Origin of the sequence: Sphingobium sp. B8D3B, assembly GCF_025961875.1 — a bacterium.
Classification (GTDB): Bacteria; Pseudomonadota; Alphaproteobacteria; order Sphingomonadales; family Sphingomonadaceae; genus Sphingobium.
The window spans coordinates 1,475,252-1,589,839 of record NZ_JAOQON010000001.1; the positions used below are offsets into that span (position 1 = coordinate 1,475,252).

Below are 114,588 nucleotides of genomic sequence, written 5' to 3' on the forward strand. Positions count from 1 at the left end.
CGAACTGGCGCATTTCCGGCACCAGGATTTCTCCCTTGGCGGACAGGGAGGTGAGCGCGATGCGCCAGTCCGCGATCCGCTCGGCCGGGCACGCGACGACCACCCGCTCGGCGCCGCCGACACCATCGGCGAGGCGCTCGGCCATCTTGGCATCCCGCGCGGTGGGATCGAAGCCGATCGCCTGCGCATCCACCCGCCAGGCATCGCGCGGCGTTTCGATCTCGACGCCATCCACCAGCAGCACCGTGATGTGCGGCACCGCGCCGACCAGCCAGATTGCCAGCCTGTCGATCAGCGGACGCACCGCGATCAGCCCGCCGGCAGACAAGGCCAGGCCGACCATGAAGGTCAGGCGCGACAACTGCTCGGCGATCTTGCCGAGGTAGATGATGAACAGGGTCAGCATCACCGCTTGCGCAAGCGACCATACCGCCTTGGCGGCGCTCGCCCGGCGATTGCCGATCATCCTTATCCCGTAGACGCCGCCATGCACGGCAATGAGCACGTAGACGGGCACGATCATCGCCGCCATCACCAAGCCATGCGGCTTGCCTGGCTCGCCGATGAGGGACCCCAGTACCAGAAGATTGGCCAAGGCAAAGGCCAGCCCGAGCACCAGCATGTCGAGCATGATGCTCAGCAGATAGAGGCGCAGGCGTGCTGCTTCCTTCGACTGCGCTGGTTTGGCTGCCATGGCCGCGCGCTATGCCCCTGCGCGGGGGCCGTCAACGAGATTGTGCGTGGGCGGCGCGGTGGCATCCGTCGCAGTTCCAGCAACATATGTCCCGCGCCGGGGCAGGAATTCGGGATCATCGCTGGAATATCGTGTATGACCCTTTTATGACGGCCGCCCCAGAACGCCGCGGAGAGATGATGCAGCATAGCCCCAACAGACCAGCGCCAGCCGTGAACAGGATCCAAAACAACCTGCTTGCGGCGCCGGAGAGACGTCTGCTGAACTGGCTGTGCAGCATCATGCCCCGCTGGGTCACGCCCGATATGCTCACGACGTTGGGCGTGGTGGGCGGGCTTGCCACCTTCGTCGGTTATGCCGGCAGCAGCTTCGGCGACCAATGGCTGTGGCTGGCGATGGCCGGCTATGTGATGCAGTGGTTCGGCGACTCACTGGATGGCAGCCTCGCCCGCTATCGCCACATTGAGCGGCCATCCTACGGTTACTTCATCGACCATAGCTGCGACGGCATCGTTACCTTGCTCATTCTGGGCGGCATGGGGTTCAGCCCCTATGTCCGGGTGGACGTCGCGATGTTCGCGGTCGTCGGCTATCTGCTGCTCTCCATCCACGCCTATCTCGCGGCTCGGGTGATGGGCGAATTCAAGCTCTCCTATGGCATAGCCGGGCCGACGGAGCTGCGCTTCGTGCTGATCGGCATGACCATCGGCATGATGCTCACCGACCCCACCAAAGCGCCGGCCATCTCGCCATTCGACATGATCGTTGGCGGCGTGGGCGTGATCTTCGTGGTGCTGTTCGTCAGCCAGACGCTCGTTGCGGGCCGTCAACTGTCCCGGTCGGACAACGCCCGGCGCGGCTAAACGGCGCGGCGCCCGACGCAGCCTGCCTTATTCGGCGGCCTCTTCCAGATGACCATGCGACGCAGCCTGCATCGCCGCGATGCCGAGCTTTGCGAGCAGCGCGCCATCCTTGTCGTCGCCGGCATTGGGTGTGGTGAGCAGCTTGTCGCCGGTGAAGATGCTGTTGGCCCCGGCCATGAAGCAGAGCGCCTGACAGGCCTCGCTCATGCTCTCCCGCCCCGCTGAAAGGCGGACCATCGCCTGCGGCATGGCGAGCCGCGCCACCGCCACCGTGCGGACGAACTCGATCTCGTCGATCTTGGCGAGCGGCGTATCGGCGAGCATGTCGCCGAGCACGGTGCCCTTCACGGGGACCAGCGCGTTGATCGGCACGCTCTCCGGATGCGGCATCGTCGCCAGCGCGTGGATAAATCCGATGCGATCCTCGCGCGTCTCGCCCATACCCACAATGCCACCGCAACAGACGTTGATCCCCGCGGAGCGCACGGCTTCCAGCGTCTCGATCCGGTCGGCAAAGCTGCGCGTCGTGATCACCTCGCCATATTTCTCCGGCGCGGTGTCGATGTTGTGATTATAATAATCCAGTCCGGCTTCGGCGAGCATCTGGGCCTGACCGGGCGTCAGCATCCCCAGCGTCATGCAGGTTTCCATGCCCATCTCGCGCACGCCCTTTACCATCTCGATGAGGGCGGGCATGTCGCGGTCCTTGGGGTTGCGCCAGGCTGCCCCCATGCAGAAGCGGCCCGAGCCGGCATCCTTGGCCTGCGCGGCGGATTGCAGCACGGCGCGCACGTCCATCAGTTTGGTGGCCTTGAGGCCGGTCTCGGCATGGACGGACTGGTTGCAATAGCCGCAATCCTCCGGGCAGCCGCCGGTCTTGATCGAGAGCAGCGTCGAGAGCTGCACCTCATTGCGCGGATGATTGGCCCGATGCACGCCCTGCGCCTCATAGAGGAGATCCATGAACGGCAGATCGAACAGCGCGGCGATTTCCTCGCGCGTCCAGTCGGTGCGGGGGGCGGTTGTCACCGGCGCAGCTGGGGATGAAAGCTGTGTCATAGTCTGCCCCTCTGCCTCAGGCCGAGGCGCTTGAAAAGCCACTCTTGCCATTGACGGCATCCGCATAGCGCCTGAGGTCATCCGCATAACGCCCAACCAGCCGCCGCGCCTGTTCGTCGGCGGGCATCGCAGCAAGCGCCGCGCTGAGCCGCGCAGGCCATTCTCCCGGCAGATCGCAGAGACGCTCGCGGGCGATGCCGATGGTAAAGAGGATGGCGCCGCTCTCCGGCAGGCGCCTCAGCGTTTGCCGCTCGCAGCGGACGATCAGCGTCTGCCCGGCATTGTCCGGCGTGACATGCGCAAACGCGGCGGCCTCATCGACGGTCGGAAGATAGCGCCACTCCATGGACGGCACGATGAACCAGTTGGCCCGCGCGAAAATTGGCCCCGTTTTCAGCCCATTCAGGAAATGATCGACACCGGCGGCCAATTGCTCGGCATAGCCCTGGATGGGCGCATGGATCTGCGCCATCGGTCTGCCGATCTTGTCCGCAAGGCGCCAGTCGGTTGGGAAGCCCACCGCAGCGGCCGTAAGGTGCCACGGGTCACCCGGCTCCGCCTGCTGCATGATGCACAGATCTTCCCAGCAGCCGCGCGCGATATCGCCCAGATCTCCTGAAATGCCGATCATCGCGCCGACCTCGCGGACGGCGCCCTCGGCGCCGGGCAGAAGTTGCACCGCCTCTGGGTGCGCATCGAACACGGCGGCGCGGGCGGCGCGGTCGAAGTCCGGCCAGAGCCACTCCTCCTCCGGCACGCGGCGCAGGCCCATGGTCATCGCCCGGCCCATCCGCGCGGCCCCCAGCAGATCGGGCACGGAGAAGCCAAGCGTCATGCCGCCCCGCCTCCGTGCCCTCCTGTCATCGTCAGAGCGCGTCCAGCGCCTGCGCCATGTCGGCGATGATGTCGTCGATATGCTCGATGCCGACCGACACGCGCACCACGTCCGGCCCGGCGCCAGCGGCGACCAGTTCCGCCTCTGACAGCTGGCTATGGGTGGTCGAAGCAGGGTGGATGATCAGCGAACGGGTATCGCCGATGTTGGCCAGGTGGCTGAACAGCTTGACGCCGGAGACGAGCTTGATGCCAGCCTCGCGCCCACCCTTCACGCCGAAGGTGAACACGGCGCCGCCCTTGCCGCCCAGATAACGCTGCGCGAGCGCATGATAGGGATCGTCCGGCAGACCGGCATAGCGCACCCACTCCACCTTGGGATGCTTCTGGAGCCACTGCGCCAGCGCCAGCGCGTTATCGCAATGCCGCTCCATGCGCAGCGAGAGTGTCTCCATGCCCGTGAGCGCGAGAAACGCGTTCATCGGCGCCAGCGCCGGCCCCAGATCGCGCAGGCCCAGCACCCGGCAGGCGATGATGAAGGCAATCGGTCCCACCGCGTCGCTGAGCACCGCGCCGTGATAGGAGTCGTTGGGCTGGGTCAGCGCAGGGAACTTGCCGGACTTCACCCAATCGAACTTGCCCGCGTCCACGATCACGCCGCCGATGGAATTGCCATGGCCGTTGAGGAACTTGGTGACCGAATGCACCACAATGTCCGCGCCATGCTCGATCGGACGGCAAAGCACCGGCGTGGCCAGCGTGTTGTCCACGATCAGCGGAATGCCGGCATCATGCGCGATCTTCGCGATCGCCTCGATATCCTGCACCACGCCGCCGGGATTGGCGAGGCTCTCGATGAACACGGCGCGCGTGCGGTCCGTGATCGCCGCAGCGATATTAGCCGGATCATCCGCATCCACGAAGGTCGAGCCCCAGCTCATCTTCTTGAAGCTGTGGCCGATCTGGTTGAGCGAGCCACCGTACAGCTTCTTGGCCGCGACGATGTGATCGCCGGCTTCGAGCAGCGTGTGGAACGCCAGGAACTGCGCGGCATGACCCGAGGCCACGGCCAGCGCGGCGGCACCGCCCTCAAGCGCGGCAATCTTGCCTTCCAGCGCGCCGTTGGTGGGGTTCATGATTCGCGTGTAGATGTTGCCGAATTCCTCCAGCGCAAAGAGACGCGCGGCATGGTCGGCATCGTCGAACACATAGGATGCCGTCTGGTAGATCGGCGTGATCCGCGCCTTGGTCGTCGGGTCGGGCTCGGTTCCGGCGTGGACAGCGAGGGTATCGATCTTCTGGCTCACGGGATTGCTCTCCTTTGTATTGCGCGAAGCGTGACCGACAGCGGCATGGACCGCCATACAGAACGCTCCTTAGCGCCTCACCGGCGCAAAGCCTACCGCCAGCGCGTGCCCGCAGACCGATGATCCTCCACCTGCTTGCAGAGATCGCTCCCGATCGCCAACTAGGCACCACAGACAGGACACGCCATGCACATCCAGGATCCCACGCCCCGCCCCCGCCAGATCGCCGAGATCGGCAGCTATCATGCGCATATTTATTATGATGCCGCGACGCGCCCGGTGGCGGAGCGCCTGCGCGCGGGCGTGTCCGATCGATTTTCTGTCCGGCTGGGGCGCTGGCACGATCGGCTGGTCGGGCCGCACACGCAATCCATGTTCCAGATCGCCTTTGCCTGCGATCTGTTCGACACGCTGGTGCCCTGGCTGATGCTCAACCACGGCGGACTGAGCATCCTCATTCATCCCAATACGCTGAACCAGCGGCGCGATCATCTGGAGGACGCGCTGTGGATCGGCACCCCGCAGGCGATCCTGGGAGACCGTCTGCCGACCGAGGGCGCAGAGCCGAATGACGTCGGTGAGATCAATTCCGCGCCCGTCGCCGGAGTCACCATCTAGCGAGGCAGCATCCCCTCGCCGCAGCGCCTCTCGGAGCGGCGCGACAGACATAGAAAAACCCCGCCAAGTCGTTGAACCTGGCGGGGTTTTCCATGGTGGGCGTGGCAAGGATTGAACTTGCGACCCCTGCGATGTCAACACAGTGCTCTACCACTGAGCTACACGCCCACTTGAGAGGAGAGGCCCTTACGCAACGCGCGAGGGCGGCGCAAGCGCAAATATCAGAGAAGGTTCTCCGCGCTGGTGCGATTGAACATTCGGTCGACCTCCATCACCAGATCGCGCAAGTGAAACGGCTTGGAGAGAACCTTGGCTTCCGGCGCGACGCGCCCCGCGCGCAGGGTCACCGCTGCAAAGCCTGTGATGAACATCACGCGCGTATGCGGCGAGACGGACGCGACATGCTGGGCCAACTCAATGCCGTCCATTTCCGGCATCACGATATCGGTCAGCAGCAGATCGAAATGCTCGGCCTCGATGATCGGCACCGCCGCCGTGCCCCGGTCCACCGCCACGACCTCATAGCCGGAGCGTTCGAGCGCACGAACGAGATACTGCCGCATCGAGTCATCGTCTTCCGCCAACAAAATGCGAAACATGCGCGTGCCGAAGCCTCCGGGATACTCGTCGATCACACCGCCATAAAGCCTGATAGGCCTTGGCGTCACCCCTTGCTTTATGCGAAAAGCGATTAAGAATTTCCATCAGTTGCGGCCAATTGCGGAAAATTTCGCAGCCGCAAGCGGCCCTGTGGAGGACCATTGCGACCCAAGCCTGCCCGGAGTCATGACGCGTTTCATCACTACGGCGTGGCCGGTGATCGCGGCCCTCTGGTGTTCGCCGTCCCTCACGCGGGGCGGGATTATTCCCCCGCCCTGCTTGCGCGGGCCCGCGTTTCGCAAAAGGCGTTGCAAGGGCTGGAGGACCGCTATGCCGATCTGCTGGTGGAAAGGCTCATCGAGCAAGGCCATCATGTGCTGATCGCGCGCCAGCCCCGCGCCCTGATCGATCTCAATCGCGACGAGCGGGAGGTCGATCTGCGTGGCATCCAGGGGGCGCCATGGAGCTTTCGTGGCCAGAGCAGCGCAAAATTGCGCGGTGGCCTGGGGCTGATCCCGGAGCGGCTGGCGACGACGGGCGGTCTCTGGCGCGACCCCCTGCCCTATGCCGCCCTGTGCCAGCATATCGAGCAGGTCCATCGCCCCTATCACGCCGCGCTGGGGGCCGCTCTTGAAGTGACGCGCCGGCGCTATGGCATCGCGCTGCTGCTCGACATTCATTCCATGCCACCGCTCAAGGCCACCACGGCCGACATACCGACTCCGCGCGTGGTGATCGGCGACCGATTCGGGCGGAGCGCAACGGATCGGCTGACCGACCTGTGTGCGGACGTCATTCGCCGGCACCGGCTGCCGGTGGCGATCAACGCGCCCTATGCTGGTAACCACATTCTCGAGCGACATGGCCGGCCCGAGCGGGACGTTCACGCCATTCAGATCGAATTCGATCGGTCGCTCTATCTGGATGCGACAATGGCCGAACCCGGCCCTGGCCTTGCCGATGTGCAGGCCCTTCTCGTGACATTGGCCGAGCATCTCTCGCGCGAGCTGATTGACTTTGCCCGGCCGCTGGCGGCCGAATAGCGCAGACTGAGCCATCTCCGTTTAACCATAAAAAACCACCCCGTGCGATGCACAGGGTGGCCCAGGTTCAGGGAGGAGACGTCCCGAAAGGGCGGGACGCCCACGCAACGGCTCGAAAGGGGGAACAAGCCATTACGTATTTTGAAGTTAAGGCACGGCCCGAGCCTTTTCAAGCCCGGGCCGCAAGAGGTAGATGATTTTTTCAACTTATCGCCTCGCCCCGCCGAAAAAATGGATCGGCTGGGCGAGCGGCGCGATTTAGCTGATCTGGTAGGCCGGCACCGGGCCGAGGCCGAGAGCGCGCTGAGCGAAGAACAGCTCGCGCATGCCCTGCAGCGAGAACAGATGCGCATGAATGAGCGGAAGCGCACCGCTCTGGTTGAACTTGCGCAGCTGATCGCCGCGCAGCTCGCGCAGCTTTTCCTCATTGACCATCTGGAAGCCGCGATAAACGAAGGGCTGCTCCTGATCGGGAATCTGGATGCTCAGCTCGCCGTCCATCAAAAGCTCCTGCTCCTGCAGTTCCTTGACGAACTGGCCGGTGCGCATCGCAGCTTCCTCAAACTGCTGGCAGAAAGCGAGCAGTTCCTTGGTCAGCTCGCTGGCCTCGCCATTTTCGATGAGCGGACGACCGTCCTCATACTCCCCGACGATTTCGCTGGTCGGATCGAAGCACAGCGACAGCTCGTCGGAATCCGGACGCAGGCGCACCAGCATCCAGGGGTAGCGACGGATATAGGCGGGAACATAGCCGTCCTCGCGGCGCAGCTTGCCCTCGCTGTCGACCAGCGTGTTGACGCCCTCGTTGAGGCCCATCAGCGCCAGCGGCACGGGATTGGGGCCGCTGGAGAAGACGATCGGCAGGAAACGCTGGGCCTGCGCGAACTCGTCGAGCGTCAGCGGGACGGCGTGGACGCCCACGATATGCGGCGCGGTGTCATAGTTGCGCAGCGTGTACTTGCCGTGCTGCTCCACATTGAGCGGCACCAGGTCGTTGTAAAGCAGAGGCAAATTCTGGGCTTGTGGCGCGCTGGCCATGACATCGGTCTCCTGAAACGGACATGGATCAGCCCGTTCCCGATGGGCCGGCTGAATGACGCCCGGCCATAAAGGGCCGCTCGGGCCTAGGCAAGGGGCACAAGCTTGCCGGGATTGAATAGGCCCTGTGGATCGAACGCCCGCTTGATCGCCCGCACCGCATTCAGCTGGGCGGGTGGCGTAAGACGTGCAAACTCCGCGATCTTCATCTGGCCGATCCCGTGCTCGGCCGAGATCGATCCGTGCATCGCCACGACGATGTCGTTGACGAAGCGCGTTGCCTCTTCTCCGTGCGAGGCGAGCCAGTCCGCCCCCTGCCCTGGGCCGGTGCCGGCCGGCGCGCGAACATGGAAGTGCACATTGCCATCGCCAAGATGTCCGAAGGACGAAGCCGTCGCCCCCGGGAACCGCGCCTCGCACGCCGCTGCCGCCTCGATCATGAAGCGGGGCATGTCCGCAATCGGCACGCTCACATCGAACTGCAGCGCGGGGCCTTGCGCCCGCTCCGCCTCCGATCCGCTTTCCCGCAGCTTCCAGAATGCCTCAGCCTGCGCCTCGCTGGCGGCGATGGCCGCATCGACGACCAGACCTTGTTCGAAGGCCTCGGCCAGAGCGGCCTCCAGCCGGGCAGCCGCGCTCTCTTGCTCGTCGGCCGCGTCCAGATCCACCTCGATCAGCGCATTCCACGGCGTCCTGGTCTCGATCGGCGCGCGAGTGTCGGGGATCACATCGAGCACATGGCCGAGCGTATCGCGCGCCATCACCTCGAATCCCTCCACGACGGACCCGAGGCGCCGCTCGAGAAACCTCAACAGCGCCAGCGCCTGCGCGGGGTCTTCCACGCCGGCCCACGCCACGGCCCGATCGGCAATCGCGGGCACCAGACGAAGGCTCGCGGCCGTCACGATCCCCAGCGTTCCTTCCGCCCCGATAAGCAGCTGCTTGAGATCGTAACCCCGATTGTCCTTCTTGAGCGCGGCAATCCCATCGTGGATCGAGCCATCCGGCAGCACCGCCTCGATGCCCTCCACCAGCGCGCGCATCGTCCCGTGCCGCAGCACCTGCGTGCCGCCGGCATTGGTGGAGACGAGCCCGCCGACCGTTGCCGATCCCTTGGCACCCAGGCTCAGCGGAAACCGCCGACCGACCGCCGCTGCCGCCTCATGCAGGGTCGAGAGAATGACACCTGCCTCGCACACGGCAAGATTGGCGGCGGGATCGATCGCGCGAATCCGGTTCATCGCGCGGAGCGAGAGGATGAGGGCGCTGCCATCGGCCGGGGGTGTGGCGCCGCCGACCATGGAGGTATTCCCGCCCTGCGGCACCAAAGCGACGCCATGATCGTGCGCGCAGCGGACCATCGCGGCCACCTCCTGCGTGGAGCGCGGCGTCAAAATGGCGACCGCCTCGCCATGATATTTGCCACGCCAGTCACCCAGCCAAGGCACGATCAGATCGCGATCCTCTATCAGGCCACGGGAGCCGGCAATCGCACGAAAGGCGTCCAGAACTGTCTCGGAGATCATGCCCGCCTATATGCCCTCTACGCTGGCGCATGACCACCATCTGCGCGCAAAAATGCTTGCGAAGCGCGCGCCTTCGTTGTTGATCATACAATTAATCGGCTGTTCAAGCGGTAAGGGTTAGGGCATTTTCCTCCCCTGGGGTCAGTTCATTGCCAGCATCGTCGCCAACCATTTTGCTGCCGCTCCTGCTTTTGGGAGCATCGCAGGCCGTAGAGGCCGAGCAGCGCGTGGCGGCCCCGAAGATGAGCCCGATGGCGCGCATGGATCAGGTCCAGCTCGCCCAGCTCTCCATCGAACAGCGAGTGATCATCCGCATCCCGACCATGCCGGCGCAACCCCGAACAGCCGCACCGGCGCCGCCGGTGATCCAGTGGAAGGAAGGCCGCGGCCCGCGTTGCCTGCCGCTCAACCTGATCCGCGCGGCGGTGGTGACCCATGCCGATGGCGTGACGATGGTGGTGAGCAACACCGAGCGCTACCGCGCGCATCTGGGGCGGGCCTGCCGGGCGGCGGACTTCTATTCCGGCTTCTACATCTCGCCCGACAAGGATGGGGTGCTGTGCGCCGGGCGGGACATGCTGCATGCTCGCAATGGCTCTGCCTGCGAGATCGAGCGCTTCTCGCGCCTCACGCCCCAGGTTGTGCACGCCGAGCCTGACGACGAGCCAAGGCGCGCGCGATCTGATCGATAACTGCCGATAAGCGGGGCGGAATTTCGCTTCCCGCGTTCGAGGCCAGAAACCATATCGCCGCCGCAGCATTATCATGACGGGGAGCCTCAAGGCTCGCGGACGTCGCGTCAATCGCGACAGGGGAGCCGTCGTTGCGACTAAGATTACTGAAGGCAGGCTTGGAGCCAAGCACGCAGAACTTTAGAAAAGCCTGGCGTGGAAGCTTGCTGGCGAGTGCCGGGATGCTGTGCCTGCTCGCCCATGCCGCACAGGCCCAGCCCCCCGGGACCGATCAGGCGCAGCCGACGCGGAATTCAGACGCGGCCCTTACTGAACCGATCATTTCAGACGAAGAGTTCGACGCCAGCATTCCACCGATCGATGAAAGCGCGCCCCTTGGCAGCGTCCAGGCATGGGAAGCCGAGGCAGACCGGCGCGCGGCCAGCACCGGCCGAGATGCCAGCGTGAGCGCCGAGCCGACCCCCACCGAACAATCGACGGCGGATGAGGGCCTGCCTGCTCCGCCGGAACTGGATGAAGAGCTCGACCGGCCTCTCACCCCGCTCAACGCCTTCGATGTCGAAACCTTCGACGAGAGCCAGTATACCGAGGCTGACGAGGGCCCCGCCCCTTCGCTGCGCTACAGCTACAAGATCGAGGGTCTCTCCGCGCTGGACGGTGCCGGCCCGGTGCTGCCCGTCGATGGCGGGGACATTGTCAGCCAGTTCAAGTCGCTCTCCGCGCTCGAGGATGGCGATGGCAAGGCCGACAATGGCGCCATGATCAATGCCCGGCTGGAGGAAGACCAGAAATTGCTGGTCGATATCCTCTCCTCGCAGGGTTTTTTCGATGCCACGGTGCGGGGTTCGCTGGAGCTTCCCGAGCAGGACAGCAAGGGGCCGATTACGGTCATCTTGCAGGCCACGCCCGGACCGCGCTATCATCTCGGCGAGATCCGTTTCGATGCGCCGCCGGTACAGCCCGAGGATCTCATTACCCGCGCCTTCCGGCCCCGCAGCGGCGACCCCATCGTGGCCGAACGGATATTGGGTGCAGAGGCCAATATCGCGGTTACCCTGCCGGAGAACGGCTATCCGTTCGTGACTGTCGGCCAGCGCGATATCGTGCTCGATCCGGAGACGGAGGCTGGCGACTACACGCTGCCGATCACCCCCGGCCCCCGCAGCAGCTTCGGCGACATCGTGGTCGAGGGCGAGAAGCCGGTGTTCGAGCCGGACCATATCCAGAAGATCGCCCGCTTCCGCAAAGGGGAGCTGTATGACAGCCGCAAGATCGATGATCTTCGCCAGGCGCTGATCGCCACCGGCCTGCTCTCCGTGGGATCCGTGACGCCCCGCCCGAGCGGCGAGCCCGCGGGCGACGGCACGGACTATGCGACCCTCGTCGTCAATCAGGAGGCCGGCCCCGCCCGCACCCTCGCCGCCCAAGCCGGCTATGGCACGGGCCAGGGCGTCAAGGTCGAGGGGAGCTGGACGCACCGCAACATGTTCCCACCCGAGGGCGCGCTCATTGTTCAGGGCACGGCCGGCACATTGGAGCAAGGCCTCGGCGTCTCCTTCCGTCGCTCGAATGCCGGCAAGCGGGACCGCAGCGTGGAACTGGGCATCGATGCGCGCCACAGCAATTTCGACGCGTTCGAGGCGTTCACGGGCCGTCTTTACGGCCGCATCGCCTACGAAAGCACGCCCATCTGGCAGAAGCGGCTGACCTATAACTTCGGCTTCGAGCTGCTCGGCTCCAACGAGCAGGACTATAATTTCGACGCCGGTGAACTGAGGCGGCGGACCTATTATGTCGCGGCGCTGCCGGGTCAGGTGACGTTCGACACGTCCAACTCGCTGCTCGACCCCACCCGTGGCTTCCGGATCTCCGCCTGGCTCTCGCCGGAGGCATCGCTGGGCAGCGGCGCGCAGACATACGCCCGGGCACTGCTGGAAGGCACGGGCTACTACCCCATCTCGGACGGCTTCGTGCTGGCGGGCCGCGCGCGCGTCGGTATGATCGGCGGCGCGGCGCGCGAGCAGATCGCACCCTCGCGGCGCTTCTACGGCGGTGGCGGCGGATCGGTGCGCGGCTTTGGCTATCAGGAACTCGGCCCCAAGGATCCCGATGCCCGCCCCATCGGCGGCCGCAGCCTCGTCGAGGCCGCGGCGGAAGTGCGCTATCGCTTCGGTGATTATGGCATCGTGGGATTCATCGATGGCGGGCAGGTCTACACCAGCCAGGTGCCACGCTTTGACGATTGGCGCTTCGGCGTTGGCATAGGCGGGCGCTTCTACACCAATTTCGGCCCGATGCGGCTCGATGTCGCCACACCGATCAACCGCCAGCCGGGAGAATCCCGTATCTCCGTCTACGTCTCCATCGGGCAGGCTTTCTGATGGCCGATCCGACCCCGCCCTCCGTGCCGATCGCGCCGGATATGCCGGAGCAGACGGCCGCCAACACCGTGATCGTCCGCCGCCGGAGCTGGCCGCGCCGCGTCCTGATCGGCATCGGCACCCTGCTCGCCTTGCTGCTGGTCGTGATCATTGGCGGCTATGCCTGGCTGAACAGCGATAGCGGGCGGGGCTTTGTGACCCGTCAGATCACCGGCCTCAAGTTCGAGAACGGCATGTCGATCGGCATCGGGCGGATCGATGGCTCGATCTTCGGCGCCATGCGCCTGCGCAATGTGGAGGTGCGGGATACAAAGGGCGTATTCCTGAGCGCGCCGCTCATCGAGATGGACTGGCGGCCGCTGGCCTATGCGCGCAGCCATGTCGACATCCGTTCCCTGCTGATCCCGGCTGCCCGGCTGCATCGCGCGCCGGAATTCAAGCCGACGCCATCCAGCGACGGGCCGCTCCTGCCCGATCTCGACATTGACGTGAACCGGCTCGACATCGGCCGCCTGCAGATCGACGCGCCGGTGACCGGTCGCAAGCACCTGCTCGGCCTCGCCGGGACGGTCCACATCGCGGACCGACGCGCGCGGATCAAGGCGGACGGGCGCGCCATTGTGGCGCCGGGCGTTGCGGGTGGCGACCGGCTGGCGCTGCTCCTCGACGCCGTACCGGAATCCAACCGCTTGGCGGTCGATCTGCGCGTGACCGCGCCCGCACAGGGCTTGCTGGCGAGCTATACCGGCATCGCCGAGCCGACAGCCATCGCGCTGGCTGGCAAGGGTGACTGGCAGAGCTGGACCGGCAAGCTGACGGGCCAGATGGGCGACGAAAGCCTTGCCAACGTCGCGATCACGGGCCGCGACGGCACCTTCACGGTGCGCGGACCATTGCGGCCCGGGCTTTTCCTCACCGGCCCGGCTCGCGCCATGCTCGAGCCGGTGACGCAAATCGACATGACCGCTGCCCTCGCAGACCGCCGCGCCCAGATTCGCGGCGGCCTGGCCAGCGACAACTTCACCTTCGGCGCCCAAGGCCTCATCGATCTGGGCGCCAGCCGCATGGAGAATCTCGATCTCGCCTTCCGGCTCACCAAGCCCAGCGTGATCGCCGAAAACCTGCGCGGCGCGGACATCGCGATGAACGCCACGCTCAACGGCGCCTTCGTTGCCCCCTCTATCCGCTATGGCGTGAACGCCCGCCAGATTGGCTTTGGCGCCACGCTGATCGAAGGCCTCGCCGTCTCCGGCAGCGCGACTCTGGACAAGGATCGCTGGATGATCCCCGTCGAGGGACGCGCGCGGCGGATCAGCGGCGTCAATGCCAGCATCGAGCCACTGCTGACCAATGTGCGCCTGGACGGCGACCTGGCTTATGCCAATGGCCGCATTCTCTCGGACAATATGCGGCTGCGGTCTGACCGCATCGACGCCACCGCCGTGATCGTCGCGGACCTCAACACCGCGCTCTACACGGGCGCCCTCAATGGCCGGGTGAATGGCTATCAGGTCGAGAGCGTCGGCATCTTCAACCTGCAGACCGACATGGATCTCAAGACCGGCCAGAACGGCTCTTTCCGCCTCGGCGGCCGCGTCACCGCGCGCTCGACACGCCTGCTGAACGACGGGCTGCAAAGCTTTCTTGGCGGCAATGCACTGATCGTCGCGGATGTCGGCTATGACAGCAATGGCGTGGCCAGCGTCGAGCGGCTGAACGTCTCGGCACCGCAGTTTCGTATGACCGGCGCGCGCGGGCGCTACGGCGCTGATGGCAGCGTGCGCTTCTCCGGGCGCGGAAGCTCGGATCAATATGGCACGCTGGGCGTCGAGGTCACAGGCACGGTCAATCGGCCGCTGGTCCGGCTGGCAGCCGAGCGGCCGGGCCTTGGCATCGGCCTCGCCAATGTGACGGCGACCGTGCGGGGCGACAACGGCACCTATCTGGTGCAGAGCGAAGGCGCCTCCGACTACGGCCCACTGGACCTCAATCTGGCTGTAATGACTGCGCGCGGGCCTTTGACCGTTGATGTGCGCCAGGGCACGAGCTTCGGCGGCGTCGGCCTCTCCGGGCGCGTCTCGCAAAGCCGCGCCGGCCCGTTCGAGGGCACATTGCTGGCCGATGGGTCCGGCATCAATGGGCGGGTTGCGCTTTCCGCGCAGGGTGCCGTGCAGCGCGCGCTGGTAGATGCCACCGCGCGCAATGCCAGCCTGCCCGGCAAGGCCGGCCTTACCGTGGAGCAGGCGCTCATCAAGGCAGACATTCTGCTGACGGAGCAGCCGCAGATCGTTGCCGATGCGCAGCTTGCCGGCACGCGCATGGGCGATCTCACCATCGCGGTCGCGCGCGGCACGCTGAACTATCGCGAGGGCGGCGGTCAGGCGAAACTGCTGGTCGAGGGACGCACGCGCTATCCGTTCCGCCTGGCTGCCAACGCCCGCATGGCGCGGGATCTGTGGCAGCTCGCGCTGGACGGTCGCTTCAACGGCGTCGACGTCAAGACAAGCTCGCCGATGCGGATCGTGCCATCGAACGGACGCTATACACTCGCCCCGACGCGGCTCACGGTCGGCGGAGGCACCTTGCACCTCGCCGGCCATTATGGCGACGGCATGGCCGTGCAGGCGCGGATGCAGGATCTCAACCTCGCCATCGCCAACCCCTTCATGCCCGGCCTTGGCCTGGGCGGAAAGGCCACCGGCAGCCTCGATTTCACCCAGGCCAGCGAGACGGCCTTCCCCGCCGCCGACGCCCGCCTGACGATCGACGATTTCACCCGCACCAGCCTCGCGGCCGTCTCCGAGCCGGTCGATATCCAGTTCGCCGGCCGGCTGATCCCGCAGGGTGGGGAGGCGAATGCGCTCATCCGCCGGCGCGGCGCCGCGATCGGCCGCATGAAGGTCAGCCTCCAGCCGCTCGGGCCGGGCGCGGGTAGCTGGTCGACCCGCCTGCTCGCCGCGCCTCTGTCCGGCGGCTTGCGCTACAACGGCCCGGCCGACGTGCTCTTCTCGCTGGCCGCGCTGCCGGACCAGAGCCTCAAGGGTCCAGTCGGGGTCGCCGCCGATTTCAGCGGACGGGTCCGGTCGCCGCAACTCACGGGTGTCGTGCGGGCCAGCAACCTCACCTATGAGAACACCAGCTACGGCACCCGCCTCACCAACATGGCCGTGCGCGGGCGCTTCACCAACGACCGGCTGGAGGTCGAGAGCCTCACCGCCAATGCGGGCAATGGCACGGTCAGCGCCAGCGGATCGGTCTCGCTCAATTCCGATCAGGGCTTCCCGATCCAGCTCGGCATCGACATGAACAATGCGCAGCTGGCGCGCAGCGATGGCCTGCAGGCGCGGGCCACCGGCCAGATCCAGGTCGTCAACGGGCCCAACCAGCCGCCGACGATCACCGGCCGCCTCACCCTGCCCGAGACGCGCTATCGCATCGTCTTCCAGGGCAGCGCGGAAGTCCCGACGCTGACCGGCGTGCGGCGCAAGCCGACACTCAAGCGCGAGCGCATCTCCGGCGCGCCCGAGCCAATGAAGACCATCCCCTCTGACTGGCGGCTGGACCTGCGCGTGCAGGCGGATAACCAGATCTATGTGAGCGGCATGGGCCTCGAGTCCGAATGGGCGGCAGATTTGCGCGTCGCCGGCACCAGCGCAGCGCCGCAGATCACCGGCGGCGTCAACCTCGTGCGCGGCACGCTGGGCTTCGCCGGACGCTCCTTCGAGCTTCAGCAAGGCCGGATCACCTTCAGCGGGCCGGAGATGACCAACCCGCAGCTGCGCATCGTCGCGAGCGGCGAAGTCGAGGACGTGACGATCACCATCACGATCACCGGCAATGCTCAGGATCCGCAGATCGCGTTCACCTCCACGCCCAGCCTGCCGCAGGACGAACTGATGGCGCGCATCCTGTTCGGCAATTCGGTGGGCGAGCTGAGCGCCATCCAGGCCGTGCAGCTGGCCGCCTCGCTCAACTCGCTGCGTGGCGGCTCGGGCGGCCTCAATCCGCTCGGCGTGCTGCAATCGGCCGGCGGCATTGACCGGCTGCGTCTGCTGGGTGCCGATGAGGAGACCGGCCGGGGCACTTCGCTCGCCGTGGGGCAGTACATCAGCAATGATGTCTATGTGGAGATCATCACCGATGCGCGCGGCCATACCGCAACGCAGCTGGAAATCAGCCTCTCGAAAGCGCTCTCGGTGCTGAGTTCGGTCAGCAACTTCGGCGGGTCCGGCGTGAACCTGCGCTACCGGAAGGATTATTGATGCGCGCGGTGACGATCCTGTCGATGCTGGCAGTGCTCGGGCTGGCGGGGTGCAGCAAGGAGCCGAGCTTCGATGAGCGCTACGCTACCGAATCCAACCGGATCGAGGGCATGGCGGCCAATATGCAGGCGCAGCTCGACGAGCAACTCAATGCCTCTGCCGCGGCCGGCCGCCTCGCCCTCCCCATCGATGAAAATGATGTGGCCGACAACGCCACGGCCCAACCATGACCAGCCAGACCGACACCGACCAAGACAAGGAGGACCGCCCGATCTCTGCCCAGGAACTCGAAGTGCTTGCCGAAGAAATCCCTGGCGCAAAGGGCGATTCGCCGTTCTCTCTGCCGCCCAAAGCGTGGTGGGCGATCCTCAAGCGCATCTACGTGATGATTGGCTTCCATAATCTCAGCCTGCTCGCCGCCGGGGTCGCTTTCTTCTCCTTCCTTGCTTTCGTGCCGCTGATCGCCTCGATCGTTCTGCTGTACGGCCTCATTGGCGATCCGCAGATCGTCGCGAGCAATGTCAATCTGCTGCGCGGCTTCGTGCCACCGGAGGTGCTCACCATCCTGGAAGAGCAGCTTCTCGCTATCGTGACGACCAGCAAGGCAGCGCAGGGCTTCGGTCTGGTGCTGGCCCTCGCCTTTTCGATCTATGGCGCCATGCGCTCGGCGACGGCGATGATCGCCGCCCTCAACATCATCTATGAAGAGCATGAGACGCGCAATTTCTTCCGAACTACCGGCGTGGCCGCCGGCATCACCGTCGGCATGGTCGCGGTGGGTGTTATCGGCACCTTGGCGATCTCGCTGTTCACTTATGCCGGGCGCGTGCTCTCCGATTATATCGGCAGCGGTTCGGCGCTGATCATCCAGTTGGCGACCTGGATTTTCGCGGGTGTGCTCATCAGCCTCACCTTCGCCGTGTTCTACCGCTATGCGCCGGACCGCAGAGCCGCGAAATGGCGCTGGCTCTCGGTGGGGTCGGTGCTCTCCACCCTGCTGTGGGTGGGGATCACGCTGGGCTTCGGCTTCTACGTTGCCAATCTGACCAATTATAACGCCACCTATGGCTCGCTTGCCGCCGTCGTCATCTTCCTCATGTGGCTGTTCCTCTCGGCTTATGCAGTGTTGATCGGCGCAGAGGTCAACAGCGAGATGGAGCGGCAGACGATGGTCGATTCCACCATCGGGCCGGATCGCCCGATCGGCCATCGCGGCGCGGTGATGGCAGACAATCTGGCGGTGAATGATGCCAGCCGCATATTGCTCGAAAAGAAGCGCCGGCGCGACGCCGATCGGGCAGCCAACAAGGCGCATTGAGCGAGGTTGCCGAGGACGCTGCCAATCTTTTCGGGAACGATCCGCTTCCCTCTCGTGTTCGCTCTATATCCGTAAGCAATGGGAGTAATGCCGTGACTGCAAGGATTTACGCCGTGGCCGCAATCGCCACGCTGGGTTTGGCAGCCTGTAGCAGCCCCGATCACACGCAGAACAACGCCGTGCCGGCCAATAATGTTGCCGACAATGCCATGATGGGCAATGCCACGGGCAATATGGCGAGCGGCGAAAGCGCCACCGCGACCCTGCAGACGGCGCAGGGCGCGCCGGCCGGCACCGCGACCATCCGCGCCATGGATGGCGGCTTGCAGATCATGCTCGCCCTGCAGGGCCTGCCTTCAGGGAGCAAGGGTGTCCATGTGCATATGACCGGCAAGTGCGATGCGCCCGACTTCACCACGGCGGGCGGTCACTGGAATCCTGCCAGCACCAAACATGGTCTGGAGAACCCGCAGGGTCAGCATGCCGGCGACATGCCGAACATCGACATTGGCGAGGATGGCCGGGGTACGCTCGAATACACGCTCAAGGGCGCCACGATGGCCGGCTTGATGGACACCGATGGCTCGGCGATCGTCGTGCATGAAGGCACGGACGACCAGCGCACCGATCCGTCTGGCGATAGCGGCGGGCGCATTGCGTGCGGCGTCTTCCAAGCGGGCGCCTGACCGCGCGTTTAGGTGATTTTCTCGAAGCCGGGGCTGATCGCGAGATCAGTAACCGGCTTCGACAGCCAGTCGGATGGCATCCGCTCCGGTTCGGACGCCCAGCGCCTGAAACAGCGCGGCGCGGTGCATTTTCACGGTCCGCTCACTGAGACCAAGGTCGAATGCGATCTGCTTGTTGAGCTTTCCGGCAGACATCAGCACCAGGATTCGCCTTTGCCGTTCGGTGAGTGCCGAGACGCGTGCGGTGGCCATGCCGTTGCGGCTGTCCGGCCCGGCGGATGCCACGGCCGCAACCTCGACCTGAGACCCCAGAAAATATTCCAGCCCGCCATCGGTGTCGAACATCGGCGCGATCATCACCGCATTGCGGAACGGCGAGCCATCCTTGCGATAATTGGTGATCTCCACAATAGCCGGCTTCTTCTGCCGGATAGCCGAGCGCAGCAATTCGCTTGATGCGGCTTCCGTTTCGGCCCCGTGCAGGAAGCGGCAATTGCGTCCGAGAATTTCCGCGCGGCTATAGCCGGTAAGACGCAGAAACGCCTCATTGCAGGCGATGATGGGATTATCGGGCAGCCGGGGATTGCTGATCACCGCTGCGGTCGAACTGGCATCGATGATGTCGCTTATCGCCATGCCGGCAGCGATATCAAAAGCCGTACGCACCGCCAAGGTCTGGCGGGAGAATGGCAGTGTCCGAGCGAGTTTTCTTGCGCGGCTGCATGGCAGCCTTAGCCCTCCAGCCCCCTCGCCCCGGCCCCTCCTCTGAAGAAGAGGGAGTAAGCTGTGAGCCTTCCTCAGCCCTCCGGCCGGGCGTGCCGATCCAGAAAGGCTACGAAAAGCCCCAGCCACTGGCGGACCGGCAGTTGCGGCCAGCCCAGCCCGAAGCCGTGGCCGCCTTCCTCGAAGAAATGCGCCTCCACCGGCCGCCCTGCGACACGCAGCGCCTGCAGCATCTCCAGACTGTTCGACGGCGGCACCGCCGGATCGTCGAGCGCGTGCATCAAGAACGTGGGCGGCGTCTGCGACCCGACATGGGCGGCCGGCGAGCGCCGGGCGACCAATGCGGGATCGGGCTTCTCGCCCAGCAGATATTTGCGCGAATCCGCGTGGGTATCCGGCATGCGCATGCTGATGACCGGATAGATCAGCCCGGCAGTGCGCGGCCTCGCATCGAGCCGGTCGATGGCATCGCGCGGGGCGTAAACCGGCTGCGCGAAATCGGTGATGAGCGTCGCCGCCAGATGCCCGCCGGCCGAGAAGCCCAGCACCGACACCTGATCGGGATCGATGCCGTAGGTTCCGACCATCGACTTGATGAGGCGCATGGCGCGTTGCGCATCCTGCAGCGGCACGTCGGACCGGTTGGTCCAGCCCTCCCCCGGCAGCCGGTGGACGAGGACGAAGACCGTATAGCCCTGCGCTGCAAGCGCCTGCCCGACCTCCGCCCCTTCATTATCGATGGAAATGAAGATGTAGGCACCGCCGGGAATGACCAGCACCGCGCGGCCATTGGACTTGGCCGGGCGGAAGACGCGCAGATAGGGCTTGTCGACATTGTGCATGAAGACCGGCGGCGCCTTGTCCATCGGGAGAGAACGTGCCGAAAAGCCGCTTTCGGGCGGCGCGCCCGTCCACAGGTCGATGGTCGGCGCGGCGGTCCAGGAAGGCGGAATGACGCGAGGCGGCATCCCGGCTGGCGGCTGGGCAGCGGCGATCGGCACGCTTGCTGCACCGGCCACGGCTGCCGCGATCCCCGCTGCCGCCAGAAAGCCCCTGCGATCCAGTGCGCCGTCTTCCTTCGCCATCAGTCCTGTCCCATCATCGTCGCCGGCTGAGCCGGCTTATGTTCACAACGCCGCAGACACTAGCGGTAATCGATTGCATTGCAAGCCGTCCGGCGGTTGGGAGCTGCCCGCCAAATCCGCCGACGTTGAGCCAATCGACATTGCGAAAGCAATCGATTACAGCCATGCCTTCATTCGCCGCGCGTTGCTGCGGAATGATAATCTGCATGCAGCCCGGTTCGACCGACGCTGCGATGGAACGATAAGGCCGAGAGGATCGCGAAGTGACGGAACGCCCCCACATCCAGCCGAGCAACGCATCGGCCCTGCTGAAATGGCTGGTCTTCCTCATGTTCGCGATGTTCGCGATGACCACCGATTCGGTTGGCACGGTGATTCCGCAGATCATCCGCGAGTTCAATCTGGGCATGACGGCGGCCGGATCGTTCCAATATGCGACGATGTCCGGCATCGCTATTTCGGCCATTTCGCTCGGCTTTCTGGCAGACCGCATCGGCCGTAAGGCGACGATCCTGATCGGCCTGACGCTCTTTGGCCTCAGTTCTGTCGCCTTCGCAGCCGGGCATGACTTTCTGTTCTTCGTCGCCTTGCTGTTCATCTCCGGCATCGGCATCGGCATCTTCAAGGCCGGCGCGCTCGCGCTGATCGGCGACATCTCCCGCTCGACGCGCGAGCATTCGACGATCATGAACTTGGTCGAGGGCTTCTTCGGCGCTGGCGCGATTGTCGGCCCGGCCGTCGTCGCTTGGTCGCTGCAGGAAGGGCTCAGCTGGAAGTGGGTCTACTTCCTCGCCGCCGGCATCTGCGCCCTGCTCGTGCTGGGCGCATTCGGCGCGCGCTTCCCGACCCCGGTGCGGGCCGATGAAAAGCCTGCCGATCCGCGCGATGCTGCCCGGATGATGACCGATCCCACCGCCATGTTCTTCGCCACCGCTCTGATGCTGTATGTCGGCGCGGAAGCCGCGATCTACGTGTGGACGCCGACATTCCTCGCCAGTTACGAGGGCTCGAACGCGTGGCTCGCGGTCTATGCCGTCTCGATCTTCTTCGTGCTGCGCGCGGCCGGTCGCTTCCTCGGCGTGTGGCTGCTGGCGCGTTACGATTGGACCGCCGTGCTCGCCGTGTGCACCGTCGCAATGACGATCCTGTTCTGGATCGCCGTGCTGGGGGATCGGGGCGTCGCCATCTACGCCCTGCCCGCCACCGGCCTGTTCATGTCCGTGCTTTACCCCACGATCAACTCGACCGGCATCAGCTGCTTCGAGAAAGCGCGGCACGGCTCGGTTGCAGGGCTGCTGCTGTTCTTCACCTGCCTCAGCGCTGTCATCGCCCCGCTTGCGATGGCGCTGATCGGCGACGGGCTGGGTGACGCGCGCTACAGCATCGCGCTCGGTGCGCTGATGGCGACGGGCCTTGCCATCCAGTGCATCTGGAACTGGCGCAAGCAGCCGTTTGCGAGCCGTCTGGCCGAGCGCAACAGCGCCGATTACCGCAAGGAAGTCATCATCGGCGACACCGGCCCGACCGCCTGACGGGCCCTCCCGGCGCGGACGCTGCGGCCCGCGCCGGAAAAATGCTTTGGCAAAACCCGCCTGCGCCCTAGAGATGCCATTTGTTTGGCCTTTGGATGCGAGAGGACACAGGAGCGTTGAAACCCAAGCAGGTTCGGACAATCTACGATCTGGCAGAGCTCGCCGGTGTCTCCGCCGCGACCGTCTCCCGCGCGCTGGCCGGCAAGGCCGTGGTCAATTCCGAGACTGCCGAGCGCATCCGCAAGCTGGCGCAACAGCATGGTTTTCAGCCGAGCCCACTGGCCCGCAACCTGCGCACGCGCAAGACCGGGGCCATCGGCGTGGTCATCCCGCTCGGCCATGAGCGCGCCCAGCATATCTCCGACCCCTTCTTCATGACGATCATCGGCTTCCTGGCCGATGAACTCACCGAGCGCGGTTTCGACCTGATGCTCTCGCGTGTCATCCCGGACCGGGACGACTGGCTGGAGGGCATCATCAAGACCGCGCGAGTGGATGGCCTCATCATCATTGGCCAGTCCGACCAGTCCGCCGTGCTCAACGCCGCCGCCGGCCATTATCTGCCGATGGTCGCCTGGGGCGCATTCACCCAGGGCCAAAGCCATTGCTCGGTCGGCACCGACAATTTCCTCGGCGGCCAGATGGCGATGCGCCATTTGATCGAACGCGGGTGCAAGCGCGTGGCGTTCCTCGGCAATCCCCGCGCCATCGAGATCGCCCAGCGCTTGCAGGGCGCACGCGCGGTGCAGCAGGATCACGCTGCGGACGTGATGCTGACCGAAGTGCCGACCCACCTCGCGCCGGAGCTCAGTGCGCCGGACATCAACGCCTATCTCGATCAGGTCGATCAACTGCCTGACGGCATTTTCGCGGCCTCGGACATGATCGCCCTCGCCGCCGTCCAGACCGTCATCAGCCGGGGCATGTCGATCCCCGACGATGTGCGAATCGTCGGCTTCGATGACCTCCCGATTGCGCAGAGCATCGTGCCGCCGCTGACCACGATCCATCAGGATATCGCCAGCGGCGCCACGCAGATGGTCGATTGCCTGCTTAAACGCATCGAGGGCCGACAGACCGGTTCGATCATTCTCAACCCCGCTCTGGTGGTGCGCGGCTCCACCTGACGGACCGATTTTCCGCTGCGACAGCCCTATTCCAAAATGGTTGTAATCGATTGCCAATGGCGTATTGGTTGCGAGGACTTGAGGAACGGGGACAATGATCGAAATTCAGGCGCAATCGCGCGCATATTTGCAGCATGGCGCGAGGAGCCCATGGCCTTGCAACACAGTTGCGAACGCCTCCTTTCCGGACATCGCCTGCCCCGGCCTCCTGCGCACTCGCGCCCTCTCCTTTCTCTGACCTAACTGGCTCTCCATGAACGATATCAGCACGACCCGCTGGGCGATCGAACAGCTTAATCACCTCAAACTGACCCCATCCTGCGTGGCGCCGCTCATCGGCGAGGCCGATGTGGAACGGATCAGTGAGGATGTGTGCGTGTGGGATGCCTGGCCCATCCTGCAGCGCGACGGTTCGCCGGCGCCGGCCGATTTGTGGATGGCGCTCGCCTCCCCCTGGTTTGCCGACCCGGATGACCGTCACGGTCATGCCCGCATTCATTTGTTCGAGCGGCGGGGGGATGATTGGCGGCATTATGGCCCGGTGATGCCGGACAGCTTCTCGCCCGGCAGCCGGGAATGGTCCGGCTCGGCCTATGTGGAGAGTGACGGCCGCCGGTTGGCGCTCTATTTCACTGCCGCCGGCTTTCGCGGCGAGAGCGAACTCAGCTTCGAGCAACGCCTGTTCGAGGTCGAGGCCGATCTGGTTAGCCAGGATGGCGGCTGGTCCGTCGAGAATTGCCGCAATCTGCGCGAATCCTTCCCGCGCGACCCGCGCTTTTATGCCGATCCGCTGTCGGCCGGTGGCGGCCTCGGCACCATCAAGGCCTTTCGCGATCCCGGCTATCTGCTCGATCCGGCGACCGGCGAGCATTGGCTGCTGTTCACCGGATCGCTGGCCACCTCGCAATCCGCCTATAATGGCGTGATCGGCGCGGCGCGGGCCGAGCCCGATGCCCTCGGCCAGTGGGAGGTGACCGCGCCGATCATCAGCGCCGACGGCCTCAACAATGAGCTGGAGCGCCCGCACATCGTGCTGGCCAATGGACTCTATTATCTGTTCTGGTCCACACAGACCCATGTGTTCAACCCGGATGCCCCCCGCGCCCCGACCGGTCTCTACGGCATGGTGTCCGAGCAGATCACGCACGGGTGGAAACCCTTGAACGGTTCCGGCCTCGTCATCGCCAACCCGCCGGAAGCACCGCGTCAGGCTTATAGCTGGCTGGTGCTACCCGATCTCTCCGTCACCGCCTTCGCGGACGATTGGGGCCGTGGCGAGGCTGCCGAGGGTGCTAAGCGCTTTGCCGGCACCTTCGCGCCGTTCCTTCGTCTCGCCTTGGATGGCGAGACGACGCAGATTATCGACTGAGCCATGTCGAGCACGCGCCTTGCCGGGGTCGAGCTGGGTGGGACGAAGACCTTCGTCCTGCTCGCTCAAGGTGATCGCATCGTCGAGCGGGTTCGCATTCCGACCACCCAGCCGGACGAGACGCTGGCCGCCGCCAACGCACAATTGCGCGCCTGGCACGCGGATGCGCCGATTGCCGCGATTGGTATCGCATCTTTCGGCCCCATCGCTCTGTCCCGCAAATCCGATAATTTCGGCCATATGCTGCCCACCCCCAAGCCCGGCTGGGCGGGCGCCGACATTGCCGGCGGGCTGACAAGCGGCCTCGATTGCCCGATGGCCATCGACACGGACGTCAATGGCGCGGCCCTGGCCGAGCATCGCTGGGGTGCCGGTCGCGATCTCGATTGCTTCTGGTATATCACCATCGGCACCGGACTCGGCGGCGGTCTGCTCGTTGACGGCAAGCCGGTGCACGGCGCCATGCACCCGGAAATCGGCCACATCCATGTGCGACGTGCGGCAGGCGACAGCTTTGCCGGTGTCTGCCCCTTCCATGGCGACTGCATCGAAGGACTGGTGAGCGGCCCCGCCCTCGCCTCCCGCTTCGGCACCAGCCCGCAGGACGTCGCCGATGACGATCCGCGCTGGAGTTTCGTGGCGTCAGACCTCGCGCAACTCGCCGCTACGCTGTTCCTCACCACGGCCGCCGAGCGCATCCTGCTTGGCGGCACCGTCGCTACCAGCCGCGCTGCGCTCCTGCCAGCCGTGCACGCCACATTGCTGCGGGATCTGGCGGGCTACCTGCCCTTCCTCACGCAGGAGACGGTCGAGCAACGTCTGTGCCTCGCAGGCCTCGGCGACGAAGCCGGCCCAATGGGCGCCATCGCGCTCGCCATGGCCGCGCTGCAGGGCTGAGCTTTTGACAGAGCGTTTGCGCGGCGTGACGACGCCGCCGCGGCGTTCGCTTGCCACATCGGCACTTCATACTCACTGAATTGGAACTTGGCTGGGGCGGGAGGATTCGAACCTCCGCATGGCGGTACCAAAAACCGCTGCCTTACCGCTTGGCTACGCCCCAGCATCGCGCGCTGCGAGCGGCCCATATACAGGGCCGGGCGCAAATGCCAAGCGGGAGAAACGGTGGTTTGGCGATCTCTTTCGGTGAACATCCTCCCCTTGCGCGCCCCGCCTGCGAAAGGGGCGAGCGGGGTACGGAACGAAGTTCCATCGCCTGCCCACAGGCCTTATGAAGCGGCGCATGAGCAACGCCCCATCCAGTCCCGCAGCCTCCCCCTTGTTCCTGCGCGAGGAGGAAATCCGTCGCGGGATCGAGCTGTTGCAATTTGGTCATATGGCGTTCGCGCAGGCCATGGACCCGATTTTGGATGAGCATCGGCTCGGCCGCGCGCATCAACGGGCGCTCTACTTCATCGCGCGGCGGCCCAATCTCAGCGTGTCGGCGCTCATCGCGCTGCTCGGCGTGACCAAGCAGTCGCTGGGGCGCGTGCTCGATGAGTTGATCGAGCGCGAGTTGCTCGTCGTCAACAAAGGCGACCGCGACCGTCGGCAGAAGCTGCTGAGGCTGACGCCTGCCGGGCAGGCCATCGAGCAGGCGTTGTTCGATGCCGTGCGTGAGCGGTTCGCGGCGGCCTATTCGGCAGCGGGGCAATCCTCCGTCACGGGCTTCTGGCGGGTGCTGGAGAGCCTGCTCGATCCGGAAACGCAGCGACTGGTCGCCGCCCTGCAAATCGCGCGCTGACGGTTCAGCTGGCCTTGGTGGACAAGGCAGCGAGAACTGCACCCCGGTCCCGCGCAGCCTTCAGCGTCTCCATGACGAGCGGGGCGAGGCCGTCAGACCGATCCAGCACGTCCAGCCCTTCGCGGGTCATGCCGCCCTTGCTGGCCACCGCATCCGCCAGATCGGCGGGCGGGCGATCCGCCGCCGCTGCGCTCAATGCGGCGCCTTCCACGGTCTTGAGGGCCATGCGCGCGGCGGCATCCGGCGCAAGGCCGAGTTCGGCGCCGGCGGCAGCCAAGGCATCGATGAAGCGATAGACGAAGGCCGGGCCGCATCCTGCGAGCGCCGTCGCGGCATCGAACAGTTGCTCATCGCCCAGCCATTCGACCAGACCAAGGCGGCTGCACATGGCGTCGACCAGATCGCGCGCGCGTTCGTCAGCCGCGTCTTCCACCTTGAGAATGCTGACACCCTTGCCGACCCGAACGGGCAGATTGGGCATGCAGCGGACAATCGACTGGACGGCCGGGAGCGCATCCCGAATGCGCGCGATCGGCACGCCCGCGAGGATCGAAAGCAGGGTCGCCCCGGGACCAAGAAGCGGCGCCGTTGCCCCGGCGACGTCCGCCAGTTGCTGCGGCTTGCAGCCGAGCATCACCAGCGAGTCCCGGTCCACGGGCCCCTCGAGGGCGGTCAGCACCCGAACGCCCGGCGCGACCGCCTTGCCGCTGGGACGTACGACCGTCACCCGCTCGGCAGGCAGGCCCTCGTCGAGCCAGCGCAGCAACATGGCCCCGGCCATGTTACCGCAACCCAGCAGAAGAAGGTGCGAAGGCCACATCGGGCCAGCCTCAGGCTTCGCCATGCGTCTCGATCAAGCTGGCGGCCATGGCCTCAGCGGGATTTTTTCCGCCCCACAGCACGAACTGGAAGACGGGGTAGAAGCGCTCGCATTCGTCGATCGCGCTTTCCACCAGCAACTGCGCCTGATCGAGCGTCAGCGATCCGCTGGGGCCGAGCAAGGCGCCATGACGGAACAGCAGCGTGCTACTCGCCGACCACAGCTCGAAATGGCCGAGCCAGAGCTGCTCGTTGATGAGCGCGATTGTTTCGCAGATCGCCAGACGCTTATCATCGGCGACGCGAATGTCCGGCAGCACGAGAAGCTGCAGCACCATGTCATCGTCACGCCAGATCGCCCGGACCTCATATTCGGTCCAGCTGCCACGATGGCGCGCGACCAGTTCGTCCTCGCCGACATGCTCGAAGGGCCAGTCATGCGCCTCAAAATAGGCCGCCAGCATGTCGATCGGCTCGGCTTCCTGCTCGCCGCCTGTAAATTCATCCCGGTCGATCATACTCAAAAACCGTCAGTCCACTTCCTGTAACGGCCAGCGCCGCCCTGCCCCTGCTGGACAGCCCTTCGTAGCACGACACGGCGCAACCGGAAAGGCAGGCGGCGGCGAAGCCGCGCCCAACCTGTCCGGAATGCGCCATGTTGCTGTGAATAAGTTGTGGATAAATGCGGGATAGCCGGTCGAAAACTCAGCTTGCGGCCTTGTCCGACGGCTTGCCGGTCTTCGGCGCACCACCCTCCAGCGCAGCCAGCCGCGCCTCGAGCGCTTCGACCTGCTCGCGCGCCTGCGCCGCCATGGCCTTGACCGCCTCGAACTCTTCGCGGCTTACGAAATCGAGCCCGCCGATCCACTCGCGCGCGCGCTCCCGGGCGTTGCTTTCAAACTCGCGCCCCACCCCGGCCACGGTGCCGGCGGCGCCGTTGATGATCTTGGACAGGTCGTCGAAAAAGCGGTTTTCACTTTGCATGGGTCTGATCCTTCGCCGCCGCTGATGGCGGCCATCGCCTAGATTTGGGTACGCACGGCGGCCGGAACAAGGGTTTCGGCATCCGGGTTCATCCGGTCGATATCGAAGGCGAGCCCGCTCGCAAAGCCCAACCAGCAAAGATAGGGCACCATCAGCCACGCCGCGACAGACCGAATCCGCCCGAAGAGGATGGTGGTGATCGTCGCCAGCGCGAGAATGACGAGGATCAGATAGAAGGCCAAAGTCGCCTGATGTGCGCCGAAGAACAAGGGCGACCAGACGAGGTTGATGCAGAGCTGGACGATGAAGAGCGTGATGGCGAGCCCCCGCCCCCTCGCGCCGCGCGCGTGCAAGATCATCGCCAGCGCCAGGGCCATGAGCAGATAGAGGGTTGGCCACACCGTGCCGAACACCCAACCGGGCGGCACCAATGCCGGCTTGCTCAGCGCATCGAACCAGCGATTATCATAACCGCTGTTGGACAGATAGCCCGACACAAAGCCGAGAAACTCGATGGCGGGGATGGTGACAAGCGCCCAGCGGAGGAAAGACATCCGCAACTGACTTCGCGATGCAATCTGGTTCACGCGCACTCCCACTTCATGCCGAATCCCCACAGCGTTGACATGACTTTAACGATGGCGTTGCGCCGCGCCAGCCCTTCCCGCATGCCGATTGCACGGGAGAGGATCGCGCCTGCTTCATCCTGGCACGCGTGCACCGGCAATCAGGAACTCCACATTGCCTTCCGGCCCGGTGATCGGGCTGGTGGTGAGGCCTGTAACCTGCCAGCCCGGTTGCGCCGCCAGCCAGGCCTCCACTTCCGCACAGACGCGGGCGTGAACGGCAGGATCGCGCACCACGCCGCCCTTGCCGACCTCTTCGCGCCCCGCCTCGAACTGCGGCTTGATGAGCGCGACGAGCCGGGCGGCGGGTGCCGCGAACGTCAACGGGCGCTCCAGCACCTTGGCGAGGCTGATGAAGCTTGCATCGCAGACGATGATGTCGACCGGCTCGGGCACTTGGGCGGCCGTCAGAATGCGTGCGCTGGTCTGCTCGTGGACGATGACGCGGGGGTCTTGCCGCAGCTTCCAGGCAAGCTGGTTGGTACCGCTGTCGATCGCATAGACCCGCGCCGCGCCGTTGGTCAGCAGCACGTCCGTAAAGCCGCCCGTGGAGCTGCCGACGTCCATCGCCACCAGTCCGGCCACATCGATGTCGAACGCCTCCAGCGCGTGCGCCAGCTTGAGGCCGCCACGCGAGACCCAGGGGTGATCCCGCCCCTTGAGGACGATCTCCGCCTCCTCCGGCACCGCCTGCCCCGCCTTGTCCACTGGTTTGTCGCCGACCAGTACGTTGCCGCTCATTATGAGGGCCTGCGCGCGGGTGCGGCTCTCGGCAAGGCCGCGCTCGACGAGCAATTGATCGAGGCGCTTCTTGGCCATGCGCTCAGCGTTTCGCCAAAGCGGTGAGCGTGCCGGATGTCAGCACTTGCGGGAGGACCTGCGGCGTCGCAGCGCCGGGTGCATAGAAGAGGTACAGAGGTACGCCCGAGCGGCCATGTGCCTCGAGGAAGCGACTGATCGCCGGATCGGCATTGGTCCAGTCGCCGACCATCGCGGCGACCCCGCCCGCCTCGAAGGCATCGCGCACCGCCTGCGTATCGATGGCATTGGCCTCATTGACCTTGCAGGTCAGGCACCAGTCGGCTGTGAAATAGAGGAAAACCGGCTTGTTCTGCGCCCGCAGCGCGGCCAGCCGGGCCTCGCTGAACGGCTCGCCCACCAGCCCCTCGCCCGCTACGGGACGATCCCCGCGCACCAGCGCAGGCGCGGCGATTGCAGCGCCGCTCAGCAGTATGGCGACCAGCCCACCCAAGGCCCAGTTGACGCCACCGCCGGCGCGCTGGCGACGCCCCAGCGGCAGCAGGGCCAGGATCACGCCGCCCGCCAGCAGTACGCCCAACAGCACACCGCCGGCACCAAGCTGCCGCGAGAGCAGCCAGAGCAGTGCCAGCGCCGTCAGCCCCATCGGCACTGCCATGATGCGCCGGAAGCGCGTCATCCACGCGCCCGGACGCGGCATCAGCCGGCGCAGCGCCGGAACCCAGGCAATGGCGATAAATGGCGAGGCCAGCCCGAGGCCAAGTCCTGCAAACACGGCCAGCGCCAGCGGCCAGGGCAGCACCAGCGCCGCGCCCATGGCGGCGCCCATGAACGGCCCGGTGCAGGGCGTCGCGACGAAGGCGGCCAGCGCGCCAGTCCAGAAAGCGCCCGCCTGCCCGCCTTGCCCGGCCCGCCCCTGCCCGACCGAAAGCGAGGCGATCTCAAACCCGCCGAGAAGATTGAGCGTGATCGCCACCATCAGCATCAGCAGCACCGCAATCACGCGCGGGTCCTGCAACTGGAAGGCCCAGCCGACCTGCGTGCCGCCGGCCCGGATCGCCAGCATCAGCGCCCCGAGCGCGAGGCAGGTGACGAGAATGCCGGCGGTGTAAGCCAGCGCATCGCGCCTGGCCTGCCGCTCATCTCCGCCTGCCTTGGCGAGGCTGATCGCCTTGAGGCTGAGAATCGGGAAGACGCACGGCATGACATTGAGGATCAGTCCGCCCAGAAAGGCGCCACCGAGGATCAGCAGGACCGCCCCAAGCCCGGCCTTCGCAGCCGGCTCAGCCGTCGTGGCGCCGTCCGGGGCCACCGTCAGTCGCTCGCCACCCTCGGGCACAGCACCGGGCGTGGCCCTGATCGCGAGCGCGACGCCAGGTGAAACCGCAAGCACGCCCTCGACCGTAGCGGGCACCGATGCGCCGTCGGCCAGCGCCACCGCGACCACCAGCCAGTCGCCCGCGCGGCGGACGGTCTGCGGTTGGGCATAGCGCACCACATCCTGCGTCGTGGCGAAGAACCAGGGCGCGCCCATCGGCGCCGCTTGCGGATAGGGGACGGCAATGCTCAGCGTCCCGCCGGCCACCGCATAGCGCGCGGGCTGATCGAGCGGACGCGGGAGAGCCGCGCGAAATCCGTCGAAGACCTTGCGGGAGGCTGCCGTCGTAGCGCCGTCACCAATGGTCAGCGTGGTCGCGATTTCGCCCTGCTCCGGCACGCAGATCGCGTCCGTGCAGGCGAGCCAGCGCGCCTTGCCGCGCACCGGCAAGACGGTGCCAGCCGACAGGCCCGCGGGCACGGCAAGATCGACCAGCACGGCATAGTCATGCTCGTAGACATGGTTCATCAGCCCGGCGATCAGCAGCCGATCCGGCACGGGATAGCGGAAATCGCCGATCTTCAGGCCGCTGCCTGTCGGCAAATCCCAGGCGACCTGCATCCCCTGCCCGGCATCGCCTGGATTGCCCCAATAGCCATGCCAGCCAGCTCTGGGTTTCATCACGATAGCGAGCGTGACGGTGCTCGCGGCCGCCGGGCGGTCCGTCTCGGGGATCAGGCTGGCGGCGATATTCGGTGCCCCGCGCTGCGCAAATGCGCCGCCATCGGATGGGGCCGCCGATTGCGCAAAAGCGGCTGGGCCGACCAGCAATGCTGCCAGAAGAACCCATAGCGTCATCAAAACGCCATTGAGCCGGCGCACAGGAAAAGCCATGAAACGGATCATTGGCCGTTCTGTAAGCGCGCGCCGCCCCGACCCCAAGGAGAATCTATGCGTTTCCCTGCTTGCCTGCGCCTTGCCGCAACGCTGGCCCTGAGTGGCCCGGCGCTGGCCCAGCCCGCGCAGACTCCAGCCGCGCCCGCTGCTCCCGCATCCGAGGCGCCGCAGAGCCCGCCCAAGCTGCTCGTCGTCATCTCCGTCGACCAGTTCTCGACCGACCTGTTCGGCGCCTATCGCAGCGCCTTCACCGGCGGCTTGGCCCGCCTGCAGCAGGGCGTCGTCTTTCCCAATGGCTATCAGGGCCACGCCGCCACGGAAACCTGCCCCGGTCACTCGACGATCCTGACCGGTAGCCGCCCCGCCCGCACCGGCATCATCGGCAATGACTGGATCGACCAGAAGATCGCCCGTGCCGACAAGACGGTCTACTGCGCCGAAGACCCAGACGTGCCCGGCACGAGCTCGCGGGATTATGCCCCGTCCGTGAAGATGCTCCGCGTGCCGACACTCGGGGGCTATATGAAGGCGCAGAATCCGGCGGCCAAGGTGGTGTCCGTCTCCGGCAAGGATCGCTCGGCGATCATGATGGGCGGGCCGGTGGTCGATCAGATCTGGTGGTGGGGCGGCAATGGCTTCACCAGCTATCGGGGGACGCCGCTCACCCCTTTGATCGAGCAGGTGAACGCCGGCGTGCGCAAGACCTTCGACCAGCCCCGCCCGGCGATGGACGTGCCCGCCTTCTGCAAGGCCAATGATCGCGCCGTCCGCCTGACCGACACGCTCAGCGTCGGTGACGGGCATTTCGCTCGCGCCGGTGGCGACGTCCGCGCCTTCCGCACCTCGCCGGAAGCCGATGCCGCCGTTCTGGCGCTCGCCGTCAAGCAGCTGGAGGCGCAGCAGCTCGGGCGCGGCGACACCACCGACCTGCTGATCGTCGGCCTCTCGGCCACCGACTATATCGGCCATAGCTACGGCAATCGCGGCGCGGAAATGTGCATCCAGATGTTCGCGCTGGACGATGCCCTCGCCAGCTTCCTGGACCGGCTGGATGCGACCGGCCTCGATTATATGGTGATGCTCACCGCCGACCATGGCGGGCCGGATATCCCCGAGCGGCTGCGCGAACAGGCCGTTACCGACGCAGAGCGCGCGGACCCCGCCCTGTACCCGAGCGCGTTGAGTGCCGCGATCAGCGCGCGCACCGGCATCACCGTGCCGCAGGGTAACTTGCTGCTCGGCACCAATCCCTTTGGCGACATCTATGTGAATGCCGCCCTGACCGCCGCCCAGCGTACGCGCGTCATTGCCGAGGCCAAGGCCTTCTACGCCGCTCACCGGCAAGTCGAGGCCGTCTTCACCCGCAAGGATATCGAGGCCGCGCCGGCCCCCACCGGATCGCCGGAAAGCTGGTCACTCGCGACGATCGCCAAGGCCAGCTACGATCCGGAGCGCTCGGGCGATCTCGTCCTTCTGCTCAAGCCGCGCATCATGCCCATTGCCACGCCCGCGCCCGGCTATGTTTCGACCCACGGCAGCCCGTGGGGCTATGATCGCCGGGTGCCGATGCTGTTCTGGCGCAAGGGCCTGATGCACATGGAGCAGCCGCAAGCGGTGGAGACGGTGGATATCCTGCCCACGCTGGCCGCGCAGATCGGCGTCACCGTGCCGGCCGACCGGATCGATGGCCGCTGCCTCGATCTCGATCCCGGCCCGGCGACCCGTTGCCCTGCCCCGCAGGATCGCTAGACTGGCTCTGAATCGGTCGCAACAAGCAAGACCGGAAAAGGAGAGGCTAAACGCATGTCAGGCAAGATCGTCATTACCGGTGCCTCGGGCCAATATGGCCGGGCCGCCACGGATCGGCTGATCGAGAAAGGACTGGCAGACCAGCTCATCCTCATCAGCCGATCGCCGGACAGACTGGCAGACCGCACCGCGCAGGGCTGCGACGTGCGTTATGGCGATTATGACAAGCCCGAAACGCTGGCCGCCGCTGTGCAGGGCGCGGAGAAGATGCTGCTCATTTCCGGCACGCGGGTCGGCGCTCGCGTTGTCCAGCACAAGGCGGCGATCGATGCGGCCGCGGCCGTCGGCGTGCGCCATATTCTCTACACCAGCTTCATCGGCATCGATGACCCGAACAACCCGGCAGAAGTGCGCCACGACCATATCGAGACGGAACAGGCGATGCGCGCCTCCGGCATGGCGTGGACTGCGCTGCGCGACGCACATTATGCCGATGCCATGATCCTGATGGCCGGCCCGAACGTACTGGCCACCGGCAAATGGTTCAGCAATGCCGGCGAGGGCCGCGAAGCGATGGTGTGGCGCGACGATTGCGTGGATTGTGCCGTCGCCGCGATGACCACGCCGGGCCATGAGAACAAGGTCTACAACATCACCGGGCCGGAGTTGCAGACCTTTGGCGAGGTTGCCGCGCTCATCACGCAGATCACGGGCTGCCCGGTGGAGCACATTCCCGTCGACGACGCGCAGCAATATGCGATCTTCGACAGCATGGGCATTCCGCGGCGCCCGGTCGATGACCAATATGTGAGCGGCATTCCCTGGAACAGCGACGATATGGTGACCTTCGGCCGCGCGATCCGCGAAGGCTATCTGGAATTGCGCACCGATGACGTGCAGGCCCTGACCGGCCGCCCAGCCCGCTCCGTCCGCCAGATGATCGAGGAAAATCGCGCGATGCTGGTCGAGGCCGGCCGTGGCGCGACGGCGGCGCAACCGGCATGAACCGCGCCGATTACGAGCGCTATCTCGCGGCGTTCAACGCCAAGGACTATGACGCGGTCTGCGACTTTTACGCAGAGCCGATGGACATGCGCTTCTTCGGCGTCGCGCTGCAATCGCGCGAGGACATGAAGCGCTTCTACAGCTTCCTCCACGCCCATGTTCATGAGAGCGTGCGGGTGCTCAACTTCGCGTCGAGCGAGACCCTAACGGCCGTCGACGCCATCGTGCGCATCGCGGCCTATCGCGACCTCGATCGGGCGACGCTCGATGCAAATGGCGCGGGCGGGCTGTTCCCGATCAAGGCCGGCGAGGTGCAGGAGATGCGACAGTTCATCTTCTACACCCTGCGCGACGGTCTGATCGCGGATGTGGCCTGCGCGCTGGCGCCGCCGCCCGGCTGACCGGCGCGGCGACCGGCTTTAGCGATAGGGCGACTGGGTGCGGCTCACATAGAGCGGCGAGCGTGCGACCGGGCCGCTGACGACCATCGCCTTCATGCCCTTGCGCACCTTGTCGGCATCGATGACATTGTTGAGAACGGCGCGGGTCTGGCCGCTGGGCAGTGGCTCGACTACCGAAAGGCCGATGCCAGCCTTAGCACAATAAGCCAGCACATCCGCCTCCGGGGCGGCGAGGATGACGACGCGGCTCATGCGGCGAGACTCCCCTGCTGCGCGAACACCGCGCGCATGGCCGTGGCCGAGCGCAGACGGTAAGGATAGGGATGCGCCTTGATGCGGGCGGATACAGAGCAGGCAGCTTCCCGCGCGGCATAATGGCGCTGGCTGCACCCGGCGAACTGGGCATCGATCAGCGCGCGCTGCTGATCGTGCAAAAGGCGATTGAAATCTTCCATGAGCGTCTCCCGACACGGCAAGCGGGAGCACGACGGTCTCTCAGTTATCGCGACAGCTTGCGAGCAGGGTTCGCGCTAATGGCGCCGCCCTAGCAGCTAATGTGTCATCTGTCGCACGCAATCGCCTCGGCAACAGCCCAGCGCACCGCACGCGGATCAGGTCAGCGCATAATAGCGCACCAGATTGCCATCCGGCTTGCGCTCGCCCACGCCCACGAAGACATGGCGGGTCATCCAGTCATATTTGCCCTTGCTCGTCTCGAAGGTCGGCTGCGCGCGCAGATAATAATCCTCATGCGCGACCGGCTCGCCGCCCTCGAAGGCCCAGGCGCGCAGCCTTGCCATGGAGTCCGGCCTGCGACCCCAGAGATAACCTTTGTTCTGCATGTAGATGATCTCGCCATCGTCGGTTTCCAGCAGATAGCGGGCATCGAACACGGCGGTATCGTCATCGCGGAAATGGGCGTAATCGCCGCCGGAATTGGGCACCGCCCGCCCCCGCAGCCGCGGTCCCTCGAAATGCCCTTCATCCACCAGCACCGCCGAGCGGAAGCCGCCATTGTGGACATTGGGGACGCCAAAGACCCGCGTGAACATGAGACGGCACTCGAAGGCGAACTCAAGCACGGGCTGGTCGAGGGTCGAGAACGACATGGCGGCTCCTTGGACGATCAGGCGGCGGGTGATCAGGCGGCGCGGGCACCCGCCTCCGGGCAGGCATCCCACGGGCTGGGCATATGATAGGGCACGGTGATGAAATTGGCCTCGATCTGGCAGATCATGCCGTGATCGATCTTGAACAGCTCAGCGAGATAATAGCTATGCGGCCGGCGAATGTGCGAGCGGACCTGCGTGCCGTCGGTCAGCGTGTAATGATCCAGCCGCCCGCAATGATCGATGAAACCATAAGCCAGCACCAGCCCCCGCTCCTCGTCTACCAGCGGAAAGCGGCGGCCGCGCAGGCGATCGTCATAGCGGTAATTGCCGGTGCGGAACTGCGCCTCGCACGGCAGGCCGGCGACCGGCACTAGCTTGGCGAACTCGGGGTTGTTGGTGGTCTGCACGCCATTTTCGACGCGGTTGCAGTCGGGATGGAATTTCGTGCGGATCGTGCCGTCATTCAGTTGCAAGGTCTCGAAATAACCGTCTGACAAGGCGATCATTTCTGCGCGGGAGACGGGCGCCTCGACGGCGGCGTTGAGGATCGGCTTGTCATAGAAGCGCTGGTTCTCGAACACCGGGGAGCTATCGACCTGCCGCACCACGATGGTCTCGGTCTCCGCTACCCGGCCCGCCTCGTCCAGCCCGAGGCGCACGGTGTATGCGCTCTCGTCCAGCGGCTCGACCGCCGTGCCGAAAAAGCCGACCTGTCGCGTCTGTTCGTCGGCGAACATCAGGCGATAGTCGCCCAGCCGCTCGATGGTGCCCCACAAGCCATCGTCCGGCTTCAGGCGGACATTATTCTCGGTGATGAACGGATCGGGCGCCCAGTTCACGGCGCCGGGGTCTTTGTGCCCCAGCGACGCGAGATAGGCTTCCAGCGCATCGTAGAGCGACGCGCGGCTCATCCCCTTTTGGCTCACGCAGCGTTGACCGGCGCGTCCATATACATGGCCTTGACCTCCAGATAGGCCATCAGCCCGTCCACGCCGCCCTCGCGGCCGATGCCGGACTGCTTGTAGCCGCCAAAGGGCAGCCCCCAATCGACCTTCAGCCCGTTCTGGCCGATGCCGCCGGTGCGGATGCGCCGGGCGACGTCGAAGGCGGCCTGCGCATCCTTGGTCAGCACCGAGCCCGAGAGGCCGAAATTGCTGTCATTGGCAACCGCGATCGCCTCGTCTTCACTATCCACCGGGATGATGCTGAGGACGGGACCGAAGATTTCCTCCTGGGCGATGCGCGACTTGTTATCGACATTCTTGAACAAGGTCGGCTCGATGAAATAGCCTTGGTTGAGATGCTTGGGCCGGTTGCCGCCGGTCACCAGGTCGGCGGTCTTCTTGCCTTCCTCGATATAGCTTTCCACCCGCTCGAGCTGCCGCTTCATGGCGAGAGGGCCAAGCTGCGTCGTCGGATCGTCCGAATAGCCGATCTTCACCTTCTGCATTTCCGCCGCGATGGCATCGGCAATCTCGTCCTGCCGGCCGCGAGGCACAATCAGACGGCTGAGCATCGCGCAGACCTGACCCGAGAGCAGGCTGATCGTCTGCGTCATCAGCTTGGCGGTCTCCTCGGCCGAGAAATCGTCGCGCACGATGGCGGCGGACTTGCCGCCCAGCTCCAGCGTGCAGCGCGCGATCCGCTCGCCGCACACGCTGGCAATGCGCTTGCCGGCCACGGTGGAGCCGGTGAAGCTCACCTTGTCCACGCCGGGATTGCAGACGAGATGATCGCTCGCCTCGCGATGGCCGCAGACGAGATTGACAACGCCCGCCGGCACGCCCGCGGCCTCGCACGCCTCGGCGATGATATAGGCCTCCAGCGGCGTCTCCGGCGAGGGCTTCATGATCACCGTGCAGCCCGTGATGAGCGCATTGGCGACCTTGGAGGCCATGATGCCATAAGGCCCGTTCCACGGCGCGATGGAAGCGACCACGCCGACCGGCTCATAGACGAGATAGGCGGCGGCTGCGGCCTGCGTCTCGCGCTGCTGGACATATTGGAAATTGGCACCCACCTCGCGAGTCTGGTCGAACTGCATGGTGGCGCCGGCGACCATGCCGGGCGCAAAGCTTGCCAAGCCGCCCATCTGCGCGGTCCAGGCCTTGGCCAGCTCGCTCGCGCGGCTCTGCAGATGCGCGGTGATCTTCTTCATGATCTCGTTGCGCTCGGCAACGCTCATGCGCGGCCACAGACCGTGGTCGAAGGCAGCGCGAGCGGCGGCGACGGCGGCGTCCATGTCCGCCTCATCGGCTTCCGCCACGGCACCGACGACCTGCTCGGTATTGGGCGAAACCAGCTCGATGAACCGCCCGCTACTGGGCGCACGCCATTGCCCGTTGATCCAGACCTTGCCCGGCTCCTTCACGAACACGCCTTCGGGATTATGTCCTGCCACGCTCTCTCTCCTTCAATTTATGCCCGGCGCCGCCGCCTTCTGGGGAGCGGACGGCCCGGACGCTGGCGACCTGCACGCCGCCGGATTCGATGGCGCGAATGCTAAGGATTGCGGGCGTCGGTGCAAGGGGAAAGCGGTGGCGCCGTTGTGATAATGTTGACTTTGTCTGACAGAAAACTTCGCCCGATGGCAACTCGGCGCCGGCGCTTTCGGTGCCGGGCCGTCAAACTTAGTGTGGACGAATTTCCGACGGCCGCTCGCGACTATCGTGGGCAGTCTTTTTGCGCATCGCTCGCCAACACCAAGCATCCCAATGATTGAAAAATCCAACCATATTGACTCGATCCTGTAACCGGCTCACACTCCCTGCCGATAACCGCCGCAGACTCAAGCAAGCACAGGCGGGAGAGACGAGAGAGGACGCCCATGATCACCGTCAATCAGCTTCATCCCCTGTTCTTCGGCGAGATCGTCGGGGCGGACCTCAAGGCCGAGCCGACCGAGGATTTGCGCCAGGCGGTGCAGGATGCGATGGACAAGCACATCGTCTGCGTCGTGCGGCACGCGCCGATCACGGATGAGGAGCATATCCGCTTCGCCCGGCTGTTCGGGCCGCTGGAATATCCGCCCAATTATGGCAAGCGCCCGGCGGGCCGGATCGCGCCGGAGCTGTTTTCTGCCGGCAATCTCGATCCTGATGGCAATATCAAGCCGCTGACCCCGGCCAATGCGAACATCGCCAAGGGTGCCGAGCGCTTTCATGCGGACAGCTCGTTCAACCCTCTGCCCTCCAAATGGTCGATGCTGCGCGGCGTGGAGTGCCCGCCCTCGGAGGTTGGCGGCGACACGCTGTTCCTCGATCTGCGCGCGGCTTATGACGATCTGCCGCAGGCAATGAAGGACAAGGTGGATGGCATGACCGGCATCCACGATTTCTGGCGCGGCCGCCAATATGCCGGGCTTGAGGTCACCGAGGAAATGAAGGCGGCGATGCCGATGCCGCCGGTGCACCATCCGCTGGTGCGTGAGGCGCCGCTAGGGCGCAAGGCACTGTTCGTGGGCGGGCATTGCGTGGGCGTGGTCGGCATGAGCGACGATGAGGGCCATGCCTTTGTGGAAGAGCTGTACGCCCATGTGACCCAGCCCAAATATATCCATCGCCACCAGTGGACGGTCGGCGACATCGTGATCTGGGACAATCGCTATGCCCTGCACGCCGCGACACCGCTGGAGACGGACCAATATCGCCGCGACATGCGCCGCGCGACGCTCAACGAGAGCGGCGAGGAAGGCGACACCTATGAGTTCCGCCGGCGTCAGGCCGAGGCGGCGCACTGAGCGCCTGTGCGGTTCTCAACTGCGTGTTGAGTGGCGCCATGCCCGGCAACGCCCGGCTTGGCGCCCCGCCGCGCGCCATGGCCTCAGCGCGGCAGATAATCCTCCGCCATCGCCGCCTCGATGCCGGCATGACGGGCCTTCACCGAGCCGATGAAGGCCGGGTGGGTGATGACATAGAGCTTGCCGGTGAGGATCGCGTCCACGGTCATCTCACCGACGGTCAACGGGTCGAGCCAGAAACCCGGCGCCGTTGGCGGCAGGGCGCCGGGGGGCGGCGTTTCGTCCCGGTGGCGGAAGGGCGTATCCACCTGAAACTCCGCCGGGCGATGCTGCTCGGTCTCCTCGATATTGGTGCGCACCGGGCCCGGGCACACCACCGTGGCGCCGATCGCGCCGCCTCCCATGCTGCTGCCCCCCATGCTGCTGCCCTTGGCATCCAGCTCCAGCTTGAGATGCTCGGTCATGGAAATGACCGCCGCCTTGGTTGGCGCATAGACGCCACGCGTAGCGCGCGCCTGCATGATCGCGCCCTGCGAGGCGGTGTTGACGACATGCCCGCCCAGCCCGTGCGCCTTTATGCGTGGCAGGCCCGAGACGAGGCCGTTGACCACGCCCATCAGATTGACGCCGATTGCCCAATCCCAATCCGCATAGGTCGCTTCATCGACCGGGCCCTGGATGCCGATGCCGGCATTGTTGATGAGGATCTGCAGCGGACCCAGCGCGGCCTCGGCCTCGTCCAGCGCAGCGGCGAAGGCGTCGCGGTCTCGCACATCGAGTTGGAGCGCGCGGAAGCGATCCGCCCAGCCCTCGTCCGCCGCGACCTGCGCCGCCTGCGCCAGATGATCGGCGCGCACATCGCACACCGCGATCTTGGCGCCCTGCGCCGCCAGCGCGCGCGCCATGCCAAGGCCGATGCCGCTCGCGCCGCCGGTGATGAAGGCCATCGTGCCTGCTACTGTCTTCATGCCTCTCCTCGCCTCATGGCTACCACTCTTATTATGGGGATTTACAACCAATGACCGTGGACCTCTATCATGGCGAGCCGGCTTCCAACAGCCTGAAGGTCTTGCAGGCCATTCATGAGAAAGGCGTGCCCTTCACCAGCCATTACATCAACCTGATGAAGTTCGAGCAGCATGCGCCGGCCTATGTCGCAATCAACCCGGCCGGACAGGTGCCGACGCTTGTGCACGACGGCCGGGTGCTGACGGAATCGACGGTCATCAACGAATATATCGACGACGCCTTCGATGGCCCGCCGCTCAAGCCGGCCGATCCCTATCTGCAGGGGCAGATGCGCATCTGGACCAAATATGTCGATGAGGTGTTCCGCCCGTCCCTCTCCTTCCTCGCCTGGCATCGGGTGATCCCCGGCATGGCCAAAGCGCTGCCCGAGGGCGAGTTCGAGGCGCGGCTCAAGCGCATCCCCCTCAAGGAAAAGCGGGATAAATGGGAGCTGGCGGCCAAGGGCGGCTTTTCCGAACGGGAGCTGGAGGGCTGGCGCGCCAATCTGGAGGACGTGACCGACCGGGTGGAAAGCGCGCTCGCAGGCCATGACTGGCTGGTCGGCGGCATGTTCACGCTGGCGGACATTGCCGTCTTCGCCATGGCCGTCTCCATGCCGCGCAGCTACCCCGATCTGTGGAACGAAACCCGCACGCCGCAGGCCATGGCGTGGATGGCGCGGATGAAGGCTCGCCCGGGCGTGGCGGCAGCGCTGGCGATGCCGGACCACACCGGCATGGTCTCCCGCAAGGATTGAAGGCACGCCGCCGCCTCTTCTGCTGCGGGTCACTGTGCCTTTTCGCACATTTTTCTATCGCGAAAGTTCCCGTTAGGCTCCGGTTAAGCTAATTCATGCATGAGAGCGATGGCCTTGTCCGTCAGCCCGGCCTTCCCGGCCGTTTTCGTGCTGCAGCGATACCGGATTGCCCCGGCTGACGGACAAGCGATCTCCCCCTGACCAACCGAAGCGCAGGCGATCAGGGCTCCAGAACGCAGCCTGAATAGCCCGGCAGATCGCCCTGTCCTGCGCCGCCGACCTGCATCAATGGCGCCGCCAGACCGAGCCGCTTGGGCCAAGGCGCAGGCTCAGTCCCCAGATTGAACAGGCAAAGCCGGCGCTGCTCGCCAAAGCGCCGCTCGAACAGCAGCACCTGCTCATCGACCTGCAGAAAGCGGATGGCGCCCCAGCGCAAAGCGGGTTGATCCTTGCGGAAGGCGAGCAGCGCGCGGGTGAGATGGAGCAACGATCCCTGCTCTGCCTCCTGCTTGTCGACAGCCAGGGCCGGATGGTCAGCCCCCACCGGCAGCCACGGTTTCCCGCTCGAAAAGCCGGCATGAGGCGCGTCACCCTTCCAAGGCATCGGCGTGCGGGCGCCGTCGCGGCTGAGGGTCAGCGGCCAGTTGGCGATGGCCTCGGGATCCTGCAAATCCTCGAACGGCACATCCACCTGCGTCAGTCCCAGTTCCTCACCCTGATAGAGGAAGATGTTGCCGCGCAGGCAGCTGAGCAGCAGCATCTTCATCGCCGCGAACCGCGCCCGCGTCTCGGCGTCCGCCTCGTCCGGCAGCCAGCGGGTGACGGCGCGGGGCGCATCATGGTTCTCGAATGCCCAGCTCGGCCAGCCCATGCCGGCGCGGTCCGGCCACTGGCCGATCGCATCCGCCACCACGCGCGGGGTCAGCGCGTCGGCGTAGAGAAAATCGAAGCCGTAGCTGGTGTTCAGCCGGTTCTCGCCGCTGGTGTAGAGCTTCATCTCGCGCAGGGCCTCGTCCCCGCCGATCTCGGCAACCGTGAACCGGTCATCATAGCTGTCCATCAGCGCGCGCACCCGCTCGATGAAGCGCGGAATATGGCGGTGCCCTTGATTGTAGCGCCGCTGCTGATAGTCGAACGGCCGCGTGCGCTGCCCGGCCTGGTTCGGGTGCGGCGGATTGGGGCGCAGGCGCGGATCGTGCATCAGGAAGTTGAGCGCATCCAGCCGAAAGCCATCGACGCCGCGGTCCAGCCAGAAGCGCGAAACATCCAGCAAGGCCTGCTGGACCTGCGGATGATGCCCGTTGAGCTGCGGCTGCTCGCGCAGGAAATTGTGGAAATAATATTGCCGCCGCCGGGCATCCCAGGTCCAGGCTGGCCCGCCAAACACGCTCTGCCAGTTGGAAGGCGGCGAGCCGTCCGCCTTAGGGTCCGCCCAGACGTACCACCCGGCATGGTCGCCCTGCCGATCGGATCGGCTGGCCTGGAACCAGGGGTGCCGATCGGAGGTATGGGCAAAGACCTGATCGATGATCACCCGCAGTCCCAGCTCATGCGCGCGGGCCAGCAGCGCGTCAAAATCGGCGAGCGTGCCGAAGATCGGGTCGACGTCGCAATAATCGGCAACGTCGTACCCGAAATCCCGCATCGGCGAGGTGAAGAAGGGCGAGAGCCAGATCGCGCCCACGCCCAGGCTGGCGACATGATCCAGATGCGCGGTGATCCCCGGTAGATCACCGATGCCGTCGTTGTTGGAATCGGCAAAGCTGCGCGGATAGATCTGGTAGATCGTCGCGCCCTGCCACCAGGGCAGCGTGTCGGGCGCGCGCTGGCTGACGGGAAGGCTGGTGGCGGCAGGCTGGTGATTCTCGCTCATCCGCGCCAAACTGCATGGGAAGTCGTGCGCTGGCAATTGCGTCGGATAGCCGTCAGCCTGCAAGCCACCCGGAACGAGGGACGAATGCGAACAAGAGCTGGGATTTGCGCCAAAAAGAAGCGCTATGCCACCGAAGCGGACGCCCGCGCGGTGGCGCTCCGCGCAACGATTACGCTCCGCCCCTATCGCTGCGCCCTCTGCCGCCAATATCACCTCACCAGCCGGACGAAGGGGATGCGAGTGCTGAAAGTCGTTGAATGAAGGCGGTCAGTGCTCGCTGAGGAATAGCCTCAAATCCCTCATTTGCCTTTCGCCCTCATCCGTTTAGGCTCCGGACAAAATCAACGGGAGAGAGCGATGCGGTTTCAGAACAAGGTTGTGCTCGTCATTGGCGGCAACAGCGGGATCGGGCGTGCCGCCGCGCAAGGATTTGCTGCCGAGGGCGCGCATGTGTTCCTCACTGGGCGGTCGCAGGCGACCATCGATGAGACCGTGGCGGCGATTCCCGGCGCGCAGGGCTTCCAGGCGGATATCGCGCAGATCGACAGCAACGATGCCGTGCTGGATGCCATCCGCGCGGCGCATGGGCGGATCGACATATTGTTCGTGAATGCCGGAATCGGTGCCTTCGCTCCCGTGGAAGAGGTGACCCCGGCGCAGTGGGACGAGGTGCACAACGTCAATCTGCGCGGTTGCTTCTTTGCCGTTCAGAAGGCCCTGCCACTGATGGGGCAGACACCGGGCGGCGCCATCGTCATCACCGGCTCGATAGGGTCGGTCGCCGCGGTGCCGGGCAATGCCATGTATGCGGCGGCGAAGGCGGGGCTGCGCGCGGTGGCGCGTACGCTCGCTGCTGAGCTGATCGGACGGGGCATCCGCGTCAACATGGTCAGCCCCGGTCCGACCGAGACGCCCATCATCAACCGCTCTGGTCTCCCCCCCGAGGCCGTGGCGGGCATGCGCGCGCTGATGACCGACGCCATCCCAATGAAGCGCATGGGCACGCCGGAGGAGATTGCGCGCCCGGTGCTGTTCCTCGCCTCGGACGAAGCCAGCTTCATCACCGGCATCGACCTGTATGTGGACGGCGGCTGCGTGGAGCTTTAGCCCCGAGCGAGGCCTTCGAGCAGGATCAGGCCGAGAGATCGACGCTTGCGCTTTCCATCGGCCAGACTGAAGCGGCTGTTCCGTGCCTATCTTTGCGCCCAGCCCCGTGGAGCCGGGCCAGGAGGAAGCGCCCAAATCCCCAGCTGCCGAGGCCAGACGCCGCGTTGATATGGCCGACTGCGCCGGCATCGGCAAAACGGCTGCCCCAGAACTGGGCGAGACGCCTTGCCCGGTGGTATTGGATGTATGGATCGTCGCGGCTCGCCACCAAAATCGAGGGGAAAGGCAATGGCGCGCGTGAGGCCGGAGCGAATGGCTCCAGCCGCTCATCCAGCGGTGCCAGATCCAGTTCGGGCGGCGCAACGAGCAGCGCGCCGACAACCGGATAGCCGAAGTCCGGCCGCTCCATCGCAGCCCAGGCAGCGACGGCGTGGCACCCCAAACTGTGCGCCGCCAGAATGACCGGCCGGCCCGCGCTGCGGATCGCCAGATTGAGCTTGCTCACCCAATGCGTGCGGTTGGGCCGCGCCCAATTGCCGAGGTCGGCACGGCCGCACTCCTCGCTCTCACGCTCCCAAATGCTCTGCCAATGCGCGGGGCCGCTGCCGTCCAATCCCGGTACGGTGAGGACCAGCGGGGTCGACAATGTGGATGTGACATGATCCATGATCAAAACTCCTGTTCTCAGGGCAGATCAGTCGGCTCGGTCTACGTCCCGATCGTCTCACGGTATAATGTCTAACGTTTAAGTTGACAATATGATTGCGGTGGAGCGTGCGCTGATGCGGCCACGTGGTTCCCCCATGAATGATGCCGTTACTGATTACACCGGCAGTCCCACATAATTCTCGGCGATGCTGGTCTGCGCGGCGACGCTGCCGGCGATATAGTCCAGTTCGGCAACCTGCATGGCGCGCTCGAAGGGGCCGTCTTCGGGGAAGCGGTGCATGAGGCGCGTCAGCGACCAGCTGAACCGCTCGGCTTTCCAGACGCGGGCCAGAGCCTTGTCCGAATAGCCAGCGACGGCATCGGCATCGTTGCGCTTGAAGAAGGCGCTGAGCGCTGAGGCGGCATAATGCACGTCGCTGGCGGCAAGGTTAAGGCCCTTGGCGCCGGTGGGCGGCACAATATGGGCGCTGTCGCCGCAGAGCAGCAGGCTGCCATGGCGCATCGGCGCGAAGACGAAGGAGCGCAGTGGCGCGATGGACTTCTCCAACGCCGAGCCCCGGGTGATGTGCGCCGCGGCATCCGGCCCGAGGCGGATCGCCAACTCGTCCCACACGCGCTCATCCGGCCAGTCCTCGATCTTCTCGGTCAGCGGCACGTCGACATAATAGCGGCTGCGCGTCTCGCTGCGCATGGAGGCCAGCGCGAAACCGCGTTCGTGATTGGCGTAGATCAGCTCGTGATTGCAGGGCGGCACATCTGCGAGGATGCCGAGCCAGCCGAAGGGATATTCCCGCTCATAGGACTGGCCGGCGCTGGCCGGGATCGCCTGACGGCTGGGGCCATGATAGCCATCGCAACCGACGATGATGCGCGCATCCACGCGGTGTTCGCGACCGTCCTTGCTATAGGTAACATAAGGCGTGTCGCTCTCGATCTCGTGCAGGGCGACATCGGCAGCGCCATAGACGACCTCCAGCCCCCGCTCATCACAGGCATCCATGAGGTCCTTGGTCAGTTCGGTCTGGCCGTAGACGACGACATGGCCGCCGGTGAGCTTGGCGATATCGATGCGGATCAGCCGCTCGCCATCGGCCAGGTTGAAGCCATCGTGCACAAGGCCCTCGGCCTTCAGCCGCGCATTGAGGCCAAGTCGTTCCATCAGCTCGACGGTGACGCGCTCCAGCACGCCGGCGCGGATGCGGCCGAGCACATAGTCCGGCGTCTGGCGCTCCAGCACGATACAGTCGATGCCCTCAGCCCGCAGCAGATGCCCCAGCAGCAGACCCGCCGGCCCAGCGCCAATGATGCACACCTGTGTCATTCCATCCTCCTCGCAGACTCTTGACCGCATATCTGCCTGGCGACGCGCATTTGGGAAGGGACAGTTGCGACAAGCTCTGGTATTTTCCGGACATGACTGCCCTCCCCCATCCCCAACGCCACTCCCGCGCAGGGATCGTCCCAGCTTACGATCTCTATGGCGAGGACAAGGCGCCACGGCGCGAGGACTTTTTCCACGCCGAGACGATTGCCGTGCGCAGCCGGCGCTATGACTGGGAAATCGCACCCCACACCCATGCAGCGCTCACCCAGATGCTGTGTGTGGCGCGGGGTGAGGTGCGGCTGCATCTTGCGGGGGAGGATCGGCGGGAGGCAGGTCCTTTGCTGGTCTGCGCGCCGAACGGAATTGTGCATGGCTTCGGCTTCTCGCCCGATGTCGAAGGTATTGTCGTGACGGCCTCACAGGATTTTGTGGACAGTCTCACCCGGCAGGATGCGCTGGGGCAACATCTCCGGACGCCGGCGATCCTGCGACCGGACGCAGCGCTGACCGCGCGTCTGGATGCTTTGGGCACCGCGCTGGTCGAGGCCGAGCAGGACCGGTTCGCACCCAATGGCCAGCGTCTGCATCATGCGCTTGCCGAAGCCTGGCTACGCACGACCCTTGCTGCCGGTGCGCCGCTAGATGCCGCGCGGTCCACCCTGGCCGAGCGGTTTCGCGTTATGGTCGAGGCAACTTATCGCGAGCATCGACCGATCGAGCATTATGCGCAGCGGCTGCATTGCACGGTCCGCACGCTCTCGCGCCAGACGCAGGCCAGCTTGGGCATGACGCCGCTGCAGATCATCAACCGCCGGCTGCTGTTCGAGGCGCGGCGGTTGCTACGCTTCACCAATGCCGGCTGCAGCGAGGTTGCGGCGGAACTGGGTTTTGACGACCCATCCTACTTCTCGCGCTTCTACAAGCGGATGACCGGACGGGCACCAGGCTTGGAAAAACGGCGCAAGAACGTGTGAGACGTACCGCGTCAGGCAGCTGCCAACTCCGAACCGCTCTCCTGCCGCGCCAGCTTCTCGACCAGACGATTAAACAGGGTCACGCCGCGATCGTGCACGGTGGGCATCACTTGCACCTCTTCCGTGTCATCGATCACGCGCTGCTGGGCCTCAATCATCACCTTGTCCTCGGCGAAGGCCTGATCGGCCATGCGCATCAAAACGTCGCGCAGCGCCTCGTCACCATGGCTGCGATGCGGCCCCCAGGAGAAGAAATAGCGTGCGCTCTTGTCGCGCATCGGCGTCACGGCCTGGCTGGTGAAGGTGACGCCGCTCACCGCCCGCGACAGGTCCGGCTGGCCATAGTCGCAACCCTTGGCGGTGCCGAGCGGGAAGACGCCGCCGGTCATCAGCAGGACCCCGGGAATGAGGAAATCATAGCTCATGAAACTGTCCATCGGTTCGGGACTGCGGCGCGAGGCCGATCCGATGGCGTTCTCCGTCCAGCGCTCATAGCGGATGCCCCGCTCCAGCGGCGTAATCCGGGCCGGCGTCGCGGCAAATTGCGGCCCGGAGCCAAAGCTCTCTGCATGGACGAACGTCAGATGGCTGAAATCGAGCAGATTGTCATTGATGAGGCGCGCTTCCGCCGCATAATCGAGATGGCCTTGGCCGAGGATGTAATCGGGATGGTCCAGCCCCACGGCCGGCGGGATCAGCCGCTCATCGGCCGCGTCGACATCGCCCATCCAGACCCACAGCCAGCTATGGCGATCCACCACGGCATAGCGGCGCACGCGGGCCTGCGGCGGGATCTGCGCCTGGCCGGGGATCTCGACGACCTGCCCGTCTGCATCGAACAGCAGGCCATGATACATGCAGCGCAGCCGCTCGCCTTCGCAGCGGCCCAGCGAAAGCGGCGCGAGGCGGTGGACGCAGCGATCTTCCAATGCGTGGAGCGCGCCGGACGCCGTGCGCCAGAGGACGATCCGCTCGCCGAGGATCGAGCTGGCGAAGGGCTTCTCCGCCTCCAGTTCATGCGACCATCCCGCGACATACCACGCATTGCGAACATAGGCCATGACAGGCGCCTCTCCAGTTTCAACCACTGCACGCAAATTGACTTAACGGTGTTAAGGAGTCAATGATCCTCTATGGCTTCCACCATCTCCATCCCGTTGGATATCGAGCGCTTGCTGCAGGCGGCATTCGCGCAATTGGAGGCGGACGGGCTGGATGCGCTGAGCATGCGCAAGCTGGCCGCGCGCCTCAATGTGCAAGCCCCGGCGATCTATTGGCACGTCAAGGACAAGGCAGAGTTGCTGGGTCTGATGGCCCGCCGCATTCATGGCCGGGCTTATGCCGACGTTACCCACGCCGAGGATTGGCGCGACTGGCTGCGGCAGTTCGGGCGGGCTCTGCGGCGCAGCTTCCTTGCCCATCGCGATGGCGCGCTGCTCTGTGCAGTGTCTCGCCCGCCGGCGGAGGCCGATCCAGCGGTCCACGCGCACCGCATCGCCGCGCCGCTATTGGCGCTGGGCCTGCCACAGCAGCATGCCCTTGCCCGGCAGGCCGCAGTCATTTCCTTCGTGCTGGGATGGTCGGCCTTCGAGGCGAACGGGCCGATGCACAGTTTCCTCGATCGCATATTGGACTTTGAAGGGAGCTTTGAGCCGGGGCTGGATGCGCTGGTGGCGGGCTTTCCGGAGGTAGCCAGCCAAGCTTAGCCGGCAAGCCAGCGCGACAAGCGGCTCTGCGGATCGCTCATGAGGCTATGCGGATCGCCCTGCTCAACGATCCGGCCGTCCAGCACCAGTGCGACCTCGTCGGCGGCGTCGGCGGCATCGCGCACATCATGGGACACGAGAATGATGGGAATGTCCGAGCGGGCGCGCAATTCGACCAGCAGGCGATGCAGCGCCCGGCGGGTCGGGTGATCCACGGCGGAGAATGGCTCATCGAGCAGCAGTACCTGTGGATCGCGCGCGAGCGCCCGGGCCAGCGCGACGCGCTGCTGCTGTCCGCCGGAGAGTTCACGAGGCCGCCGGTCCTCAAGCCCTTCGAGATGGACCTGCGCCAGCAGCGCATCCGCCCGCCCCTGTCGCTGCGTCGCCGGGATATCCAGCAACGCTTCCATCACATTCTGCCGCGCGCTCATGTGCGGGAACAGCGCGTAGGATTGGAACACGAAGCCGACATGTCGGTCCCGCGCGCCCATCTGCACGCCGGCCTGCGTGTCCAGCCAGCACTGGCCGTTGACGCTGATCCGCCCGGTAGAAGGCGTCAGCAACCCCGCAATCGCGCGCAGGATAGAGGTTTTCCCCGCGCCCGAAGGACCGACGAGCGCCAAGGTCCGTCCACGCGCCAGAGTGAATGCCACGTCCAGCGCGATGGGCGCATGATGGCGCAGATGCAGGGTCACGCCCTCGCCGCTCGCCTCAGCCATGTCGGCGCCCCCTCTGCCCCAGCAGGAAAACAAGGCTGACCGCCACCAGCGAGACGGCCATCAGCAGCAGCGCCATCTGATTGGCAGACGCCATGTCGAACGCCTGCACGCGATCATAGAGCGAGAGCGCCAGCGTACGTGTCTTGCCGGGGATCGATCCGCCGACCATCAGCACCACGCCGAACTCCCCCAGCGTATGAGCGAAGGTCAGTACGGCCCCGGTGAGGATGCCCGGCCAGGCGAGCGGCAGTTCGATCCGCCAAGTGCTGCGCCAGAGCGAATGGCCGCAGGTCGCCGCGGCATCGCGCAGATCGCCGTCGATGCTCTCGAAGGCCCGCTGCACCGGCTGAACCGCAAAGGGGAGATTGACCAGCACCGATGCAAGCAGGATCGCCTCGAAGCTGAAGGCCAGCCCACTGCCGAACAGCGCCGCCCATGCTCGCCCCGCCCAGCTTTGCGGCCCCATGGCGGAGAGCAGGTAGAAGCCGATGACCGTCGGTGGCAGCACCAGCGGCAGCGTCACCAGCGCCTCGATCACGGCCCGCCCACGAAAGCGCGCCAGCGCCAGCCAGCGCCCGAGCACCAGCGCCAGCGGCAGCAGGATCGCGACGGTGAGTGCCCCGAGCAGGAGCGAAAGATTGAGCGCTTGCCAGTCCATCGCCGGTCAGAGTTCTCCGGCCGGCAGGGAGAAGCCATATTTGGCGAAGATCGCCTTGGCCGCGGGCTCGGCCAGATAGGCATAGAAACGCTCGGCCACCGGCCCCGCCGTCTTCATCAGCACCATGCGCTGGCGCAGCGGCGTGTGCCAGTCGGCGGGGATCAGCACATAGGCCGCCTTTCCCTTCACGGCAGGATCGAGCACCAGCGAATGCGCGACGATGCCGCCCTGCGCCCCACCTTCCGTGGCGAACTGCAGCGCCTGCGACACATTTTCCCCCAGCACGAGCTTATCCTGAAGCGGCTTCCACAGGCCGGCATGATCCAGCGCCTCCTGCGCGCGGCGACCATAAGGCGCATGTTCGGGATTGGCGATGGCAAAGCGGCTGATGTCCCCGCGCGCCAGCGCCTCACGCAGACCCGCAAGCTGGGAATCGAGCCTGAGCGGCGAGCCCCTGGGCGCGATCAGCGCCAGCCGCCCGATGGCATAGAGCCGGCCTTCGTCGCGGGTTTTGCCGGCCTTGGCGAGCCGCGTCACATAGCTTTCATCGGCGGAGAGGAATAGCTCGAACGGCGCGCCCTGCTGCAATTGTCGTGTGAGATTACCCGACGCACCGAAGTTGAGCACCACCTTCTCACCGGTCTCTTTCTCGAATGTCGCCGCGGCATCAGTCAGCGCGAGGCGCAGGTCGGCAGCAGCCGCGATCTGCGGCGCCGGCTCGGGCTTGCCGCACGCGACCAGCGCCAGCAGGCCAAGCAGCACAGCGCAACGGCGCAGCAGATGAGTCATGAGGTCCGCCCTTCGATCGATGTATGACATTGCGCACATCGACGTCTGCGGGGCGCTGTGTCAAGTGTCCTGCATGCGCACGGGGCGCGCGGAGGAGGTCGGCAAGGAGTGAGTGAGGACGGCGGAACGACGCTTAAGATCAAGGCGCAGGTGATCGCCGATGGCGTGATCGCCATCGGGCCGGGCAAGGCGCAGTTGCTCGCGGAGATCGCGCGAACAGGGTCGATCGCGGCGGCAGGCCGGGCGATCGGAACCAGCTATCGTCGCACCCGCGACATGGTCGATATTCTCAACACGGGATGGGGCGCCCCGCTAATCGAAACCGCCAAGGGCGGCGCCAGCGGGGGCGGATCGCGCCTCACCGATCACGGCCGGGCGGTCTTGGAAGCCTATCGGCAGCTCGAAACCGCAGTGCAGGCGGCCGGAACGGCCCATGCCAGTCACCTGATCGCTCTTATGAACGGCGTCGATCCCGACGGCGCTCAATCGATCCGATAAACCGAAAGCCGAACCGTCGGGCCGACCTTGCCGCCTGTCGCGACAAACAAGGCGCGGTTTACCCAGTCGTACCCCGCATGGCCGGTTTCCAGTCGAATGAAAGAGCGCATGTAATAGTCGGACGGCGGCACCTGTTCGCCGGACGCGATGCGCGCCGCGACCTCGGGCGAGGCATGGCGGATGCCGAGGCCCACGATCTCGATGACCGCGCCGTCGTGCGTTTCCATCGCATAGCGGGCATCGAGCTGCGCCACGCCGCCGGGTTGCACGGTTTGCCAGTCTGCGCCGACGTTCAGCAGCGTGCCATTGAGCAACGGCCCTGTCACCGTGCCGCCGACCACCGGGATGATCCGCCGTGTGCCAGCCGGTGTAATGCCCATCTCATGCGGAGGATCGAGCCGGATCTCGAAATCGCAGACGTGCGAGAGGCCCGGCGCGGGCAGCGTCATGCCGCGACCTTCGCGACCAGCGCGCCCGGCTCAATGGTGGGCGGCGCGGCGTTGAGCGTATCGCGCGCGAAGCCAGCCGCCTGCTGATAGGCGAGCATGAAGGCAGAGCGCTCGGCGGCGGGCAGCACGTCCTCGATGTCCTCAAACGCACCGCCGCAGCGCTCCTCGACCAGTTCCAGCAGCCCGAAGGGACCGGAGCCGCGATTGCGCATGGCGACCTGGCCGATGGGACCGCAGAGCTTCTCGTCAAAGGCGCGCAGCGCGGCCGGTGTCACGCCATGCGCCAGCAATTCACGGCCGATCACCCGCGCATCGACGATAGCCTGCGATGCGCCGTTCGAACCGGTCGGATACATGGGATGCGCGGCATCGCCCATCAGCGCGACGGGACCATCGACCCAGGTCGGCAGCGGATCGCGGTCGATCATCGGGTTCTCATAGGCGACATCCGACTTGGCCAGCAGCTCCGGCAGGTTCAGCCAGTCATAGACGAACCCGTCGAACTCATGCGCGAACTCGGCGAGTTCGACCGGGCGGAACCAGCCGGATTTGCGCCAGTCATGATCGGTATCGTAGGTCTTCTCGGCGATCCAGTTGATATCCGCCAGCCCCTCCTCGTCGGGATGCGAGATGGGGTAGATCACCACCCGGTGCCGGCTGGTGCCTAGGCCCACGAAGGACGAGCCAGTGCGGATCGGCACGCCGCGCGCGGTGCCGCGCCACATGATCGTGCCGCCCCAGTGGATCGGCGGTTGATCCGGGTGCATCTGGGCGCGGACGCTGGAATGGATGCCATCGGCTCCGAACAGCAGGGTGCCATCGACCTCGACCTTGCCGCCGCCGGCGAGATCGACCAGCGCGGTGACGCCACCCTCCGCCCGCTTGCGATAGCCGGTCACCTTATGGCCAAGCTTCAGAGCCTCCGGACCGAGCCGCTCGACCACCTTGCGGCAGAGCATCAGGTGGAAGGCGCCCCGGTGGACAGCATATTGATGCCAGTCATAGCCGGCGACCTTGCCGCGCGGCTCGGAATAAATCTCGCGGCCATTCAGCCCGACCAGCGCCCATTCCCGCGCCGGAATGCCGACCTGGTCCAGATCCGCCTCGCTTATGCCGAGGTCTTCCAGCTCGCGAATGGCATTGGGCTGGATGTTGATGCCCACGCCGAGCGGCTTCAACTCGCGCACGCTCTCGAACACTGTGCAAGGCACACCGATTTGATGAAGCGTGAGCGCCAGGACGAGGCCACCAATGCCGCCACCGGCGATCAAAACATGGTCGTGCGTCATCGAGAATATTGCCCTTTCCGTGCGGGCCTAACCCAGGCGTCCCGCGCCGACGCCTCATCTGCCCGAGGGGAGCGCTGTACCGTCGTGGGGGCGCAGTGGCAATGTGGTGGGATCAATCTTATGCCGGCTGCTGCGGGGCGGGCGCGATAGGAAGTAGGACGCGATGGTCGAGCGGCTGGGCCCCGGCGCTCCTGCCTTCTCACGAGCACTGGCTTTGCCTTGTCGCGCACCCCTGCCGTGTTCCTGCGGAGGCAGGAACCCAGGGCGCGGGGCACTGCGGCTGAGCCCTAGGCTCCTGCCTGCGCAGGAGCACTGAAGGAAGCAGGACCGGCGCGACGTTCCGCAGCACCAAGCGCGCCTTTCGTGTCGAGCAAAGTCGAGACACTCAGGACCTGAGCTTGCCGTGTCTCGGCTTCGCTCGATACGAACGGGAATGCAACAATGGACAAACAGTACGCCCAAAACCAAAGAAGCCCGCCCCTCCCCTTCGGAAGGCGCGGGCTCCTTGGCGCTATGATCGCACCCCGATCAGATCGGGAAATGGCCCGGCTGGGTTTCCACCGTCACCCAGCGCAGCTCGGTAAAGCTGTCGATGCCGGCCTTTCCGCCGAAGCGGCCATAGCCCGAACCCTTGACGCCGCCGAAGGGCATTTGCGCTTCGTCATGCACGGTCGGGCCGTTGACATGGCAGATGCCGGACTGAATGCGCCGCGCGATGCCGAGGCCCTTGGCGATATCCTTGGTGAACACCGACGCCGAAAGGCCATATTCGGTGTCATTGGCGAGTTCGACCGCATGCTCGGTGTCGCGGGCGCGAATGATGCCGACGACCGGCCCGAAGCTCTCATCGCGGAACAGCTTCATGTCCTGCGTCACTTTGTCGATGACATGGGCAGGCATCAGCACATTGTGCGTCGTCTCGCCGCCGGTGAGCTGGGTCGCGCCCTTGGCCAGCGCGTCCTCGATCAGGCTCTGGCAGTGCGACACGGTCTTGGCGTCCACCACCGCGCCGAGCGGGGTGTTCCCCTGACGGGGATCGCCCACGGGCATGGAGGCGACCTTCTCCTTGAACTTGGCGGTGAAGGCGTCGGCAACAGCATCGACCACGATGATCCGCTCGGTCGACATGCAGATCTGGCCCTGGTTCATGAACGCGCCGAAGGCCGCGGCCTTCACGGCCTCGTCAAGATCGGCATCCTCCAGAATGACCAGCGGCGCCTTGCCGCCCAGTTCGAGCAGAACGGGCTTCAAATGCTCCGCAGCGCGTTTGGCAATGATCTTGCCGACGGCGGTGGAGCCGGTGAAGTTGATGCGGCGGACCTGCGGCGCATCGATAAGCGCACCCACGACATCGGCCGCGTCTTCCGGCGCATTGGTGACGACGTTCACCACGCCCTCGGGGAAGCCGGCCTCGGCAAACGCCTCGATGATCAGCGCATGAGTGCGGGGGCAGGATTCGGACGCCTTGAGGATGACGCTGTTGCCGCAGGCGAGCGGCACGGCGATGGCGCGCACGCCCAGGATGATCGGCGCGTTCCACGGCGCGATACCGAGAATGACGCCGACAGGCTCCCGCAGCGCCATGGAGAGGCAGCCGGGCTTGTCCGAGGGAATGACCTCACCATTGATCTGGGTGGTGAGCGCGGCCGCTTCACGGATCATGCTGGCAGCCAGTCCGAGGTTGAACATCGCCCAGCCGGCCGTCGCGCCGATTTCGCCCATCATCGCTTCGACGAAGGCATCCTTCTTGGATTCCAGGGCAGAAGCGGCTTTCATCAGTACGGCACGGCGCGCATTCGGCCCCATGACCGACCAGTTCTGGAAGCCCTCTGCGGCCTTGGCGGCGATCGGCGCGATATCTGCGGCCTTCATCGCCGTCGCCGAAGATGCGACCTCGCCCGTCATCGGATTATTGCGGCTAAACTCCATGGCGTTCCTCCAGTTCTCTCTCTCAAGACCAGTGTCGCGCGCTCGCATGAGGCCGGATGGCAATGAACAACCCAAATGCTTGCGGCGGCGCGGCTCCCCTCTGCCTTGCGGAACCGCCGGATGCAATTGTCTTGCGCGCCCCAAGCTCGACTTGCGCCAAGAAATGAAGGAACAGGGGTCGATCCTCGCGCGTTGTGGCGCATAACTGGGAATAGACGGCGGGTTCGAGACGTGCAGGCATCCGAAGACCTCAGGGCAGCATCGTTGGAGAGCTATCGGCAGCTGGTCGAAAGCATCACCGATTATGCCATGTGCATGCTGGATCGCACGGGCCATATCACGAACTGGAACGCAGGCGCGCAAAAGCTCAAGGGCTTCCGGCCGGAAGACATTATCGGCGTGCATTTTTCGCGCTTCTACACAGCCGAAGACGTGGAAAAGGGCATGCCCGAGCGCGCGCTGGAGATCGCCGCGACACAGGGCAAGCACGAATCCGAGGGCTGGCGACTGCGCAAGGATGGCTCGCGCTTCTGGGCGCACGTCGTCATCGATCCGGTTCGGGACGCAAACGGCGCGCTGATCGGTTATGCCGGGATCACCCGCGATCTTACCGAGCGCAAACTCGCAGAGCAGGCGCTGCGCAAAAGCGAGGAACAGTTCGCCCTGCTCGTCCAGTCCGTCACCGATTACGCCATCTACATGCTGGACCCAGAGGGCATGGTTTCCAGCTGGAATGCCGGCGCGGAGCGGATCAAGGGCTATCGCAAGCACGAAGTGCTCGGGCAGCATTTCTCGCGCTTCTATCAAGAAGAAGATCGCACAGCCGGCGAGCCGCAACGTGCCCTAGAGACCGCGCGGTCGGAAGGTCGTTTCACGGCGGAGGGCTGGCGCGTCCGCAAGGGCGGCGAACGCTTCCGCGCGAGCGTCGTCATCGAGGCGCTGCGCGATGAGACCGGCGCGCTGGTGGGCTTCGCCAAGATCACCCGCGACGTCACGGAGCGGGAGGCGGCCCAGCGCGCGCTGGACGAAGCGCGCGAGGCGCTGGGCCAGGCTCAGAAGATGGAAGCGCTCGGCCAGCTCACCGGCGGCGTGGCGCATGACTTCAACAATCTGCTGATGGCGATCAACAGCAGCCTCATCCTGCTGCGCCGACGGATTCCGGAACAGGCCGAGACGCAACGCCTGCTCGACAATGCCATGCAGGCAGTCGATCGGGGTGCGACGCTCACACAGCGCATGCTCGCCTTCGCGCGGCGGCAGGAGCTGTCCATCGGCCGCGTGCATATTCCCGAATTGCTGCGCGGCATGACCGAACTGGTCCAGCGCACCATCGGGCCGGAATGGCCCGTCAGCATGATCATTCCGCTCGGACTGCAGGCGGTGAAAGCCGACGCCAATCAGCTCGAAATGGCCATCCTCAACCTGGCCGTGAACGCCCGCGATGCGATGCCGGACGGCGGCGCGATCATCATAAAGGCGAACCGCCAGACCGTGCGGAGCAACGAGATCGCCGATCTGGAAGCGGGGCATTATGTGGTCCTGACCGTGGTGGACAGCGGCATCGGCATGGATGCCGAGACGCTCAGGCGCGCGACCGAACCCTTTTTCACGACGAAGGGCGTCGGTAAGGGCACGGGCCTTGGCCTGCCCATGATCCATGGCTTTGCACGCCAGATCGGCGGTGCGTTCACGCTCACCAGCGCGCCGGCCAAGGGAACATCTGCGCAATTGTGGCTGCCGCAGGCCGCCGAGCAGTCACAGGCAACCACGCCCGCTGCGAAGGAACCGCCGCTGCCGCCGCAAGCCAAATGCCGGGTTCTGGCCGTGGATGACGATGCACTGGTGTTGATGAACACGGTCGCGCTGCTGGAGGATCTGGGGCACGAGGTCGTCAGCGCAGTCAACGGCGCTCATGCCCTTTCAAAATTCAAGGATGGCGGCTTCGACTTGGTCATCACCGATCAGGCCATGCCCGGCATGACGGGGACGGACCTCGCCGCGACCATCACCGCCGTGCAGAGCGACATGCCCATCATTATCGCGAGCGGATATGGCGAAGGGCTGGTGTTGCCCGAAGGGCAGATCCATCGCCTGAGCAAACCGTTTGGCGAACACCAGCTCGCCAAGGCCATTTACCAGGCCTGCTGCAGGAAGGATCGCCGCACCCCGGCCGTCTAAACGGACTTGCGCCCCATTTGCCGGGTCCGCCCGCTCAGGCGGATCGCCCGGCGCAGCAAGGATGCGAAGGTGCGCAAGACCGGCAAGCGGTCATAAAAGCGAACATCGTGGATGTCCGTGCGCGAGAGGCGCTGGTGCCCAAGGTCAGGGTTGGCGACATAGGTAAGCAGGTCGGGATGGCGGTTGCGCAGGACAGACAGCGCCCCATCATAATGCATCGGCTCGCCATCCGGATGCCGCCCGCCTGCGGGGCGCTCCAGCATCGCTGCCAAATAGTGAGCGGCAAAACCGATCGTGTCTCCACGCACCGCGTAGAAATGGCATCCGGCAAGCCCGCTGCCGGGTGGGATCAGCTCAAGCGGGCGCTCGGTCGCTTCATATTGCCCCGGCAGAAGGCTGCCGAAAAAGATGTCCCATTCCACCCCGCCCAGCTTGGTCAGAGCGGCAGGCAGAACCGTCTCGATCCGGTCATGGAAATCGAAGTCATCCTCCAGCACCAGAACGGATCGATGCCCCGCCTCCGCCGCCTCACGCAGCACGCTCATATGGCTATCGAAACATCCCCGCGTGCCCGGCGTCGGAAACCCTGCGGCATCCGAAAAGCGCTTCGCCGTGAAGAACGCGATTTTCGGATGATCGAGGTCCAGCCCCAGACGCCTGAACTGCGCGGCCATCTCGCGGCGCCGGTCGGCCCGGTGAGGAAGATTGATGATCCGGATGGCATCGAACGCGTCAACCAGAGCGCGACCGGCGGGGGTTGGGCTTACCATCGGCTGCGGTCCTTCTCGACTGGATAATGGATGATCAGCCGCGATTCGCGCCGGCCCTCAACGGGCCTATAGACTGGGCTTCTCCTTTTAAGGAATCGCAAAGCCGCCCCCAGCCGGGCCAGCGCTTCAGATCACCTTGCCGGGGTTGAGGATATTGTTCGGGTCCATCGCGCGCTTAAGCGTGCGCATCAGCGCCAGCTCTTCTGGCGTGCGGCAGTGGTGGAGAAATTCGCGCTTGATGCTGCCGATGCCATGCTCGGCGGTGATCGAGCCGCCCCATTCGCCGACCGCCTTGTAAACCAGCGCCTCCATCTCATGCTCGGGCATCGGGTCGCGGGGGACGCGTGCGGAGAGGTGGAGGTTGGAATCGGCAAGGTGGCCGAAGAAAACGGTCACGCAGTCCGGCCACCGCTTCAGCAGCAGATTGCGTACGTAAGGGATGAAATCGCCGATCTTGCGCGTCGGCAGGCTCACATCGAAGGCCACTTGCGGCCAGTGCACGCCCTTGTGCCACTCGCCGGGGCAATCGCGCACCGCCCAGATCTCCTGCCGCTGCTTGTCCGACTGGGTGATGACGGCATCCTTGACGAGGCCGGCTTCGATCATGCCGCCCAGCACTTCCTCAAACCGCTCGGGATCGCGTTCCGGGTCGGTCCCAAGCACTTCGACCAGCGCATAGACGTTGTAACCGTGCGGCAAGGGCGGCTGGCGACCCAGCGCCGTCGTACCGATCTGGTAGAAATCCGGCCACATCACCTCAAAGGCGGACAAGGTGCTCGCGAACGCCGAATTGCATTGTTTGAGCAACTCCAGCGTGGCCGCATAATCGTCGACCGCCACCACGGCGGTGCAGGCGCTGCGCGGCTTGGGGAACATCCTCAGCACCAGCCGGGTGATGACACCGAGCGTACCCTCGCTGCCGATGAAGAGATGCTTGAGATCGTAGCCGGCGTTGTTCTTGATCATCACATTGAGCGACGAGACGATCGTGCCATCCGGCAGCACCGCTTCCACACCCAGAATGAGATCGCGCATCATGCCATAGCGCAGCACGCGGTTGCCGCCGGCATTGGTGGCCGCATTGCCGCCGACCTGCGCCGTTCCGCGTCCGCCAAGATCGAGAGGGAACAGAAAGCCGGCCCCGTCGGCGGCGCGTTGAACGGTCTCCAGCACGGTCCCCGCCTGCACGGTCATCGTGCGGCCAGCCTCGTCCAGTTCCTCAATGCCCCGCATCCGTTCCAGGGACAGCAACAAGCAGGGTCGATCCGCGAGGCCGCCCGCGCACAGGCTGGTCAAGCCGCCCTGTGGCACGACCGGCCAGTGCTCCTCGTTGCATATAGCCATGATCTGCGAGACCTGCTCCGTCGTGCGCGGATAGGCGATGCCGGGGAGCGGGATGTCCGCCGGCATGACATTCGTGAAATCAGAGACATGGCGCGCGAAATCGCCATCCGTCCCATCCTTCACAATATCAGCGCCCAAGGCTTGGCGGAGGCGCGCGATGATATGGGCACCGCGTTGGGCTTCGTCTGCGAAGCCTTGTCCGCGCTCGTCCAGCGTTGCTTGGGTCATCCCGCCTCTCTCCTCTTGCAGCCACAGCATAACGCCCGGTGGCGCCCTGCATAGGCCAAGGCGATAGAACGAATCATGAAATCGGCCGCCAGGGTCGCCTCTGTTTCACCCTGAGACGGCCGTCGATTAGCGAAGCCAGTCAAAATTCTGTTAAGTATCTAAATTTCTGTGAGTTTTAGTGGAATTGCCACGCAAGCGGCTCCTTAAGTGCAAAAAGGTAAACTTGGTTTACGTCTTGTTAACCATAGTTTATTGTCGTCGAGGTCGGGTGATCCGACCAAATACAGGAGTCGTCGATGGTAAACGAAGTGATCGTTGAAGAACTCAGCGAGCAGGAAGTCGATCTGGTTGCGGGCGGTGGTCCGAGCCACGAATCGAGCGGTGGCATTCGCGGCTGATTTGTCAGTCGCTTCTGGTCACCACGATCAGATTGATCCTATGGCCGGGGGGGCGCGCGCGAATAAGCGATCGTCCGCCCGGTTTTTATTTGCCATGACCTGACACGGCATTTTTTCATCGCCTCGGGACAGCAGAGCATCCTAGAAAGCCGCTCAGGGGGACCGGATGCCACTCTTCAGGCGACAAGCACTCGATCATCACAACCGGCTGCACGGGGACATTTTCCTCGTCCCTCCACTGCGCTGGCAGGCCATCGGCTGGCTGTTGCTTGGCCTGGTCTGTGCCGGTGTAGCCTGTCTCGCGTTCGGCAGCTTCAGCCGGACCATCAAGGCCGAGGGGAGCCTGCACATGTCAGACATGCCGTCGCCCTCCCCTTCCCAACCCACAGCGCGCCCCTCGCCGGAGTGGACGGCCCGCGTCACCGTGCCGCTCGCCCAGATCAAGGATGTTCATCAAGGCCAACAAGCCCGGGTCTCGCTCGCTGGCGGCAGCGCTGCCGACGCAACGACGCTGAGCGGCACGATTGCGGCGATCGCGACGCGCATGGACCCCGGCGAAACAACGGTGCCGGTCGAGATCCATCTGACAGCGCCAGGCGCAGAGCCGGGCAACCTCAGGGTCAGGGCCATTGACGGACAGCCTGTCACCGCGACCATCCTCATCGAGCGGGTCCGCCTGTGGCGCTGGCTGTTCGCGCCGGTCCTTCCCCGCAGCGAGTCCTAGATGAACGCGCTGATTGCCAAACTCACGGGCCGGCGGCGCATTCGCCCAATCCTGCAGACCGAGGCGGCAGAATGCGGCCTCGCTTCGCTGGCAATGGTCGCCAACTGGCACGGGCATGAGCTTGATCTCAATGCCCTGCGCCAGCGCTTTGGCGTGAGCGCGCGGGGCATGACCCTGCGCCAATTGATGCAGACTGCGGATAACATGCAGCTGCTGCCGCGCCCGCTAAAACTCGATCTGGCCGGCCTGCATCTTCTGCATCTGCCCGCCATCCTGCACTGGGATCTGAACCACTTTGTCGTGCTCGAACGCGTCGAGCCGGGCCGTGCCTATGTCGTCGACCCGGTGGGCATCGCGCGTTGGTACAAGTTCGACGAACTGGGACGCCATTTCAGCGGCGTCGCGCTGGAACTGCGCCCCTCGCAGGACTTCCAGTCCGTCCGGGCCAGGCGGCGCCTGCGCTTCCGCGATCTGTGGAGCGGCATGACGGGCGCACGCCGCACCTTTGCGCAGACGGTCATCCTCTCCATCGTCATGCAAGTCTTTATTCTCGCCAGCCCTTTCTATCTGCGCACCGCCGTCGACGAGGTTCTGCCGGCGCAGGACGGCGGCCTGCTGCTCACGCTGGCGCTGGGATTTGGCGCGCTCGCGCTCATCGGCGCCGGCGCGGCGCTGCTGCGGAAATATGTGCTGCTGTCGTCAGGCGCCCTGCTGTCCTTCGGCATCACCTCCAACATCGTCCGCCACCTCTTCCGCCTGCCCATCGCCTGGTTCGAGAAACGCAAGGTGGGAGACATTCTCACCCGCGTGCAATCCGTGCTGCCGATCCAGCGCTTCCTCATCGAAAGCGCGCCGCTCGCGCTGATCGATGGCACGCTCTCGGTCCTCACCCTGGTGATGATGTTCCTGATCGCGCCCGAACTAGCACCGATCACGCTGGTCGGGCTCGTCCTTTATTCCGGCGTTCGGCTGGCCTTGCTCGCGCGCGAGAAAGAGCGTGAGGCGGAATATGTGAAGGCCCTCGGCCGCGAACAGGGCACGCTCATCGAGACCTTGCGCGGCATGGTCACGCTGCGCCTCGCCGGCCGCGAAGCGATGCGCCACAGCTACTGGCAGAACCGCCTGACTGAGGCGCTCGGCGCGCGCTACCAGCACGAGCGCGTCAAGGCCTGGCACGAGACCGCCAAGACGATGATCCCTGCGCTGGAACTGGTGATCGTGATTTTCGTCGCCGTACGCGCCAATATGAATGGTGCCATCACCCTCGGCACCCTGTTCGCCTATCTCGCCTTTCGCACGCAATTTGTGCAAGCGGGCCAATCTCTGCTGGATGAAGGCGTCAAGCTCCGCCTGCTCGAACTCCATCTCGATCAGCTCGCGGACATTGTGCAGAGCGATGAGGATGCAGGCTTTGCCGAACCGCTGAGTCATGCCGACTTCTCCGGTCGGGTAGAGCTGCGCGATGTGCATTTCGCCTATGGCCCGCACGATCCGCCGGTGCTGCGGGGCGTCGATCTGGTCATCGAGCCGGGCGATCATGTCGCGATCACCGGCGCTTCCGGCAGCGGCAAGACCACGCTCGCCAAGATCATCCTTGGCCTGATCGACCCGACCAAGGGGGAGGTGCTCATCGACGGCCAGCCACTGCCGCAGTTCGGCCGCCGCGCCTTTCGCGAGCATGTCGCTGCTGTGCTGCAGGACGACGTGCTCTATGCCGGGTCCATCGCCGATAATGTCGCGGCATTTGGGGAGATCGACCCGGATCGCCTGCGGGACTGCCTCAAAGCCGCCGCCATTCTGGAGGACATTGAGGCGATGCCGATGCGGACCGAGACGCTGGTCGGGGATATGGGCTCCACCCTGTCCGGCGGTCAGAAGCAGCGCATCCTGCTCGCCCGCGCGCTCTATCGTGAGCCGGCGGTGCTGCTACTGGATGAAGGCACCGCCCATCTCGACCTGGAGCATGAGGCCATGGTTAATCGCGCCGTCGCTGCATTGGGCATCACCCGGCTCATTATCGCGCATCGGCCGGAGACGATTGCCGCCGCCGACAGGGTGATCAGGGTGGAGAACGGAGTGGTCACGAGCGATAGCCAGCCGCGGTCGACGACAAGCTAGAGCAAGCAGAACGCTGGTTTCATATCGCAGACGGTGCGCCAGCGCGTCGCGACGAACAGTCGGCTCAAGCTGTCGAAGACTGCCGCCGCGCCTCCCTGCCTGTCCCCTCGCACAAGCCTTTCCATCTCTTGTGAACAACTTGTTCATAGTTTCCTGACATTGACGTCCACTGGCGACTGAACCGCCCGAGTGTGGACCAATGTTGCGATTGCGCCTCCTTGCGAGACTGACCCGGTCGGCTCGCAGCCTCATCCTCGCCGCGGCATGCCTCATCGGCATGATCGTGATGACGAGTGGCGCCGGCACGTCGCTGGACAATTTGACCCGCACCGAGCGCTACCAGCACTTCCCCAAGAAGCCGAGCGGCGAGCTAGTTATCGTTAAGATCGACACGCCCAGCATCAAGGCGCTGGGTACGTGGCCCTGGCCCCGCGGGCGCCATGGCGAGCTGATCGATGCCCTGAATCGCGCAGGCGCCGAGCGCATCGTCTCCAATATCATTTTCGACCAACCCGCTGCGGACCCGGCGCAGGACGACCGGCTCATCAAGGCACTCGCAGCCTCTAAGGCCGATGTCTATCTGGCCGCACTGCTGGAAAATCGCTCCAATGGGCGGGCAACCTACGAGGCGCTGCCGACCGCGGCCTTGCTGCCCTATGTCACCCCGGTCAACGTGTGGCTTCATAGCGATCCCGACCAATATTATCGGCGATTGGTGCTCAATGCCCCGGTCCTGGGTACGGAATTGCGCGATATTTCCCAGGCGCTTGCCGGCACCAACTATCCGGGTGAAGGCTCCTTCCCCATCGACTGGTCCTATTGGTGGAACCAGATCGACCATATCTCCTATTCGGACGTGCTGGCCGGCAAATTCCCCAAGGACTTTTTCAAGGGCAAGAAGGTCCTGGTCGGCATCGATGCCTTCGGCTTCGGCGACCAGTTCAACGTCCCTTATCATGAGAAGCTCTCTAGCCTTTATGTCTTTGCCGCCGCAGCAGAGACGCTGATCGCCGGACTGCCGATTGAGGTGGGGCCGTGGCCAGCTATGGTGCTCGCGCTGGCGCTGATCGGCCTCTCCTTTCTGCTCAAGCCGCGCTTTCGCTATCCGCTCTATCTGGCCGGAACCATAGGGCTTGTGCCCGCGCAGATTTACACGGAACATCTGACGCTCTGGCGCCCGGATGTCGGCCCGGCGATCCTCACGCTGGTGGCCGCGCTGGTCGCCCAATCGCTCCTCAGCGTCGCGCAGGCCTTGCTGGATCGTAGCACCAAGTCGGCTGAAGCGGGGCTCCCCAATCTCGCGGCGATGGTGCTCAACGAGGGCGAAGAAGGCGTGACGATCGTTGTCAGCCTGCGCAATTATGTGGAAACGACGGCGCTACTCGGCCTGGCGGCGCAGGGCACGCTGCTCGCCAAAATCCGCGACCGCCTCATTCTCGCCGCAGGCCACGAGCGGATTTACCAGATCGACAATCACAGCTTTGCCTGGCGGAGCCGGGAGGACGTGCCTCAGGTGGTCGACAGTCTCGAGGGTCTGGAAGCGCTGTTCGCGCCGGGGGTTCAGGTCGAACAGCTCACCGTCGACATCACTTTGCATGCAGGCTTTTGCGACAAGCCGGACATGAGTGTGTCCGAAGCCATTCCCAAGGCAGTCCTCGCGGCGACCAACGCTACCAATCGCGGCATACTGTGGGAGCGCTACGAGACCGAGGAGGACGAGCTGTTCTGGAAGCTCTCCATCCTCAACGAGTTCGAGCAGGCGCTGCGCCGCGGCGATGTGTGGGTGGCCTACCAGCCCAAGCTGGACCTGCACGGCAATCGCATCACCAGCGCCGAAGCGCTGATCCGCTGGATCCACCCCGAGCGCGGCTTCATCCGGCCGGACCGGTTCGTCCGCGCCATCGAGGACGCGGGGCGGATCGAGCGGCTGACGCTCTATGTGCTCGAACGCGCCATTGCCGACTTCGCGCCGCTCAATCTCTCGGTCGCAGTCAATCTCTCCATGCGCATGGTCGGCAAGAACAAGCTAGAGGCGCCACTTCGCCTGCTGCTGGATACCTACGGAATGCCTGCCGAAAATCTTACGCTGGAGATTACAGAATCGGCCAGCATGGCGGACGAACAGGGCATCGCCGAACTGGAGTCGCTCCGGGCGATGGGCGTGCATATCTCCATCGATGACTATGGCACCGGCCAATCAACGCTATCCTATCTCAAGCGCTTGCCGGCGTCCGAACTCAAGATCGACCAGAGCTTCGTGCGGCAAATCCTCACCAGCCGCAGCGATGCGGTGCTGATCAATTCCACCATCAAGCTGGCCCATGAGCTCGACATGCAGGTGGTTGCCGAGGGCGTGGAGGACGAGAATGTCCTGCAGGCTCTGGCCGCCATGGAATGCGACATCATCCAAGGCTATCATATCGGTCGCCCGGTGGCGCTTCCCGACTTTCTCGCCAATCTGCAGGCGGCGAACCGCAAGGCTGCGAGCCGAGCTCGCAAGAGCGCCCTTTCCGCAGCATAACAGCCAACAAAAAGGCGCCGGATCATCAAAGACCCGGCGCCTTTTTGGCGTTTATGTCGGTCTACTTACCGCACTGAACCGCGACGCACCAGATTGACGATCGCGAGCAGCACAATGGCGCCAAGCAGCGAAACGATGATCGAGGTCAGATTGATCGCACCCGACGTGATCGGAGCTGCGCCGAGGATCGGGGAAAGCAGGAAGCCGGCGAGAACCGCACCGACAATACCCACCACGATATTCAGCAAAATGCCCTGCTGGGCATCGGTGCGCATGATGAGGCTTGCAAGCCAACCAACAATGCCACCGACAATAAGAAGAATGATAAGGCCCATATTCCGTCTCCCTCAGTGATGTTGAAGGCAAAACAATTGTCTGAGGAATTCGTTCCGTTCTTGCTGAACGGATAGTTGACAAAGGCCGTCATCTTGAATCGAGTGCAGTGTGCGACATGGGCCCATCTTGCGACCGTAACTTTACACAAGTTACAGGCCCAATTGCGCCTCGATCACGCGCCGCAAGTCTTCGAGGCGATAGGGCTTTTTGAGAATGGCGACCGCATTCTGATGCTCCGCGCCGTCCATCGCGTCTCCCGCGCCGGTTGCGAAGGCGAACGGGACACCTTTGTCCGCGAGACGGGCCGCGACGGGAAGACTGTCTTCCTCATCCCCTAGCTTGAGATCGAGCAGCCCAAAATCGAACGCGACCTCGTTCACGAATGCCAGCGCCTCGGCGAGGTTGGCGGCCACCCGCACATCCGTGATGCCCAGGTCTTCGAGCAGGGCTTCGGTATTCATCGCGATGATCGGATTATCTTCGACCAGAAGAACGGCGTGGGGGCGTGGCGACAAGGGCGAGCCTGTTAGCAAGGATTGACGGGATAATTATGCGCACCCGCCCGAGGCGATCCACAGCGTTGCGATGGACCGAACCAAGTGCGGGTCTTTACGCTCGTTTCGAGATTAAAGGCTGGCGACCTTGTCGAGATCCGCCAGCATTTCCGTGTGGGAGACGGCGCGGCTCTTCGAGCGCCCGCCCTTCTCACCCTCGTCGCCCAGCATATCTTCCAAGCTTCGGCGAGCGCGGGCGACGCGGCTTTTCATCGTACCGACCGCACATTGGGCGATGTCCGCGGCTTCCTCATAGCTGAAGCCACCGGCCCCGACGAGCAGCAAAGCCTCGCGACGTTCGGGCGACAGGCGCATCATTGCGGCCCGAAGATCGCCCATGTGCAGGCCATCTTCCTGCCCCGCGGGCTGGCTCAGCAGCTTTTCGGCAAGATCAGGATCATAATCGCCGCGGAACCGGTTGCGTCGCGCTTCGCTCAGATAGACGTTGCGCAGAATGACGAATGTCCAACTGCGCATGCTGGTGCCGGGCTGGAAGGAATCCCGCGCGGCCCAAGCCTTGAGCATCGTCTCCTGAACGAGGTCGTCGGCATAGTCCGGGCGACCGCACAAACCTCTCGCGAAAGCGCGAAGGTGCGGAAGAACGCCGGTCATCTCCGTACGAAAATCATAATTTTTCGGGATGTTACTGGCTGTCACCGCTTTTATCCAGCTTCTTGAGGAGCGCCACGAAATCGTCCGGCAATTGCTCGTCGACGACTTCATCGTACATCCGCCTCAAGCCTTCGGCCCAAACGGGTTTTGCGCGACCGCTGCGCTGCACGGAGTTCTTTCCGGGCTTTTCAGGCGTGCTGGACATGCCCCTACTTGCCTCGCAGAATATAGAATTGTTGAGATGTGACTGCACAACCGTTCCCAAAACCTCTGAAATCCAATTCCCGCCCCCTCGTAAAGTGACTGATGTGCGTTCCGAAGCGCAGCTCACGCCGCGACAGCGCGCAACATCCAGACGTTTTCCTCATGCTTTCCGATGCGAGCTGTCAACATGTCTGCACTAAAGACATCGTCGCCTTCTTCGGCGACCGCGACAGCCTCACGAAGACGCCGGGCGACCGCTTCATTATCCTTGATCAGCGCATCGATCATTTCGGCAGAGGACTGGACCGTCTTGCTGCTCTCCACCACGCTGCGCTCAGCATAGTCGCCAAAGGCTGCAGGGGCGATGTGGCCAAGTGCCCGAATGCGCTCCGCCAGCGCGTCGATGGCCAGCGCCAGATCCTCATATTGGGCTTCGGTCAGCTTGTGCAGACCAAAGAAGCTCGGCCCGACGATGTTCCAATGTACACCCAGCGTCTTGAGATACAGCGAGAAACTGTCAGCCAGAGCATCGGCAAGCTTGTCGGCAATCGCATCGACATTCTGCCGATCGATCCCGGTGTTGAAAGCCGCATCTTTCGGCTTTGCATTCAGGGCGCTATTCGCCATCACTGATCTCCGCTGGGGGCGTACGAGTGGGGGAACGATCCCAAGGGGAAAGAGTTCCGATCTAACGGATCACGGCGCTTTGGCACCTCTTTGGTAATTTGGGTTCATGGTGAATTGGGATATTGGCAAACGTGCCAAGCGACGCTTCGATAGCTGGTTAAGAGAGTATCCTCGGGCAACGCCGATCGGGGTCTTCCTGTTTTCGCTTACGCTTGTCGGGGCCAGCGCCTGGTCCGTCGAAGTCGCGTCCGAGCGGACGCGGCGAGCGGCGGCCGTTATGCAGGCTGGGGAGATCGTGGCCGCTCTGCAGCGGCAGGCAGCCGCCAGTTCCGCCTATTTCCAAGCCACCAGCGCGCTCTTTCTCAGCGCAGACGGGGTCAGCCCCGAGTTCTTTCGCGACTTCATCACCCGGCTGCGCCAGGATTATGATTTTACGGGTGTCGTGGCCATTGGTTGGGCGCGCCACACCACAGCCGCGGAACTGCCGGAACTGACCTCAAGAATGCGGGAAGCGGGATATGAGAACTTTGCCGTCAACCCGGCCCCCGCGCAATCCAAGCAGCCGATGTATATCATCACCATCGTCGAGCCCAATTCCCTGGCCAATCGCCGCGTTCTTGGCTTCGATATTCACAGCGACGCACGGCGCGCCGCCGCGATCGACCGCGCGCTGCGAACCCGCTCCATGGCAGCGACAGACCCGGTCAAGCTGAAGATCGACGAGAATGCCGACCACAACACCGGCATCGTCGTGCTGCTACCGGTCGCGCAAAATGATGAGGGCCCAGTCAATGGCTTCATCTATGGCGCCATCCGGGTCGAGGAATTCATTCGCGCTGCTGTGAAACCATCCTTGCTGGAAACCGGCAGGATCGAGATTTTCGATACCACGCCGGATGGGCAGGAGCGCATCTTTGCAGCCGGCGACAGCGAACGAGTGGAAAGGCCGCTTGAGCAGCGTTTTTCCCTGTTCGACCAGCAATGGTCCGTGCGCTTCTATCCGGCCGGCGAGCACTGGCTCTACCCCCTCACGCTGGTCGTGCTGGTCGGCGGCGTCTCCTTTTCGATGCTGCTGCTCGCCTACATCCTGCTCGTGCAGCGCCGCAACGAGGATCTCGTCGCGCTCGTCAATGCGCAGGCCGAGCGCGAGGCGGAACGCGCCGCCTTCGTGCGCGAACTTAACCACCGGGTGAAGAACTCGCTCTCCAACGTCACGTCAATCATCGCCCTCACCCGTCGAAACGCGACCGACATCAACAGCTTTGCCGACAATCTGATGGAGCGGGTGCGCGCTCTGGCCGCCAGCCACTCATTGCTGGATGGCGCGCAGTGGGGACCGACGGACCTCAAGGCGTTGATCGAGACGCAATTGGGATCGCATGGCCACGCCCGCGGGCGCATTGTGTCCGATGGCCCCAATGTGCTGATCTCGCCCAACGATGCGCTGTCCATCGGCTTGGCACTGCACGAGCTGCTCACCAACGCGACACGATATGGCGCCTTGTCCGCCGATCAGGGCGAAGTGCATCTGCACTGGTCGGTGGGAGACGAGAAGATCTCGGTATCATGGGAAGAGCGCGGCGGCCCGCCGGTTGTGGAGCCGGTCAAGCGCGGCTTTGGCCTGAACCTGATCGAGCGGGCTTTGGCCCACGAGCTGGGAACGCCGATCCGCATCGACTTTTTGTCGAGCGGCCTCATGTGCACGTTCGATATCCCCCTGCGCAAACCGAAATCGTTCCAGTTGCGCAGGAAGGATGGCGCCGCTTAACGCAGCGGCGCCGTTGATCCGAAGAACGCAACCTGCCCGATCGTCGCGCGAACGAAGTCGTCGCTAAACGGCTTGGTGATCAGATAGGTCGGCTCGGGGCGTTCGCCGGTGAGCAGGCGTTCCGGGAAGGCGGTGATGAAGATCACCGGGACCGAGAACTTGCCCAGAATCTCGTTGACCGCATCGATCCCCGAACTGCCATCCGCCAGCTGAATATCGGCCAGCACGAGATCCGGCCGGTGCTGATCGAACAGCGCTACCGCCTGCGCGTGCGTCGCAGCGGTGCCCACCGCAACATGGCCGATGGAGGTCACGATCTCCTCGATCTGGAAGGCGATGAGCGGCTCATCCTCGATAATCAGCACGTTGAGGCGGCTGCTGGAATCGATATCCGCCAGCGCGCTGTCGATCATCTCGCGAACGTCGTCCTCGGGGCAGTCGAGAATCTCGGCGATCTCGCTTTCGGAGAAATCTTCCACGGCGTTCAGCAGCAGTGCCTGACGTGCCAGCGGCGTCACCAGTTCGAGGCGATTGCTGGCAGCCGTGCCCTCATCCGAGCCGAGGCCGCCGCTCATCGACAGCTCAGCGCCGGCGGAAGCGTAGATGCGCGAGAAGGCACTGAACAGGCCGGTCCGCGATGTGGAGATTTGCTCGCGCAGGCTGGAATCGGCCAAAGCCGCCTCCAGAAGCTCCCGCACGAAACTGTCACCCAGCGACTGAGACCCCGTCAGAATTCGAGCATATCGCCGCAGATAAGGAAGTTGCCGCGCGATAAGGTCGGATAGAGCCATATGAACGTGTCTCCTGCATTTCAGCCAGCGCCCACAACCAAGAACACCGCATGACGCGGTGGAGCACCAAAAGTGCGCGGAATGTACGGTTTCGACAGGGTTCCCCACAAGAAATTTATTTTTGCAAACCTCGGGAACCAACGCGATTCAGGTGCATTTGAGGATCAGCATTGACATTAGTCTGCCCCCGATAATGTCAGCGTCACTTGACCGGTTTCCGCTCCTCCTCACCCCCCAAAGTGCGGGAACCGGTCAACCACCCCACATTATCTCCCGTCCTTCCTCTGCTGAGCCCGTACGCGCGCGGCGAACAGAGGAACCATCCGCCCGAACCACCGTTGGGTTCAGGAAGGTTATCACGAGGAGTTAAGCCATGCACATTCGCACAAACCGTTCCACGCCTCTGGAAGACGGCCGCGACGTGATCATAACGCTTCGCTCCCGCGCGGAGGATATTGCCGAGCGTGGTCTTGCCAGGGCAACAACGCTGGCGGACGAGGCCGGCCGCCGGGCATCCCGGTTGGGGAAGGACACAGCGCGCAAGGTTTCGAAGGGCTCGAAATCCCTCGTTGAGAATGTGCGCGATCATGTGCCCGGCATGAAACCCTCAGGGCTCGCGGCTTCGCCGGCCGCCCGGTTCGTCCGCCGCCACCCCGCCCTGCTCGTTGCCGTCGGACTGACCGCTGCGACGGTGGGATATCTCGCATGGCGCGCGCAGCAAGACACTGACGAATCAGACGATTCTTCAGAGGATTAATAAGCGAAGACCATTCTCTGCCAAATTAAGCGAGAAAGTTTTCGAAGGCCGGAACGAACCCGTCTATAGCTCGTTTAACGGGCAGATCTGGCACCATCAGGCTATTTTAGATGCTGCTAGCCCGGTGGTGCCAGATCCCCTCCTTCGCCTCGGACAGGCCAGGGTCGCGCAGACGCGGGCCGTGACACAGCCTCGAAGAGCGCCCGCATCCCTAGAAAATCTTGACATCCGCGCCCGCCTTCATCATGGCGCAAGCGGTTGCCCGTGTGATCCACAAGAGTCACGCGCCCTCTATTCACGGAATTCTGATGCCCTTTGCCGATCTCGGCCTTTCGAACGAATTGCTGCAAGCCGTCGGCGAGGCGGGGTATTCAGAGCCGACTCCGATTCAAGCGCAGGCAATTCCCTCCGTCCTGATGATGCGGGACATCATTGGTATCGCGCAGACCGGCACCGGCAAGACGGCCAGCTTCGTCCTCCCGATGATCGACATTCTGGCTCAGGGCCGCAGCCGCGCCCGGATGCCGCGCAGCCTCATTCTCGAGCCGACGCGCGAACTCGCGGCGCAGGTCGCCGAGAATTTCGAGAAATACGGCAAATACCACAAGCTCTCGATGGCGTTGCTCATCGGTGGCGTCTCGATGGGCGACCAGATCAAGGCGCTCGAAAAGGGTGTCGACGTGCTGATCGCGACGCCTGGTCGCCTGATGGACCTGTTCGAGCGGGGCAACATCCTGCTGACCGGCTGTTCGCTGCTGGTCATCGACGAGGCGGACCGGATGCTCGACATGGGCTTCATCCCCGATATCGAGAACATCTGCACCAAGCTGCCCGCGAACCGGCAGACGCTGCTGTTCTCGGCGACGATGCCGCCGCCGATCAAGAAGCTTTCGGATCGCTTCCTGAGCAATCCCAAGTCCATCGAGGTAGCGCGCCCGGCAACCGCCAGCGCCAACATCACCCAGATGCTCGTGCCTGTCGCCGAGCGGGCCAAGCGCGAGACGCTGCGCTCGCTGCTCCGGAGCGAGAGCGCCGAGAGCGCGATCATCTTCTGCAATCGCAAGACGATGGTGCGGGAGCTGAACAAGAGCCTCAAGCGCCACGGCTTCCGCTCCGGTGAAATCCACGGCGATATCGATCAGGCCGCGCGGATTGCGGAGCTGGATCGCTTCAAGTCCGGCGAGATTAACCTGCTGGTTGCCTCCGACGTTGCCGCGCGCGGGCTCGATATCAAGGGCGTCAGTCACGTCTTCAACTTCGATGCACCCTGGCACCCGGACGATTATGTGCACCGCATCGGCCGCACGGGCCGTGCCGGCGCGACCGGCAAGGCGTTCACCTTCATCACCAACAGCGATGCCGAAGCTGTCGAGAATATCGAAAAGCTGATCGGCACGAAAATCCCGCGCCTCGACATGGGCACGCAAGCCGTCGACGATGGTGAGGACGAAGGGCGCGGACGCGATCGTCGCGGTGGCGCGAAAGGCGCATCCAAGCGTCCGGCGAAGGCACCGGCTCGGCGTGAGCGTGGCGCCGACGCCAAGGATGATCGTGAAACCGAATCGCCCGCTCGCGAGGCACGCCCCGCGCGTGAGGATGCGCGCCCGCCGCGTGAGACCCGTGAGGATCGTCAGCCCCAGCCACGGCGTCAGGATGCACGGTCTGACGCTGAGCGTCCCAAGGCCCCGCAGCAACGCAATCGCGCGGATCAGGAGCCGGATGACGGATGGAACGGCCCCATGCCGGATTTCCTCTCCGTAGGTTTCGACAACTAAACCTGCCGACGATACAGACGGGAAGGCTCGGGGACGCGGCAGCGCGCCTCCATGCCTGCCAACTGGCGGTGCGCGAACCGGCGATTTCTGTGCCACCCGACACTCAGGTCGCTATCGAAACGCGACGCGCCACCAACACGCAAAACCCGATTGCAATCGGCGCGGGCCTTGCCTATAGGCAGCCCTCCCTGGGGGCTGTAGCTCAGTTGGGAGAGCGCGTCGTTCGCAATGACGAGGTCAGCGGTTCGATCCCGCTCAGCTCCACCAGGGATTTTTCTTCCAGCCACGCTATCGCTCCCTCCCCGGCTTAAGCCGCGCGGGGGAAGACGCATTTTCTGTGAACCGGTCCACCTTTTTGGGGTTGCCACTCCGGCCATCCCACGGCATAGGCGCCGGACCTGATGACGGCTCCGCAACGGACCGACATGGATGGCCCCTTCGTCTAGCGGTTAGGACGCGGCCCTTTCACGGCTGAAACACGGGTTCGATTCCCGTAGGGGTCACCACTCAGACTTTCCCACATTATCAAGCGCAGCCCCCCTGGGCGCGCCAGCGTCACTCCGCCGGGGCCATGGCGGTCGATGGACCATTTGCCTCGTCCAGCGCCGCCAGATCGCCGCGTGCTCGTGCCTGCCGACCGTAGACCAGTTCAAACAGCGGACCCGCCATCACCGTCGTGACGATGGCCATCAGCACCAGCATCGCGAACAGCGTCGGACCGATAATACCCTTTTGCAGGCCGATGTTGATGATGATGAGTTCCATCAGCCCCCGGGCGTTCATCAGCGCGCCGATGCCCAGCGCCGTGCGATGATCCTCGCCCGCCAGGCGAGCGGCGGCCCAGCAGGCCCCGAATTTGGCGATCACCGAGACGAGCAGAATGGCCAGCGCCGTCAGGAGGAGCGGCACAGAGTTCACCATGTCCATCCGCGTATTGAGGCCGGAATAAGTGAAAAACATTGGCAAGAGCAGCACCACCACCAGCGGCTCGACCTTGCGCTTGATTTCCAGCGCGATCAGCCCGCGCGGCATACAGGCGCCGAGCAGGAAGCCGCCGAAGATCGCGTGTATGCCGATTGCATCCATGAGAAACGCCGAGAGGCTGAACAGCGCAAGGACGATGGCGAGCACCGTCATGCTTATGGCGCCCTCCGCCTCAACGAAACGCCCGAGCGGGACGAGTAGCCGACGGCCCCACATCAGCATGAACCCCGCATAGAGCAGCGCGCCGACAATGGCGATCACCGCGACCCCCGGCCCGGCGCCGAAGGTCGCCAGCACGACCGCGAGCACGCACCAGGAGGCGGCATCGTCAAAGGCGCCCGCCGTCAGCGAGAGCGTGCCCAGCGACGTGTTGGCGAGGCCGCGCTCGTTGATGATCCGCGCCAGCATGGGAAAGGCTGTGAGCGCGATGCACGCGCCGAGGAACAAGGTGGCGCTCCCCCGCCCCACCCCGGCCGTGAACAGCCCGTCGATCGTCAACAGCCAGGGGGTAATCACCGCCGCCAGCATGAACGGCACGGCGATGCCCGCCGCCGACACCGCACCGGCTGCCCGCGCCTTCGAGCGGACGTGATCGAGCCGGAGCGTCAATCCAACCAGAAACATATAGAGGCCCACGCCAAGCTGCGCGCCGACATAAAGGACGTTGCTGGTTTCCTTGGGGAAAATCGCGGCTTGCAGATCGGGCGCGAACAGGCCGAAGAGCGACGGACCCAGCACGACGCCGGCGATCATTTCCCCGACCACCTGGGGTTGCCGGAACAAGGTGCGGCCGAGCCATCCAACCACCCGGCAGGTCACAAGGATGACGGCGATCTGCAGGAAGAAATGCACGCTGTAGTCGGATGGCGTGAAGCTCACAGCGGACTGAACGGCGGGACCGTGGGGCGTCAAGACGCGGCCCAGTTCACCCCAAAGCGATTGCTGCATCGCGCCCTGCTCCATGTGTCCTCCCCGATGGCCCGCTTGTCCCGCGCCTGACCAGAAGCTACCATGGTAGCGTTATCATTGGAAGCGGGCACTGCAGCACCTGTAAATGGCCAGCGGACGCGTCTGGCCCAACAAAACGCGGCTACGCGCTGCCTATAGATTGTCCGGCGAGCTGGGGAGGCATCGGAAATCCGGCGATACAAAAACTTCCCGAGCGCAGCCGCACCCCGTTGCCTTTGCGCCCCCGGCCTCATATGTCGGAGTAATAAAGGGAGTCTCTCATGACCGAATTCCGCTCGATCACTGCCGAAACCGGTGCGCCTCATGGTGACCCGCTGCCCGTTCACGGCCCGCAGGATGTCGCCGCCGCCTGCGCGGCCGCCGAGGAGGCCTTCGGGGTCTATCGCGCGACGAGCCGCGAAGATCGTGCGCGTTTTCTTGAGCGTTGCGGCGAGGAGATCATGGCGCTGGGCGATGGCCTGATCGAAACCGCCATGCGCGAGAGCGGCCTGCCGCGCGCCCGGCTCGAAGGCGAGCGTGGACGCACCGTGGGCCAGCTGCGCATGTTCGCCGATGTCGTGCGCAAAGGCTGGTGGCAGCAGTTGCGCGTCGACCCCGCCATGCCCGAGCGGCAGCCCCTGCCCCGCCCCGATCTGCGGATGCGGATGATCCCGCTCGGCCCGGTGGCGGTGTTCGGTGCCTCCAACTTCCCCCTCGCCTTCTCGACTGCCGGTGGCGACACGGCCTCTGCGCTCGCGGCGGGTTGCCCGGTCGTCGTCAAGGGCCACCCGGCCCACCCGATCACGGCCTCGCTGATGGCGCAGGCGCTGACGGCGGCGGTGAAGGCCTGCGATCTCCCGGCGGGCGTGTTCAGCCAGATCATGGGGCCGTCGCACGAACTCGGCGCCGCGCTCGTCCAAGACCCGCGCATCACGGCGGTCGGCTTCACCGGTTCACGCGCCGGCGGCCTCGCGCTGGTCAAGTTGGCGCAGGCCCGCCCGGTTCCGATTCCGGTCTATGCGGAGATGTCGAGCATCAATCCGGTTCTGCTTCTCCCGCAGTCCCTCAAGGCGCGCGGCGCGGCGCTGGGCACCGCCTTCGTCGGCTCGCTGACGATGGGCGCCGGCCAGTTCTGCACCAATCCGGGCCTGCTGATCGCCATGGAGGGCGACGGGCTCGATGCCTTCATTGCCAGCGCGACCGAGGGCGTGGCAGCGGCCGCGCCACAGACCATGCTCACCACCGGCATTCGCGATGCCTATGGGAAAGGCGTTGCGGCGCTAACCGATCATGAGGCCGTCGAGACATTGGCCAGTGGCGATCCCGGTGAGGGCACGAGCGGCGGCGCCATCTTGTTCCAGACCAGCGCGCAGGCTTTCCTCGCCAATCCCGATCTCGCCGACGAGGTGTTCGGCGCGAGCGGCATCCTCGTGCGCTGCGCCGATGAGGCCGAGGTCATGGCGATCCTCAAGGCGCTCGAAGGTCAGCTCACCGCGACGCTCCATATGGACGCCGAGGATGAGCCGCTTGCTGCGCGGCTGCTGCCGGTGCTGGAACGCAAGGTGGGGCGTATCCTCGCCAATGGCTGGCCCACGGGCGTCGAGGTCTGCCACGCCATGGTCCATGGCGGCCCCTTCCCGGCCACGTCGGACGGCCGCACCACATCGGTCGGCAGCCTCGCCATCGATCGCTTCCTGCGGCCGGTGAGCTACCAGAACCTCGCCCAGTCGGTGCTGCCAGAGCCGCTGCGCGATACCGCACTGGGGGATGGCATCCCGCGCCTGTATAATGGCACTTTGCTCGCCGGTCGCTGAGGCCGGCAATCCCCGACGAGACAGCACGAACCGGCGCCCGCGCGGCGCATGAGGAATGGAAGAGGACGTCCAATGGCCACGCGTTTGCTGCAACATCAGGCACCTTCTGGCGCGCGATCCGTGATTCTCGCCGTGGATGACGAGGCCTGGCTGCTGCAGGGCAGCAGCAGCATCCGGGCACTTGCGCAGGACGCTCTCGCGCGGCGTCAGTCCCTGCTGGAGACCGTGCAGCATTATGCCAAAGGTGCCTCTGTGGATCTCGCCGCAGCCTTCTTAGCCGGCGAATTGCTCGCGCCGATCGATCATGAAGACCCGGCCCATCTGCTGATGACCGGCACCGGTCTTACCCATCTCGGCTCCGCGGAAGGGCGGGACAAGATGCACAAGCAGGCGCTGCAAGCCGAAACGCTGACAGACTCGATGCGCATCTTCCTGGAAGGGCTGGAAGGCGGCAAGCCCGCGCCCGGTGAGGTCGGCCAGCAGCCGGAATGGTTCTACAAAGGCGATGGCTCGCAACTGCTCGGCCCGCACCAGCCGCTCGACATGCCAGCCTTCGCGCAGGATGGCGGCGAGGAGCCGGAACTGGCCGGGATTTACATCATCGATGCAGACGGAAAGCCGTGGCGGCTCGGCTTCGCGCTTGCCAACGAGTTCAGCGATCATGTGACAGAGCGGCACAATTATCTCTGGCTGGCCCACTCCAAGCTCCGCAAGGCCGCGCTCGGGCCGGAATTGCTGCTCGGTCCGGCACCCGCCCATATCGAGGGGACCAGCCGCATCCGCCGGGGGGGTGAGGTGATCTGGGAGAAGCCCTTCCTCTCGGGCGAGGCAAACATGTCCCACAGCATCGCCAATCTCGAGCACCATCACTTCAAATATGCGCTGTTCCGCCGGCCGGGTGACCTGCACGTGCATTTCTTCGGCACAGCCACTTTGTCCTTCAGCGATGGCGTGAGCGCGCAGGAAGGTGACGTGTTCGAGATCAGCGCGGCGCCCTTCACGCTGCCTGTCTCCAACCCGCTCACGCGCATGGCAGAGACCAGCGTCAGCCCGGGCGTGCTGTAATGAGCGCCAGCCCCATTCGCATCGCGCTGCAGGGCGTGGGCAAGATCGCGCGCGACCAGCATTTTCCCGCCATTGCCGCCAATCCCGATTTCGCCCTGACCGCGACCGTCAGCCGCCATCCCGCCGGCTTGGACGATATCCCCCATTTCAGCGATCTCGACGCGCTGATCGCCCATGGCCCGGCGGTGGATGCAGTCGCGCTCTGCACACCCCCGCAGGTGCGCTATGCGCTCGCCGCCCGCGCAATCGAGGCGGGCTTGCATGTGTTCCTCGAAAAGCCGCCCGGCGCCACCCTGTCGGAAGTCATTGCGCTGCAAGGTCTGGCGGACGCGGCAGGCGTCACCCTCTTCGCCTCCTGGCATTCGCGCTATGCCGCCGGCGTCGAGCCAGCGCGCCAATGGCTGGCCGAGCGGCGGATCGAGCATGTGTCGATCATCTGGCGCGAGGATGTGCGCGTGTGGCATCCGGGGCAGGACTGGATCTGGCAACCCGGCGGCCTTGGCGTGTTCGATCCCGGCATCAATGCCCTCTCGATCCTCACGCAGATCCTGCCCAACCCGGTGTTCCTAAAGGATGCCACGCTGCAATTCCCCGAGAACCGGGCTGCGCCGATCGCCGCCGATCTGCGCTTGTCCGACACGCTCGGCACGCCGATCCACATGGATCTCGACTGGCGCCAGACCGGACCGCAGAGCTGGGACATCATCGTGGAGACCGACGCCGGCACCGTGCATCTGGCCAAGGGCGGCGCCGTGCTCTCCCTGCCCAAGGGCACGGTCGAGAGCCCGGATGTCGAATATCCCGGCCTCTATGCTCGCTTCGCCAAACTGGTGCGAGATGGGCGCAGCGATGTCGACACCGCGCCGCTCTGCATTGTCGCCGACAGTTTCCTGCGCGGCCAGCGCGTGCAGGTGGAAGCCTTCGAGGATTGAGCCGGAAAATCTGACCGTAAGGGGTTGCCGAATCCTGATCGGCCAATCATGATAACGCTACCAACAAAGAGTGGGGAGAGGGTGATGAGCGTGTCTGGCACGCAGCAAGGCTTGAAATATGCCCGACCTGTCCTGGCGCTTGGCTGTATGCTTACGGCCAGCGGCGCATTGGCCGCCCCTCAGCTTTCCCCGGTCTGGACGGATCAGGCCATCATCCAGCGCGACGCGCCTATCGTCATCGCCGGAACCGCCGCCCGAGGCGAGACAATCCGCGCGACCCTCGGCACTGAACAGGCCAGCGCCACGGCGGATGCCAATGGCGCATTCACCCTGCGCTTCCCTCCCCGCCCGGCCAGCGCAACGCCGCTGACGCTTCAGCTCTCGGGCGCAGATGGCAGCGCCGTGACGGTGCGCGATCTGCTGGTCGGCGATGTGTGGCTGTGCTCAGGCCAGTCCAACATGGAGTTCCCGGTCGCACGGGCATTGAATGGCCCGATGGTCGTCATGCAGTCGGGCGACCCCGGCCTGCGCCTGCTGCAAATTCCCAAGGCGACCGCCAGCCTGCCCGCAACGCGCTTCGGCAGCCCGACGGCATGGACAGCCGCGACGCCGCAATCGACGCCGGAATTCTCCGCTGCCTGCTATTTCATGGGCAAGGCATTGCGGGCGCAGCAGCATATCCCCATCGGCCTCATCCATGCGAGCTGGGGCGGCTCGCGGCTGCGACCCTGGCTCACACCGGATGCCGCCGAAGCGCTGGACGGCAAGGACGATCTGGCAATGCTGCGCCAACATGCCACCGATCCGCTCGGCGCCGTCACCGCCTTCGCCCCGCAATGGGAGCGCTGGTATCGGGACGAAGCCGAGAAGAGCGAGCCCTGGCGCAAGCCGGATATCCTCAGGTGGCAGGATGTGCCCGCCATCGGCGTGTGGAACGACTGGACAGGCACGCGGCTCGCGAAGGATGCCACCGGCACCGTCTGGCTGCGCCGCACCGTGCGGCTGACCGGCGCACAGGCCAAGGCCGGCGCGACGCTGGAACTGGGCATCATCGACGATATGGACATGACCTTCGTCAACGGCCGCGCGGTGGGCAATACGTTCAGCTGGGACGAGGCGCGCCGCTATACCGTCCCGCCTGTGTTTCTCCATGCGGGCGATAATGAGATCATGGTCGCGATCAGCAACAGCTGGGACAAGGGCGGTTTCACCACCGGCCCGGAACGGCTGAAGCTGACGATCGCCGGCGGCGCTGAAATCCCGCTAGCGCAAGGCTGGCGCTACAGCATCGCCCCCGTCCCCAGCTTCCCGCCGCGCCCGCCATGGGACGGCAATGGCGGCCTGGGCGTCATGCACAATGCCATGGTCGCGCCCCTCGGGCAGATCGCCCTGCGCGGCGCTGCCTGGTATCAGGGCGAGAGCGACGTAGACGTCCCCGGCTATGCCCGCCGCCTCACCGCGCTTGCGGCAGGATGGCGTCACCAGTTCGGCAAGGACCTGCGCATTCTGGTGGTCCAGCTTGCCAATTATGGACCCGCGCAGCTCGCTCCGGCGGCGTCCGGCTGGGCGACCATTCGCGAGGACCAGCGCGCCTTCGTCAGCGGTGACGCCAATGCCGCGTTGGTGACCGCCATCGACATCGGCGAGCGCACCGATATCCACCCTGCCAACAAGGCGCTGCTCGGCGCTCGCTTGGCCATGGCTGCGCAGGGAACGCCTTTGCCGATGCCCATGCAAGCCTTGCGCACGCAGGGGCGGATCAGGATCAGCTTCTCAGGGATCGAGGGCAGCCTCGCCGCGTGGAGCACCTCTGCGCCCATCGGCTTCGAGCTATGCGGCGATGCGCAGGAGAGCTGCCGCTATGCGCAGGCTCGCATCTCGGGAGCCGACGTATGGCTCGAGGACGATGGCCACGCCGCCAGCCGGGTGCGCTATGCGTGGGGCGACAGCCCCATCGTCAATCTGTTCGATGCCCGCGCGCTGCCTGTTCCCGGCTTTGAACTGCCGATCCGCAGCGAGGCGCAGCCCTGACAAAAGATCATTCGCACTGAAGACATTCAAATAGGGGAGAGAGACTTTGAGATTTGCAACATTGGCCCTGCTTGCCACAGCCATGAGCATCCCGGCTTTCACCGCCGCGACCACGCCCGCCGCCGCGCAGGCTCGCGCCGGCGATCCGGTCGAGGTGCGGATCGACGCCACCAAGCCGGGCGCGACGATCAGCCGCGACATCTTCGGCCAGTTCGCCGAGCATCTTGGCACCGGCATCTATGGCGGCGTGTGGGTCGGCAAGGACAGCAAGATTCCCAATGTCCGCGGCATCCGCACCGATGTCGTCAACGCCCTGCGCGCCATTCGTACCCCGCTGGTGCGCTGGCCGGGCGGCTGCTTTGCGGACGAATATCATTGGCGCGACGGCGTAGGCCCGGCCAAGAACCGCCGCAGCTCGATCAATTCCAACTGGGGCGGCTCGGTCGAGACCAGCGCATTCGGCACCGACGAGTTCATGGATTTCGTCGGCCAGGTGGGCGCTGAGGTCTATCTCAACGTCAATGTCGGCTCCGGAACGGTGAAGGAAGCGGCAGATTGGGTCGCCTATATGACCGCCGATCCCACCACATCGGCCGGCAAGGAGCGTGCCGACAATGGCCATCGCGAGCCTTACAAGATCAAATATCTCGGCCTCGGCAATGAGAGCTGGAGTTGCGGCGGGGCGATGCGGCCGGAATTCTATGCCGACCAGATGAAGCTCTATGCGCGCTTCGTGCGCAACTATCACCCCGAGCAGGGCGAGGGAAAACCCGATGCCATGCTGCGCGTCGCCGTCGGACCGGGCGATGACAAAACCGCCTACACCGAGGAGGTGATGAAGACCTGGAAGCAGCACGACTGGGCCTGGTCGGTCGAGAGCCTCTCGCTCCATCGCTACACGACCGGTGGCTGGCCGCCCTCCTACCCCAGCGACGCCTTCGATGAGGGCGCCTATGCCCGGCTGGTCAAGGAAACGCTTGGGATGGACGGCTTCATCAAGGCCAATGCGGCGGTGATGGACAAATATGATCCCGAGAAGAAGGTCTCGCTCGCCGTCGATGAATGGGGCGTGTGGCTCAAGCCTCTGCCCGGCACCAATCCCGGCTTCCTCCAGCAGCAGAACTCGCTGCGCGACGCCATCATCGCGGCGCTCAACATCAACATCTTCGCGCGCCATGCGGACCGGGTGAAGCTGACCAACATCGCGCAGATGATCAACGTGCTACAGGCCATGATCCTCACCGATGAAGAAAAGATGGTGCTCACGCCCACCTATCACGTCTTCAAAATGTATGTGCCTTTCCAGGATGCGACCTTCATTCCGGTCAATTTCCAGGCCGGAACGTACCAGCATGGAGACATCACCATGCCGCGCATCGATGCCGTGGCAGCGAAGGACAAGCAGGGCAAATTGTGGCTGGCGCTGACCAATGTCGACACCCAGCGCGCCACGCCGGTGACGGTCAATGTCGCGGGGCTCAACGTGCGCTCGGCCCGCGGCGAGGTGCTGACCGCGCCAAAGGTGGACAGCATCAACAGCTTCGCCGCCCCCAATACCGTCAGCCCCAAGCCGATTGCGGGCAGCGTGCGCGGTGGCAAGCTGACGATCGACATGCCAGCTAAGTCCGTCGCGGTGATCGCGCTGGAACCCTGATGAAGAAGCCGCGCGGGCGCGCATGATCGCGCCCGCGCCAGCCCTCCTGTTGCCACAAGGCCCCAAGTCCCGCTAATTGAGCCTCCAGCAACGTCCAGACGATCTGGCGGCAACAGGGGCATGACTATCAGCACGCAGGACAACAGCACGGCCGGGAACGGAGGTTTAGGCGACACCCCGACCGGGCTCCCCCGCTCGGCCAAGGGATCGGGCCGGCGGCTCCGCGGGGCTGTGGCTCATTATCTCGGCTCGGCCATCGTCTCCGGACGGATCGCGCCGGGCGAGCGGCTGACGGGCGAGATTGAGAATGCCGAGGCGCTGGACGTTTCCCGCAGTGCCTATCGCGAGGCCATTCAGGTGCTGACCGCCAAAGGGCTGGTGGAAAGCCGCCCCAAGGCTGGCACGCGCGTACTGCCGCGCAGTCACTGGAACCTGCTCGATCCGATGGTGCTGGCCTGGGCGTTCGGCGGCGAGCCGGATGTGAATTATGTGCGCGACCTGTTCGAGCTGCGGGCAATCGTCGAGCCAGAGGCGGCGCGCCTCGCCGCAAAGCGGCGGGATCGCAATGATGTTGCCGCGATGAAGGATGCCCTGACCCGGATGCGCCGCTTCACGCTGGCGACCGAGCAAGGGCGGGAAGCGGACCGGGATTTCCACAGCGCCTTGCTTGCCTGCACCGGCAACGCCGTGTTGATGACGCTCAGCGCCAGTATCGGTGCGGCGGTCAACTGGACGACGCAGTTCAAGCAGCGGTCCGTCGGCCTTCCGCGCGACCCGGTGCCCGATCATATGCGCGTGTACGATGCGATTGCCGCCGGGGACGCAGATGCGGCGGCGGAGGCCATGCAGGTTCTCGTGCAGCTCGCCCTCGATGACACACGGGCGGCGATGCAGCGTCCTGCGGACGGCGAGACAGGCGACCTCCCGTGACGCTTCCGAACGCAGATCGGCCCCGCCAACCGCCGGCTCGACTGAGCCAGAGATGGACGGGGCCGCCGCGATCCTGACTTAGGCGCCGTCGACCGCCTTGCTGACCAGCACATGGACTTCCACGCGACGGTTCTGGGCCTTGCCTTCCGGCGTGGAGTTATCAGCGACCGGATCGGAAAGCGACATGCCGGCCGGGGCGAGCATGCGGTATGGCTTCCACTTGCAGGTCTGCTGCAGATAATTGAGCACGCTCGCCGCGCGCTTTTCGCTCAGCGTCTGGTTGAAGTCCGGGTCGCCGGTCGAGTCCGTGTAGCCAACCACGAGCAGCAGGGCATTCTCGGTGGCCTCAGCCTGCGCTGCAGTGGCGCAGAGGTTCTGCTTGGCCATCGGCGAGAGAACCGCCTTGCCGGTGTCGAAGTTCACGTTGGTCGTGCTCTTGATGTTGTACTTGTCGATGTCGCCCATGCGAGCGCGCAGGGCGTCCGTGGCGGCCGTCTGCTCCTCAAAGCGCTGCGAGGTGCCATTGCGGATCATTTCGGCCGTGCGCAGATCGCGGTTCTTGAGGTCGATCTTGCTGGCGACCAGACCGCCGCCGCCCTGCAGCGTGTCGACCTTGACCGGCAGGCCGTTCAGGAGCTGATCGGCACCCAGCTGATCGCGATTGAGGCCAAGGAAGCCGCCGCTGGCGGTAATGCGGGTCGAGCTGTTAACGGTAACCGTATTGCGCGTGCCATCGGTCGAGGTGATCTGCAGCTGGTCGCCATTTCGCGCAGAGATGATCCCCTCGATCTCCGGGCCGGCCGTCATCTGGGCGGAATCGGTGTAAACCGTCGTCGAGACATCCGCCTCAGGGGCGGTTTCGGTCTGCGCGAGCACGCTGCCCGACGCCACGCCGGTCATCAAGGCCAGCGTCATAAGAAGCTTGGAACTGGTGGAAAGGGTATTCATTGCGTTTCTCCTACTCGTCGATCGGCTGGGGTCTGCAGGATCGCAGCATCATCCGACCGCCGCTCGCGAGGTGCGTATTCGACTGTCAGAAACCCCTCCGTCATGAACTCTCCGAACCTTTCAATGCGGCGCAGGAAGCACCACGAGTTCCTGCGTGTTCAGGGGAACCTTGCGCATAGATGAACGGTTCCCCTCCCCCCACGTTAACCACCGGTAACCAGAGTGGATCATGCGGCAGGACGACTTTGCGCCGACTCAACTCAGCGATGCAGGCGCACAGAAATGCGATGACCGACGAACGGGCGGGATGGTCCTTATCGCTCGGCGAGGAGAGCGAAGGCATGCCTCGTGGTAGCGTGTCGGCGCCTATTCCATCAGCGCCGCATCACCCCAGGTCACCGGGTCGGGAAAGCGCTCAGCCTGCGCCGTCCGGGCGACCAGCTCAATGATGCGGACCCCGTCAACGGGGACATCGAACGACTGCGCCGCTTCTCCCGCTTGGGCCGGCCTGGAGCGCGCGAGCAGCTTGCCATCGCCGTAGACCAAGAATGTCACCGGCTGCTGGCGGGAGCGCGCGGAGTCATCCACTCCCACGGAGGCGACGAAGCGCCGGAACCCTTCATTGCGCACCTCCACCCGCGAATTGGCGAGAATGCCAAGGCCGGTCTCGAAATGCGTGCCGGCAACGGATAGCGCCTGCCCGAACGGCGTCTGGTCCAGCCGTGCCCCGCCCCAGCCGCCATATTGCGTGCGCTCGCCGCCACCCTTGGTCCCGCGCCAGGGGAGCAGTCCGCGATACACCTGCGGGTCCGCCTCCGGCACGACCACGCCATCCTCCGCAGGATTGACCCGTGACGGCTGCTCGGAAAGATAGAGCCCTCCAACGAGCCGCCGCGCGCCCTTTGCGCGAAAGATCAGCGTCTCATAGGGCGCGAGGTCGAGGGCTTGCTCGCCGGTGAACTGGCGGTCTGCGCCCTGCCAGAGATCGGTCAGCCTGACCGGCGCACTGGTCGCGAACTTCAGATGATCGGCCGTCAGCACCGCCTTGGCGGGCGCGGCCGTGCGGTTGAAGACCGCAACCGCCTTGTCGCCATCGGCAAGCGTCTTCACGAAAATCTGCACATCCTGCGAATCGAAGGCGAGGACCGCCTGATTGCCTGCGGGGTCCTGATTGAGCCCGACGATCCGCTCATTGCCGAGAATCGCCAGCATCCGCGGCGAGGCCTTGCGCAGATCATAGCCGATGATCAGCGGGGCATTGACCATGGCCCACAGCGCCATGTGCGAGCGCGCACGGACGGGGTTGGTCATGTCGAAATCCCCAGTGCCGACGAACAGCATGTCGGGGTCGTTCCAGGAGCCGGGGTGAGCATAAAGCGGGCGATGCGCGACACTGTCGAGATTGTGCAGCATCCGGCTCCAGGTGGGGAAGATATCCTCGCTGGTGCGGGACATGTTGCCGACCGTTCGGGACCATGCCCGCGAGTCCGCCGATCCCCACAGGCACAGCGAATAAACATAATCCTGGTCGGGATTATGTCGCTCCAGCGCCTGCCGCACGTCGTCATACAGCGCCTTGACGGCCGGAATGTCGGTACGCCCGAGCGACTCCACGTCGATCAGCGGATCGAGGCCGCGATATTGCCCTGCCTTCACGCGCGGGTCGCTGGGTGGCAGCCCGCGAATACCGCAGGCGTCGACCTTGATGAGATCGAAGCCCCATTCCTTGAAGTAGAGCGCAATGTCCTGATCGACATGACCGTAGAGGCCCACTTCCCGCTCCAGCACCGTGCCTTCAGGCTGGTTCGGGAAGGTCGATGTGAACACCTGCCCGCAGGAATTACGGCCGATATCGGAATAAATGCCGGCCTTGAGGCCCATGGCGTGCAGCTTGTCAGTGAGCGGCCGAAAGCTGTTGCCGCCGCCTGCGATCGCCGCCGAGGGAAAAGTCTCGGTCCGGATCAGCATCCGCCCGTCCGGCTGGCGGCGCTTGAGCCACCAGCCATCATCGATGTTGATGTAGCGATAGCCTTTTGCGGCGAGGCCGCTCTCCACGATCACCCGTGCCGAGGCCATCAGCTTCGCTTCGTCGATATCGCTGGTGAAGGCGTTCCAGCTGTTCCATCCCATCGGCGGCAGCGGGGCGTGCCCGCCGCTATAGATGCTCCAGCGCCCCGTGGGCGCCAGCGGATCAACCATAGCGCTGCGGGCGGCATCCGGCGGTGCGGCGCGGGTTGTCTGGGCGCCAGCTTGCATCGCTGCCAACGCCGCCGCTGCCACACCTACCGCCAGCCGCAGACGGGACGCATGCCTGATGGTCATCGGGCCGCGCCGGCCTTGGAAACCAGATGCGCGCTGAAGAACGGCAGCACATGGTCCTGGAAGCGGAACGCGACATGGCTGGTATGCGTGCCCTCATAGAGGGTGAAGCTGTTGGCGATGCCGTAGGAGTCGAGGATCTTGTGCAGCGTCTCGGTATCGGTCTTGAGACTATCCTGATCGCCGACGTCCATCGCGATCGCGGCATAGCCTTTCAGCGCGCCGATATATTGGTCGACAAAGGCCAATGGCGCATTGGCCGCCCATTTCGCGAGAATGGCATTGCGCTGCGCCTCATCGCCGCCTGGCAGATCGAGATAGAGCGGCGGCTTCTTTGGATTGGGCGACCAGGCCGCGCCGACCGCGAGCTGCGCCCGCAGCGGGAATGGCAGGTTCGCCGAGTCAGCCGGAGATTTGACTGCCGCGATCTGCGCCAATCCGGCTTCATCCAGCGCAAAGGCATCGCGAGCGGACAGGCAGCACGGGCTCATCAGATAGAGCGCCCCAAACTGATCGGCGTGCTTCATGCCGATCCGCGCCGCGCCATAACCGCCCATGGAATGGCCGACGAGGCCCCGGCTCTGCGGGCTCGCCAGCGTGCGATAGTGACTGTCGATATAGGCGATGAGATCGTGCGAGATGAACCGCTCAAAGTCGCCGGTTGTCGCCGAGCTTGAGTACATCGAGCCATTGTGGATGGTCTTGCTGTCCGGGAAGACCAGAATCATCTCCTGCGCGCCCTTGGCCAGCGCACCCTCGATCACTTGCGGCACATGGATTTCGCCGATCCATTGCTCAGCACCGATGGAATAGCCGTGCAGAGCGTAGACGACCGGATATCGCTTGGCCCGGTTGGCGGCATAACTGGGCGGCAGGACGACGATGACATCGCGATCGGCAGACTCGCCTTCCAGATTCCCTGCGATGGCCGGGGAATGGACCTTGATACGCTCCAGCGTCACCTTCGGCGCACCCGGCACCGGCGCCGGCGCGTTGGTGGCAACCTGCGCCAGAGCCGGCGCGGGAGGCATCGCCAGGCACAGACCTGCCAGCAGGGCCGCGTGAATTGCGCTTTTCTTCCTAGTCATCCCATCCTCCTGTTTTGGTGATTATCAGCGGCAGCCAGTCAGCCACCGCGCAGTTGCTGCATGACGAGCGCTCGGATGCGGGCGTAATTGCCCTGCCGCAGCGGCCCCAACAGACCGCGCTGCGCCTCCGGCAGATGGGCAAGTGGATGCCCGTCGCGCTGAAAAACATAATGATCGAAATAAGCGCGCCATGCTTCCCGCTCAGCCGCCGGACGCTCGGCGATGGCGATCATCGCCAGCATCATCGCCGTCATCGGCGCATCCGGGCCGGCGGAGAAGGCATCCCACCAGTAATTGACCAGCATGTTGAAGGGTGCGGTCGCCTCCACCTGATGCCACCATAATTTGGGGAGGTAGAGCGCGTCGCCCGGCAGAAGCTCGACCGTCACGGCCCGCGCGCGGGCCTGCGCCATGCGGGGGTAGCGGGGATCGCCGTCCGGCGCCGAGGCCGCGAGACTAACGGGCGGACCGGACAAGGTGTGGTCGATCGGCCCCACATACAAGTCGCCAATCGCATCGGGCGGAAACAGCGTGAAGCACCGCCGGCCCGCCATCACGCAAGCGAGATTCTCGAACGCGTCGTAATGGCAGCTCACATGAGATGCGTTGCCCAGCCAGATGCGCGGCACCACGCCCTGCGGCATGAATGGCAGGGCATTGTCCGCCTCAAAGCCCGGCACATAGCTGCTGGTCGGCAGCGAGCCCATATATACCGTGCCATCGCCGGGGGCTTCGGCGCGCGCCAGGATCTGCCGCAAGCCCTCGCGCAGAGGCACCTCGCGCCGCTCGAAATTGAAGCCCTTCAGGCCATCGTCGTAAAAATAGCGCCCGGCAATGTCGGGCGCGCCGACGAAGATTTCTCCCGACCGGTCGGTGGCGAAACGGTCCAGATAGTCCGCGAGCGCACCGTCCGCCCGCGCCGCCGCACGGACGACGGGCCAATCGGCACACAGGCCGCGAATGACCGCAGGCCGGCAGGGTTCGACCAGCAGGCGCCGAAACGCCTCCGCGCCGGTAAGTGCCTCCCGGTCCAGTTCGGCAATGACGGCCGCCATCGAGCTTCTCCGATCAACCGGCCCGGGTCAGCATCTGGTTGCGACGCTCGGCCAGCACCGGAACCTGCTTGAGCGATGCGGCGACGCAATAGGCAAGCTGAAGATCGCCATTGCGGAACAGCGCCAGCACGCTGGCATCGTCAAGATCGTGCAACCGATCGAGGCTGACCGTGTACAAGCCCGCCAGCTCGATGGTTTCGCCATCGTCGAACCGCAGCGAGATATCGATCGGTTGAATGATGCCCAGGCGATTGAGCGTGGCGATGAAGCGCTCGGCCTCCTGCTGGCCGGCGACAATCTGCCCAAGTAACCGCTGCATATGCCGCGTGGTCGATGTCGCCCCGCCATCCTCATCGAACAAAGGCTCGCCGGACACTTCGCTCAGGCGGGGGCTGGCCCGGTCGATCGCGATATTCTCGCCGGAGACGAAAAAGGCCTCACGCTGCTCATCGAGCGAGCGGAAAAGCGCCTTGCCGGAATGCGAGTCGACCAGCAGATTTTCGCCTTCCTTGAAGCCGAACAGGGCACCGACATAGAAAGCGCCGGTTTCCGGGTTCTTCGCAAAGAGAATCGGGCAGACCGCCGCAGCCGCCGCAAATTCCGACGGCAGGACCGGCACGAAGTTGCGCGTTTCCGGCGAAATCGCGCCTAAACGCAGGTGCCGATGGGCCTGCGAATCCAGAATTTCGAGTGCTGCTTCCATGCCATCTCTCTCCTCATTTTTCTTGCGATGGCGGGAGCGCGCTTCTTGACGCTATTCTCCGCACCGCGAGTCCAGTCGCTGCAATCCACCGCAGGAATCGGACGTTTGCGGTCGATAATCCAGCCCTTTGGTGGGCCATATATACACCGAAAATTTGAGCTTGATAGCGCTACCTTTTCGCACTAACGTTCAAGCATAGAAAAACACGATGTCTGGAGAGGGTGTAAGCGTGACGTGTCACGCCGACAAGGGACCACTTTATCCGCATCATGTGAAAACCGGCGGCAGCAATGCCGTTTCATGGCGTCTTCTGCCCGGGAAACCGGCCAGCGGAGCCGTTCGATGATTACAAGTGGAGGGGGTTATGAAAGGCAATCAGCCTAACTTCGATTATCTCAATCGTCCTGCAATTCTCAAGGCGGTCCTGCTCGGCGCCCCCAGTGCCTTGGCGCTGATCGTCTCGGCACCGGCGATGGCCCAAAGCAGCGCAGCGCCCCAGAGCGCATCGACTGAAGACATCATCGTCACCGGCTACCGCGCCTCGCTTCAGCAGAATCTCGACATCAAGCGCGAGTCCGCCGGCGTCGTGGAAGCGATCTCGGCCGAGGACATCGGCAAGTTCCCCGATCCTAACGTCGCGGCCGCCCTGCAGCGCCTGCCTGGCGTCTCCGTGCAGCGCAACGGTCGCCGTGGCGAGGCGGACGGCGTCACCATCCGTGGCTTTGGCGGTGACTTCATCGACACGCTGGTCGATGGCCGCCACATTTCCACCGCCATTGGCAACCGCGGCGTCGACTTCACGACCATCGGCTCGGACTTCGTCGGCCGGCTGAACGTCTACAAGACGCCCAATGTGGAACTCTCCACCAGCGCCATCGGCGGCTTCATCAATGTGGAGATGCCCAAGCCGTTCGACCGTCCGGGCTTCCAGGTCATCGGCCGCGCCTCCGGCTCGTACCAGTCGCGCAGCAAGGATGTGACGCCGTCTGCCGGCCTGCTGATCTCCAACACATTCGCGGATGACACCATCGGCATCCTCGGCAACGTCAACTACAAGCGCACGGACACCACCTCCAACCGCGTGTTCGTACCGGGCTGGATCGGCGCCAATTTCGCGCCCTGCCAGGCCGGCCCGAATGTGCCGACCTGCACACCGACCAGCGATGCCACCAGCGCCGCCTGGGCGACGCCCTCAAATCGCAATTCGGTGCTGAACTGGTTCCCGCAGCAAACCGGCATCGAGCAGATCCATACCAAGGACGAGCGCCTCGATGCGCGTATCGCCCTGCAGTGGCAGCCCTCGGACAATCTGCTCATCACGGTCGACGACAATTTCAGCCGTCAGACCGTGCACAGCAATGCGTTCGGCTATGCCGCCTGGTTCAACGGCAGTGACCTGCGCAACGTGAAGTATGACGAGAACGGCACGGTCGTCGATTTCTCGCAATTCGGCACGCCGATGGACTTCAACGCCAACTACACCCGCACCATTCTTGAGACGAACACCATCGGCGCGAACGTCAAATGGGATGTCAGCGAGAACCTCAAGCTGGATGTTGACGGCTTCATTTCCCGCAGCACCCGCAATCCGGGCCGGAACGGCTATAATGACAGCATGGACATCGGTTACGGTGGCACCAATGCTGGCGGCACCACCATCCTGGGAGCCAATACCGGCGTCACGATCCTCGGGCCCAGCAAGGACTATCTGCCGCAGATCCACGACATTGGTCCGGCAGGCAATGTCTCGCGCTTTACCGACACGAGCGTGATCGGTTCGCACGTGATTGTCCGTGGCGCGCCCTACAATGCCGACACCGTCAAGCAATTGCGGGCCGTTCTTCGCTGGGATCAGGACAACGTCAAGCTGGCCTTCGGTGGCCAGTATATGGAAGACAAGCTGTACGGCGAGAACACCAGCACGTTCAGCAATGGCGTGTTCGCCAGCCGCTCGGGCTATGGCACGCCTTCCGGACGCCCCGGCGGATCAAGCGGCGGCATCGCGCCACTGCCGGCCAGCGTCTATCAGGGCATCATCAGCACCGCAAACTGGATCCCGGGCTATCAGGGTAATCTCGGACCTTCGGTCATCGTCTATGACCCCTATCAGGTCTACAAGCTGCTCGAAGCCTCGGGTGGATCGGTGGCACCGACGCTCGATCCGGCCAGCGTGTATGAAATCCGCGAGAAGACCTATGCCATCTTCTTCCGGGCGACCTTCGACACCGATCTGGGCGGGATGCCGTTCAGCCTGACGGCCGGTCTGCGGCATGAAGGCACGCATCTGACCTCGAACGCGATCGGGCGCCGTCTGCTGGGCCTGTCCATCCCGTCGGGCGATCCGACCCTCATCCAGCCGAACCCTGCGCTGGGGACCAACGGCTTCTCCGATCCGACGACCATCTCGCGCAGTTCCAACTACACCTTCCTCCTGCCCAGCCTCGATGCGAAGCTGGAGGTGATGCCCAACCTGCTGCTGCGCATGAGCGCCTCGCGGACATTGACCCGTCCGGGCCTCGCCGCGCTGCGTCCCACCGTGACGCTAGGAACGTTGCGCGTGGGCAGCCTCTCGGCCAGTGGCGGCAACCCCGACCTCAAGCCGTATCTCTCCGATAACTTCGATGCGGCGGCAGAGTGGTACTATCAGCGCAACTCCTATGTTTCGGCCAACTTCTACCTCAAGCACATCACCAACTTCGTGGTTGGTGGCGTGTCGGTGCAGTCGATTGACGATGCGATCGATCCCAGCACCGGCCGGATTGCGCGCTTCAACGTGAACAGCCAGGTCAACGGACCGGAAGCCACCGTGAAGGGCGTGGAAATCGCCGTGCAGCACGTCTTTGGCGAGAGCGGCTTCGGCTTCCAGGCCAATGCTACCTTCCCGTGGAGCAACCGCAACTACGATCCTACCAGCACGGATGGCTCGGCCTTCTCGATCACCGGCCTTGCCAAGTCGGCCAACCTGATCGCCTTCTACGACAAGGACGGCTTCCAGATCCGTGGTGCCCTCAACTGGCGTGACGAATATCTGGTCCGGCTCGGTCAGGATCAGGGCGGTACCTTCGGTGCGGAGCCGGTCTATGTCGATCAACAACTGCAGATCGATGCCTCGGCCAGCTATGACGTCACGCCTTTCGCGACGGTCTTTGTCGAGGCCAACAACCTCAACAATTCGACCTACAGCACGCACGGGCGGTTCAGCAATCAGACGCTGGATGTCTTCTCTTACGGGCGCCGCTTCTCGGCCGGTGTCCGTGTGAAGTACTGATCGGGTTGACTTCTTGCCGGGGGAGCGCACTCCTGCGCTCCCCCGCATCGTTCATGTGAGTGGTCATGGTTCATCCGGTCAAGAATATCGTGATCGTCGGCGGCGGCACCGCCGGGTGGCTGACGGCTGGGATCATCGCGGCGAGACATCGTGGCCGCATCCCGCACAGTTTCACGGTTACGCTGGTGGAATCGCCGAACACGCCGATCATCGGGGTTGGCGAAGGTACCTGGCCCACCTTGCGCTCGACGCTCAAGACCATGGGCGTCTCCGAAACCGACTTCTTCCGCGAATGCGATGCGGCGTTCAAACAGGGCGCGCGCTTCAATCGCTGGACCACCGGCGCGGCCGATGACGGCTATTATCACCCGCTCGTTCTCCCGGAGGGTTTTGCCCGGGTCAATCTCGTCCCCCACTGGCTCGCCAACGGCAAGGGCCAGAGCTTTTGCGACACGGTGTGCCCGCAGGGCGCGATCTGCGACGAGAATCTAGGGCCCAAATCCATCACCACGGCGGAATATGAAGGCGCCGCCAACTACGCTTATCATCTCGATGCCGGAAAGTTCGCGCCCTTCCTGCAGCGCCATTGCTGCGAGACCCTGGGCGTGCGCCATGTGCTGGCCGATGTCCGGCAAGTGCTGCTGGCGGAGGATGGCGACATCCGCGCCATCGACACGGAGCAGGCCGGCGAGATCGAAGGCGACGTGTTCATCGACTGCACGGGCTTTCGCAGCCTGCTGCTCGGCGATGCGCTGGGCGTGCCGTTCAAGGATTGCGGCGACGTCCTGTTCTGCGACACCGCGCTGGCCGTGCAACTGCCCTATGAGAGCGAGAGCAGCCCGGTCGCGACGCACACCATCTCCACCGCGCAAAGTGCCGGCTGGATCTGGGACATCGGCCTGCCCTCCCGCCGGGGGATCGGCCATGTCTATTCCAGCCGCCACATCACGCAGGACGAGGCCGAGCGCGAGCTGCGCGCCTATCTCGGCCCGGCGGGCGCGGACCTTCCGTTGAGGAAGATCGACATCCGCTCAGGTCACAGGGAAATCTTCTGGAAGCGCAATTGCGTGGCGGTGGGCCTCGCCGCCGGTTTCCTAGAGCCGCTGGAGGCCTCCGCCATCGTGCTGGTGGAACTCTCCGCCAAGATGATCGCCGAGCAGATGCCGGCCTGCCGCGAGGTGATGGACATCATCGCCCGACGCTTCAACGAGACCACCAGCTATCGCTGGGGCCGGATCATCGATTTCCTCAAGCTGCATTATGTGCTGACCAAGCGCACCGACAGCGCCTTCTGGCGGGACAATCTGCTGCCGGAGACCATTCCGGACCGATTGCAGGACCTGCTGCACCTCTGGCTTTACCAATCGCCCTGGTTCCATGACGAGTTCGATCGCATCGAAGAGGTCTTCCCCGCCGCGAGCTACCAATATGTGCTGTACGGCATGGGCTTCCGCACAGAAGTCGCACCCGAAACGCTGACGCCCGAGGCTGCCGTCGCCATGCAGGCGATCCGCGAGAACAGCCGCCAGACTGACCGGCTGCGCACCAGCCTCCCGCGCCATCGCGACCTGCTGCGCAAGATCCGCGACTACGGCCTCCAGCCCGTCTGAGCATTTAGGGGCATGAGACAGGCTTCCGGCATTCAGCCCCTAGTCCCGCGCTTTTTGGGTAGCGCTACCTTTCTTCCACCACTTCGCATCCTGATCGCATTGACCAGCGCATGGCCGTGTATGGTCGCCGCGCAATTGCCGCCTGCGCCCGTCATCCCCGCAATGCCTGCGCGAGGCGCACCCAACTCGGAAGATGCTTTCGCCAATGTGCAGATATCCCCGCGACCGGAGGCCGAGCCGGTAGCGCTGCACGTCGCGCCGATTGGCGCAGAGACGGGCGATGGTAGCGCCGCGCGTCCGTTCGGCACGCTGGGGCAGGCGCAGGCGGCGGTGCGGCGGCTGAACCGCGACAGGCCGGTCACCGTCCAGCTCGCCGACGGCGTTTATACCCTCGACGCGCCTTTGCACTTTGGCGCGGAGGATGGCGGCCATGCCGGCCATATCGTCCGCTGGGAAGCCGAGCCCGGCGCGAAGCCGACTCTTTCCGGCGGGTCGATCGTGCAGGGTTGGACGCTCGCCGACCGCGACCGCAACATCTGGACGGCGTCGATCGGAAAAGGCAGCGATCCGCGCCAATTATGGGTCGATGGCCACCTCGCCCGTCGCGCCGCTGTCGAGGCGCCCCGTAGCGCCTTCGCCTTTTTCGATTGGGGCATCCAGATCGTCGATTCGGCGTGGCGCTTCCTTGCGACCCTGCCCGACCAGAGCCGCATGGAGGTGGAGAACACCGGCTTCTTCACCGACAGACGGGCCGTCATCGACCGGATCAAGGGCGACCGCATTCTTCTCAAGCAGCCCGGCTGGCGGAACAATCTGATCGGCTACGACACCTTTGCCAAGCCGGTCTCCGGGACCAAGGCCCGCTTCTTCGTCGCCAATGCCCTCGCCTTCATGCGCGCATTCGGGGACTGGTACGCCGATCCGGCGAAAGGCGTGCTCTACTACAAGCCGCAGGATGGCCAGTCGCCCGAGGCCCATGAGATCGTCGTGCCGCGACGGGAGGCGCTCATCACGATCGCCGGGAGCGCGGAGGCGCCGGTGTCGGACATTCTCTTCGAGGGGCTGGCCTTCCGCCACACAAGCTGGCGCGGGCCGAGCAGCGCCGAGGGCTATGCCAGCCAGCAGAGCGGGAGCTATCTCGCAGGCGAAATCTTCAATTATCCCGCCGATCCAATTCGCGATTGCAGCTGGGGCTGTGCCGCGTTCGAGGCGCAACGCAACCACTGGCGCCAGCAGCCCGCCGCCGTGCAGATTTCCGCCGCGCGCCGCATCACGTTCCGCAATGTCACCTTCGCGCAACTGGGGCAGATCGCGCTCGGCATCGGCAACAACCCGGAAGCCAATATGCGCGGCCCCGGGCTTGGCGCGCAGTCGATCGAGGTCAGTGGCTCGCGCTTCGGCCCGCTGGCCGGCGGCGCGATCATGGTCGGGGGAACCACCGTCGATGCCCACCATCCCTCCAGACCGGAGCTGGCCATCCGCGACATACTGATCCGCAACAATCACATCGAGACAGTGTCGCAGGATTATCGCGAGCAGGCAGCCATTCTGGTTACCTACGCCTCCGCCACGCTCATTCTGCATAATGATGTTTCCGACGCGCCTTATGATGGCATCGATGTCGGTTGGGGCTGGGGGACCAATGATCCCGGCGGCAACACCGCCTATATGACGCGGGCGCGCGGCTATTATGATCAGCCCGGCAATCGCATCTACGAGACGCCGACGATCCTCCGCGACACGGTGATCTTAGGTAACCGCGTTCATGGCGTGAAACGCTGGTTTCCGGACGGCGGCGCGATCTACCATCTCTCCGCCGATCCGGGCGCGCTGATTGCCGAAAACCACATCTATGACGTGCCCGGCGGCATCGGGGTCTATCTGGACGAAGGCTCGCGCTACGTCAGTGTCCGCAATAACGTCATCGACGGCGTCGGCCTGTGGGTGAACCTCAATGCGCAGGACGACGCCCGGCCGCGCCGAACCAATCTGGATAATGTCGCGACCGGTAACTGGTTCAACAGCGGCAAGGCCAATGGCAATTGGTCAGCCTATCTGAACAACCACCTCGCCAATAATATTGCCGTCAACGGGCAGGCCTGGCCGCCCGAGGCGCGCGCCGTCATCGCCCGTGCCGGGGTCCAGATGGGCGGCACCGCGCCATGACCGCCCTTCCCCATCCTTTCGCCGATTCAGACGCTGGAGACAGACCATGACCCCCGCCCCCTCCCTACGCGCCCTCATTCTCGCGGGTGCTGCGGTGTTCGCCGTGCCGCTGGCCGCTCAGACGGACGATGCCGACACGGTCATGGCGCAGTCCGAGCGGCAGGCAGCGAAGATCGTGGCGAAGCTCACGCCGCAGGAGAAAGCGGACCAGCTTCTCAATGTCGCGCCTGCCATCCCGCGCCTTGGTATTCCCGGCTACAACTGGTGGACGGAATCGCTGCACGGCGCGATGGGCACGCTGCCGACCACCAACTTCCCCGAACCGATCGGCCTCGCCGCCACCTTCGATGCGCCACTGATTCATGATGTCGCCAACATCATCAGCGTCGAGATGCGGGGCCTGCATACGCTGGCGCGGCAGACCGGACGCCTGGGGCGCATCGGCACGGGGCTGGACACATGGTCGCCCAATATCAACATCTTCCGCGATCCGCGCTGGGGGCGCGGGCAGGAAACCTATGGGGAAGACCCCTTCCTCACGGCCGAGATCGGCAAGGCGTTCATCACCGGCATGCAGGGGCCTGACCCGGCACGGCCGAACATCATCGCGACGCCCAAACATTATGCCGTGCACAGCGGCCCGGAATCGACGCGCCATCATGCCAATGTCTATGTCTCCCGCCACGACATGGAGGACACCTATCTGCCCGCTTTCCGCGCTGCCATCGTGGACGCCAAGGCGGGATCGATCATGTGCGCCTATAACCGTGTGAACGGGCAGCCGGCGTGCGCCAGTGACGAGTTGCTCAAGACACACCTGCGCGACGCCTGGGGCTTCAAGGGCTATGTCGTCTCCGATTGCGATGCGGTGACGGATATCAACCGCAATCATCATTATGCGCCGGATGCCGCCACGGCCGTCGCCGCCGCGATGCGCGCCGGGGTCGACAGCGAGTGCAATGGCGCGACGCTAAGCGACACCGCCGGGCTGGGACAGCCCTATCTCGACGCCTTGAACCGCAATCTCATCACCCAGAGCGATGTCGACACCGCGCTCGTGCGGCTGTTCTCCGCGCGCCTGCGCAATGGCGACCTGCCCGGTCTTGCGCCGCGCCCGGCCATAGCACCATCCGTCATCGGCGCGCCGGACCACAACGCGCTGGCGTTGAAGGCCGCCGAAAAGAGCCTGGTACTGCTTAAAAATGATGGCGCGCTGCCGCTCAAGCCCGATGCCCGCATCGCCGTCATCGGCCCGCTGGCGGACGCCACCCGCGTGCTGCGCGGCAATTATTCCTCCACCCTCTCCGGCCCGCCGATATCCGTGCTGGAGGGGCTGCGCCAGGCGATGCCCGGCGCGACGATCCACCATGCCCCCTTCGCCGAGACCTTTACCGATGGCGACCGCGTGCCGACGACGGCGCTCGTCGCGCCGGATGGCAAGCCCGGGCTGCTGGCGCGCTATTATAATCCCACGCAGACGCCGCCGGCCCGCTTCGCCCCGGGCACGTTCGACAGCGCAACCAAGGCGATGACCTTCCAGGCCAAGCCGGTTGTGACCCGCAGGGAAGCCGATGTGTCAGGACGCAGCCTCGATCTGGCGAACGTCTCCGACCATCATCGCGTGGTATGGACCGGCTTCTTCGTCCCGCCCGAGAGCGGCACCTACCGGCTTGGCCTGTCCGGCTCCAACGGCGAGATGCTGCTCGACGACAAGCCGTTCGTGGACCTCAAAAACTCGCGCTGGAACAGCCTGCCGACGATGAAGACGCTGACGCTGGAGAAGGGCAAGCGCTACCCGATCGAGATCACCATGACCTCGCACATCAACACGGGCATCGACCTGATGTGGAAGCGCGTCTCCCCCGATGCCGATGCGGCGCTTGCTGCTGCGGCGGCGCAATCGGACGTGATCGTCGCGGTCGTCGGCCTCACCTCGGATCTCGAAGCCGAGGAAACGCCGGTGAAGGTGCCGGGCTTTGAGGGTGGCGACAAGACCACGCTCGATCTGCCGGCCGAGCAGCTTGCCATGCTGGAAAGAGCCCGCGCGCTAGGGAAACCGCTGGTCATCGTGGCAATGAACGGCAGCCCGATCAATCTCGCCTGGGCGAAGGACCATGCAGCGGGCATCGTGGAGGCCTGGTATCCGGGGCAGAATGGCGGCCTCGCGGTGGCCAATGTCCTCTCCGGCAAGACCAATCCCTCCGGGCGCCTGCCCCTCACCTTCTATCGCAGCGTGGATGAGCTGCCGCCCTTCGGTGATTACAGCATGGCTGGGCGCACCTATCGCTACTTCACCGGCACGCCGGTCTATGGCTTTGGCTATGGGCTGAGCTACACGCAATTCGGCTATGAGCCGCTGCGGGTGCAGGCCTCCGGCGATGCTGCGCAAGGCGTGCGGGTCTCGACCACCGTGCGCAATAGCGGCCAGCGGACCGGCGAAGAGGTGGCGCAGCTCTATCTCGATTTCCCGGATGTGCCCGGCACCCCGCGTATCGCCTTGCGTGGCTTCCAGCGCGTGGAGCTAAAGCCCGGTGAATCCCGCCAGATCAGCTTCGATCTCTCGCCGCGCGATCTGAGCGCGGTGTCGCTGGAGGGCGTGCGGCAGGTCTTCCCTGGTGCGTATCGCGTGTCGATCGGCTCGGCTCAGCCCGATAGCGGCCTGCCGGTGCAGAGCGCGGACTTCGCCATCGCCACCGGCGTCACCCTGCCGAAATAGGCGGGAGGCCCAGCCAGCCGCTCACGTCGACCTGCTGTGGCCGGCCAGCCTTCAACCGCACGATCAGGCGTTGGCTGGCGAAGCGGACGGTCCGCTCAGCATCGATCGCGCTGGTGAGCGTCAGCGTGCGCGGCCGGGACTGCGTCCAGCTGAGATCGACACTACAGGCCCCCCGCGCCCGCAGCCGGCGCACCGCGCCGGTCGGCCAGGCCGAGGGCAGAGCCGGCAGGAGATGGATCTCATCGCCCCGGCTGCGCATGAGCATATGCGCGATGCCAGCGGTGCCGCCGAAATTCCCGTCGATCTGGAAAGGCGGATGGGCATCGAATAAATTGGGATAGGTCCGCTCCGGCCCGAGCAAAAAGCGCAGGATGCGGTGGGCGCGATCGCCCTCGCCAAGCCGCGCCCACAGGTTGATCCGCCAGGCCGTCGCCCAGCCGGTGCCGAGATCGCCGCGCAAGTCCAGCGAGCGGCGCGCCGCCGCCGCAAGCGCTGGCGTGTCGTCAGGGTCGATCTGCTGGCTCGGGAACAACCCGTAGAGATGCGAGACGTGGCGATGGTCCGGCTCAGGCGCCTGCGCATCCCAATCCTGCTGCCACTCCTGCAACTGCCCTTGCGCGCCGATGCGATCCGGCGCGAGGCGACCGCGCAAGGCACGAAGCTCCGCCGCGAACGCGCTGTCGATGCCGAGCAGATCGGCGGCCTGCGCCGTCTGGTCGAACAGGTCGCGCAAAATCTGCTGGTCCATTGCCGGCCCGGCGCAGATCGCGATGTCGCCATGATGGGCGTTCTCCGGAGAGAGCGACGGGCTGGTGACAAGCGCGCCGGTCGCCGGATCGACCTGCAGCGTATCGACGAAGAACAGAGCCGCCCCGCGCATGAGCGGATAGACATCGCGCAGGAAGGTCTTGTCCCGCCCATAATCCCAGCGATCCCACAAATGTGTGCACAGCCAGGCGCCACCGGTCGGCCATGTCCCCCACCGCGCGCCATCCACCGGCGCGGTGGCGCGCCAGATATCGCTGTTATGATGCGCCACCCAGCCGCGCGCGCCATACATCTCCCGGGCGGTGCGGGCGCCGCTTTCGGCCAGCTCCCGCACCATCCGCACCAGCGGCTCGGTGCATTCGGGCAAGGCGGTGATCTCGGCCGGCCAGTAATTCATCTGCGTGTTGATGTTGATCGTGTATTTCGATCCCCAGGGCGGGTCGATGCTCTCATTCCAAATGCCCTGCAGGTTCGCGGCCTGGGATCCGGGGCGCGACGAGGCAATCAACAGATAGCGCCCATAATTGAAGTAGAGCGCAGCAAGGCCGGGGTCGTCGCGACTCTGCGCGGCGATCACGCGCTCATCGGTGGGCAGCGCGGCGGCGCTGTCGTCACCAAGGTCGATCTCGACACGGCGGTACAGGGCGCGATGGGCAGCGACCGCTTCGCCATGCAGTTGCTCGGAACTGCGCGCCATCGCATCGACCATCCAGCCGCGCACAAGCGCATCCGGGTCACCGGAGACGTCGTCGAAACGGCGGAAGCTCGTCGCCATCGCGACCAGCACCGTCACCGCCCGCGCGCCGCGCAGCGCCAGATGATCGCCCTGCGCGGTGAGCGAACCGCCTTCCGGGATCACGCGCACCAGCCCCGCCAGCTTCAGCGCACCGTCGACGCCATGCGCGCCACGATTGCGCCCCCGGATGAGCAGGAGCCCGTCGCGAGCCTCCACCTGCGCCTCCTGCGCCGGCGTGAAGCCGATATCGAGATCGAGCGACGCCGGGCCATCCACCTCGTAGCGCAGCACGATCACCTGTCGCACGGGCGAGGCAAAGACCGTGCGCTCATGCCGGGTGTTCGCCAGCGTGAACCTCGTCGTTGCCGTGGCGCGGTCGAGGTCCAGCATGCGCGCATAGTCCGCCGGGACAGCAGCGGACGCGGCGCCCGGCAAGCTGAGCAACAGATCGCCGAAGCTCTGATAAGCCATCTGCTGGACCGGCTGGCCAATCAGCGTGCGGTTCGCGAGGTCATGCGCCTGCGCGTAATCCCCCTGCGCAATCAGCCTGCGCACCTCCGGCAAGGCGGCACGGGCAGCGGGATTGACCGGATCATAAGGCCCGCCGGACCATAATGTATCCTCATTGAGTTGCAGCCGCTCGGTGCCGACGCCGCCGAACACCATCGCGCCGATCCGGCCATTGCCGACCGGTAGGGCCTGCGTCCATTCTGTCGCCGGGCGCCGATACCAGAGCCGGTCGCGCGAGGGCCTGTCCTTTTCGGACGCGGCCCCGGCGGCGCCCGGCAAACAGGCATTGGCGGCGAGCAGCAGCGAGCCTTCCAGCACATCGCGGCGCGTGACCATGGCTCAACGGTCCTTTCGGCTAGCGGGTCCAGACATAAGGCCCCACGATGGTGCCGGTGAATCCGCCTGCATCTTGTGTGCTGAGGAAGCGGGCATCCACATCCGCCGCGAGCCGGCCCATGCCCCCTGCCCCGGCATAATCGAAGGACATGGTCCCCCCGTTCGCGCGGATCGTCAAAGTCATCGGGCCCCGGTTGGCGATGGGCGCTGAGGCGACCAGCTGCTCCTTCCCTTTGGCGCGGGTATACAGCGCAATCGCATCCTGCCCGTTCAGCCGTGTGAGGCCGAAGAACAGCCAGGCATCGTCGCTCTGCAACGCGGCGAGGCCGGCGCGGTCGCCCTCCTCCTGCGGCGAGAAGGTCACGACCGTGCGCATGGTCGCGACATGATGCTGCTGGCGCCGCCCCAGAAAGGCAGGCGTGCCGGCCTTGTCGCCGAGCGGCGCGGCACTGGCCAGCACCAGATCGCCACGCTCAAGCCGATAGAACGGGTGATCCGGCGTGCGGACGCCGACCCATTGCATCGCCAGCCGGTCGCCCTCGAAGCTGTCGGCATACGCGAAATCGCCGCTGGTCGGCAGCGGCGGCCGGACCTGTGGAGGCAGCGCGGGCGCCTTGGGCGCGAACGGAATCGTCTCGCCATGCGGCAGGATGACCGGCCAGCCGTCTTTCCACTGGACCGGCAGCAGGAAGGTCTCGCGACCGATATTGTAATAGTTGTCGGCATAAGGCCGCACCGCCAGAAATGTTGCCCACCAGTCGCCCGCCGGGGTCTGGACGAGCTTGGCGTGGCCGGCCGAGGTGATCGGATCGGGCCGGGCGGCATCGAGGTCGCGCTGGGTGAGGATCGGGTTATCCTTGTACGGCACATAAGGTCCGCGCAGCTTGCGCGAGCGGAACACCACCTGGGAGTGATCGACGCTCGTGCCACCTTCCGCCGCGGTCAGATAATACCAGCCATCCTTGCGCAGAATGTGCGGCCCCTCGATCCAGATCGGCTTCTTGCTCAGGTCCACCCCGCCATTGATGAGCTGGGTGCTCGGTCCGACCATCTTGCCGGCCCTCCAGTCATATTCCTGAATCCAGATCGCGCGGTGCCCCTCATAGCGCGGCGTCTCATCCGGCCCGCGATTGTTGACGATATAGGCCTTGTCGCCTTCCCAATAGATCGACGGGTCGATCCCCTCGAACGGTAGCCAGATGGGGTCGGACCAGGGGCCGGCAGGGTTCTTGGCGGTGATGACGAAATTGTCCCGGCATCCCACGCATGTGTTGACGATGTAGAAGGTGCCATCGTGAAAGCTGGTGTCCGGCGCGAACACGGCTTCGGACACGCCCCGGCCGGCGAGGTTGAGCTGATCGGGCCGGTCGATCGCATTGCCGATCTGCGTCCAGTTCACCAGATCCTTCGAATGCCAGACCGGAAGCCCCGGAAAATGCGCGAAGGATGAGGTGACGAGATAATAATCCTCCCCCACCCGCGTGATCGAGGGATCGGGATAATAGCCCGAGAGGATGGGGTTGCGGTACGCGCCCGGCTTGACCGTCACCTGCTCGATGGACTGCCCGTCATAATCGAAGCTGGCAAAGCGGGCCTCCGGCCCTGCCCATGCCGCTGCAGGCATCAAGGCCAGCGCTGCGGCCATCCACCCACGCGCCCACAGTCCCGCCGCGATCTTCATTGTCCCTCTCCTTCTGGCGGCACGCTGATCCTGTGCGGATTCGCTGCCCTGAGTCATGTTGGTAGCGCTCCCATTTCTCCTTGCCCAGCCCTGTTTATCTGCAGGTGCGCCTATCCTCCTCCAAACAGGACAAATTCATGCGCGAGCGGAATCCATTTGACCGCGCCACATCCGTAATGGTAGCGCTACCTTAACAACGCCGCACAACCATAAGCGGCGCTCAAGATAAACAAAGGAGAGCCCCCTTGTCGAAAGTCCCGATGCTCCGAACCAGCCTTGTCGTGCTTGGTCTCGCCACCGCCCTTTCCGCCTGCTCCTCGGATGAACCCGGCGCTGCAAACAATGGCGCGACTGGCGCGGCGCATGAATCGGATGGCATCTCGGCCGACGGCAAGCGCTTCCTCTCCCAGCCGCTCGTCACAGAGATTTTCACCGCCGATCCTTCGGCCCATGTCTTCAACGGCAAGATTTACGTCTATCCCAGCCATGATGTCGACGCAGGCATCCCGGACGATGACCTCGGCAACCAATATGCCATGCACGACTATCGCGTGCTGGAAATGGACAAGATCGGCGGCCCGGTAAAGATCGGCCCGGTGGCGCTGGACGTGAAGGATGTGCCCTGGGCAGCCAAGCAGATGTGGGCACCCGACGCCGCGTTCAAGAATGGCACCTACTATCTGTACTTCCCGGCCAAGGACAAGGACGGCATCTTCCACATCGGCGTGGCGACCAGCAGCACGCCCATGGGTCCGTTCAAGGCCGAGCCCAAGCCGATCGCCGGCAGCTTCTCCATGGACCCCAATGTGTTCACGGACACGGATGGAACCAGCTACATGTATTTCGGCGGCATCTGGGGCGGCCAACTCCAGAACTGGGCCAAGGGCAAGTATGACGCCGCGATCGGCGTGACCGACCTGAAGGCGGACGATCAGCCGGCGCTCATGCCCAAGGTCGCCAAAATGGCTCCGGACATGAAGAGCTATGCCGAAGCGCCTCGCGACGCGGTGATCCTCGATGAGAAAGGCAAGCCGCTCCTCGGTGGCGACCATGATCGCCGCTTCTTCGAGGGCACCTGGATGTACAAGCGCGGCGACACTTACTACCTGACCTACTCGACCGGCGACACGCACTTCCTCGTCTACGCCACGGGCAAGACGCCTTATGGTCCGTTCACCTATCGCGGCAAGATCATGGAACCGGTGCAGGGCTGGACTACCCACCACTCGATTGTGGACTGGGGCGGCAAGACCTGGCTCTTCTACCACGACACGCAGCTGAGCGGCAAAAACCACCTGCGCAACGTGAAGGTCACCGAGCTGACCTTCAACGCCGACGGCACGATCCAGACGATCAATCCGTTCCGCGACTGACCGGCATGTTCCTCGGCATCGACATCGGCACCTCCGGCGTGAAAGCGGTCGTCATCGACCAGCATGGCGCCGTTGTCGGCCAGGGAACGGCAGCGCTCACCGTGCAACGGCCGCAACCGCTCTGGTCCGAACAGGACCCGGCGGCGTGGTGGGCCGCCACCACCGCAGCCGTGCAGGCCATCGACCCCGCCGTGCGGCGCGCCGTGCTGGGCGTCGGGCTCGCCGGCCAGATGCATGGCGCCACGCTGCTCGGTGCGGACGGTCAGCCGCTGCGTCCCGCGATCCTGTGGAATGACGGGCGCAGCCATGCGGAATGCATCGCGCTGGAAGACAAGACCGACGCCTTCCGCACAATCGGCGGCAACATCGTCATGCCCGGCTTCACCGCACCAAAGCTCGCCTGGGTCGCCCGGCACGAGCCGGAGATCTTCGCCGCCATACGCACCGTGTTGCTGCCCAAGGACTATATCCGCCTGCAAATGACCGGCGACAAAGCCACGGACATGTCCGACGCCGCCGGCACCCTGTGGCTGGATGTTGCCGCGCGGCGCTGGGCGGAAGCACTGCTGGACGCGACCGGCCTCAGCCTTGCGCACATGCCGGCACTGTACGAGGGCACCGCGTTGACCGGCACGTTGCGGCCGGACGTGGCGCAACTCTGGGGCATGTCCCCCGTTCCGGTCGCAGCGGGGGGCAGCGACAATGCCGCCGGCGCGGCTGGCATCGGCATCGTCAGCGATGGCGACGGGCTGCTGTCCCTCGGCACATCGGGCGTGATCTTCATCGCCAACGACCAGTTCAAACCCAATCCAGACCGAACCGTGCACGCCTTCTGTCACTGCCTGCCTGCACACTGGCATCAGATGGCCGTGCACCTGTCGGCGGCGTCGTGCATAGACTTTGCTGCACGCCTCTCCGGTGCAGCCGGCGCCGCCGACCTCTTTTCCCGCGCGGAGTCCGTTGGCGCCGCGTGCGGACCGGAACTCTTCCTCCCCTATCTCTCGGGCGAGCGTACGCCGCATAACGACCCGCAGGTGCGCGGCGCCTTCCTCAATCTCGATCATGATAGCGGGCCGGAGCGGCTGGCGCAGGCGGTGCTGGAGGGCGTTGCCTTTGCCTTTGCCGATGGGCTGGATGCGCTGCGCGACGCCGGCAGCGATGTGGAGGAACTGGCCGTGATCGGCGGTGGCGCGCGGTCGCGCTATTGGGGCCAGATCATCGCCGCTGCGCTCGGCACGCGCCTCAACTACCTCAAGGGCGGAGAGGTCGGTCCGGCGATGGGCGCGGCCCGCTTGGCCCAGATCGGCGTAACCGGCGGCGCACCCGCCGACATCTGCACGACGCCGCCGATCGCCCATGTGATCGAGCCCGACCCGCTGACCGCCGAACGACTGGCCCCCAAGCGCGAGGCCTTCCGCCGCGCCTACCCCGCCATTCGCGCCGCACAGAGCTGACATTCTTGAAACCGACAGGGAGCGCCTGATGGCCACCGACTACTTCGCAGACATTGCCCCCATCGCCTATAAAGGCCCGGATACCGACGACGAGCTGGCCTATCGCTGGTATGACAAGGATCGCGTCGTGCTCGGCAAGCGGATGGAGGATCATCTCCGCTTTGCCGTATGCTTCTGGCACACATTCTGCTGGCCGGGCTCGGACGTGTTCGGCGCCGGCACCTTCAACCGCCCCTGGCATGCTGGCGCCGATGACAGCGCCGCCGCCCATCAGAAGCGCGCCATCGCCTTCGATTTCTTCAAGAAGCTCGATGTCCCCTTCTACTGCTTCCACGATGTCGACGTGATGGCGCAGGCCGAAGGCGTGGCCGAGCATCGCCGCTACCTCGCCGAGGCCGTCGATCATCTGGAAGAGCTGCAGGCTTCGAGCGGGCGCAAGCTGCTGTGGGGCACCGCCAACCTGTTCGGCCATCCCCGCTTTGCTGCCGGCGCCGCGACAAATCCGGACCCGGAAGTCTATGCCTTCGCCGCCATGCAGGTGCGCGATGCGCTGGAGGCCACGCATCGCCTGGGCGGCGTCAACTATGTGTTGTGGGGCGGCCGTGAGGGCTATGAGACGCTGCACAACACCAACTTGAAGCGCGAGCTCGATAATTTCGGGCGCTTCCTGACGCTGGTGGTCGAGCACAAGCACAAGATCGGCTTTTCCGGCACGATCCTCATCGAGCCCAAGCCCCACGAGCCCACCAAGCATCAATATGATTTCGATACGGCCACCGTTTACGGCTTCCTCAAGCGCTATGGCCTCGAGAATGAGGTGAAGGTGAATATCGAGGCGAACCATGCGACGCTCGCCGGCCATACCTTCGAGCATGAGCTGGCCACGGCAGCGGCACTGGGTGTCTTCGGGTCGATCGACGCCAATCGCGGCGACCATCAGAATGGCTGGGATACCGACCAGTTTCCCAACTCGGTGGAAGAACTGACCGTGGCGATGATCGAGGTGATCCGCGCCGGCGGGTTCACCACGGGCGGGTTCAACTTCGATTCCAAGGTCCGGCGCCAGTCGATGGACCCGGTGGACCTGTTCTACGGGCATATCGGCGGCATCGACACGGTGGCGCGTGGCCTGCTGAATGCCGCCGCGATCATCGAGGATGGCCGCATCGATGCGCTGCGCAATCAGCGCTATGCGGGCTGGGATGGTCCGCTGGGCAAGGAGATCGCTGCGCTCGACCTCGCCGGGATCGCCGACCTCGCCGTAACCCGCGCGCTCGACCCCAAGCCTGCCTCCGGAAGGCAGGAGCGGATCGAAAATCTCGTCAATCGCTTCATCTGAGCCATGCCGGACCCGGGCGCTTCCTCTTCGCCGGGTCAGGTCACTGATGAGGTGGTCGCTACGGCGGCCACCTCTTTTTTTGCTATCTTCTCGCCCAGGCGCTAACGAAACCGAAATTGCCGTGCCCATAGATCGGCACAAAGAGACGACAACGGCGCGGAGCCAAAGCAAGATCGCCCCCTCATCTTATCTGTTGCGATGAACGCACGATATTGGGAGAGGTCTCGCCCAGCTCCGGATAGGAAGGCGAACAAGTCAGGCGATGGTCACCAACCGCAGTTCCCGCTCGTCCCGTCGGCAGAGCTCTGGCCCCAAGATCGAGGATGTCGCCCGCCTGGCCGGCGTTTCGCCGATGACCGTGAGCCGCGTGATCAACAAGGGCACCAATGTCCGTGAGGACAAGCGCCTGGCGGTCGAGGCCGCGATTGCCGAGCTGAACTATGCGCCCAACATCGCCGCCCGCACCCTCGCGGGTGGCGAGGACACGCGCATCGGGCTGCTCCACTCCAACCCGAGCTTTGCCTATCTCAGCGAGTTTCTGGTCGGCATATTGGCGGAGACCAGCCGCACCGGCGCGCAATTGATCGTCAAGGAGTGCAATGAGGAAGGCGCAGAGGACAAGGCCATCGAGGCGCTGCTCAAGGGCCGGGTGGACGGGATCGTCCTGCCCCCGCCGCTGAGCGATTCCCCCTCCGTGCTCGCCGTGCTGGAAGGCGCCGGCGTGCCGGTCGTCGCGGTCGCCACCGGGCGCGCGCCCGACTGGGCGCTCTCGGTGAGCATCGATGACAAGGCGGCGGCCCACGCCATGACCGATCACCTGATCCTGCTCGGGCATCAGCGCATCGGCTTCATCACCGGCCACCCCAACCAGACGGCCAGCGCCGAACGGCTGGAGGGCTATCGCTCCGCGCTGGAAAAGCACGGCATTGCGCCGCAGCCCGAGCTGATCGAGCAGGGCTTCTTCACCTTCCGCTCCGGCCTGGAGGCAGCCACGCGCCTGCTCGACCTGCCCGAGCCGCCAACGGCGATCTTCGCCTCCAACGACGATATGGCCGCAGCTGCGCTGACCGTCGCGCACCGGCGGGGTATCGATGTGCCGCAGAGGCTGACGATCTGCGGCTTCGACGATACCGCTTTGGCGCTCACCAGTTGGCCGGAGCTGACGACCATCCGCCAGCCGATCACTGATATGGCGCAGCAGGCGGTGGCGCTGTTGACGCGGGAAATCCGGATGCGCAACGCCTCATCGAAGGGCGTGGACCACCCGCATGTCGTGACGCCCTACACGCTGATTGCGCGTGAGAGTGACGGACCCCCGCCCCAGCCCTGAAAAAGCGAACGGCCCGGCGACGCCTAAGCGTGACCGGGCCGAGCGTGTTGTCGGGTGAGCGATCAGCCTTCCATCTGCTCCAGTTCCCGTCCCTTGGTCTCGCGCACCATGGCGCGGACGAAGAAGAAGGAGACGGCGGCAAAGAAGGCATAGCCGAAATAGGCCACCGCAAGGCCAGGGCTGACCACCAGCGAGGGGAAGCTCACCGAAACGAGGGCGTTCGCCAGCCACTGCGCCAGCCCCGCCACCGCCAGGCCCGAGCCGCGGATCTGGTTAGGGAACATCTCGCCCAGCATCACCCACATGATCGGCCCCCAGCTCAGATTGAAGAAGATCACGTAGAGATTGGCCGAAATCAGTGCGATGATGCCATTGCTGCCCGGCAGCACCACGCCGCCATCGGCGCCCGTGACCGCCGTGGAGAAGGCATAGGCCACGATCGCCAGCGTGACGGCCATGCCCGCCGATCCGAAAAGCAGCAGCGGCTTACGGCCGATCTTGTCCACCAGGAACATGGTGGCGATGCAGGCCCCGATGGAGAGCACGCCCGAGAGGATGTTGGTCTGCAGCGCATAATCCTCCGAGAAGCCGACGGCCTCCCACAAGGTGGCGCCATAATAGAAGACCACATTGATGCCGACGAACTGCTGGAAGATCGCAAGGCCGATGCCGGTCCACACGATCGGCCGGATGCGCCCGGTCGTCTTGTCGATGAGATCGGAGAGACGCGGGCGATGGTGATCGGCGGCGAGGCTGTCGCGGATCTCACCAACCTTGCGCGTCGCTTCCTCCGGCCCGAACAGCCGCGAGAGAACGGCGTGGGCGCGCTCTTCCTTGCCCTTGACCACCAGATAGCGTGGGCTTTCGGGAATGATCAGCAGCGCCAGGATGTAGATGGCCGCCGGGATCGCCTGCAGCAGGAACATCCAGCGCCAGGCCGGCAGGTCGAACCACAAGGTCGCCGTCGAGCCGCCGGCATAGCGCGCCAGCACGAAGTTGGCGACGAACGCTCCGGTAAGGCCGGTGATGATCATCACCTGCTGGATGCTGGAGAGGCGCCCCCGGATCGAGGCGGGCGTCACCTCGGAAATATAGACCGGCGAAATCACGCTGGCCGCGCCGACGCCGAGACCGCCGATGATCCGCGCCATGATGAACATCGCCGAAGACCCGGCCGCACCGGCCAGAAGCGCGCTGATGAGGAAGAGCAGGCCGGCCAGCATCATCACGCCGCGACGGCCAATGAGGTCGGACATGCGCCCGGCGAGAAACGCGCCCAGCGCGGAGCCGACCAGAATGGCGCCGACATTGATGCCGATGCCCAGCGCGCCCAGGTCAAACGCGGATTCCAGCCCCTTCTGGGTGCCGTTGATCACGCCGGAATCATAGCCGAACATGAAGCCACCAATGGTGGCGATGGCCACGATGGCGAATATGAACCCGATGTTGGTTCGCCCGATGGCGTGCGTTTCAGCGCTCATGCCGAGCCCCTCCTCTCTCTCAAAAATTCTGCCGACTTCAGCCGAGGCCGGGACGGCGTTTCTTCTGTCAAATATCTGCCGGGGTAACCGGCAATCCTGCAACCTTGGGATCGAATGCGAAAACGTGGCCGGCCAACGGCTGTGCCTCACGCGCGGCAGCATCCAGCCCCTTGTGCGCGGTGGTGGCATAGGCGGTGCGCAGATCTGGCCCACCAAAGGTGATCTTGGTCACATTGGCGACCGGGAAGGAGATGGTCTGCATCAGCGAGCCCTGCGGATCATAGCGCCGCACGCCCCAGCCGCCGAACAAAGCGACCCACAGGCAGCCCTCACTATCCAGCACGGAGCCGTCCGGCCAGCCGGCGCCATCCTCGATGGTGATGAACAGCTCGCCCGCGCCGACCGTGCCGTTCTCATCGACCGGGACTTTCCAGATTTTCCGGCCAAGCGTGTCGGTGTGATAAAGTGTGCGCCCGCCGGCGCTGATGGCAGGGCCGTTGGCGATCTCGACAGCAGGCACGGCCGTGGCGTCGCACTGCCCGCCGGCGAGGCAATAGAGGCGCCCGGTATGGGCGGCTTCGCTGTCGTCCATGCTGCCGAACCACAGCCGCCCTTGAGTATCGGTGGCGGCGTCGTTCAGCCGATTGCCGGGCAGATGCGGCTCGGGATCGTGGAACAGCGAAAATGCCCCGCTTTGCGGATCGAACCGATGCAGGCCGGTGCGCACGCCGGTCATCATGCCGCCGCTGCGCGTGGGCAGCGCCCAGCCAATCTGGTCCGGCGCATCCCACACCGCCAGCGCGCCGCTCGCAGGCACATGACGGTAGAGCTTGTGCCCCTTGATATCGACGAACCACAGGGCATCGTCCCACCAGACCGGCCCTTCGCCGAGCGTCATGCCCAGGGGAAGGATCGGCTCCGGCTGCATCTCAGCGCCAGCCTGCGTCGACGAAATATTCGTGCCCGCTGCACAGCGCGCCGTCATCGGAAGCGAGGAACAGCGCCAGCGCGGCGACATCGCGCGGCTGGATGCGGCGCGGGAGGCATTGCGCCTGCAGGATCTCCGCCTCACCTTCCGGCGTATACCACTGCTTCTGGCGGGGGGTATCGACATTGCCCGGCACGATGGCGGTCACGCGGATATTGTCGCCGCCCAGATCACGCGCCAGCGCGCGGGTCATGCCCTCCACGCCGGCCTTCGCGGTCTGGTAGAGCACCAACTCGGACATGCCGAGATGCCAGCTCACCGAGCCCAGATTGATGACGGCACCGCCGCCCCGCGCCCGCATCGCCGGAACCACGGCTTGCGCGGCGAAGAACTGGTGGCGCAGGTTGGTCGCCATGCGCTCGTCCCAATAATCGGCGGTCACCTCGTCATAGCGATGGCGGTCGTCATTGGCGGCATTGTTGACCAGCACGTCGAACCCGCCCATCTCGCTCTCCAGCGCGCGGACGGTCCGCTCCAGCTCGGCGACGTTGCGAAGGTCGCAATGGCGAAAGCGCGCGCCGCTCAGCGCACGCGCCAGATCGGCGCCGGCAATGTCGTTGAAGTCGAGGAAGGCGACATGCGCGCCCTGGCCCGCAAACGCCGCGACGATAGCCGCCCCGATCCCGGTCGCCCCACCGGTGACCAGCACGTTCTTGCCCGCCAGGCTGGGATAGACGGCGTATTGTGTTTGCTCAGACTTGTTCATGCCGATTCCAGAAGACCGCGCCGCTGCAGATTTGCGTAGAAGGCGCCAATACCCAGCTGCCAGGGTGGTGCATCGCGCGAGGTGACGACCCGATTGACCAGGCGCCCGAGCTTATCGGACGCGATGGTGACAACATCGCCCACCTTGTGGGTGAAGCCACGCCCCGGCTCGTCGCGGTCCTGCACGGGCGCGAACAGCGTGCCGAGGAACAGCGCAAAGCCATCGGGATATTGATGCTCGCTCAACGTCTGGCGCACCAGATCGAGCGGATCGCGGCTGATCTCCGCCATGTTGCTCACGCCTTCGAGCACGAACCCATCCTCTCCGGCGATGGTCAGCCGCACTGCGGCACGGCGCACATCATCGATGCTGAAGCTGTCATCGAACAATCGCACCAGCGGGCCGATGGAACAGGAGGCGTTATTGTCCTTGGCCTTACCGAGCAGCAGCGCCGAGCGGCCCTCGAAATCGCGCAGATTGACGTCATTGCCGAGCGTCGCGCCGACGACGGCGCCGAGGCTGTCCGCCAGCAGCACGATCTCCGGCTCGGGGTTGTTCCAAGCAGAATCCGAGCGGATGCCGATCGCGGCGCCCGGCCCCACGGTGGAGAGCACCGGGGACTTGGTGAACACCTCCGCATCCGGGCCGATGGCGACCTCCAGATATTGCGACCACAGCCCGTCCTCGATCAGCGCCTCCTTGAGCGAGGCGGCTTCCGGCGTACCAGGCTGGACGGAGCGGATTTGCCCGCCAATGCGCGACTCCAGCCGCTCGCGGATCGAGGCAGCCCGGCTCCAGTCGCCCCGCGCCCGCTCCTCGATCACCCGCTCAATGGCGGACAAAGCGAAGGTGACGCCGCAAGCCTTGACGCATTGTAGATCGACGGGGCTGAGCAAGCGCGCGGATGCAGGATCAAAATGGCCCAGCGAGGTGCCGCCAGCGCCTGACAAATCGCCGCTTTCCACAAGGGCCGAGACGGTCGGCCAGACGTGCGCCATATCGAGCAGCTCACCCTGCCGGACGAGCACGGGGCTCGGGCCATCGCCAAAATCGGCTCGCCCCAGAAACATGCCCTCTTCCCAATCGACGGGCAGCATCGGGCCGGACTCTTCTGGATGTATCACTTCCTCTCCCTCGCCCCCGAGGGCGCCCCTGTGTGTTAGCGCTATCAAGAGCTATTGCGCTTGTTTGTCAAGAGGGGCTACTCCTGCGCCTCTAACGCGTTGACAAGAGAGACGATGACACCCGGCCCCACCCTCTGTTTCGGCGAACTGCTGCTCCGCCTCTCCGCCGTACCCGGCGAGAGCCTGTTCCAGAGCGAGCGGCTGGATGCGCGATTCGTCGGCGCGGAAGCCAATGTCGCGGTGGCGCTGGCGCGACTGGGCATTCCGAGCGCGTTGCTCACCGCGCTCCCGCCGGGGCCGGTCGGCGACGCGGCGCTGGACGCATTGCGCCGGCCCGGCGTGGACGTGCGCCATGTGCAGCGCCAGCCGGGACGGATGGGGCTGTTCTATCTCATGCCGGGGAGCGGCCTGCGCGCGCCCGCGATCAGCTATGATCGCGCTGGCAGCAGTTTCGCGATTACCCCGGCCGAGCGCTATGATTGGGCTGCGGCGCTGGTGGGGGCGGCCATGCTGCATCTTTCCGGCATCATCCCCGCCCTCTCGCCTGACGCCCCCAAATTGTCCCTCGCGGCGATGGAGGCCGCGAAGGCCGCCGGCATTCCGATCTCCTTCGACGGGAATTTCCGCGCGACGCTCTGGGAAAGCTGGTGCGACAATCCCGCGCCGATCCTCGCCCGCCATGTCGAGATGGCTGATCTGTTCTTCGGCAGTGCGCGAGACATTGCGATGCTGCTCGGCCAGTCCTTCGATGCGCAGGACGCGGACGGACGCCGCGCCGCAGCCGAGGCAGCCTTCGCGCGCTTCCCCAATCTACGCCACATCGCCTCCACCCATCGCGTGGTCACCCATGCCGGGCTCCATCACCTTTGCGCCCGCCTCGATACACCGGATGACAGCTTCGAGACGCAAGTTATTGAAGTTGCTGGGATCGTCGACCGAATCGGCACCGGGGACGCATTCGCCGCCGGGGTGATCGCGCATCTCGATGCCGGCATCGCCACCGCAGCCGAGCGCGGTCTGGCGCTCTGTGTGCTCAATCATTTCGTTCATGGCGATTTCAGCCCGATCAGCGCGGAGGAACTCGCCGCATTCCGCCCCGGCCAAACCGGCGACGTCCGCCGATGAGAAAGCGAGCATCCCTGTGACACAGTGGTTCGATCAGATCGCCGA

General features: G+C 64.9%; 96 protein-coding genes and 4 tRNA genes (1 of these 100 running past the window's edge). 47 read left to right on the forward strand and 53 right to left on the reverse strand.

Features of this window, described 5'->3' with window-relative positions:
* On the reverse strand, positions 1-694 hold the 5' portion of the coding sequence (locus M2343_RS06905; protein ID WP_264576082.1) for an exopolysaccharide biosynthesis polyprenyl glycosylphosphotransferase. 668 nt of this gene lie to the left of the window's left edge; 694 of the gene's 1,362 nt are visible here — the first part of the coding sequence; it begins with the start codon at positions 692-694; the stop codon falls past the left edge of the window.
* A gap of 179 nt (positions 695-873) precedes the next feature.
* On the opposite strand from M2343_RS06905, the gene M2343_RS06910 reads away from it, so the two are divergent.
* Entirely contained in the window at positions 874-1,557 is a 684-nt protein-coding gene (locus tag M2343_RS06910; protein ID WP_264577516.1) for a CDP-alcohol phosphatidyltransferase family protein, read from the forward strand.
* A gap of 27 nt (positions 1,558-1,584) precedes the next feature.
* Here the strand turns inward: M2343_RS06910 and bioB are convergent, their stop codons facing one another.
* From bioB to M2343_RS06925, 3 genes are read right to left on the reverse strand one after another with little or no spacing between them, the layout of a single operon-like run.
* A complete protein-coding gene (gene bioB, locus M2343_RS06915; protein WP_264576083.1) occupies positions 1,585-2,616 on the reverse strand; it encodes a biotin synthase BioB in 1,032 nt (343 codons plus the stop codon).
* A 16-nt stretch (positions 2,617-2,632) separates the two neighbouring features.
* Entirely contained in the window at positions 2,633-3,451 is an 819-nt protein-coding gene (locus tag M2343_RS06920) for a heme-dependent oxidative N-demethylase family protein (RefSeq protein WP_264576084.1), read from the reverse strand.
* Between the two features lie 31 nt (positions 3,452-3,482).
* Positions 3,483-4,757 (reverse strand): O-acetylhomoserine aminocarboxypropyltransferase, encoded by a 1,275-nt coding sequence (locus M2343_RS06925; protein WP_264576085.1) that lies wholly within the window; start codon positions 4,755-4,757, stop codon positions 3,483-3,485.
* 186 nt (positions 4,758-4,943) lie between these two features.
* Here M2343_RS06925 and M2343_RS06930 point away from each other — a divergent pair, with 186 nt between their 5' ends.
* A complete protein-coding gene (locus tag M2343_RS06930; protein ID WP_264572498.1) occupies positions 4,944-5,375 on the forward strand; it encodes a DOPA 4,5-dioxygenase family protein in 432 nt (143 codons plus the stop codon).
* Between the two features lie 93 nt (positions 5,376-5,468).
* Here M2343_RS06930 and M2343_RS06935 read toward each other — a convergent pair.
* A tRNA-Val gene (locus M2343_RS06935) sits at positions 5,469-5,543 on the reverse strand.
* 53 nt (positions 5,544-5,596) lie between these two features.
* Positions 5,597-5,974 carry a cell cycle two-component system response regulator CpdR gene (gene cpdR / locus M2343_RS06940; protein ID WP_181561372.1) on the reverse strand — a complete coding sequence of 126 codons (378 nt, stop codon included), beginning with the start codon at positions 5,972-5,974 and terminating at the stop codon, positions 5,597-5,599.
* A 210-nt stretch (positions 5,975-6,184) separates the two neighbouring features.
* Between cpdR and M2343_RS06945 the strand changes: the two genes are divergently transcribed.
* Entirely contained in the window at positions 6,185-7,018 is an 834-nt protein-coding gene (locus tag M2343_RS06945; protein WP_264576086.1) for an N-formylglutamate amidohydrolase, read from the forward strand.
* 258 nt (positions 7,019-7,276) lie between these two features.
* Here the strand turns inward: M2343_RS06945 and M2343_RS06950 are convergent, their stop codons facing one another.
* Together M2343_RS06950 and M2343_RS06955 are read right to left on the reverse strand one after the other, a co-directional pair.
* Entirely contained in the window at positions 7,277-8,056 is a 780-nt protein-coding gene (locus tag M2343_RS06950) for a SapC family protein (RefSeq protein WP_181559273.1), read from the reverse strand.
* Positions 8,057-8,142: 86 nt separating this feature from the next.
* Positions 8,143-9,582 carry an FAD-binding oxidoreductase gene (locus M2343_RS06955; protein WP_264576087.1) on the reverse strand — a complete coding sequence of 480 codons (1,440 nt, stop codon included), beginning with the start codon at positions 9,580-9,582 and terminating at the stop codon, positions 8,143-8,145.
* 251 nt (positions 9,583-9,833) lie between these two features.
* Here M2343_RS06955 and M2343_RS06960 point away from each other — a divergent pair, with 251 nt between their 5' ends.
* The 6 genes from M2343_RS06960 to M2343_RS06985 all read left to right on the forward strand — a co-directional run bounded on the left by M2343_RS06960 (position 9,834) and on the right by M2343_RS06985 (position 18,921).
* Positions 9,834-10,274, forward strand: a complete 441-nt coding sequence (locus M2343_RS06960) for a hypothetical protein (protein WP_264576088.1) — start codon at positions 9,834-9,836, stop codon at positions 10,272-10,274.
* Positions 10,275-10,477: 203 nt separating this feature from the next.
* A complete protein-coding gene (locus M2343_RS06965; protein ID WP_264576089.1) occupies positions 10,478-12,655 on the forward strand; it encodes an autotransporter assembly complex protein TamA in 2,178 nt (725 codons plus the stop codon).
* Positions 12,655-16,917 carry a translocation/assembly module TamB domain-containing protein gene (locus tag M2343_RS06970; RefSeq protein WP_264576090.1) on the forward strand — a complete coding sequence of 1,421 codons (4,263 nt, stop codon included), beginning with the start codon at positions 12,655-12,657 and terminating at the stop codon, positions 16,915-16,917. Before M2343_RS06965 ends, M2343_RS06970 begins: the two co-directional genes overlap by 1 nt.
* Entirely contained in the window at positions 16,917-17,147 is a 231-nt protein-coding gene (locus tag M2343_RS06975) for a hypothetical protein (RefSeq protein ID WP_181559269.1), read from the forward strand. The genes M2343_RS06970 and M2343_RS06975 overlap by 1 nt, the downstream gene beginning before the upstream one ends.
* A complete protein-coding gene (locus M2343_RS06980; RefSeq protein ID WP_264576091.1) occupies positions 17,144-18,235 on the forward strand; it encodes a YihY/virulence factor BrkB family protein in 1,092 nt (363 codons plus the stop codon). Before M2343_RS06975 ends, M2343_RS06980 begins: the two co-directional genes overlap by 4 nt.
* Positions 18,236-18,327: 92 nt before the next feature.
* The gene (locus M2343_RS06985; protein WP_264576092.1) at positions 18,328-18,921 is read left to right on the forward strand and encodes a superoxide dismutase family protein; all 594 of its coding nucleotides are present in this window, start codon (positions 18,328-18,330) and stop codon (positions 18,919-18,921) included.
* A 45-nt stretch (positions 18,922-18,966) separates the two neighbouring features.
* On the opposite strand, the gene M2343_RS06990 is transcribed toward M2343_RS06985, so the two are convergent.
* Together M2343_RS06990 and M2343_RS06995 are read right to left on the reverse strand one after the other, a co-directional pair.
* A complete protein-coding gene (locus M2343_RS06990) occupies positions 18,967-19,557 on the reverse strand; it encodes a response regulator transcription factor (RefSeq protein ID WP_264577517.1) in 591 nt (196 codons plus the stop codon).
* A 161-nt stretch (positions 19,558-19,718) separates the two neighbouring features.
* Positions 19,719-20,729: an alpha/beta hydrolase gene (locus M2343_RS06995; protein WP_264576093.1), complete on the reverse strand. Its 1,011-nt coding sequence runs from the start codon at positions 20,727-20,729 to the stop codon at positions 19,719-19,721.
* A 263-nt stretch (positions 20,730-20,992) separates the two neighbouring features.
* Here M2343_RS06995 and M2343_RS07000 point away from each other — a divergent pair, with 263 nt between their 5' ends.
* The 4 genes from M2343_RS07000 (at position 20,993) to M2343_RS07015 (ending at position 25,654) form a co-directional block, all read left to right on the forward strand.
* Positions 20,993-22,261, forward strand: a complete 1,269-nt coding sequence (locus M2343_RS07000) for an MFS transporter (RefSeq protein WP_264569951.1) — start codon at positions 20,993-20,995, stop codon at positions 22,259-22,261.
* Between the two features lie 116 nt (positions 22,262-22,377).
* Positions 22,378-23,388 carry a LacI family DNA-binding transcriptional regulator gene (locus M2343_RS07005; protein WP_264576094.1) on the forward strand — a complete coding sequence of 337 codons (1,011 nt, stop codon included), beginning with the start codon at positions 22,378-22,380 and terminating at the stop codon, positions 23,386-23,388.
* A gap of 253 nt (positions 23,389-23,641) precedes the next feature.
* Positions 23,642-24,757 (forward strand): glycoside hydrolase family 68 protein, encoded by a 1,116-nt coding sequence (locus tag M2343_RS07010; RefSeq protein WP_264576095.1) that lies wholly within the window; start codon positions 23,642-23,644, stop codon positions 24,755-24,757.
* Positions 24,758-24,760: 3 nt separating this feature from the next.
* Entirely contained in the window at positions 24,761-25,654 is an 894-nt protein-coding gene (locus tag M2343_RS07015) for an ROK family protein (protein ID WP_264576096.1), read from the forward strand.
* 88 nt (positions 25,655-25,742) lie between these two features.
* Here M2343_RS07015 and M2343_RS07020 read toward each other — a convergent pair.
* A tRNA-Gln gene (locus tag M2343_RS07020) sits at positions 25,743-25,817 on the reverse strand.
* A gap of 180 nt (positions 25,818-25,997) precedes the next feature.
* On the opposite strand from M2343_RS07020, the gene M2343_RS07025 reads away from it, so the two are divergent.
* A complete protein-coding gene (locus M2343_RS07025; protein WP_264576097.1) occupies positions 25,998-26,498 on the forward strand; it encodes a MarR family winged helix-turn-helix transcriptional regulator in 501 nt (166 codons plus the stop codon).
* A gap of 4 nt (positions 26,499-26,502) precedes the next feature.
* Here the strand turns inward: M2343_RS07025 and M2343_RS07030 are convergent, their stop codons facing one another.
* The 6 genes from M2343_RS07030 to M2343_RS07055 form a co-directional block, all read right to left on the reverse strand.
* On the reverse strand, positions 26,503-27,318 hold the full coding sequence (locus tag M2343_RS07030) for a pyrroline-5-carboxylate reductase family protein (protein WP_264576098.1): 816 nt from the start codon (positions 27,316-27,318) through the stop codon (positions 26,503-26,505).
* 10 nt (positions 27,319-27,328) lie between these two features.
* Positions 27,329-27,835, reverse strand: coding sequence for a YbjN domain-containing protein (locus tag M2343_RS07035; protein ID WP_181559260.1), 507 nt, complete (start codon positions 27,833-27,835; stop codon positions 27,329-27,331).
* Positions 27,836-28,022: 187 nt separating this feature from the next.
* Positions 28,023-28,301 carry an accessory factor UbiK family protein gene (locus M2343_RS07040; RefSeq protein ID WP_264576099.1) on the reverse strand — a complete coding sequence of 93 codons (279 nt, stop codon included), beginning with the start codon at positions 28,299-28,301 and terminating at the stop codon, positions 28,023-28,025.
* A gap of 38 nt (positions 28,302-28,339) precedes the next feature.
* Positions 28,340-28,888: a TspO/MBR family protein gene (locus M2343_RS07045; protein WP_181559258.1), complete on the reverse strand. Its 549-nt coding sequence runs from the start codon at positions 28,886-28,888 to the stop codon at positions 28,340-28,342.
* Positions 28,889-29,002: 114 nt separating this feature from the next.
* Positions 29,003-29,746 carry a TlyA family RNA methyltransferase gene (locus M2343_RS07050; RefSeq protein WP_264576100.1) on the reverse strand — a complete coding sequence of 248 codons (744 nt, stop codon included), beginning with the start codon at positions 29,744-29,746 and terminating at the stop codon, positions 29,003-29,005.
* Positions 29,747-29,750: 4 nt separating this feature from the next.
* Positions 29,751-31,898, reverse strand: coding sequence for a protein-disulfide reductase DsbD family protein (locus tag M2343_RS07055; protein ID WP_264576101.1), 2,148 nt, complete (start codon positions 31,896-31,898; stop codon positions 29,751-29,753).
* A 57-nt stretch (positions 31,899-31,955) separates the two neighbouring features.
* On the opposite strand from M2343_RS07055, the gene M2343_RS07060 reads away from it, so the two are divergent.
* From M2343_RS07060 to M2343_RS07070, 3 genes are read left to right on the forward strand one after another with little or no spacing between them, the layout of a single operon-like run.
* Positions 31,956-33,650 carry an alkaline phosphatase family protein gene (locus tag M2343_RS07060; protein WP_264576102.1) on the forward strand — a complete coding sequence of 565 codons (1,695 nt, stop codon included), beginning with the start codon at positions 31,956-31,958 and terminating at the stop codon, positions 33,648-33,650.
* A gap of 54 nt (positions 33,651-33,704) precedes the next feature.
* Positions 33,705-34,655, forward strand: coding sequence for an SDR family oxidoreductase (locus tag M2343_RS07065; protein WP_264576103.1), 951 nt, complete (start codon positions 33,705-33,707; stop codon positions 34,653-34,655).
* A complete protein-coding gene (locus M2343_RS07070) occupies positions 34,652-35,056 on the forward strand; it encodes a nuclear transport factor 2 family protein (protein WP_264576104.1) in 405 nt (134 codons plus the stop codon). Before M2343_RS07065 ends, M2343_RS07070 begins: the two co-directional genes overlap by 4 nt.
* Positions 35,057-35,074: 18 nt before the next feature.
* Here M2343_RS07070 and M2343_RS07075 read toward each other — a convergent pair whose 3' ends face one another.
* The 5 genes from M2343_RS07075 to M2343_RS07095 all read right to left on the reverse strand — a co-directional run bounded on the left by M2343_RS07075 (position 35,075) and on the right by M2343_RS07095 (position 38,569).
* Positions 35,075-35,308 carry a hypothetical protein gene (locus M2343_RS07075; protein WP_181559252.1) on the reverse strand — a complete coding sequence of 78 codons (234 nt, stop codon included), beginning with the start codon at positions 35,306-35,308 and terminating at the stop codon, positions 35,075-35,077.
* Positions 35,305-35,511, reverse strand: coding sequence for a hypothetical protein (locus tag M2343_RS07080; protein ID WP_264576105.1), 207 nt, complete (start codon positions 35,509-35,511; stop codon positions 35,305-35,307). The genes M2343_RS07075 and M2343_RS07080 overlap by 4 nt, the downstream gene beginning before the upstream one ends.
* A gap of 156 nt (positions 35,512-35,667) precedes the next feature.
* Positions 35,668-36,165, reverse strand: coding sequence for a DUF3237 domain-containing protein (locus M2343_RS07085; RefSeq protein ID WP_264576106.1), 498 nt, complete (start codon positions 36,163-36,165; stop codon positions 35,668-35,670).
* A 32-nt stretch (positions 36,166-36,197) separates the two neighbouring features.
* Positions 36,198-37,079: a hypothetical protein gene (locus M2343_RS07090; protein ID WP_264576107.1), complete on the reverse strand. Its 882-nt coding sequence runs from the start codon at positions 37,077-37,079 to the stop codon at positions 36,198-36,200.
* Between the two features lie 11 nt (positions 37,080-37,090).
* Positions 37,091-38,569, reverse strand: a complete 1,479-nt coding sequence (locus M2343_RS07095; RefSeq protein WP_264576108.1) for an aldehyde dehydrogenase — start codon at positions 38,567-38,569, stop codon at positions 37,091-37,093.
* A gap of 426 nt (positions 38,570-38,995) precedes the next feature.
* Between M2343_RS07095 and M2343_RS07100 the strand changes: the two genes are divergently transcribed.
* Positions 38,996-39,907 (forward strand): TauD/TfdA dioxygenase family protein, encoded by a 912-nt coding sequence (locus tag M2343_RS07100; protein ID WP_264576109.1) that lies wholly within the window; start codon positions 38,996-38,998, stop codon positions 39,905-39,907.
* 83 nt (positions 39,908-39,990) lie between these two features.
* Here M2343_RS07100 and M2343_RS07105 read toward each other — a convergent pair whose 3' ends face one another.
* Positions 39,991-40,875: an SDR family NAD(P)-dependent oxidoreductase gene (locus M2343_RS07105; protein WP_264576110.1), complete on the reverse strand. Its 885-nt coding sequence runs from the start codon at positions 40,873-40,875 to the stop codon at positions 39,991-39,993.
* A 50-nt stretch (positions 40,876-40,925) separates the two neighbouring features.
* On the opposite strand from M2343_RS07105, the gene M2343_RS07110 reads away from it, so the two are divergent.
* Positions 40,926-41,672, forward strand: a complete 747-nt coding sequence (locus tag M2343_RS07110) for a glutathione S-transferase family protein (RefSeq protein WP_264576111.1) — start codon at positions 40,926-40,928, stop codon at positions 41,670-41,672.
* 220 nt (positions 41,673-41,892) lie between these two features.
* On the opposite strand, the gene M2343_RS07115 is transcribed toward M2343_RS07110, so the two are convergent.
* Complete coding sequence (locus tag M2343_RS07115) at positions 41,893-43,545, reverse strand: alpha-amylase family glycosyl hydrolase (protein WP_264576112.1); 1,653 nt, start codon at positions 43,543-43,545, stop codon at positions 41,893-41,895.
* A gap of 357 nt (positions 43,546-43,902) precedes the next feature.
* Between M2343_RS07115 and M2343_RS07120 the strand changes: the two genes are divergently transcribed.
* Positions 43,903-44,652, forward strand: a complete 750-nt coding sequence (locus tag M2343_RS07120) for an SDR family NAD(P)-dependent oxidoreductase (protein ID WP_264576113.1) — start codon at positions 43,903-43,905, stop codon at positions 44,650-44,652.
* Between the two features lie 25 nt (positions 44,653-44,677).
* On the opposite strand, the gene M2343_RS07125 is transcribed toward M2343_RS07120, so the two are convergent.
* The gene (locus M2343_RS07125; RefSeq protein WP_264576114.1) at positions 44,678-45,319 is read right to left on the reverse strand and encodes an RBBP9/YdeN family alpha/beta hydrolase; all 642 of its coding nucleotides are present in this window, start codon (positions 45,317-45,319) and stop codon (positions 44,678-44,680) included.
* A 156-nt stretch (positions 45,320-45,475) separates the two neighbouring features.
* The gene (pobA, locus tag M2343_RS07130) at positions 45,476-46,642 is read right to left on the reverse strand and encodes a 4-hydroxybenzoate 3-monooxygenase (RefSeq protein WP_264576115.1); all 1,167 of its coding nucleotides are present in this window, start codon (positions 46,640-46,642) and stop codon (positions 45,476-45,478) included.
* A gap of 92 nt (positions 46,643-46,734) precedes the next feature.
* Between pobA and M2343_RS07135 the strand changes: the two genes are divergently transcribed.
* Complete coding sequence (locus M2343_RS07135; protein WP_264576116.1) at positions 46,735-47,619, forward strand: helix-turn-helix domain-containing protein; 885 nt, start codon at positions 46,735-46,737, stop codon at positions 47,617-47,619.
* Positions 47,620-47,630: 11 nt separating this feature from the next.
* Here M2343_RS07135 and M2343_RS07140 read toward each other — a convergent pair whose 3' ends face one another.
* Positions 47,631-48,680 carry an aromatic ring-hydroxylating dioxygenase subunit alpha gene (locus M2343_RS07140; protein WP_264576117.1) on the reverse strand — a complete coding sequence of 350 codons (1,050 nt, stop codon included), beginning with the start codon at positions 48,678-48,680 and terminating at the stop codon, positions 47,631-47,633.
* 72 nt (positions 48,681-48,752) lie between these two features.
* Between M2343_RS07140 and M2343_RS07145 the strand changes: the two genes are divergently transcribed.
* Positions 48,753-49,325, forward strand: coding sequence for a TetR family transcriptional regulator (locus M2343_RS07145; RefSeq protein ID WP_264572462.1), 573 nt, complete (start codon positions 48,753-48,755; stop codon positions 49,323-49,325).
* Here M2343_RS07145 and M2343_RS07150 read toward each other — a convergent pair.
* Genes M2343_RS07150 through modA form a run of 3 tightly spaced genes read right to left on the reverse strand, consistent with a single transcriptional unit; the run spans position 49,322 to position 51,491 of the window.
* Positions 49,322-50,044: a sulfate/molybdate ABC transporter ATP-binding protein gene (locus M2343_RS07150; protein WP_264576118.1), complete on the reverse strand. Its 723-nt coding sequence runs from the start codon at positions 50,042-50,044 to the stop codon at positions 49,322-49,324. The genes M2343_RS07145 and M2343_RS07150 overlap by 4 nt on opposite strands.
* The gene (gene modB, locus M2343_RS07155; protein ID WP_264576119.1) at positions 50,037-50,702 is read right to left on the reverse strand and encodes a molybdate ABC transporter permease subunit; all 666 of its coding nucleotides are present in this window, start codon (positions 50,700-50,702) and stop codon (positions 50,037-50,039) included. Before modB ends, M2343_RS07150 begins: the two co-directional genes overlap by 8 nt.
* A gap of 6 nt (positions 50,703-50,708) precedes the next feature.
* Positions 50,709-51,491 (reverse strand): molybdate ABC transporter substrate-binding protein, encoded by a 783-nt coding sequence (modA, locus tag M2343_RS07160; protein ID WP_264576120.1) that lies wholly within the window; start codon positions 51,489-51,491, stop codon positions 50,709-50,711.
* A gap of 108 nt (positions 51,492-51,599) precedes the next feature.
* On the opposite strand from modA, the gene M2343_RS07165 reads away from it, so the two are divergent.
* On the forward strand, positions 51,600-51,989 hold the full coding sequence (locus M2343_RS07165) for a winged helix-turn-helix domain-containing protein (protein ID WP_264576121.1): 390 nt from the start codon (positions 51,600-51,602) through the stop codon (positions 51,987-51,989).
* Here the strand turns inward: M2343_RS07165 and M2343_RS07170 are convergent.
* From M2343_RS07170 to M2343_RS07180, 3 genes are all read right to left on the reverse strand, one after another.
* Positions 51,974-52,438, reverse strand: a complete 465-nt coding sequence (locus M2343_RS07170) for a DUF3237 domain-containing protein (RefSeq protein ID WP_264576122.1) — start codon at positions 52,436-52,438, stop codon at positions 51,974-51,976. The genes M2343_RS07165 and M2343_RS07170 overlap by 16 nt on opposite strands.
* On the reverse strand, positions 52,435-53,727 hold the full coding sequence (locus tag M2343_RS07175) for a flavin-dependent oxidoreductase (protein ID WP_264576123.1): 1,293 nt from the start codon (positions 53,725-53,727) through the stop codon (positions 52,435-52,437). The genes M2343_RS07170 and M2343_RS07175 overlap by 4 nt, the downstream gene beginning before the upstream one ends.
* Positions 53,728-54,255: 528 nt before the next feature.
* Complete coding sequence (locus M2343_RS07180) at positions 54,256-55,656, reverse strand: aldehyde dehydrogenase (RefSeq protein WP_264576124.1); 1,401 nt, start codon at positions 55,654-55,656, stop codon at positions 54,256-54,258.
* Positions 55,657-55,887: 231 nt separating this feature from the next.
* On the opposite strand from M2343_RS07180, the gene M2343_RS07185 reads away from it, so the two are divergent.
* Positions 55,888-57,834 (forward strand): PAS domain-containing sensor histidine kinase, encoded by a 1,947-nt coding sequence (locus M2343_RS07185; protein WP_264603873.1) that lies wholly within the window; start codon positions 55,888-55,890, stop codon positions 57,832-57,834.
* Here the strand turns inward: M2343_RS07185 and M2343_RS07190 are convergent.
* On the reverse strand, positions 57,831-58,604 hold the full coding sequence (locus tag M2343_RS07190) for a glycosyltransferase family 25 protein (protein WP_264576126.1): 774 nt from the start codon (positions 58,602-58,604) through the stop codon (positions 57,831-57,833). The two genes, M2343_RS07185 and M2343_RS07190, sit on opposite strands and share 4 nt — an antisense overlap.
* Before the next feature lie 126 nt (positions 58,605-58,730).
* Positions 58,731-60,176, reverse strand: a complete 1,446-nt coding sequence (locus M2343_RS07195) for an FAD-binding oxidoreductase (RefSeq protein WP_264576127.1) — start codon at positions 60,174-60,176, stop codon at positions 58,731-58,733.
* Positions 60,177-60,740: 564 nt separating this feature from the next.
* Here M2343_RS07195 and M2343_RS07200 point away from each other — a divergent pair.
* From M2343_RS07200 to M2343_RS07210, 3 genes are all read left to right on the forward strand, one after another.
* The gene (locus tag M2343_RS07200; RefSeq protein ID WP_264576128.1) at positions 60,741-61,298 is read left to right on the forward strand and encodes an HlyD family secretion protein; all 558 of its coding nucleotides are present in this window, start codon (positions 60,741-60,743) and stop codon (positions 61,296-61,298) included.
* Entirely contained in the window at positions 61,299-63,416 is a 2,118-nt protein-coding gene (locus M2343_RS07205; RefSeq protein ID WP_264576129.1) for a peptidase domain-containing ABC transporter, read from the forward strand.
* A 277-nt stretch (positions 63,417-63,693) separates the two neighbouring features.
* A complete protein-coding gene (locus tag M2343_RS07210; protein ID WP_264576130.1) occupies positions 63,694-65,937 on the forward strand; it encodes an EAL domain-containing protein in 2,244 nt (747 codons plus the stop codon).
* A gap of 65 nt (positions 65,938-66,002) precedes the next feature.
* On the opposite strand, the gene M2343_RS07215 is transcribed toward M2343_RS07210, so the two are convergent.
* The 5 genes from M2343_RS07215 to M2343_RS07235 form a co-directional block, all read right to left on the reverse strand.
* On the reverse strand, positions 66,003-66,272 hold the full coding sequence (locus tag M2343_RS07215; protein ID WP_264574847.1) for a GlsB/YeaQ/YmgE family stress response membrane protein: 270 nt from the start codon (positions 66,270-66,272) through the stop codon (positions 66,003-66,005).
* Between the two features lie 150 nt (positions 66,273-66,422).
* Positions 66,423-66,788: a response regulator gene (locus M2343_RS07220; protein WP_264576131.1), complete on the reverse strand. Its 366-nt coding sequence runs from the start codon at positions 66,786-66,788 to the stop codon at positions 66,423-66,425.
* 111 nt (positions 66,789-66,899) lie between these two features.
* Positions 66,900-67,439, reverse strand: coding sequence for a sigma-70 family RNA polymerase sigma factor (locus M2343_RS07225; RefSeq protein WP_264572220.1), 540 nt, complete (start codon positions 67,437-67,439; stop codon positions 66,900-66,902).
* Between the two features lie 31 nt (positions 67,440-67,470).
* Complete coding sequence (locus M2343_RS07230) at positions 67,471-67,644, reverse strand: NepR family anti-sigma factor (protein ID WP_264569909.1); 174 nt, start codon at positions 67,642-67,644, stop codon at positions 67,471-67,473.
* 122 nt (positions 67,645-67,766) lie between these two features.
* Positions 67,767-68,270: a Dps family protein gene (locus M2343_RS07235; RefSeq protein WP_264569908.1), complete on the reverse strand. Its 504-nt coding sequence runs from the start codon at positions 68,268-68,270 to the stop codon at positions 67,767-67,769.
* A gap of 295 nt (positions 68,271-68,565) precedes the next feature.
* Between M2343_RS07235 and M2343_RS07240 the strand changes: the two genes are divergently transcribed.
* Positions 68,566-70,038, forward strand: a complete 1,473-nt coding sequence (locus M2343_RS07240; RefSeq protein ID WP_264576132.1) for a CHASE domain-containing protein — start codon at positions 68,566-68,568, stop codon at positions 70,036-70,038.
* Here M2343_RS07240 and M2343_RS07245 read toward each other — a convergent pair.
* Positions 70,035-70,829 carry a response regulator gene (locus M2343_RS07245; protein ID WP_181559218.1) on the reverse strand — a complete coding sequence of 265 codons (795 nt, stop codon included), beginning with the start codon at positions 70,827-70,829 and terminating at the stop codon, positions 70,035-70,037. The two genes, M2343_RS07240 and M2343_RS07245, sit on opposite strands and share 4 nt — an antisense overlap.
* Before the next feature lie 373 nt (positions 70,830-71,202).
* Here M2343_RS07245 and M2343_RS07250 point away from each other — a divergent pair, with 373 nt between their 5' ends.
* From M2343_RS07250 to M2343_RS07265, 4 genes are all read left to right on the forward strand, one after another.
* Positions 71,203-71,586 (forward strand): hypothetical protein, encoded by a 384-nt coding sequence (locus M2343_RS07250; RefSeq protein ID WP_264576133.1) that lies wholly within the window; start codon positions 71,203-71,205, stop codon positions 71,584-71,586.
* Positions 71,587-71,894: 308 nt separating this feature from the next.
* On the forward strand, positions 71,895-73,361 hold the full coding sequence (locus M2343_RS07255; RefSeq protein ID WP_264576134.1) for a DEAD/DEAH box helicase: 1,467 nt from the start codon (positions 71,895-71,897) through the stop codon (positions 73,359-73,361).
* Between the two features lie 191 nt (positions 73,362-73,552).
* A tRNA-Ala gene (locus tag M2343_RS07260) sits at positions 73,553-73,628 on the forward strand.
* A 164-nt stretch (positions 73,629-73,792) separates the two neighbouring features.
* A tRNA-Glu gene (locus M2343_RS07265) sits at positions 73,793-73,867 on the forward strand.
* A 49-nt stretch (positions 73,868-73,916) separates the two neighbouring features.
* Here the strand turns inward: M2343_RS07265 and M2343_RS07270 are convergent.
* The gene (locus M2343_RS07270; protein ID WP_264576135.1) at positions 73,917-75,293 is read right to left on the reverse strand and encodes a cation:proton antiporter; all 1,377 of its coding nucleotides are present in this window, start codon (positions 75,291-75,293) and stop codon (positions 73,917-73,919) included.
* Positions 75,294-75,574: 281 nt separating this feature from the next.
* On the opposite strand from M2343_RS07270, the gene M2343_RS07275 reads away from it, so the two are divergent.
* The 6 genes from M2343_RS07275 (at position 75,575) to M2343_RS07300 (ending at position 83,719) form a co-directional block, all read left to right on the forward strand.
* Positions 75,575-77,107 (forward strand): aldehyde dehydrogenase (NADP(+)), encoded by a 1,533-nt coding sequence (locus tag M2343_RS07275; RefSeq protein ID WP_264576136.1) that lies wholly within the window; start codon positions 75,575-75,577, stop codon positions 77,105-77,107.
* A gap of 72 nt (positions 77,108-77,179) precedes the next feature.
* The gene (araD1, locus tag M2343_RS07280) at positions 77,180-78,172 is read left to right on the forward strand and encodes an AraD1 family protein (protein WP_264576137.1); all 993 of its coding nucleotides are present in this window, start codon (positions 77,180-77,182) and stop codon (positions 78,170-78,172) included.
* Positions 78,172-79,104, forward strand: a complete 933-nt coding sequence (locus M2343_RS07285; protein WP_264576138.1) for a Gfo/Idh/MocA family protein — start codon at positions 78,172-78,174, stop codon at positions 79,102-79,104. The genes araD1 and M2343_RS07285 overlap by 1 nt, the downstream gene beginning before the upstream one ends.
* 84 nt (positions 79,105-79,188) lie before the next feature.
* Positions 79,189-81,135: a sialate O-acetylesterase gene (locus M2343_RS07290; protein WP_264576139.1), complete on the forward strand. Its 1,947-nt coding sequence runs from the start codon at positions 79,189-79,191 to the stop codon at positions 81,133-81,135.
* A gap of 82 nt (positions 81,136-81,217) precedes the next feature.
* The gene (locus tag M2343_RS07295) at positions 81,218-82,789 is read left to right on the forward strand and encodes an alpha-N-arabinofuranosidase (RefSeq protein WP_264576140.1); all 1,572 of its coding nucleotides are present in this window, start codon (positions 81,218-81,220) and stop codon (positions 82,787-82,789) included.
* Positions 82,790-82,909: 120 nt separating this feature from the next.
* Positions 82,910-83,719: a FadR/GntR family transcriptional regulator gene (locus M2343_RS07300; RefSeq protein ID WP_264576141.1), complete on the forward strand. Its 810-nt coding sequence runs from the start codon at positions 82,910-82,912 to the stop codon at positions 83,717-83,719.
* Between the two features lie 78 nt (positions 83,720-83,797).
* On the opposite strand, the gene M2343_RS07305 is transcribed toward M2343_RS07300, so the two are convergent.
* From M2343_RS07305 to M2343_RS07325, 5 genes are all read right to left on the reverse strand, one after another.
* Positions 83,798-84,667 (reverse strand): OmpA family protein, encoded by an 870-nt coding sequence (locus M2343_RS07305; protein ID WP_264576142.1) that lies wholly within the window; start codon positions 84,665-84,667, stop codon positions 83,798-83,800.
* Positions 84,668-85,033: 366 nt separating this feature from the next.
* Complete coding sequence (locus M2343_RS07310) at positions 85,034-86,923, reverse strand: NPCBM/NEW2 domain-containing protein (RefSeq protein ID WP_264577518.1); 1,890 nt, start codon at positions 86,921-86,923, stop codon at positions 85,034-85,036.
* A gap of 62 nt (positions 86,924-86,985) precedes the next feature.
* Positions 86,986-88,074: an alpha/beta hydrolase gene (locus M2343_RS07315; RefSeq protein ID WP_264576143.1), complete on the reverse strand. Its 1,089-nt coding sequence runs from the start codon at positions 88,072-88,074 to the stop codon at positions 86,986-86,988.
* Positions 88,075-88,112: 38 nt separating this feature from the next.
* The gene (locus M2343_RS07320) at positions 88,113-89,129 is read right to left on the reverse strand and encodes a cupin-like domain-containing protein (RefSeq protein ID WP_264576144.1); all 1,017 of its coding nucleotides are present in this window, start codon (positions 89,127-89,129) and stop codon (positions 88,113-88,115) included.
* A 13-nt stretch (positions 89,130-89,142) separates the two neighbouring features.
* On the reverse strand, positions 89,143-89,832 hold the full coding sequence (locus M2343_RS07325) for a SapC family protein (RefSeq protein WP_264576145.1): 690 nt from the start codon (positions 89,830-89,832) through the stop codon (positions 89,143-89,145).
* A gap of 364 nt (positions 89,833-90,196) precedes the next feature.
* On the opposite strand from M2343_RS07325, the gene M2343_RS07330 reads away from it, so the two are divergent.
* From M2343_RS07330 to M2343_RS07345, 4 genes are all read left to right on the forward strand, one after another.
* Positions 90,197-93,100, forward strand: a complete 2,904-nt coding sequence (locus M2343_RS07330; RefSeq protein ID WP_264576146.1) for a TonB-dependent receptor — start codon at positions 90,197-90,199, stop codon at positions 93,098-93,100.
* Positions 93,101-93,165: 65 nt separating this feature from the next.
* On the forward strand, positions 93,166-94,710 hold the full coding sequence (locus M2343_RS07335; protein ID WP_264576147.1) for a tryptophan halogenase family protein: 1,545 nt from the start codon (positions 93,166-93,168) through the stop codon (positions 94,708-94,710).
* 207 nt (positions 94,711-94,917) lie between these two features.
* Positions 94,918-96,876 (forward strand): right-handed parallel beta-helix repeat-containing protein, encoded by a 1,959-nt coding sequence (locus M2343_RS07340; RefSeq protein WP_264576148.1) that lies wholly within the window; start codon positions 94,918-94,920, stop codon positions 96,874-96,876.
* A gap of 46 nt (positions 96,877-96,922) precedes the next feature.
* A complete protein-coding gene (locus M2343_RS07345; RefSeq protein WP_264576149.1) occupies positions 96,923-99,592 on the forward strand; it encodes a glycoside hydrolase family 3 C-terminal domain-containing protein in 2,670 nt (889 codons plus the stop codon).
* On the opposite strand, the gene M2343_RS07350 is transcribed toward M2343_RS07345, so the two are convergent.
* Together M2343_RS07350 and M2343_RS07355 are read right to left on the reverse strand one after the other, a co-directional pair.
* Positions 99,576-101,942: a glycoside hydrolase family 95 protein gene (locus M2343_RS07350; RefSeq protein WP_264576150.1), complete on the reverse strand. Its 2,367-nt coding sequence runs from the start codon at positions 101,940-101,942 to the stop codon at positions 99,576-99,578. The genes M2343_RS07345 and M2343_RS07350 overlap by 17 nt on opposite strands.
* 19 nt (positions 101,943-101,961) lie before the next feature.
* Complete coding sequence (locus tag M2343_RS07355; protein WP_413716012.1) at positions 101,962-103,623, reverse strand: glycoside hydrolase family 43 protein; 1,662 nt, start codon at positions 103,621-103,623, stop codon at positions 101,962-101,964.
* A gap of 260 nt (positions 103,624-103,883) precedes the next feature.
* On the opposite strand from M2343_RS07355, the gene M2343_RS07360 reads away from it, so the two are divergent.
* The 4 genes from M2343_RS07360 to M2343_RS07375 all read left to right on the forward strand — a co-directional run bounded on the left by M2343_RS07360 (position 103,884) and on the right by M2343_RS07375 (position 109,119).
* A complete protein-coding gene (locus M2343_RS07360; RefSeq protein ID WP_181561366.1) occupies positions 103,884-104,996 on the forward strand; it encodes a glycoside hydrolase family 43 protein in 1,113 nt (370 codons plus the stop codon).
* A gap of 5 nt (positions 104,997-105,001) precedes the next feature.
* Positions 105,002-106,450, forward strand: a complete 1,449-nt coding sequence (gene xylB / locus M2343_RS07365; protein ID WP_264576151.1) for a xylulokinase — start codon at positions 105,002-105,004, stop codon at positions 106,448-106,450.
* Between the two features lie 28 nt (positions 106,451-106,478).
* Complete coding sequence (gene xylA, locus M2343_RS07370) at positions 106,479-107,789, forward strand: xylose isomerase (protein ID WP_264576152.1); 1,311 nt, start codon at positions 106,479-106,481, stop codon at positions 107,787-107,789.
* 262 nt (positions 107,790-108,051) lie between these two features.
* Positions 108,052-109,119, forward strand: a complete 1,068-nt coding sequence (locus M2343_RS07375; RefSeq protein WP_264576153.1) for a LacI family DNA-binding transcriptional regulator — start codon at positions 108,052-108,054, stop codon at positions 109,117-109,119.
* A 62-nt stretch (positions 109,120-109,181) separates the two neighbouring features.
* Here the strand turns inward: M2343_RS07375 and M2343_RS07380 are convergent, their stop codons facing one another.
* The 4 genes from M2343_RS07380 to M2343_RS07395 all read right to left on the reverse strand — a co-directional run bounded on the left by M2343_RS07380 (position 109,182) and on the right by M2343_RS07395 (position 113,391).
* Positions 109,182-110,600, reverse strand: coding sequence for a sugar porter family MFS transporter (locus M2343_RS07380; RefSeq protein ID WP_264576154.1), 1,419 nt, complete (start codon positions 110,598-110,600; stop codon positions 109,182-109,184).
* A gap of 67 nt (positions 110,601-110,667) precedes the next feature.
* Positions 110,668-111,528 carry an SMP-30/gluconolactonase/LRE family protein gene (locus M2343_RS07385; protein ID WP_264576155.1) on the reverse strand — a complete coding sequence of 287 codons (861 nt, stop codon included), beginning with the start codon at positions 111,526-111,528 and terminating at the stop codon, positions 110,668-110,670.
* A gap of 1 nt (position 111,529) precedes the next feature.
* A complete protein-coding gene (locus M2343_RS07390; RefSeq protein ID WP_264569867.1) occupies positions 111,530-112,294 on the reverse strand; it encodes an SDR family NAD(P)-dependent oxidoreductase in 765 nt (254 codons plus the stop codon).
* Positions 112,291-113,391, reverse strand: a complete 1,101-nt coding sequence (locus M2343_RS07395; RefSeq protein WP_264576156.1) for a fumarylacetoacetate hydrolase family protein — start codon at positions 113,389-113,391, stop codon at positions 112,291-112,293. The genes M2343_RS07390 and M2343_RS07395 overlap by 4 nt, the downstream gene beginning before the upstream one ends.
* A gap of 141 nt (positions 113,392-113,532) precedes the next feature.
* Here M2343_RS07395 and M2343_RS07400 point away from each other — a divergent pair, with 141 nt between their 5' ends.
* The gene (locus tag M2343_RS07400; RefSeq protein ID WP_264576157.1) at positions 113,533-114,543 is read left to right on the forward strand and encodes a sugar kinase; all 1,011 of its coding nucleotides are present in this window, start codon (positions 113,533-113,535) and stop codon (positions 114,541-114,543) included.
* The last annotated feature ends 45 nt before the right edge of the window (positions 114,544-114,588 follow it).

What these genes read in the sequence shown, in the direction of transcription:
- M2343_RS07390 (WP_264569867.1), bottom strand. Translation starts at nt 112,294, where the DNA reads ATGAACAAGTCTGAGCAAACACAATACGCCGTCTATCCCAGCCTGGCG.
- M2343_RS07315 (WP_264576143.1), bottom strand. Translation starts at nt 88,074, where the DNA reads ATGACTAGGAAGAAAAGCGCAATTCACGCGGCCCTGCTGGCAGGTCTG.
- M2343_RS07075 (WP_181559252.1), bottom strand. Translation starts at nt 35,308, where the DNA reads ATGAGCCGCGTCGTCATCCTCGCCGCCCCGGAGGCGGATGTGCTGGCT.
- M2343_RS07085 (WP_264576106.1), bottom strand. Translation starts at nt 36,165, where the DNA reads ATGTCGTTCTCGACCCTCGACCAGCCCGTGCTTGAGTTCGCCTTCGAG.
- M2343_RS07175 (WP_264576123.1), bottom strand. Translation starts at nt 53,727, where the DNA reads ATGACGCACGACCATGTTTTGATCGCCGGTGGCGGCATTGGTGGCCTC.
- M2343_RS07195 (WP_264576127.1), bottom strand. Translation starts at nt 60,176, where the DNA reads ATGACCCAAGCAACGCTGGACGAGCGCGGACAAGGCTTCGCAGACGAA.
- M2343_RS06975 (WP_181559269.1), top strand. Translation starts at nt 16,917, where the DNA reads ATGCGCGCGGTGACGATCCTGTCGATGCTGGCAGTGCTCGGGCTGGCG.
- M2343_RS07180 (WP_264576124.1), bottom strand. Translation starts at nt 55,656, where the DNA reads ATGGAGTTTAGCCGCAATAATCCGATGACGGGCGAGGTCGCATCTTCG.
- M2343_RS07055 (WP_264576101.1), bottom strand. Translation starts at nt 31,898, where the DNA reads ATGGCTTTTCCTGTGCGCCGGCTCAATGGCGTTTTGATGACGCTATGG.
- M2343_RS07225 (WP_264572220.1), bottom strand. Translation starts at nt 67,439, where the DNA reads ATGACCGGCGTTCTTCCGCACCTTCGCGCTTTCGCGAGAGGTTTGTGC.
- M2343_RS06990 (WP_264577517.1), bottom strand. Translation starts at nt 19,557, where the DNA reads ATGGCGATAAGCGACATCATCGATGCCAGTTCGACCGCAGCGGTGATC.
- M2343_RS07270 (WP_264576135.1), bottom strand. Translation starts at nt 75,293, where the DNA reads ATGCAGCAATCGCTTTGGGGTGAACTGGGCCGCGTCTTGACGCCCCAC.
- M2343_RS07250 (WP_264576133.1), top strand. Translation starts at nt 71,203, where the DNA reads ATGCACATTCGCACAAACCGTTCCACGCCTCTGGAAGACGGCCGCGAC.
- M2343_RS07320 (WP_264576144.1), bottom strand. Translation starts at nt 89,129, where the DNA reads ATGGCGGCCGTCATTGCCGAACTGGACCGGGAGGCACTTACCGGCGCG.
- M2343_RS07380 (WP_264576154.1), bottom strand. Translation starts at nt 110,600, where the DNA reads ATGAGCGCTGAAACGCACGCCATCGGGCGAACCAACATCGGGTTCATA.
- M2343_RS07245 (WP_181559218.1), bottom strand. Translation starts at nt 70,829, where the DNA reads ATGGCTCTATCCGACCTTATCGCGCGGCAACTTCCTTATCTGCGGCGA.
- M2343_RS07235 (WP_264569908.1), bottom strand. Translation starts at nt 68,270, where the DNA reads ATGGCGAATAGCGCCCTGAATGCAAAGCCGAAAGATGCGGCTTTCAAC.
- M2343_RS07125 (WP_264576114.1), bottom strand. Translation starts at nt 45,319, where the DNA reads ATGGATCATGTCACATCCACATTGTCGACCCCGCTGGTCCTCACCGTA.
- M2343_RS07325 (WP_264576145.1), bottom strand. Translation starts at nt 89,832, where the DNA reads ATGGAAGCAGCACTCGAAATTCTGGATTCGCAGGCCCATCGGCACCTG.
- M2343_RS07015 (WP_264576096.1), top strand. Translation starts at nt 24,761, where the DNA reads ATGTCGAGCACGCGCCTTGCCGGGGTCGAGCTGGGTGGGACGAAGACC.
- M2343_RS06920 (WP_264576084.1), bottom strand. Translation starts at nt 3,451, where the DNA reads ATGACGCTTGGCTTCTCCGTGCCCGATCTGCTGGGGGCCGCGCGGATG.
- M2343_RS07290 (WP_264576139.1), top strand. Translation starts at nt 79,189, where the DNA reads ATGAGCGTGTCTGGCACGCAGCAAGGCTTGAAATATGCCCGACCTGTC.
- M2343_RS07360 (WP_181561366.1), top strand. Translation starts at nt 103,884, where the DNA reads ATGCTCCGAACCAGCCTTGTCGTGCTTGGTCTCGCCACCGCCCTTTCC.
- M2343_RS07190 (WP_264576126.1), bottom strand. Translation starts at nt 58,604, where the DNA reads ATGGTAAGCCCAACCCCCGCCGGTCGCGCTCTGGTTGACGCGTTCGAT.
- M2343_RS06955 (WP_264576087.1), bottom strand. Translation starts at nt 9,582, where the DNA reads ATGATCTCCGAGACAGTTCTGGACGCCTTTCGTGCGATTGCCGGCTCC.
- M2343_RS07080 (WP_264576105.1), bottom strand. Translation starts at nt 35,511, where the DNA reads ATGGAAGATTTCAATCGCCTTTTGCACGATCAGCAGCGCGCGCTGATC.
- M2343_RS06910 (WP_264577516.1), top strand. Translation starts at nt 874, where the DNA reads ATGCAGCATAGCCCCAACAGACCAGCGCCAGCCGTGAACAGGATCCAA.
- M2343_RS07150 (WP_264576118.1), bottom strand. Translation starts at nt 50,044, where the DNA reads ATGGCTGAGGCGAGCGGCGAGGGCGTGACCCTGCATCTGCGCCATCAT.
- xylB (WP_264576151.1), top strand. Translation starts at nt 105,002, where the DNA reads ATGTTCCTCGGCATCGACATCGGCACCTCCGGCGTGAAAGCGGTCGTC.
- M2343_RS07105 (WP_264576110.1), bottom strand. Translation starts at nt 40,875, where the DNA reads ATGAAGACAGTAGCAGGCACGATGGCCTTCATCACCGGCGGCGCGAGC.
- M2343_RS07355 (WP_413716012.1), bottom strand. Translation starts at nt 103,623, where the DNA reads ATGAAGATCGCGGCGGGACTGTGGGCGCGTGGGTGGATGGCCGCAGCG.
- M2343_RS07145 (WP_264572462.1), top strand. Translation starts at nt 48,753, where the DNA reads ATGGCTTCCACCATCTCCATCCCGTTGGATATCGAGCGCTTGCTGCAG.
- M2343_RS07210 (WP_264576130.1), top strand. Translation starts at nt 63,694, where the DNA reads ATGATCGTGATGACGAGTGGCGCCGGCACGTCGCTGGACAATTTGACC.
- M2343_RS07070 (WP_264576104.1), top strand. Translation starts at nt 34,652, where the DNA reads ATGAACCGCGCCGATTACGAGCGCTATCTCGCGGCGTTCAACGCCAAG.
- M2343_RS07385 (WP_264576155.1), bottom strand. Translation starts at nt 111,528, where the DNA reads ATGCAGCCGGAGCCGATCCTTCCCCTGGGCATGACGCTCGGCGAAGGG.
- M2343_RS07010 (WP_264576095.1), top strand. Translation starts at nt 23,642, where the DNA reads ATGAACGATATCAGCACGACCCGCTGGGCGATCGAACAGCTTAATCAC.
- M2343_RS06970 (WP_264576090.1), top strand. Translation starts at nt 12,655, where the DNA reads ATGGCCGATCCGACCCCGCCCTCCGTGCCGATCGCGCCGGATATGCCG.
- M2343_RS07400 (WP_264576157.1), top strand. Translation starts at nt 113,533, where the DNA reads ATGACACCCGGCCCCACCCTCTGTTTCGGCGAACTGCTGCTCCGCCTC.
- M2343_RS07350 (WP_264576150.1), bottom strand. Translation starts at nt 101,942, where the DNA reads ATGGTCACGCGCCGCGATGTGCTGGAAGGCTCGCTGCTGCTCGCCGCC.
- M2343_RS07025 (WP_264576097.1), top strand. Translation starts at nt 25,998, where the DNA reads ATGAGCAACGCCCCATCCAGTCCCGCAGCCTCCCCCTTGTTCCTGCGC.
- M2343_RS07255 (WP_264576134.1), top strand. Translation starts at nt 71,895, where the DNA reads ATGCCCTTTGCCGATCTCGGCCTTTCGAACGAATTGCTGCAAGCCGTC.
- M2343_RS07305 (WP_264576142.1), bottom strand. Translation starts at nt 84,667, where the DNA reads ATGAATACCCTTTCCACCAGTTCCAAGCTTCTTATGACGCTGGCCTTG.
- bioB (WP_264576083.1), bottom strand. Translation starts at nt 2,616, where the DNA reads ATGACACAGCTTTCATCCCCAGCTGCGCCGGTGACAACCGCCCCCCGC.
- M2343_RS06950 (WP_181559273.1), bottom strand. Translation starts at nt 8,056, where the DNA reads ATGGCCAGCGCGCCACAAGCCCAGAATTTGCCTCTGCTTTACAACGAC.
- M2343_RS07345 (WP_264576149.1), top strand. Translation starts at nt 96,923, where the DNA reads ATGACCCCCGCCCCCTCCCTACGCGCCCTCATTCTCGCGGGTGCTGCG.
- M2343_RS07090 (WP_264576107.1), bottom strand. Translation starts at nt 37,079, where the DNA reads ATGAGCCGCGCGTCGCTCTACGATGCGCTGGAAGCCTATCTCGCGTCG.
- M2343_RS07030 (WP_264576098.1), bottom strand. Translation starts at nt 27,318, where the DNA reads ATGTGGCCTTCGCACCTTCTTCTGCTGGGTTGCGGTAACATGGCCGGG.
- M2343_RS07335 (WP_264576147.1), top strand. Translation starts at nt 93,166, where the DNA reads ATGGTTCATCCGGTCAAGAATATCGTGATCGTCGGCGGCGGCACCGCC.
- M2343_RS07330 (WP_264576146.1), top strand. Translation starts at nt 90,197, where the DNA reads ATGAAAGGCAATCAGCCTAACTTCGATTATCTCAATCGTCCTGCAATT.
- modA (WP_264576120.1), bottom strand. Translation starts at nt 51,491, where the DNA reads ATGACTCATCTGCTGCGCCGTTGCGCTGTGCTGCTTGGCCTGCTGGCG.
- M2343_RS07285 (WP_264576138.1), top strand. Translation starts at nt 78,172, where the DNA reads ATGAGCGCCAGCCCCATTCGCATCGCGCTGCAGGGCGTGGGCAAGATC.
- M2343_RS07375 (WP_264576153.1), top strand. Translation starts at nt 108,052, where the DNA reads ATGGTCACCAACCGCAGTTCCCGCTCGTCCCGTCGGCAGAGCTCTGGC.
- M2343_RS07205 (WP_264576129.1), top strand. Translation starts at nt 61,299, where the DNA reads ATGAACGCGCTGATTGCCAAACTCACGGGCCGGCGGCGCATTCGCCCA.
- M2343_RS07035 (WP_181559260.1), bottom strand. Translation starts at nt 27,835, where the DNA reads ATGATCGACCGGGATGAATTTACAGGCGGCGAGCAGGAAGCCGAGCCG.
- M2343_RS07170 (WP_264576122.1), bottom strand. Translation starts at nt 52,438, where the DNA reads ATGACGCTGCCCGCGCCGGGCCTCTCGCACGTCTGCGATTTCGAGATC.
- M2343_RS06995 (WP_264576093.1), bottom strand. Translation starts at nt 20,729, where the DNA reads ATGGCGAAGGAAGACGGCGCACTGGATCGCAGGGGCTTTCTGGCGGCA.
- modB (WP_264576119.1), bottom strand. Translation starts at nt 50,702, where the DNA reads ATGGACTGGCAAGCGCTCAATCTTTCGCTCCTGCTCGGGGCACTCACC.
- M2343_RS07065 (WP_264576103.1), top strand. Translation starts at nt 33,705, where the DNA reads ATGTCAGGCAAGATCGTCATTACCGGTGCCTCGGGCCAATATGGCCGG.
- M2343_RS07275 (WP_264576136.1), top strand. Translation starts at nt 75,575, where the DNA reads ATGACCGAATTCCGCTCGATCACTGCCGAAACCGGTGCGCCTCATGGT.
- M2343_RS07295 (WP_264576140.1), top strand. Translation starts at nt 81,218, where the DNA reads ATGAGCATCCCGGCTTTCACCGCCGCGACCACGCCCGCCGCCGCGCAG.
- M2343_RS07060 (WP_264576102.1), top strand. Translation starts at nt 31,956, where the DNA reads ATGCGTTTCCCTGCTTGCCTGCGCCTTGCCGCAACGCTGGCCCTGAGT.
- xylA (WP_264576152.1), top strand. Translation starts at nt 106,479, where the DNA reads ATGGCCACCGACTACTTCGCAGACATTGCCCCCATCGCCTATAAAGGC.
- M2343_RS07100 (WP_264576109.1), top strand. Translation starts at nt 38,996, where the DNA reads ATGATCACCGTCAATCAGCTTCATCCCCTGTTCTTCGGCGAGATCGTC.
- M2343_RS07200 (WP_264576128.1), top strand. Translation starts at nt 60,741, where the DNA reads ATGCCACTCTTCAGGCGACAAGCACTCGATCATCACAACCGGCTGCAC.
- araD1 (WP_264576137.1), top strand. Translation starts at nt 77,180, where the DNA reads ATGGCCACGCGTTTGCTGCAACATCAGGCACCTTCTGGCGCGCGATCC.
- M2343_RS07310 (WP_264577518.1), bottom strand. Translation starts at nt 86,923, where the DNA reads ATGCAAGCTGGCGCCCAGACAACCCGCGCCGCACCGCCGGATGCCGCC.
- cpdR (WP_181561372.1), bottom strand. Translation starts at nt 5,974, where the DNA reads ATGTTTCGCATTTTGTTGGCGGAAGACGATGACTCGATGCGGCAGTAT.
- M2343_RS07115 (WP_264576112.1), bottom strand. Translation starts at nt 43,545, where the DNA reads ATGAGCGAGAATCACCAGCCTGCCGCCACCAGCCTTCCCGTCAGCCAG.
- M2343_RS07050 (WP_264576100.1), bottom strand. Translation starts at nt 29,746, where the DNA reads ATGGCCAAGAAGCGCCTCGATCAATTGCTCGTCGAGCGCGGCCTTGCC.
- M2343_RS07140 (WP_264576117.1), bottom strand. Translation starts at nt 48,680, where the DNA reads ATGGCCTATGTTCGCAATGCGTGGTATGTCGCGGGATGGTCGCATGAA.
- M2343_RS07230 (WP_264569909.1), bottom strand. Translation starts at nt 67,644, where the DNA reads ATGTCCAGCACGCCTGAAAAGCCCGGAAAGAACTCCGTGCAGCGCAGC.
- M2343_RS07300 (WP_264576141.1), top strand. Translation starts at nt 82,910, where the DNA reads ATGACTATCAGCACGCAGGACAACAGCACGGCCGGGAACGGAGGTTTA.
- M2343_RS07215 (WP_264574847.1), bottom strand. Translation starts at nt 66,272, where the DNA reads ATGGGCCTTATCATTCTTCTTATTGTCGGTGGCATTGTTGGTTGGCTT.
- pobA (WP_264576115.1), bottom strand. Translation starts at nt 46,642, where the DNA reads ATGACACAGGTGTGCATCATTGGCGCTGGGCCGGCGGGTCTGCTGCTG.
- M2343_RS06930 (WP_264572498.1), top strand. Translation starts at nt 4,944, where the DNA reads ATGCACATCCAGGATCCCACGCCCCGCCCCCGCCAGATCGCCGAGATC.
- M2343_RS07110 (WP_264576111.1), top strand. Translation starts at nt 40,926, where the DNA reads ATGACCGTGGACCTCTATCATGGCGAGCCGGCTTCCAACAGCCTGAAG.
- M2343_RS07395 (WP_264576156.1), bottom strand. Translation starts at nt 113,391, where the DNA reads ATGCTGCCCGTCGATTGGGAAGAGGGCATGTTTCTGGGGCGAGCCGAT.
- M2343_RS06980 (WP_264576091.1), top strand. Translation starts at nt 17,144, where the DNA reads ATGACCAGCCAGACCGACACCGACCAAGACAAGGAGGACCGCCCGATC.
- M2343_RS07040 (WP_264576099.1), bottom strand. Translation starts at nt 28,301, where the DNA reads ATGCAAAGTGAAAACCGCTTTTTCGACGACCTGTCCAAGATCATCAAC.
- M2343_RS06960 (WP_264576088.1), top strand. Translation starts at nt 9,834, where the DNA reads ATGGCGCGCATGGATCAGGTCCAGCTCGCCCAGCTCTCCATCGAACAG.
- M2343_RS07120 (WP_264576113.1), top strand. Translation starts at nt 43,903, where the DNA reads ATGCGGTTTCAGAACAAGGTTGTGCTCGTCATTGGCGGCAACAGCGGG.
- M2343_RS07135 (WP_264576116.1), top strand. Translation starts at nt 46,735, where the DNA reads ATGACTGCCCTCCCCCATCCCCAACGCCACTCCCGCGCAGGGATCGTC.